Below are 115,343 nucleotides of genomic sequence, written 5' to 3'. Positions count from 1 at the left end.
GCAAAACCTACCAAAAATTGATGGGTTTTCTTTTCGCCCATTGTTTTAAGGATGTCCGGGGTTTTAACCAGTTCAATGGTAAGGTTGTCATCATTTTTTTTGATCTTTTCCTTTGCTACTTCTTTTGGTGCATAGTCTGCTACTGCTGCACTGGCAATTCCGATATCAATTCGGTCATAAAACTCAAATACTTTTGCGAGCATTTCTTTTGCAGAAGTTACTTTGTGCAATTCTATATTTTGATTGTGAAGCGTTTGCGAGCTTGGTCCTGAAATCAAAATAACTCTGGCCCCTCTTCTGGCTGCCTCTTCAGCTAAGGAAAACCCCATTTTCCCTGAAGAATGATTCCCGATAAACCTTACGGGATCAATGGCTTCATAAGTAGGTCCTGCAGTAATTAAAACCGTTTTTCCTTCAAGAGTTCCCGAGTGAGTATTTTCGGTGAAATAATGTTCAATGGTACTAAAAATGGTAGCAGGTTCTGCCATTCTTCCCTGTCCGATAAGTCCACTGGCCAATTCTCCACTTTCCGCAGGAATGATGGTGTGTCCAAAACTTTCTGCGCCCTCAAGATTTCTCTTTGTGGAAGGATGTACATACATATCCAGATCCATCGCCGGAGCAATAAATACCGGGCATTTTGCTGACATATAGGTTGCAATGACCAGGTTATCACACATCCCGTGAATCATTTTAGACAAAGTATTGGCAGTACAGGGAGCAACAATCATGACATCAGCCCATAAGGCCAACTCAACGTGGCTGTTCCAGGTTCCGTTATCACCATAAAAATCTGAATACACCGGCTTTCTGGATAATGTAGACAAGCTTAGCTTTGTTACAAATTGTTCAGCATCAGGGGTCATAATGACTTGCACTTCGGCTCCTCCTTTTACGAAATCCCTTATCAGGAAATGAATTTTATATGCCGCAATGCCTCCTGAAACGGCGATCAGTATTTTTTTACCGGAAACACTCATTTAGTTTTAATTTTTGAAATACTAAAATACTTATTTTTTCCCATAATCAGGCTTTAAAACAGCAAAGGTCATAAAAGAACCTATTCTTTTATGACCTTAATTTATTAAAAAACAAAAAAATTACTTTCTGTCTTCTGTTTTTCTGAAATAGATATCTTCATTCAACCATTCTTCAATGGCAATAGAAGTAGGTTTCGGAAGTTTTTCGTAATGTTTAGAGATTTCAATTTGCTCTCTGTTTTCGAAAACTTCTTCTAATGTAGAATTGTGAACAGCAAATTCATCCAATTTGTTGTGAAGTTCCGTACGGATCTCCGCATTGATTTGCTCTGCTCTCTTTCCCATGATAACAATAGCCTCATAGATAGAACCTACTTTATCTTCAATCTTATCCTTGTCGTAAGTAATCGTATTTACTTCTGCTTTTGTATCTTTTACACTCATTTTGAGAAAATTATTTTTATTTTAAGATGGCAAATTTACGAATTATCTTTGAATTTTGAAAGTCGCTGCAGGTGGAGGGGTCTTAAGTGCTGCACTATCCCTCTGCATCTGCTTTGCCTGCTTTTCGTTACTGATCTGATCTTTGATTTGCTGATCTGTTTTTGTCTTATCAGCTACTTTAGCAGCCTCTCTTTTTTGTCTTTCCGTCAAAGCAGCTATTCTTGCTTCTGTTTGCTTTTTAACGACAACAAAGTCTTTCTTTTCCTTTTCAAGCTTTGCTCTCAGATCTGAAGCCGTCTTGGCATATTCTGTATTCGGAAGTTCCTTCTCTACCAGTTTTGTATAAGTAAGAGCACTTTCAATACGCTCGTCTTTAAGACTGTATACAGATTTTGCAGCCAGTTCGTAACGGGACTTCATGATATAATCATAAATTTTCGGACGAAGTTTTGTACTTGGAAAATCTTCCAAGACATTTTCTAAGGCTACACTGGCAGCTTTAAACTCTCCCATCTTGAAATATTGTCTTCCATTCTCATAAGCCTTAAATTCTAATTTGTAAGACAATTCATCAATAAGCTGGGTAATATTTTTAGATCTTTCAGAATTAGGATAATTCGTCAGGAAGTCCTGAAGCTCATTAATAGCCAATTCTGTACTGGTTTGATCAAGATTATAATCCATAGATCCTTCATAATAACAAAGTGCCGACATATACGCCGCTTCTTCTGCTCTCGGATCTTTCGGAAAGTTTACTGCAAAATTTTTAAATTGGTGCCCTGCCAGCTTATAACTCTTATCATAGTAGTTGGCATAAGCGGTATTGAATCCTACATTAGGGAAATCATCCGTTCCTGCTACAAGATTGGCAAGCCTGTCATAAAGAGCCAATGCATTTTTCCAATTTTTTTTAGCAAAGTTATCATTCGCTGCCTTTAAGATAAAATCTTTATCAGCACTCTTCATTGCTTTTTCCTGGCGACTAACACATGAAGCGACCACTGCTACAGCAAAAAGACCTAAAATATATTTTTTCATATAAAAAATTCAACAGTTTTCGGATTATACAGCCGATTTACTAATTTGCAAAAATATAACTTTTTTGTCAATAGATTTTTTTTTATGAATATTTAACGTAATTTTAGTCTGCAGCGTATCCCAAAATTGCAAAAACACTCAATAAAAGATTCATTCTTACTTTTTTCTCGGCTTCTTTTGTGTACGTTTCTTCGTTTTTACTTGGAACGTAAAGCTCATAAAAATTTTTATTTCTGATCACAAATAAGGTAGATCCGATAATCATCGTAAGAATATCTTCTGGCTTTGGGGTAAAGGTGAAGACACCGGAAGCTACTCCTTTTTTAATCACTTCATCCAGTTTTTTCACAAATAACTGATAGAAATCTAAAAGTTCATCTTTTAAATTCTCGGTATGGCGTAATTCCTGAGTGACAAACCCATGGAAATAATTGTATTTAAATAATTGGGAAACGATATATTTAATCATTTCACGCATCTGCATTTCAGGCTTCCCATCTTTGATTGTATCGGCAAATTCGGAGAAATTTTCTCTGGTTTTCAGTACCCGATACTGATAAAGGTAAGACATCATTTTTTCTTTTGAACCAAAGTAATAGGAAATCATTGCGACATTGATATTTGCCTTCGAGCAGATATCTCTTACAGAAGTTCCTTCATACCCTTTTTTTGCGATCAGCTCTTCCGCAATGTCGAGTATGTGAATCTGTTTTTCTGTAAATTTTTTTTTCATAAAGTGTAGTTTGAGTAAAGTTAAGAAATTTTTAACACATTTATAAACGTTTGTTTAATAATTTTCTATTAATTAGAAATAATATTACTTTTGATTATGGAGTTTTTTGATTTTCACCATCATAAAATAGATGTCATAAACGGAATTTACAATTTAAACATTTCAGAAGTTCCGCCAGATATCTCTTATTCTATTGGCATTCATCCTCATGACATTGATCTTTATACGATTGAAAAGCAGCTAAACTGGATGAGAGATACAATGAGTGAAAACTGTTTTGCCATTGGTGAATGCGGCTTAGATTCATTGGTCCCGGTTGACCAGAAAATTCAGGAAAAAGTTTTTTTAGAGCAAATCAGGATTTCCAATGAAGTTAAAAAACCTATGATCATACATTGTGTCAGAAAATTTTATGAAGTTATTTCTTTTAAAAAGAAAGCTGAGCAAGCCATGATTATACATGGTTTTAATAAAAAAAAACAAATTGCGGATGATCTTCTCGCTCATAATTTTTACCTGAGTTTTGGAAAAGCTGTTTTGTATAATCTATCTTTGCAGGATATTTTAAAAAATACTCCAACGAACAGGATATTTTTAGAGACTGACAATGAAGATTTTAACATCGAAGAATTGTATCTAAAGGTTTCAGAATTGAAAGGAATTTCTTTGGAACGACTCAATGAACAAATTGTAGAAAATTTACACACAATAAAAAATGGATAAATACTGGCTGGAAAGAACGGAACTCCTCATTAAAGAAGAAGGTTTGGAAAAATTGAATAAAGCAACTGTTCTTGTTGTAGGATTAGGAGGTGTGGGTTCCTTTGCTGCTGAGTTTTTAGCTAGAGCCGGCGTAGGAAGTATGACCATAGTAGACGGTGATACGGTAGATATTACGAATGTAAACAGACAACTTCCTGCTTTACGGTCAACTGTTGGAAAACATAAAGTAGAGGTTGTTGCGGAAAGACTTTTAGACATTAATCCTGATCTTACATTAACGAAAATCAATGAGTTTCTGAATCCTGAAAGAATGGATGAAGTACTAGATTCGGCACCGTTTGATTATGTCTTGGATTGTATAGACAGTGTAACTCCAAAATTGAGCTTAATTATTTCGGCTAAAAGAAAAAAAATAAAGGTGATAAGCTCCATGGGAGCAGGTGGAAAGACTGACCCAAGTAAGGTGATGGTAAGAGACATCAGCAAAACCGAACATTGCCATCTTGCAAGGCAGATAAGAAAAAGGCTGAGAAAAGTAAAAATAGACAAAGGGGTACGTTGTGTTTTTGCTAATGATATTCAGGATGAGGAAAGCCTGAAAATGACAGACGGAACAAATTACAAAAGATCCTTTTATGGAACGATTAGCTATATGCCTGCAATTTTTGGGCTATATGCCGCTGCTGAAGTGATCAATCATTTAGTGAACAAAGATTAATGCAAAATTTCAAATATTCCAGCCCTGAAAAACTCAAAAAAAAGATTGAGATCAGTTTACTTTTTGAAAAAGGTAAATGGAGAACATCCGGAAATCTGAGAATAATTGTTCTAAAAGATAAACCGACACTCCCTATAGAAGAAGGTAAATTTGGTGTTTCTGTCTCTAAAAGATACTTTAAGAAAGCAGTTCACAGAAACCGTGTAAAGAGACTTCTTAGGGAATGCTATCGCCTGCACAAAGATCTTTACAGAGAAGCTTTTGGTGAAAAAACTCTTGGCATGTTATTCTGGGTTTCTCCGGAACTGCCTCAAAAGTTTCAGGATGTGGAAGCTCAGTTTATCAAACTTTGTGAATCACAAAAGAAATAATTATTCTTTAATATAATAGTTAACAATTTACCAATAAAACAACTGGCAATCCAAATCTCATGGGTTGTTTATCATTTCACATACTTTTTGTACTTTTAAGGGAAACAATAAATCTGAAAATTAATTATGTTAGACAACGTTCCCTACTTTTCGTATATCATCAGTGCATTTATTGGTATTGGCTTGGCGGCAGCCACAGGTTTCAGGGTCTTTCTCCCCATGTTCTTTGTAAGCCTGGCCTCTTACTTTCACTGGATTCCCATGAACGCCGAATTTGAGTGGCTTTCAGGTTTACCAACTCTGATCACAACAGGAATTGCAACAGTGGCTGAAATTCTGGCGTATTATATTCCTTTCATAGATCACCTATTAGATACCGTTTCCATTCCTTTGGCTACTGTAGCGGGATCTTTGTTGTTCGCAAGTCAATTTGCAGAGCTGGGAACTTTTCCACAGTGGGCATTGGCCTTAATTGCAGGCGGGGGAACCGCTGCCACTATCAGCTCCGGATTTGCAGGAATACGTGCCGCTTCTACCGCTACAACAGGAGGGCTGGGAAATTCTGTAGTAGGCACTACTGAAACTGCAGGAGCTGGAATTATGTCTATTTTAGCAATGGCGATGCCGGTTATTGCAGCTATTTTTGCAGTTATATTATTAATTCTTGTTGTTATATATGGGCGGAAAGCCTGGAGGAAATTAAAAGGTAATAAAAAAATTGCTGATCATTCATAAATAAAAAAAGGTGTAGTCTGATTACTACACCTTTTTCCTAGTTTTTGCTTCTGAAATCTTTTATTTCCTGAATTTTGGATGTAAAGTGTTCCTTTTTGTCAGGATTTTTCTTGATTAATATTTCAAATGCTTTGATCGCTTTGGTATATAATTTCTGTTCAAAATAGAGATTGGCTAATGTTTCAGTCATCAGGTGGGAAATATCATCATTTTTCTCTTTAATGACATAGGAACTCTCTTCTTTTAATTGACTGATCTTAGGATTATTTTCGATAAAAGTTTCAATCGCTTTTTCTTTGATAACCTCTTTTTCTTTTTCAATTTCGTCTGTTCTGTCAATCTTCAGCCAGCTTTGCCATGTATTGATAAAGCCGGGAACATTACTGTCCGCCAGAGATTGAGTATTTTTCATGGCTACTTCCTGCACCTTTTCGTTTTCTACAGGTTCTTCTTTGTTCTCTGTCTTTTTTCCTTCAACGTTTAAAGTCGAAATATCTGTACTAAAGAATGAAACATTCATTACAGGAGCTTCCTCTTTTGAAGTTTGCTTATCAGAAACCACTTGTACTTCTTCAGTATTTTCTGCAGTTTCTTCTTCTGTCTCCGGGTTTTCTTCGGATACAGGAACAAGATTTTCTTCAGCAGAGTGGTCTTCACTAGCAACAGGTTCTTCAGTCTGAGGGGTCTCCTCCTTAGTATTTGACAGTACTTCAGGATCTTTTTCTTCAGCAGAAATCGTTGCTGCAGGAGCTAAAACTTCTGCAGATTTATTGATTAAAGAATCAGGTACATTAGCCTCAACACTCATCGGCTTCCAGGCAGATTGCACTTCAACCTGAGGTACATCTTCCTGTTTTTCAACAATTGATAATACAGGTTCATCAGAAGGCTCCTGAAGCGCAATATTTATTTCTTCTGATGGTTCTGATTTTATTTCTTCAACCTCCGGCTTCGGAGATTCTTCTTTCTCAGTTGACCAGAAATGAAAGCTTTGAGTGTCTGCAAAACTGATTTCATGATCTTCTACTAATTCCGGCTCTTCCTGTTCTACCTGAGGAGCAGATTTAGTTTCTTTCATCTTTTTCTCAACTTCTTCAATCAGACGCCTCATTTCATCTTCATGTTTATTGGTATTGGGTTGAGAAACGTCAGCTGTTTCAGTAACTTCTTCACTATTTACCTGCATTTTTACTTCAGGTAAAAACTCTTCGGTACGGTGGAAGCTCAATTCCGCATCAGGTTCTTTATCAAGCTGTTCTTCATCAGAACTTATAACTTTTATATTCTCAGTCGCTGCATCTGTTTCTACAGACTCTTCAACCCTGTCTTGTTCAATATTAACTTCCGGTAAGAGGGATTCTGTTTCAAGGAAACTTACATTCTCTTCATCATCAATCTTTTTCTCTTCTTCTGCTGTAGAAATCTGATCTTCGTTGATGATCGTCTCCGGACTAAAGTTTTCTCCGGTATTTTCCTCAATCTCCTCTTGAATATCTACATCCTTTACAGGTTCAGATTTCTGAGTAACCAATGTTCCTGACTCCAGGGTAGATTCGATATCTATAGTTTCCGTATTGTTATCGTCAAGGAAATTTTCTTCTCCTTCAAATAAAATCCTGTTTCTCTCCCCATTTACGTAAATATGCTTAACGTCCTGTGGAGTTTGTAATGTACAAGCCTCACCTTCTGCTTCCTCAACAGAATTTGTTTCTTGTCTTTTAATAGGGAATCCCTTATAATAAGGGTACCTGGCTGTTTTGTCAGCAGATTTGGAGGGTTGTTTTTCCTCTGTAGATTCAGGTTTTGGTTCCTGTCTGATCTTTCCGTTGATCAGCTGATAAAGAATCTTTTTATCCGTGGTATAAGCTGCTGTTGTAGAGAGTTCTTTCTGATAATTTTCTTTTTCATACAAATGTACTCCATACAGATGTAGTGCTCTGATATTTTGAATATAAGGAAAAGCATGAATCTCTTCCTTCAAAAGACCAAGATCTTCTGACTGAATATTTTTCGGATTTTTTATTAACTCTAAAACTCTGGGATTCATCTTACCAATTCGCTACAATATCGTTAAATATCTTATTAATAATTCTTTCTGTAACAATCTTCACTTGAGAAGCTTCGATCTCACTTTGTGATAAGCTACTGTTAAAAGCAGCTTCATCACTATAGGTTCTGTCAAAACTGGAATCCGGATGTACTTTATTTTCGTAATGCACCTTTACAGTGATTGTAAGCTTATTCTGAGCCTGCTGAACCACCCCTCCGGAAGGGTTAGTCGTTGTATTGGAGCTGATTGTAGTAGCGCCAATAGTATAATCTGTAATTTCTCCTTCTATCAGAATATCAGGATTTTCTTTTGTACCCTTCAATGTGGTTCTCTGTAAAAATCTGTTCTGAATATCAGTTGAGAACTGTTGTGATAACGTTGGGTTTACAAGAGATGCATTATTGGGAAACTCATTAATCTGAACGGTTTTTTCATCTGTAAGGGATGATCCGGTAAAACTGTAGCATGAATTCAAAACCCCCAGCAAAGCAAATAGCATCACCATCAGTAGTGGTTGTTTCAGATTTATATTTTTAATTCTAGTATTCATTTTTAATTCCGATTTCAGTAATTTCATCATGCTCAATTTGTTGGATTGCATCTTCATAAGCAAAATAATTAGCCGTATACATAAATGGCATTGTAAGGAGAATTCCTATCCCACAGGCAATAATCCCAATCTGAGATAAAAGACTAACAACCATTGCAAAAAGAAAAATTGATAATAAATTTCCTGTGGTCATCACTTTTGAAATATTCCAGGCTGTTTTGATATCAGTAATTCCTTTTAAACTGATTAATGGAATGATATAGAACCCTTTTAGCACAAAATAATAAATAGCGGCAATTATTAAAAACATATAAGGAAATGCAAAAATCATAACCATAGGATTAGGCTCATTAGTCTGTGACATTGCCCCTGTTAAAGCCAATACTACAACCAACGGAATATAAAGCAATAGCACCCCTCCAAAAATAATAAGCTGTAAAATAAAATACGGCATGAAATCTTTAAAATCAAAAATTTCTCCAGGACTTGCTGGCTGGTTTCTGTGGAGCTTTTGAAGATACTTATATAAATTACCCATCGCTAATGCTGCACAAAAAGGAATAATAGACATGATAAAGCATACCAAAAATGCCACAAAAATATTTCCGAAATCTTTCTTTAAAAGATCAAATCCCTTGTTAATGTATTCTCCGAGTTTAAAATTGATCGGTTTAGGTGTTAAATTTACTTTCATTACTTAGTGTTCTTTTTAGTCTTCCAGGTTATATTGTTTTATTTTTCTATATAAAGTTCTCTGAGAAATCCCCAGCTCATCTGCAGCTCTGTTTCTACGTCCTTTGTGCTTTTCCAAAGCTTTGATAATCAAATCCTTTTCATTGTTTTGAAGAGAAAGAGATTCCGGTCTGTTTTCTTCTACTTCAATATCTTCTATGTCTTCGTAGCTGTCATCCGGATTTGAAATAATTGTTGGAGTCTGAACTTTCGGCTCCTCACCGTTTTCAAAATAAAGTAAAGAACCTGAGCTTACCTGTGGCTGGCTTTCAGGGGTATAAATCCTGTTGATCAGACTTTTCTCATGATTGCTAAGATCTCCTGCCCCTCTGTTCTTTATTAATTCCGAAGTTAAGGATTTTAAGTCATTAATATCATTTCGCATATCGAAGAGAATTTTATACATAATTTCTCTTTCGCTTCCGAAATCATTTTGCTTGGGTGTACTTTGTGTATTGACCACCATTGGAAGATGTGTCTCCATAGGAATATACTCTGCAAGCTTCTCGGCAGTGATATTTCTGTTTCTTTCCACTACAGTCATTTGCTCTACAAGGTTTCGCAATTGGCGGATATTCCCCGGGAAAGAATAATTTTCAATATAATGAACAGCACTAGGCTCCAGCTCTAATTCAGGCATTCTGTATTTTTCAGCAAAATCTATTGCAAACTTCCTGAATAGCAAATGAATATCCCCTTTTCTTTCTCTTAAAGGAGGCATGTCAATTTGAACGGTATTCAAACGATAGTATAAATCTTCACGGAACCTTCCATCATGAATAGCCTTCATCATGTTAACATTGGTAGCCGCCACAATTCTTACATTGGTCTTCTGTACCTGTGATGAACCTACCTTCATAAATTCTCCGCTTTCTAATACTCTTAAAAGGCGAACCTGCGTCTGTAAAGGAAGTTCTCCTACCTCATCCAGAAAGATCGTTCCTCCGTCAGCCACTTCAAAGTATCCCTTTCTTGTAGCCGTAGCTCCGGTAAAGGCTCCTTTCTCATGCCCGAATAATTCAGAATCTATTGTTCCCTCAGGAATAGCTCCACAGTTTACGACAATATAGGGTTGATGTTTTCTTCTGGATTCCGAATGGATAATTTTGGGAATAAATTCTTTCCCCACTCCACTCTCTCCTATTACAAGAACAGAAATATCCGTAGGTGCTACCTGAATGGATTTTTCTAAAGCCCGGTTGAGCACCGGAAAATTTCCGATAATTCCGAAACGATTTTTTATGCTTTGTAACTCGTTGCTCATAAGTAAATTTTTGATTATTGATTTAATGTTAATCTACAGCTCTTCAATCTGCTTTCTGTAGACTTTGTTAAAATGTTGAGTGTTGCCATCTTTCATGACCTTTCCTGCATCGTACGTCTGCAATGCTAACATTTTTAAATCCAAATAATCCTTGTTTCTTATTTTAGAAACTTTACTTTTAAAGTATATATTCTCTGCAAAGTCATATTCTTTGCTCTGTTGTTCAAAATTTTCAAGGGCTTTATCATATTTTCCCAACTGAAAATAAGTTACCCCCAGTTGGTAATGGTCAAACACCCCTTTCACATAGCCTCTTGCGGTCAGCAATCTTTCGATAATTCCTGCAGCTTTCTCCTTTTGACCGAAGCCACTGTAAGACATAGCCTTCACTATGTCCAGATCAGAATCTCCATTCCGAGATCTTCCAAGATCTTCAGGAGAGTATTTTTTTAATTCATCAAGATCCCTTATGGCACCACTGTAATCATGAAGAAACTGGAATTTGCCCCAGCCTCTGTGGCCCAGATTCTTTTTAGGATCAAGCTTTACCGCTTTATCAATAAGCTTTTTCCAGTTTACAAAATCCTCTGATCTTAAATAGGGAACTGTTTTTTCTTTAAAAGCAAAATCATTGGTGGGGCACAATTTTATCGCTTCGTCAAATAACTCCTGCGCATATTGTGTCCATTCAATTTTCTCGGCAAAATTAGATTTCTCACAGGATTCTTTACACTGGTCCGTTGTAAAAATATTACAATTGACCTGCGCCAAAGAAGTACTGTATATCAGTAAACCTAAAAAACTAAGGCAAAACTTCAACGATTTTTCCATTTTCTATTTTATAGGTCAGGTATTGATAATAATCTATTTTTTTACTTTCCATTTGTTTAACTTTCCAGCCTTTCAGGGATTTTGTATTAACAAACGCGTTGCCAACCTTTACCTCTATCCTGTTCTTTATATTTCTCATTCATTTGCTGAACTCTGAATAGCCCTGATTTTCACTCACAATTTACTAAAAATATGATGGTAATATATCCTTTAGTATCTTTATTTCCGTTTATTTTTAATGTTCTAAGTTGTTTTTCAATTAAACTTTTTTATAAAAAGAGAAACAATATATTTTAAAATTATGCTTCCAGTCTCCCTAAAAGCGTGCCCTGGGTATTGTCGTAGACAAAAACGTCCACAATGTCACCTATTTCCTGTCCTTCAAGTTTATCAAAGACGCAAACGGCATTTTGAGAGTTTCTGCCTTTCCACTGGTCTGCATTCTTTTTGGAGGTTCCTTCAATTAAAATCTGATGTACTCTTCCCACATAAGACTCCATTCTTTTTCTGGAGAGCTCACCTTGTAATGCAATAACCTCAGCCAGACGTCTTTGCTTCACGTCAGCAGGAATATTATCTTCCATCTTTTTATGAGCAGGGGTTCCCGGTCTTTCTGAGTAAGCAAACATATAACCGTAGTCATATTCTACTTCTCTCATCAGACTCAATGTATCCTGGTGATCTTCTTCTGTTTCGTTACAGAAACCAACAATCATGTCTTGGGAAAAGGCTACTTCCGGAACAATTTCCTTTGCTTTTCTGATCAGCTCAAGATATTCTTCACGGGTATGCTGTCTGTTCATTGCTTCAAGCATATTATTGCTTCCACTCTGAACAGGAAGGTGTACATATTTACAGATATTATCATGTTTTGCCATCATTTTGAACACATCAAGACTCATATCCTGAGGATTGGAAGTCGAGAATCTGATTCTCATTTCCGGAACTGCCTTAGCTACCAGATCAAGAAGTTGTGCAAAATTCACTGCTGTAGCTTTCTGCATTTCAGAAGCTTTGGCAAAATCTTTTTTAGGACCTCCTCCATACCATAGGTAAGAGTCTACATTTTGTCCTAAAAGAGTAATTTCTTTATATCCGTTATTTGCAAGATCTTTACATTCTTCTATAATAGAATGAGGATCACGGCTTCTTTCTCTTCCTCTTGTAAACGGAACCACACAGAAGGTGCACATATTATCACAACCTCTCGTAATGGTTACAAAAGCGGTAACTCCGTTTCCTCCTAAACGAACAGGATTGATATCTGCGTACGTCTCTTCTTTTGAAAGGATCACGTTGATTGCATCCCTTCCATCGTCTGTTTCTTTTAAAAGATTCGGCAGATCTCTATAGGCATCGGGACCTACTACAAGATCAACAAGTTGTTCTTCTTCAAGGAATTTGGTTTTTAATCGTTCCGCCATACATCCCAGAACACCAACCGTCATATTGGGTCTTTCTTTCTTAAGATTTTTGAACTGCGAAAGACGCATTCTTACTGTTTGTTCCGCCTTTTCACGAATAGAACATGTATTTAACAAAATAAGGTCTGCTTCCTCAACCTTCATTGTCGTATTATACCCTTGTTCATTAAGGATAGATGCAACAATCTCAGAGTCAGAGAAATTCATCTGACAACCGTAGCTTTCTAAAAACAGTTTCTTAGAGTTTTCAGGTCTTTCAGCAATAGCAAAAGCTTCTCCCTGTTTTGTTTCGTCTATATATTTTTCCTGCACGATAATCAATTTAAGGTCCGGAATTTAAAACTCAAGATATAATGTATAATGAATTTTAAAATACGAACAGATAAGTTTGCAAAGATACAAAATATTGTGACAGAATGTCAGGGCTATTTTCTGGTATATTGAGCTAACTTTTCAATAAAGAAATATTTGTTAATTAGAGTGTCCCGAGTATGTTCTTAAAAAATAGCAAGAATACAACAAGAATACAATATCAATACTTTACATGTCTATAGAAACGGAAGTAAAGTTCATTTTAACTTTCAGGTCAGATTTCACAGGCTCCCCGTTACAAGTTGCGGGTGCCCAGTTTTTCTTAATTCTTCTGATCACATATTGCATATCATCAAAGAACACCTTACTGTTTAAGACTTTAGGGTTTCCAGTAATATCAATCACTTTACCTGTTTCATCAATGGTCAATGTAAATGTAAAATCTCCAGTCAAGGTATAGAAATCCGCATTGAGATACGTATACATATATTTACTTAAAAGATCTTTATAGGCAGCAACGCCTCCTTCAAAAGCTACTGGTTTAAAATCATTACATTTAACGGCAACCTGTAAGAAAGGTTCCCTGATATCTATTTTAAAAAGATTCTTATTGCTTTCTACATTAAAAGAATCATCTCTTTCTTCAACATCCTGGGCAAAGCAAAAATTTGCAACACAAAGAGCAAGAAATAAGAATATAGTTTTCATAACTTAGTTTTGACCGTTAATTATTAAGCAAAGGTAAATATTTACCGGGCTTATTAAAAAGAAAACTTCACACCGTGTGTGAAGTTTATAAATTTATGATTGAAAATTCAAGTTTCGATCCCTTTTATATTTGCTATAGCAAGCCTTTAACGTGCTTATAGTTACTTTTCACGGTTTCAAATACTTCATTCATTTTTCCACCAAGCATGAGCTGTGCCATAGATTTTGTCATTCCCAGCACCTGCTCAAATTCAATTTTTGGAGGAAGTGCTAATGCATTAGGATTAGTAAATATGTTCAGAAGGTAAGGGCCATTATAATCCAGACATTCTTTGATTGCATTTTCCACTTCTTCAGGATGATGTACATTTTTTCCGGGATACCCCATTGCCTGTGCTACCATAGCAAAGTCCGGATTAATCATATCAGTTTCATTGTCCGGCATACCTCCTACTTCCATTTCCAATTTCACCATTCCAAGTGTCCTGTTATTGAAAACAATTAATTTCACCGGAAGTTTGTACTGAAAAATAGTCGCCATATCTCCCAATAGCATAGAAAGGCCTCCGTCTCCGCACATCGCAATTACCTGCCTATCCGGATGTGCCAGGGAAGCTCCTATAGCCATCGGCATCGCATTGGCCATTGACCCGTGATTGAATGATCCAAGCATTTTCCTTTCTCCTGTTCCTGTAATAAATCTGGCCCCCCAGACACAGCACATTCCAGTATCTACTGTAAAAATAGCATCTTTTTTAGCCAGCCGATCCAAAGTGTGAGCTACATATTCCGGTTGGATAGCATTTTCTTTTCCAAAATCTTTGACATATTCAAGTTGATTTTCTTTTACCTTTCCATAAAACTCCAGTTGTTCATTGAGGAAATGAGCATCTGTTTTTTCATTCAATAGAGGAAGTAACGCTTTAATAGTTTCTTTAACGTCTCCCGTTAGCCCCATCTCCAATTTAGCTCTTCGCCCCAATCTCTCCGGACTTTCATCAATCTGTACAATCTTATTTTTTACGGGCATGAATTTCTGATAAGGGAAATCGGTTCCGAGAAGAATGACCACATCTGCTTCATGCATTGCGTGATATGCTGAGGGGAAACCCAGCAGACCAGTAAGACCTATTTCATTAGGATTATTAGGCTGGATAGCCATCTTCCCACGAAACGAATAGCCTACAGGAGATTTTAATAACCCGGATAACTGAATGACTTCTGCACTTGCCTCTGCTGCACCTATTCCACAGTAAAGTGTAACTTTCTTATTTTCGTTGATCAAAGCTGCAAGCTGTTTTAATTCTTCATCTGAAGGTCTGATGACAGGATTTGTTTTAAAAACCTGTGCAGATGTAGCAGCCGCTTCCGCATCCAGTTCTGACACATCTCCGGGAAGGCCGATTACCGCTACTCCTTTTTTAGAAATCGCGTGCTGGATGGCTGTTTGAATGGTCCTTTGTACCTGTTCAGGTCGTGTAATCATCTGATTGTAATAACTGCAATCATCAAATAACTTGATTGTATTGGTTTCCTGGAAATAGTCCATTCCCATTTCGTCACTGGGAATAGTAGATGCAATCACCAGCATAGGAACGTGTGAGCGATGCGCTTCATATACTCCATTGATTAAATGAACATGCCCGGGGCCACAACTTCCGGCACATACCGCAAGACCATCCAATTCCGCCTCCGCAGCAGCAGCGTAGGCCCCCACTTCTTCATGTCGTACATGAATCCATTGGATGCTGCTTTTTTTAACTGCAATATTGAGATGATTGAGACTATCTCCTGTTACTGCATAAATTCTTTTCACATTGGCATTCTCGAGCATTTCAACAATCTGCTCTGCTATATTTTGGGCCATAATTAATTGATTTGATGTTTGTTTTGAGTAAAATAACGACATTAAAAAGCTGTCCTCCTATCAAATTTAGCTAATTAAATTGAACCTTCCATAGAATTCCCATGTTAAAAATTGGTAATGTTTTTAATATTGAAAACAAAAACGGCCGCCCAAAAGGACAGCCGTTCATTTTATTTTTTTTACTTAGATAACTTCGATCTGATTTCTCAATAAATCATCAAATTCATCTCTCTTACGGATCAGGTGAGCTTTTCCGTCAAGGAATAAAACCTCAGCAGGTTTCAATCTTGAGTTGAAGTTTGAGCTCATTTCAAAACCATAGGCTCCAGCATTATGGAAGGCAAGAATATCTCCTTCTCTTACTTCGTTCAGTTTCCGGTCCCATGCAAACGTATCTGTTTCACAAATATTTCCTACTACTGTATAAATTCTTTCTGCTCCTTTTGGATTTGATAAGTTTTCAATCAGGTGGTAAGAATCGTAGAACATGGGACGGATCAAATGATTAAATCCGGAATTTACTCCTACGAAAACAGTGGCAGTCGTTTGTTTAATTACATTAGCTTTTACCAAAAGGTATCCGCTTTTTCCAACCAAAAATTTCCCAGGCTCGAACCAAAGTTCGAATTTTCTTCCTGTTGATTTTGAGAAATCACCTAAAACTTTCTCTACTTTTTTACCTAAAGTTTTAACGTCTGTTTCTTCTTCTGTATCCTGGTACGGAATTTTGAACCCACTTCCCATATCCAGATATTTCAGATTTGGAAAATGTTCAGAGAGCTCCAACATAATGTCCAGAGCCTGCAGAAATACATCCGGATCTTTAATCTCACTTCCCGTGTGCATGTGAAGCCCTTCCACATTTACATTTGTACTCTTCATCACTCTTTCAATGTGACGAAGCTGGTGAATAGAGATTCCGAACTTACTGTCGATATGTCCTGTTGAAATTTTATAGTTACCTCCGGCAAAAATATGCGGGTTGATTCTTACAAAAATAGGATAAGAATTTCCATATTTATTCCCGAACTGCTCAAGAATAGAAATGTTATCAATGTTAATATGAACTCCAAAAGTCATTGCCTCTTCTATTTCAGCCAGGTCAACACAATTTGGAGTGAACAATATTTTCTCTTTCGGAAATCCTGCCTTTAATCCAAGTTTGACCTCATTAATAGATACACAATCCAAAGAAGCACCCAGATTCTTGACGTACTTAAGGATATTGATGTTTGTCAATGCCTTCGCTGCATAGAAGAACTTTGTGTGTTTTAAAAAAGAAGATGTAAGTTTTTCGTATTGAATTTTGATGGATTCCGCATCATAAACGTACACCGGCGTGCCAAACTCATTGGCAATCTTTAATAATTCTTTTGAATTCATAATTTCATTTTAACATAAAAAAAGGCAGATTCTTACAAAAAAGAGTCTGCCACATTGATTATTTTTTATGCAAGACAACTCTTTTAAATATTCCAAACCTTAGAGAACCTTACAGCTCCCTTTTTTCCAGTTTTAATTTGTTTAAAATTTTGCATTGCTCTATTTATTTTTTGCAAAAATACTATTTATTTTTTATTTCAAGAAATTGATTAACAAAGCATCTCCCTCCTGAAAAAACCTGTACCGTTTTAATTCTCTATCATTTCGGCAACGGTAAAGTCTCGAAATCACCACGAAGTAGCGCTAACTGCAGTTCATTATTCAAATCAACAGAAGACATTGGGAGGTCAATTTTAAGTTTAGCCAGCTTACTCAACGTTTGAATCTGCGTAAACAGTTCATAGAATCCAAACGACAAAACCTTTCCGTTTTCAATAATTAAAAATAATTTCTCTCCTAATTTTCTTCCTGTACCCAGCCATAATTCGTTTCTTTTTTTGAATTCTATTCTTTGTTTTAATACAGCAAAATCATTGAATTCTTCCTGAGAGCCAATAAATTGAACCGCTTTCATTCCCTGAGTAAAAGATCTGAATTTCAGAACAGGTTTTTCCGTTTTATTCAGGTTATTTTTCTCAACAACATATTTATGGTTCCTGAAATACAACCCGAAAGGAAACACTTCTTTCTTTTTGATATTCTTAGAGTTAAGAATCAATTTGGCAATAATATCCGTCCCGGTAAGTTCAAAATTAATTTGTTCTACCCTGTTCTGGATTTGTTCCCATTTTTTTGATTTTGAATTGAATACTTTTTTCGAAAATTTATTAATATCCTGAACATAATCAGAGAAAATGATTTTCCCAGCTTCATCCTGAAAATAAACAAACCCTTTGTCATTCGGGAGATCCTGGGTCAATACTTTAACCTTATTAATATATGATTTAGCATTGGTTTCCTCATGCTGTTTCTGAATAATCTCGTTTTCAGTATCTTTTGATATTAAAAGTTTGAACAGTTCCAGGGTTGCTCTGGCGTCTCCTTCAGCTCTGTGATGATTCGTCAATGGAATACCCAATGATTTCACCAGTTTTCCCAATGAATAACTTACCTCATCCGGAATCAGCTTTTTTGCCAAAGGAATTGTATCTAAAGTATTGATTTTAAAATCATACCCTAATCTTTTAAACGACTGGCGAAGCATTCGGTAGTCAAAATCAATATTATGTCCGACCAATGTTGTATTCTGCGTTATCTCAATAATTCTTTTGGCTAATTCATGAAATTTAGGCGCAGTTTTTACCATTTTGGGAGTAATACTGGTCAGTTTTTGTACAAAAGGAGTAATATCACTTTCAGGGTTTACCAAAGAGATAAACTGGTCAGTAATCTTCTGACCATCATACCTGTAGATGGCAACATCGATAATGCACTCATTTCTATAACCTGCACCATTACTTTCTATATCTATAATCGAATACATTGATTTCCCGTTAACTGCTGTTTATATTTATTAATTTCTACCCTACTATTGAATACCAAAATCCGGCAATTTTCCCTCCATTAGTAATGGTATAACCTGCTAAAGTAACAAAAAATATATCAAATATAACAGGTTATAAAACTTATATCTTGTGGTTTATCTTCTTCTGCCTCCTAAGCCAAACATTCCAAGAATAGCTTTAGCCCCTTCTCTCATTAGAGTATTGGTAAAAGTTCTTCCCGCCTGGCTCTGCAAAACCTGCTCAAACATTCCCGGTTCTTCTTTTACAGGTTTTGTTTTTTGATTAGGCGTTGGGTTTTGGGCAGCTTGCTCCATTCTGTTGGTCAACATTTCATATGCAGACTCTCTATCAATGGCTTCTTCATATTTTGCTACCAAAGCTGATGTGCTCGTTAAGTCAGAAATTTCTGTTTCGTTTAACACATCCATTCTTGACTCCGGAGAGATCAGGTAAGTATGCACCAATGGAGTAGGAATTCCTTTTTCATCTAAAGCAGTAACAAAAGCTTCTCCAATTCCTAAGCTCTGAATCAGTGTTGAAGCATTATAATATTCTGTTGTGGGATAATTTTCAACTGCTTTGGAAATTTCTTTTTTATCTTTAGCCGTAAAGCCTCTCAAGGCATGTTGAATCTTTAACCCTAATTGTGACAATACATTTTCAGGAACATCACCCGGAATCTGTGTAATAAAATAGATCCCAACTCCTTTGGAACGAATCAGCTTTACCATGGTTTCAATCTGCGACAGAAGAGCTTTTGATGCTTCATCAAAAATCAGGTGAGCTTCATCAATAAACAGTACCAGTTTCGGCTTTCCACTATCACCTTCTTCAGGAAAGGTCATATAAATTTCCGCAAAAAGTGAAAGCATAAAGGTAGAAAACAACTGTGGTTTATTCTGAATATCGGATACTCTTAAAATATTAACCACACCTTTCCCATCTCTTGTTTCCAGCAGATCCTGTACGTCAAAACTTAATTCTCCAAAAAAGTCTGCTGCTCCCTGCTGTTCCAATGCAACGATTGATCTTAAAATAGTTCCTAATGAAGCCGATGCTATAGATCCGTAGTTGGCTGCAAGTTCTGCTTTACCCTGAGCATTATCGGTGACATATTGTAAAACTTTCTTTAAATCTTTCAGATCAATCAATGGAAGGCCTTTATCATCACAATATTTAAAGACGATAGACATAATACTTTGCTGGGTGTCATTGAGCTCCAAAATTTTACTCAGCAAAACAGGTCCGAATTCTGTAACAGTAGCTCTGAGCTTCACTCCTTTTTCTCCGGAAATAGTCATGAGCTCTACGGGAAACCCTTGAGGAGTATAAGGAAGCTGGGTCTTTGCATACCTTTCTTCAATGATAGAATTCATCTGACCCGCCTCCGCAATTCCTGAAAAATCCCCTTTGATATCCAGTACCATAGAAGGAATTCCCTGATGTGAAAGTTGCTCTGCAAATACCTGTAATGTTTTTGTCTTTCCTGTTCCGGTTGCGCCAGCAATAAGACCATGACGGTTGATTGTTTTCAAAGGAATAGTAACGTTCACTTCAGGAACGACCTCTCCATCCAACATCCCCTTTCCCAATATAATATGATCTCCTTTTGGAGTATATCTAGCATTTAGTTCTTCAATAAATTGTGTTTTGTCTGCCATCTGATACTTTTTTAACCTATAAATATAAAAGTTTTTTGTAAAATATTTAATGATGTTTCCCGTTGAAGTCCTATCAATAGTTGAGAAACATTTTGCATCATATAAGCAAAATCCAAACCATCATTCCCAAACCAGAATTAAAACCATTAAACAAGCCTCTGCCAAGGGTGAACATGATAAAAAACAGCATTTGCAAATTAACATTATGTAAGGCATTCTTTTTGCTTAAAAACAGACAACATTAAACATTCGTTTAACAAAGTATTGAAAGAAACTATCAATGGGATTTAACATTTCATTTAGAATTTATCTAATACTTTGTATCTTTAACTATTAAAAAAAGACCCAATGAAAGTTGAACAAATATATACGGGCTGTCTGGCTCAGGGAGCTTATTATATTGTATCAGAAAACGAAGCGGCAATTATTGATCCGCTTAGAGAAGTCACTCCTTATCTGGACCGTCTGAACAAAGACAACGTCACTTTAAAATATATTTTTGAAACTCACTTCCATGCAGATTTTGTCTCAGGACATTTGGATTTGAGCAAAAAAACAGGTGCACCCATTGTTTATGGACCTACTGCAGCTCCTGAATTTGAGACTATCATTGCCGAAGACAATCAGATCTTTGAGATTGGAAAAGTAAAAATAAAGGTATTGCATACTCCCGGACATACTATGGAAAGCAGTACTTACTTGTTAATTGACGAAAATGGTACTGAAACAGCTATTTTCACAGGAGATACCTTATTTTTAGGTGACGTAGGAAGGCCTGATCTTGCCCAAAAAGCGACCAGCCTTACTCAGGAAGACCTTGCGGGAATATTATATGATAGTCTTCAAAACAAGATTATGCCCCTGGATGACAGTATTACTGTTTATCCTGCCCATGGAGCTGGTTCTGCTTGTGGAAAAAACATGCAAAAAGAAACAGTAGATATTCTGGGAAATCAAAAAAAGACCAACTACGCACTTAATCAACCAGATAAAGCATCTTTCATCAAAGAAGTACTTGACGGTTTAACCGCTCCTCCAAAATATTTCGGAATGAATGTAGCCCTGAATAAAGGGGGATATGAAAGTTTGGATATCGTAATGGACAAGGGATTACAACCTGTTGCTCCTGAAAATTTTGAAGCGTTGGCAGAAGAAACCGGTGCTTTGATCTTGGACACCAGAGGAGCTGCGGAATTCCACAAAGGCTTTGTTCCCAACTCGATCAATATAGGACTCAAGGGTGACTTTGCACCATGGGTTGGAACTTTGATTATTGATGTAAAACACCCATTGTTACTGATCACCGATGAAGGAACTGAAGAGGAAGTTATCACCAGACTTAGCAGAGTAGGTTTTGACAATGTCGTAGGTTATTTACAGGGAGGTTTTGAAGCATGGAAAAATACAGGTAAAGAAATTGATGAAATTAAAAGAATCACACCAATAGAATTTGCAGAACAATTTTCGGATAAATCAACGGTAATTGATGTCAGAAAACTGACTGAATATTCTGCAGAACATATCGATAATGCTTATAATAAGCCATTAGATGCCATCAGTGATTGGGCTCGTACTATTGATGATTCTGAGCATTTCTTTCTTCATTGTGCAGGAGGTTACAGAAGCATGATCGCAGCTAGTATTCTTAACTCTCACGGCATCAGGAATTTCACTGAAATAGAAGGAGGTTTCAACGGAATCAAAAAAACAGAAAAGTTTCCTACAACGGATTTTGTTTGCCAATCCAAAACATCTTAATATGAAAATTAAGTTTTTTGGACTACTGGTAGCGACAGCCACTATATTGAGTGCTTGCAAAACAACCCAAACTGCTGATATTTCTAAAATAAATATTAAACAGGTGGTAACCAGTCCTGATGTAACATTGGTAGATGTGAGAATTCCGGAACAGTATACTGCAGGAACGGCGAAGGGCGCTATCAACATTCCTTTGGCTGAACTTCAAAACAATATCGGAACCCTTAAAGGTAAAAAGGTAGTGGTTTTCTGCAATAAAGGGATACAGGCAGATCAGGCTATGGAGATTTTAAAGAAAAATGGTGTAGAAGCTTATGATGGAACCAGCTGGAAAAATGTAAAAGCCATTCAGAACGAAACTGAAAAAAAATAACCGAATAAAGACCAGACTATGTCACAAAAATTTCAGGAAATCATTAATTCCGACAGACCAGTACTTATTGATTTTTTCGCTACTTGGTGCCAACCTTGTAAGGTACAGTCTTCGGTTTTAAATACAGTAAAAGAAAATATTGGTGAAGGAGCCAGAATTATCAAAGTAGATGTGGACCAGTATCCTGCGATCGCTGCACAATATGGCGTTCGTGGTGTACCGACACTTGCCATCTTCAAAAACGGAGAACTTCTATGGAAAGAAAGCGGAGTACATGATGTGAATACATTGACCCATCTTCTGCAACAATATATTTAACCTATCATTCACACACTGTATTGACTCTAGTAGATTTTACCGTGTGTGAATTCTTTTTAAACAGATGTCTAAGCTTTAAAACAGCATCACTGTTTTTACATTTCTTTTGTTCGTTTGAACAATACAAAAACAATTATTATTTCTTTTATGCATCATATATTGATGAAATCACAAAAATTTAGATAATATATTTACAACACTCTATCTAATTTTTGTATTTTAGTCGTTTATGGAAAAGACAAATTTAAGACCCCCTGTTTACTATAGCGAATATTTACAACTTCATAAAATACTGGACGCTCAACTGCCTGAAAGTGAGAAAGAAGGCATCAAAGCAGATGATGAAATGCTATTTATCGTTATTCATCAAACTTATGAACTTTGGTTCAAACAAATCCTGCATGAGATCACTATTGTAAGAAACATTTTTAAACAACCTAACGTTTCCGACAATTCTCCGGATATATATAATGCTGTTTCCAGATTAAAACGTGTTTGTGAAATCATAGAAGTCCTGGTACAGCAAATGAGTATTTTAGAAACAATGACTCCATTAGATTTCTTAGATTTCAGAGATCTTTTACGTCCGGCTTCAGGTTTTCAAAGTATTCAATTTAAGATTATAGAAGCATTATTAGGATTGGAATACAAAAACCGTTTTGGTCAGGAGTATTATCTTCAACAGCTAAACGAAACAGATCGTCAAAAAGTAATTGACGCTGAAGCGGAAGTTTCTTTAATCAAATTACTAAACAACTGGCTGGAAAGAATGCCTTTCACACAATTTGAAAAGTACTGGCAGATTTCTGAAAATAGTGAAACCCACGAAAAGCAATCCTTCTTCAATATTTACAGAGAACAATATTTATCGTCATTACAACCTGCTGAAATGGCAAATTTAGAAGTTTTTGATATGCTTTTTATGAATGAAGGAAATTATCCTACAGACCGTAGATTAAGCATTGAAGCCAGCAAAAACGCGTTATTCATTATGTTATACCGTGACTACCCGTTATTACATTTACCATACGAGCTACTGAGCTTATTACTAGAAATAGATGAGCAATTATCATTGTGGAGATACAGACACATACATATGGTACAAAGAACAATCGGAAAACGTATCGGTACAGGAGGTTCTACCGGAGGAGATTATTTAAAGTCTGCTGCCGATCAACATGTTATTTTTAAAGAGATTGCAGAATTAAACTCTTTTCTATTACCAAAAAATATGCTGCCTAAATTACCGGAAAATTTAGTAAAAGACCTTTGTTATTCAAGAGAGTAATTCAGATAGGTCTTACAAATAATAATAAGCTCCGTGTAAATATTTACATGGAGCTTATTATATCATTACTAATGTTGTTAAGAATTAAATGAAAACTATAACTGAACCGTAAAAGTATCTCTATCGTTTAAAAACTGGAAGTGCTCTCTAAAGTCTGTCAATTCATCCATATTCAGCTCTGCAGATACAATATTGTCATTTTTATGAGAGAGTTCTTTCCCATCTGCAAAAAAGCAATGGGAACTTTCCTGATATACCAGATTATTTCCGTCTGTTCCTATTCTGTTTAAGCCAAAAACAAATGAAAGATTTTCAATTGCTCTGGCTTTTAAAAGATGTTCCCAGGCTCCTACCCTCTTATCGGGCCAGTTGGCAACGTACAAAATAGCATCATAGTCATCATTATTTCGTGCAAAAACAGGAAAACGAAGATCGTAGCAAACCTGAAGCAGAAACCGTATTCCTTTATACTCAACAATAACCCTGTTCTTTCCCGGCGTATATACCTTATCTTCTCCTGAAAAAGAAAATAAATGTCGTTTATTATAAAAAGTCGTTTCATTATCCGGTTGCACAAAATACATCCTGTTATAAAACTTACCATACTGCTCTACAGGAGCACTTCCACAGAAAGCTGCATTTTTTTCTTTTGAGATTTTTTTTAAAAATTCCAGAGACTCCTCATTTCTGTCTGAAACCTCCGAAGCATCCATGCAAAAACCTGTTGAAAACATTTCAGGAAGCAGAAACAGATCTGCGTCTATATTTTGCAGCTCGTTTTCAATAATTTTAAAATTTTCAGTTTTATTTTTCCAGACGATATCTAAATTAAGTCCTACAACTTTCATCTTTTATTATTTTAAATTAGTAAATAATGCGATTTATAAAAATACGGCTTTTCTGTTTACAAAAAGAAAATTTAGCCAGGAGAATCAAACGTCGGATGACTAAAAAGATAGCTCCACAGACACAGGATGAATTTCTTAATAATTTATTAAAGTCTTTCAATTTTATGGTCTTGTATGTCTTTCGGTTTTATTTTTGATGCAAATATTTTTTTAAAATCATTAAAAATTAAAAAATTTATGAAGAAATTGGTTTTTATGGTGATGATATTCTTTTGTGGTGCGATGGCAAATGCCCAGGCCTATACAGGAAAAGGAGATCAAAAAATTCAACTGGGCCTGAGTGCCTGGGGATATGGAACCGGAGTAACAGGAACTTATGATTACGGGCTCAACAAGCTTATCTCTGTAGGAGGAGGGCTTAATGCTTATTTCAGCAATTACAAAGACAACGATAAAGACAATCGTGTGTTTGTCTTTGGGCGGGTAAATTTTCATTTAAACGAAGCACTTGACCTCCCTGCCAAATGGGATATTTATCCGGGGGTTGATGTGGGGGTTCTCGGAAAAGACTTTGGAATAGGGGCACATATCGGAGCTCGTTATTTCTTCACAGAAAAAATCGGGGTTTTTGCAGAGGTTGGTAACAACGGAAGCCTTGGAGTTTCTTTCAATTTATAAACAAAACGTCCTTAAATATGACAAAGCTTCTCGTTTAGGGGAGCTTTTTTATTTGGCATAGTTTTGATAATTGTTACCTTTGCAAATTAAAATCTAAAATTTATTAATGGAAATAGCAATCAAACTCTTTCAGTTCATTCTGAGTATCTCTATACTTGTACTTCTTCATGAGCTTGGGCACTTTTTACCTGCCATCTGGTTTAAAACCAGAGCAGAGAAATTTTTCCTGTTCTTTGATCCTTATTTTTCTATTTTCTCGATGAAGAAAATCAACGGAAAATGGCAATATAAATTTTTATCAAAGAATCTGCCGGACTCTGAAGTGATAGAGGTTAACGGGAAGAAAGAAGAAGTTCCTATCGATATATCAAAACTTCCGGATAATGACTGGAGAAAACACCCTGAACAAACCAAATACGGAATCGGATGGCTTCCTTTTGGTGGTTACGTGAAAATTGCCGGAATGGTAGATGAAAGCATGGACACTGCCCAGATGAAAAAGCCGGCAGAGCCATGGGAATTCAGATCTAAACCGGCCTGGCAAAGATTAATTATCATGTTAGGAGGGGTTACAGTCAACTTTTTTCTGGCCTGGCTAATTTATAGTGGTCTTTCATTCTTTAATGGAGAAACCTATACAGATATTACAAAATTTGAAAATGGAATTGAAGCGACAGAAGCAGGAAAGAAAATGGGATTCCAAACAGGTGATAAAATTATCAATGTAGACGGAAAACCTGCAGAAAGACTGGAAAATACTTCAATTAATATTCTTTTAGGAAATAATGTAACCGTACAGAGAAACGGACAGGAAGTAACTTTTCCTGTTAATGCAGACGGTGTTGCAGATGTTCTTAAGCAGAAAGAAGCAAAACTATACATCTCTCCACGAGTACCGATGGTCATTGATTCATTGGCCACACCTTCTTCTCAGGCATCAGGATTAGCAAAAGGAGACAAAATTGTTGGGATCAATGGAAAAAAAGCTGCATTCTTTGATGAAGTAAGTACTCTTTTAGGCGAAAATAAAGGAAAAACTATTTCAGTAGACGTTGAAAGAAACGGTGCTTTACAGACGTTACCTTCAGTTTCTGTTGATAAAAACGGAAAGTTGGGTGTAGCAATCGATACTAAGGGGATAGCAAAATCAATTGTAACGAATAAAAAATATTCTTTTGGTGAAGCCATTCCCAGAGGTTTCACAAGATCTATTGATGCCTTAACTACCCAGGTTAAACAATTTAAAATCATGTTTAACTCCAAGATTCAGGGATACAAAAGCGTAGGAGGCCCTATTGCCATTGTTAAAAACATGCCTATTGATAAGGCTGCTGATGGAAGCTTTACCATTAATTGGGCCGCTTTCTGGAGCTTTACAGCAATGTTCTCAGTATGGTTAGCTTTCTTAAACCTGATTCCTATTCCGGGACTTGATGGTGGCCACGTTTTATTTACATTATATGAGATTATTGTAGGAAAACCAGTGCCTCAGAAAGTATTGGAAAATGCACAAATGATCGGAGTTATCTTCCTGTTAGGCTTGATGTTAGTGATTTTCGGAAGCGATATTTTCAAGATATTCACAGGGAAATTATAATTTTTTGAAAATTTTTCCAAAAAATATTTGTAGGGTATAAATATTCGTCCTATATTTGCACCACTTAAAACAAAGGACATTCCTCCTTAGCTCAGTTGGTTAGAGCATCTGACTGTTAATCAGAGGGTCGCTGGTTCGAGCCCAGCAGGAGGAGCAAAAAAGACTTACAGAAATGTAGGTCTTTTTTTATGTATTTTATCTAAAGGTATATTTAAAGCACAATCTCTCATCAGATATCTTTATATTAGATTCAAAAATCAGCATGAAAAGAATATTATCCGGAATACCAGTCTTTTGCTGTCTATTTATTTTTACATTTACCCTTCAGGCTCAAGACAACACGCTTGACATTCAGCGCATACAATATCTTTACAACTTAAAGAAAGAGCTCAATAAAGTCTGGCCGGAATTCAATTCGCCTCAATATGCAGCAGACATTGCTTATTTTACTCCTACAAATACCTATATCATAGGTCGCCCAATATCAAGAACATTAAAAAAACAACCCTTACAAACTTATAAGAAAGGAAATATTGCTATTGAAAAAACAGAACGTCTGGATACTCTGGCATTCCACATGTTTACGGCTTATGAAAATCAGGATCGCAGTAAATTATGGTATAAGTATCCTGTGGTCCTTTGTAGTGATTATGATACGACAGGCAAATACATAGAGGATTTACCCAATACCCAAAGCTGGGCAACAGTCATTCTGCATGAATATTTTCACGGTTTCCAATTTCGTCATCCCGAATTTATCAGGTATGCCAATGATTCAATAACGGTCAGTATAACAAAATTACAATCATACTATGATACCTATCCCTGGTTCAAAGAAAGTATAGATGAGGAAAATCAACTTTTGCTTGACTGCTTAAACAGCGAAAATTTATCACAAGTCAAAATCTTATTTAAAAAATATAAAACAAAACGAAACCGGAGATTATTAACATTCTATCAAAATGAAAAATTTGAACTATCTCATCAGGAAGAGTTTTTAGAAAAAATGGAGGGAAGCGCAAGATATATTGAATATCAGTTGTATCTTTCATTTAAAGATATTCCTACTGACAAGGAACTAAGTAAAAATGATAAGCATTATGATGTGTCTGCATTTAAAACATTCTCATTAGAAGACAAGCCATGGATGTATCAAAGTAACTCCATCCGTTATTTTTATTCCACAGGTTTTAACATGTTACGATTACTTGACAAATTAAAAATTAACTACAAGAAGAATTTTTTTGATGACAACAAAGTTACCCCTTACAGCTTATTAAATCAGAAATTATCTGATTAATCTCCGCATAGAGTTTCCATTTTTTATTTAAATATGCATTATTATAATTGAGCGTCTTTAGAACGACCTAAAAAAACAAAATATTTCTAATTGAATTTCAATACTTTTAGTTAAAAATTGCTTAGAATAGGGAAGAAAACTTGCTTCGTACGGATATTCATATTATATTTGCACCACCTTAAACAAAGGAACATTCCTCCTTAGCTCAGTTGGTTAGAGCATCTGACTGTTAATCAGAGGGTCGCTGGTTCGAGCCCAGCAGGAGGAGCAAAAAGACTTACAGAAATGTAGGTCTTTTTTTATGCTTATTCAGAATCTACAAACCATAAAACGAATCTTATTTTTAATCTTGCATTAATCCCCTGATTCTTTTTATTTTAAGTCATAAAATTCCCTCTTTGATTATAATAAATCTAGTATAATTTTCGTTAAATTTGCGGTCTTACGTTAGACATTAATTTTTTTTAAATTTTTTATACTTTTTTTAATAAACTGCATACTTTTTGTTTGTGCTAATTGCTTGAAGAACCGAATGATGTTAAATAATAACCTTAAACACAATATTTTATTTTTTTTCCTGTTTTTTACCGGCTTCGTATGTGCTCAAAACAAAGCCAGCGGAAAGATTGTAGATGCCAAAAACAAAAAGGAAATCAGTAAAGTTGATATTTTTATCAACAACGATACAAACCCCACCCTTACAACAACAAGCGGCAGTTTTGCTATTCAGTCAGACAGCATCATCCATAAACTAAAGTTTTCCAGAAAAAATTACGCTGCAGAAACCTTAGAGATTACACCGGAAAATGCAGAGAATATTTTTGTTCAACTTTCACAAGCTAAAGTAAGTGATATTCAAGAGATTGTCATTACCAGCGGAAAGTCTAAGTACAAAAACAAAAAAGAAAACCCTGCCTATGCCATCATGCAGAAAGTTTGGGGGCACAAAAGAAATAACGGTCTGGAGAAATTTGACACCTATTCATACAAAGAATATGAAAAGACTCAATTTGATCTGAATAATCTCGACAGTGCGTTTATGAAGAAAAAAATCTTCAAAAAGCTGGATTTTATTTTCGATTATGCAGACTCTACTGCCAGTGGAAGACTTGGCCTCCCTATCTTCCTTAATGAAGCCGTTTACGAAAATTACGGAAAAAACAGACCTGATAAAGACTCTAAAAGAACATTAGTTGCCCAAAAGACTTCAGGATTTCAGGATAATCAGGTGATTACAGTATCTGCTAAAAACCTATACCGGGATATCAATATTTATGACAACACGTTAAACTACTTTGATATAGGTTTTCAGAGTCCTGTAGGAACAGATGGTTTCAGTACCTATGATTATACGCTTACAGATACCATTTCTATTCGTGGAGAGAAGGCTTTTCAAATACGGTATCAACCTAAAAGAAAAGATATCCTGGCATTCCAGGGAAACCTTTATATAGATACTGATACTTATGCCGTTTTAGGAGCAACCTTGAAATCAACACAGAAAATCAATGTGAACTTCGTCAATAGTGTATATACCCAGTTGGAATATGACAATCCTGACGACGCCACATTTCTTCCTAAAAAGCTTGTAACAGAATTTGAGATGAGTCCTTTTTCAAAGAAGAAAGGTTCCAAAAGTATTATAGCCAAAAGATCAGTGGATTATTCGGATTATCAGTTCAATAAACCTCTTGACCCGAATGTATTCAAACGAAAAGAAGAGGAATTTGATGATAAATTCGTTGAGAAAGATGACTCATACTGGGTAAAAGCAAGACCCGACACCCTATCTAAGGCTGAACAAGGGGTCTATAAAATGCTTGATCAGCTACAGCAAACCCCGAAATTCAATCGGATGGTAAAGCTAGTCGAGACTCTTGGTTCACGTTACTATAACGCCTTTAAAGGAATAGATATCGGCCCTATCTTTTCAATCTATGGAAGAAACGAGGTAGAGGGAGACAGGATAAGACTTGGAGCCAGAACTTATTTTGGATTAAATGACCCTTGGAGAGTCCAGTTCTATACAGCTTATGGATTTAAGGATCAACAAGTAAAATATGGTGTTGAAGCACGATATATGTTCAACAGACTCAACCGCTTTATGATTGGAGCCGGAACCAGCAGAGACATTGTACAACTTGGAGGACAGCTTACCTCAGGAGATGGTGTCGCTTCCCGTTCTTTATCTTCCAGTACGTTTTTTGCAAGGGGAGAAAACATTTCCCTAAGTTCAGTCAACCAGACTAGTGTTTTTGCTGCTATTGAACCGTGGAAAAATATTCAGTTCAGGGTTGATGGGGTAATGCAGAGTATTAAATCTGCCATTCCGGAAAAATTCAATCTCATGTATTATCAAAACGGACAATTAAGACAAACCGTAAACGATTCACATATTACATTCAGTATTATAGCCAAGCCGGGGGCAAAATTTTCACAAACAGGAATAGACAGATATCAGGCAAGGAATCTTGCACCAACAATTGTTTTAAGATACACCAGAGGTATAGAAGGATTGTTTAACGCCGACTTTAACTACGACAAGTTACAGTTTATGCTTTACAAACCTTTTTTGTTGGGAACATTAGGGAAAACCATTGTTAATTTTGAAGCAGGGAAAAACTTCAATACCGTACCTTTAGCGCTACAGAATATCATCCCTGCGAATCTTTCATATGGTCTTGCACCTAATACATTCTCACAGCTTAATTATTACGAATTCGTTGCGGACGCCTATACCACTCTTCATCTGGAACATCATTTTAATGGTAAAATACTTTCCTATATTCCTTTGATCAAAAAACTAAAATTTAGAGAAATAGCATTTATCAGAGCAGCTTATGGAAGCTTAAGTGATGCCTCAAAAGCCATTAACGTGGAAGGCTTTAAGTATTCTGCGCCCAATGAACATATATATTATGAATACGGATTTGGTATTGAAAATATAGGAATAGGAAATCTTAGAATTTTCAGAGTCGATTTCAACTGGAGAGGAAACTATCTTGACAGACCGGATATTTCAAAATTCGGCGTTAAAGCAGGATTCCAGGTAGGATTTTAAATAGAGATATCAATATAAAACAGACGGGCGGCTTCTTTGAAGCCGCCCGTCATTATTTCTTTCGTTGATTCTAGCATTCGCAAGGTTCTTCCACATCAAGCAACAACGCATTTTTTGTTCCGGAGTCGTTCCGCACCATATAAGATGAACTTAGCATGGCATGCATGGCTCCCCTAATAAGCAATGAGATTTTTGCCATGGCGTCCACCCGCACCAATCTTCGCATGTATCCGTAGGCGAAGGACATATTCCGGCACCTCCTTTAATTGTTTTTAAACTCTTCTTCGAAAGCTTTCTTAAATTTCTCATATTAATTGATTGAAATGATAAAAAAACTCCACGAATTAGCACGCACAAGGATCTTCATAAGTAGCGTTTAGGCAATGTATTTTCTGCCATGGTGACCATCTGCACCATACGGTACAGGAACTCGTTATCGGAGGACAAGTTTCTGCTCCTCCATGAATCGTTTTAAGGTTTTTCTTGGTTAATTTTTTTAAATTTTTCATAGGTATTAGTTTTAATGTGTTGCCTACTCTCTATGCTTTTGGGCTTCCGCAATTAATTTTTTATTTGATATTGAACAAATATAAAGATATTTCATAACGGAAAAAGTATTTATGATATATTTAACTATTGGGATAGAAAACAAAAAAAGCCTCAGCAAATGCTGAGGCTTTAATTTTATAAAACGCTAATTTAATTATGCGTTTGGCTCTACAGATACAAAAGATCTGTTGTTTGCTTTCTTTCTGAAAACTACCTTACCATCTACTAATGCAAACAAAGTGTGATCTTTACCGATTCCCACGTTATCACCTGGGTGGTGCTGAGTACCTCTTTGTCTAACAATAATATTTCCGGCAATAGCTGCTTGTCCTCCGAAAATCTTCACACCTAATCTTTTAGAGTGAGACTCTCTACCGTTCTTGGAACTACCGACTCCTTTCTTGTGTGCCATTTTATTACTGGATTATTTATTAAGTGCTTTAAATTGATCGATATTCTTAATGATAGCAGCATCTACTTCTTCATGAGTAAGAATATTCTTTTCTAATTCAACTTTAACTGCTTTACCTAAAGTAATTAAAGTTTCTCTGTTCTCCTTAGACTGAGACAAATTGTTCTTCTTTAAGTGATAGTTCAACTCGTGATCTTCGCTAAAGTTAACAGTTGCGTTGTCAGAAAGAACTTCTGCTTTCACAGTTTCTTTTTTAGTAGCTTTTTTAGCTCCACCTTCAAATCCTGTAATACCAGTGATTACGATTTGAGTTAAAGATTGTCTGTGACCGTTTTTCACTTTGTAACCTTTTCTTCTTTTCTTTTTGAAAACGATTACTTTATCAGCTTTTACGTGGTCAAGAATCTCTGCTTCTACAGTGATTCCGCTTACAGCTGGGGCGCCTACAGTGATTGCTCCGTTTACAGTAAGAAGAACTTTATCGAAAGAAACTTTTCCTCCTTTATCTCCTTTTAAACGGTTCACAAACAACTTTTGGTCTTGCTCAACTTTGTATTGAAGCCCTGCTATTTCTACAATTGCAAACATTGTTTATAAATTTTTAGTTATTTCGAGGTGCAAATATATGAATTATTTTATAATTAGCTTACAATCAAAGCAATGTTTTTTAAATATTTTCTATTTCACTTTGTTTTGATTAATTTTAACATTATTATATTCACACATGTTAGATTATTTATTAACTTCGTTTCACCAAAATTGAATTTAATATGAAAAAATTTAACCTCTGCTTATTAGCAGGTGCCGTTGCTGCAACATTCCTGACAGCTTGTAGCGATGAAAAAATGGATGAAGCAGTCCTACCACAACAAGAAAGCCTTAGTGCGAAAATCGATCAACCCACAGATCTGGAAAAAGTTTGCTACTATGTAGACAACAATTGGAACTCTACTGCAGTTTTGATGACCGGGCTGCAAAATTCTGCAGACACCAACTTTATGAACTCCCAGATGACTAAAATTGCCAGTATGTGGGGAAGAAGTAATCCCACTTTGAGATTTGTAAATGATCCTTCCAATTACAACTCAACGTATAATGCGATCTCTTATTCTAATGGAAAGATTTACTACGGGTATGCCATCTATTATGATGCTAAAGCAAAAGGCGGAGATATTGTAAATGCCATGATCCTTGCTCACGAGTACGGACATCAGCTACAATACATCTTTGGACTTCCTTCTGTAAATGAAAACACTGCAAGACCAAACGAGCTTGAAGCAGACGGGTTTGCCGGATATTACTTAAGAAGACCCAACGGTTACAACAAAACAAATTTCTCTGAAATTGCAGCAGCTTATGAGTTTGCGCAAAGCATCGGAGATTATCAGACTAATAGCCCGGGACACCACGGAACACCTGCACAGAGAAGATCAGCAGTTCGTTTAGGGTTCCTTCTTGGGCAATATGATCTCAACGCCTCAAACTTTGATTATAATTTCTTCTATTATTATCAGGGAGTACTGAACGGTACATATAAAATGGGTAAAAACAGCGCCAATCCAGAGATTGATGCTTATATGAGCCAATATATTGATGAGTTGAAAAAGATTCAGTCCGGAGAAATATCGGCAGAAGAATTTAAAAACTTAAAATAAACACACATTCATTTTTAGCATATTTAACAAAGGAGGCAAAACATATTTTGCCTCTTTTTTTGAGCCTTGTCATCATGTTTTGATGGCACAATTTATATAATATGAAATATTTTATCAAAAAAAATTCACACTTGTTTGATTTTTTCTTATATTCGTTTTAGAAAAAAAACATTAGAATAAAAACCGTAAGCATTTGATTCAAAGCACTCAATCTGCAAGGGCTAAATGAAAATGCAGCTGTACAAAATGAAAATGGAGTAAAATAGCTTGAGAGATTATCAAAATAAAATCCTATATTAGCTTATAAAACTTATTTTTAAGTACAAGAAAAAACCAAATAGACACACATTCATTTTTAGCATATTTAACAAAGGAGACAGAATTCAGTTTTGTCTCTTTTTTTGACTTGGAAAAATAGCAGAAGTTTATTTATTTTTGAACTATACCTACTATCATGAACAGAGACCTCTATATTGATTTTGCCAAAGGGCTGGCAACACTGTCTATCATATTCATCCACACGGCTTTCTGGTCAGGACAATTTTATATTCCTACAGAAATAAGAGTATTCTCCCTTGTGTTTGATGTGGCCCTTTTTTATGCTTTAAGTGGGATTACATCAGGAAGCAATATTGAGAAAACTTTTTACAGGCTTTTAAAATTACAAATCACATATATGATTTTTGTAACCTTTTTGTTCTTCCTTGATTATTTTTTTAAAGTTTGTGGACTTACATTTTTTTCTCTGGAATGGCTCCAAGGTTTTTATTCAACTTTTGGTTCAAAATATGCAACCACCAGCATCTCAAGCTCTCCTCAATGGCAGAATCTGGGAAACTGGTATCTGCATCAATATACGAATGCTGACACTTTCCCAGTCGTCATGGGTAGCTTTTGGTACCTGAAAGTCTATTTTATCCTCGCTGTATTTGGAGTATTAATTCTAAAATTTTTTCCCAAGCACATCAATTGGTTTATCGGAGTTTGTGTTGCACTAACCTTATTATTCAACATTTACCCGGAATATTACCCAACGGGACAGGTGGGGTATGTGGCATTTTATCTTGCTGTTTTTCTCGTGGGAAACAGGATGCGTGGAAAAAAAATCCCAACCAAAGTTATCCCTGTTCTTTATGCTGTTGTTGCCGGAGCTTTACTATGGATGTTCGGATACTACGGAAGTGATATCTTTTATAAAATCAATAAAAATAAATTCCCACCTCAAATTCCTTATATCATCTGGACTTTGTTTTCTCTTGTCACTCTATTTGTTCTTTATAACAGATTAAAAGTCACCAAAGAAAACTTTATCACCTACATTGGTAAAAATGCTATTTTCTTTTACTTTGCACAAGGTATTAGCTCCTCTCTAATTTATTTTCTTGTCGTTCCACTAAAAGAACAGATGCCGTGGTGGGTACTGATGATTTTAATCTATATCTTTAATATCATCCTGGCGTTTATTATTTCAGCAGGTCTCAAAAAAGTAGATTCAGCAGGATGGAATATTTTAGAACAATTAAGAAAAAAAACAGCAAAAAGTAATAACTAGAATGGTCATTTATAAAATTCTTTGTTTACCATGCGACTTTTTAGTTAAAGTCCTGAGCAAATAGTAGCCCTTTTTTCTTAATACAATATAAAAAGTCAATTCTGATTGCATAAACCCAACAGAAAATAAATTCTCTCTTGTTAAGAAGTACAAAATATGTCTAATTTGTTTTAAATTTACAAAAATTTTACAACATGTTTAAGTTGAAACTCCCTACCGATCCAAGGTGGGCAAATATTGCAGAAGGAAACATTGGAGAAATTTTAACGGATCATGCCTGGTGTGAGCAAAAAGCTGCCACCAATGCTATTTCATTGATCACAATGCTTCCTGAGTATCCGGAAATTGTAACAGAGCTCCTTGCTATAGCACAGGAAGAACTTGACCATTTTAATCAGGTACACGAAATTATAAAGAAAAGAGGATATACTTTTGGAAGAGCAAGAAAGGATGATTATGTAAACCAATTGTCAAAATTCATCATTCAGGGAAGCAGAGAGGATCTGATTGTTGATAAGATGCTTTTTGCAGCGATGATTGAAGCCAGAAGTTGTGAACGATTTAAAGTTCTTACTGAAAACATTAAAGACGAAGAGCTTAAAGTATTTTACAGGGAATTGATGATTTCGGAAGCTAATCACTACACAACTTTTATTGGGTTTGCCAGACAATTGGGAGACGATCCGGAGAAGGTCAACAAACGTTGGGAAGAATGGCTGGAATATGAGGCGGACATCATCAAATCCTACGGAAATAAAGAAACCATTCATGGTTAAAATATAAACGGTAAATTATATCCATTGAAAAAATCAAGCTTTGAAAATATAGCCAACCTGTTTCTGAAAAACTTTTTTCAGGGCTTGCTTATTATTGGACCTATTGGGCTTACAATTTTTGTAATTTGGTATATTGTCAGTGCTATTGACAATCTTATCCCTGCTCTCGCTCACCAGATTCCAGGGCTTGTTTTTGTTTCAATTATATTATTTACAGCTATTCTAGGGTATTTAGGAAATAAATTTGTCGTTGGAAGATTCTTCTTTGACACTATGGACAGCCTATTGGAAAAAACTCCCGGAGTTAAACATATTTACACCCCAACCAAAGACGTTATGTCTTCGTTTGTGGGAGATAAAAAAAAATTCAACGATCCTGTGTGGGTAAAAACCAATGAAAATCCGGAAATATGGAGAATTGGTTTTTTAACGCAGAAGGAAATGTCAGACGTTGACAAACATAATTACGTTGCAGTATATCTCCCCCACTCCTATGCAATTTCAGGATGGGTAATTGTTACTGAAGAAAAAAACATCAAACCTGTAGTGGGTATGACCGCGGCTTCTGCAATGAAGTTTGCTGTGAGCGGTGGAGTAGCCGGATTTAATTCGGCTGAAGACACTACCAATATATTTTAGTTTATCGTCCATTCCATACAATCAACCAATTACTTTTCGTTTGTAAGACTACTTTACCCATTCCGGATCTAAGTCCTATTGCTATAAGATAATATTTTTCGGCAACGGTCTTATTTCAATACAGTCAATCGACTTTTATATAGTCTTTCTAATCAAAAGCAGTACTATAGAATCTGAAATCCATGTGAATTACAAATCATTATAAAAATCTATATCATTTTTTTTAAATTCAAAATGAAAATAAATTATTTTTTAAAAATAATGAATGTTTTTAATTTATTTTTGTACAAGCTTACCCCATAGACTCAAAAATATTTCAAACACTAACCTGAAAAAATCCTTTTATTCCGAAAATGAACAAAATTGCTGTCATAGGCGCCGGTATTTCCGGCTTAAGCATGGCGAATTACTTAGAAAAGTACAACCTAGACTATCACATTTACGAAAGAAGACAGAAAGATGATTTGGCCGGGCATGGTTTTCTTATCCCCCGCGAAGGAATTGAATATCTGTCGCAGATCATTGATCCTTCACTCCTTTTTAAACATGGAAGTTTTTTAAAAAAATACATCCAGTATTCTCATAAGGGAAAGATACTTGGAGAAAAGGATTTGGACCATGTTTTCGCTATTTGCAGACTTTCACTTATCAAACTTTTATCTCAAAACATATCAACTGAAAAAATAACATACGGAGAAACACTAAGCCTTGATACTAAAGGAAAATTAATCTCACAAAATGGAGTGCACATTGATGCCGACCTTGCCATCATCGCTGACGGTTCCAGAAGTCGTATCAGAAAGGAAATTTTTCAAAAGGAAAAAATGAGAACAGTGAGGGAAAGTGAAGTGGTTAATATTATTACAAGCAAAGAGATAGCAGACCGTATTGAAAACGACTTCATGAAATTCCATCATGAAGACGGGGGGCTTACTTTTGGCATCCTAAAACTTTCTCATGAAACAATCCTTTGGTATTCACAATTTGACAATAAAAAATATCGGATCAATGAATATTCTACTGACAATTTAAAAAAATATATGTTGGAAGTCTTCAGTGACTGGCACCCGTTGGTTTCATCCATCATCAAAAAATCAAATTATGAAAACGTACATTTATGGTCGGTCTATGAGTTGGAGCACCTTAATCCTTTTTATAAGCAAAATCTAGTATTTATAGGAGATGCCGCTCACCCCCTCATCCCTTTTACCAGCCAGGGGGTAACCTCAGCCCTCAAAGATTCTTTTGTATTAACTAAATACCTAGTTGAAGAAGATAATCTACAAGAAGCTTTCAGGAAATATGAAATGGAAAGAAAGCCAGAAATTGAGACCCATATTCAAAATGGAAGGACACTACTAACTCAGTTTCTACTTCCTATCAGTCAACAAATAGAAAATATTTTACCCATATCTTATAAATAAAATATGTTTAGTAATAACGATATCAACTTTGAAGCCCTAAAGAGAAAAGCCTATAACGGAAGATGGGCAACTCTGGAAGAAGGAATCATTCCTTTGACAGCCGCTGATCCTGACTTCAGAACAGCACCGGAAATTGAACAAGGGATTATTGAGTACATTAAGGATGGCTACCTCAGCTACGGTCCTTTCTCCGGTCTTCCCGAGTTTAAGAAAAGTGTTGCAGATCATTTCAACAAAGAAAAACATGGAACTTTTTCTCCCGAAAACGTGCTGGCAGTCAATAGTGCTGCACAGGGAATGTATCTGATTGCCACTTATGTTCTAAATCCGGGAGATGAAGCCATTATTTTAGACCCTGTTGATTTTTTGTTTAAGAGGTCGGTAGAAACTGCCGGTGGAAAAGTAAGGCTATGTCCCGTTGATATAGAAACCGGAGATATTGACTTTGAAAAACTGGTTTCACTGATCACTCCAAAAACCAAGCTGATCAGTATATGCAATCCACATAACCCGCTGGGAAAAATATATTCTAAGGAAACCTTGAAAAAGATCTCTGAAATTGCTTCAGCTCACGACACTTGGGTAATGAGTGATGAAATCTGGAGTGATATTATATATGACCAGAAAGAATTCTATACTTATTCATCCGTTTCTGAGGAGGCAAAGAAAAAAAGTTTTACCGTATATGGCTTTTCAAAATCATTTGGTATCGCAGGATTGAGAATAGGATCCGTATTGTGCAATGATCCGGATATTCTGGAAGATTTTATCGAGAAATCGAATTTCAATTCAACCATAGAAGGAGTTTCCACATTATCGCAGATTGCCGGAAGTGTAGCGCTTGAAAAGGCTAAACCCTGGTATAAAGAATTTCTCGCTCACTTGCAGCACAACAGAGATCTTGCATTCAACATCATAAACTGTTCTGAGGTCCTTTCCGCTACTCTCCCTGAGGCAACTTTTGTCTTATTTCCAAAAATTAAAAATGGAATGTCCAGTGAAGAGTTTACAAAACATGTCTTACAACAAGGAAAAGTTGCGATTGTGCCGGGCTCGGAAAGATGGTTTGGAAAAGGAGCAGAAGGACACGTTAGAATCTGTTTTTCAACTTCTCAGGAAATTCTCGAGGAAGGACTTCATCGGATTACCTCAAGTTTTTAACATTAAAAATTTTCATCAAAAAGCAATAAAAAGTTATTTTTATCCTCTATTTCTATGATACCAGTAAAATATCACATTTCCATAACAAATAAACAATTTCAATAACGATATTTTAAATAAATATTGATATTTTTGAATTAACCACTATTCAAAACCGTCAATATGAAATTAAAATACATCAGCATTATTTTTCTTGGTGCTTCTTCACTATCTTATGCCCAGCAGGTAAAGGATACGATTACAAAAGAATCAAAGATCGATGAAGTAGCCATTACCGGAAGCCGGAATAAAAAAAGAACTGTCATCAACACTCCTGTCCCCATTGATATTATCGACATCAAACAGGTAAGCCAATCCACAGGCCAGGTAGAAGTCAATCAATTATTGCAGTTCTCTGCCCCTTCTTTTAATTCCAATAAGCAATCCGGCTCTGATGGTGCTGATGCAGTAGATCCTGCTACTTTAAGGGGGCTTGGGCCGGATCAGACATTGCTGTTGCTCAATGGAAAACGATATCATCAATCTTCTTTAATTAATCTTTTCGGGACCAAAGGAAGAGGAAATACAGGATATGATATGAACACCATTCCGATCGGGGCTATTAAAAGAGTGGAAGTTCTGCGTGACGGAGCTTCTGCACAGTATGGTTCTGATGCTATAGCAGGGGTTATCAATGTCATTCTTAATGATCGCGATAAAGGTTTTGAAGGGAATGCTTTTTACGGAATGAACCTCTTTAAGAGCCCGGGAAATAATGATGTAGTCTCAGACCATAAAATTGATGGGACCACCTTCAATTTTAATGGAAACTTAGGAACAAAAATAGGCTCAAAAGGTGGTTTCGGAAATTTCACTGCAGAATTTATCAATAAAGATTATGCCATAAGAAATGCAAATCCGGACATTTATAACGACCCTCAGCCTGCTCCAAGACAACGCTTCGGAGATGCGAAAGCTCAAAATATATACTTTTTTGGAAATATCGAATTGCCATTATCTGATGGTTTGAAGTTCTATTCCCGTCAAGGGTTTTCTCATAGAAATACAAAAGCCTATGCATGGACAAGAACGGCGGACGATGACAAAAATATCCCTGCCATTTATCCAAATGGATTCAATCCTATTGAAGATACAAGCATCACGGATTTCACGTTTGATAATGGATTGAAATTCAATGTCGCAAATTGGGACATAGACTTTTATAATGCATTTGGGAATAACAGATTTACTTATCAAATCGATCAAACTCTTAATGCAACTCTAGGTGCAAAATCTCCCACTAGCTTTAATGCAGGAGGACACTCTCTTTTACAAAACACAACAGGTTTTAACGCCGTTAGACAATTTAAAGTTCTGAAGGGACTTAATATAGCGTTCGGATCTGAATTCAGATATGAAAAATTTGACATTATAAAAGGTGAAGAGGCTTCCTACGCAATGTATGATATCAACGGAAATGTAGTTACAGCAGATACCCCTCAAAATTTATGGGTAACAGTTCCTGGCTCCAGTCCTGTACGTTACCGGCCAGGAGGTTCACAAGGATTTCCCGGCTATTCTATTGATTTAGGTAAAAACAGAAATAATTTTGCTGCCTATCTTGATACCGAGCTTGATGTAACGGATAAATGGATGATCAGTGTAGCAGGAAGATTTGAGAATTACAGTGATTTTGGAAGTACATTAAATGGTAAGTTTGCCACTCGTTATGCCATCACCCCACAATTTGCTTTTCGTGGATCCGTTTCTACAGGCTTTAGAGCTCCTTCTTTAGCACAGAAATACTACAGCCAACAGTTTACCAACTTTCAGGGTGGACAGTTGGTCACCATACAACTGGCTTCCAATGATAGTGATCTGGCCAATAAACTGGGAATTGATCAACTTAAGCAGGAAACTTCTGTAAATGGAAGCGCAGGATTTACATTCAATACCGGAAAATTTACGGCAACCGTGGATGGATACTATATCAGTGTAAAAAACAGAATCGTTTTGACCGGTTATTTTCCCAGAGCAGAACTTCCGACAGAACTTCAACAACAATATCCTTTTATAGACCAGGTTCAATTCTTTTCTAATGCTATAGATACCAGAACTAAAGGTATTGATGTCATATTAAGCTACAGTGAAAATCTGGGGCCAGGAAAGCTGACAGCTACTTTAGCCGGAAATTATAATGATATGGAGATTACCCAGGTGAATACTTCTGAACAACTGAAAGGCAAAGAAGATACTTATTTAAGTCCCAGAGAAAGAGCTTTCATTCTTGCTTCTGCACCGAAAACAAAAGTTAATTTAAACCTCAACTATAAAATCAGCAAATTCAATGTTAATCTTCAGATGGTAAGATTTGATAAGGTAACCCTAATCGGCTATGATGATTCGGAACAGGTATACAACCCTAAAGTAACCACTGATTTATCGTTCGGTTATGAATTCTCTCACAGCATCAATCTGACTTTAGGAAGCAAAAATGTATTTAACAGATATCCTACATTACAATCTGCTCATGTAACAAGCGGAAATACTGAAGCCGGAGGAATTTTTGATCCTGTGCAAATGGGATTTGCCGGAAGACAGGTTTTTGCCCGACTTAATTTTAAGTTTTAACAGAACGAAAACAAACTGTATAAAAATCCTCCTAAGAGTTCCTGGGAGGATTTTGTTTATTATTTTTTTGAAATTTTATATAATTTACCGCTGTCCGTGACTGCATAGAGATTACCGTCTGCACCATTCAACACATCTCTGAAACGCTCTTTCTGATCTGTAAGGAGACGCTCTTCACCTACTACTTTGTTATCTTTCATCACGATTCTGTCTATATGTTCACCACTTAAGCATCCAATGATCAGGTTTCCTTTCCATTCATCAATATTTCCTGTATAGAAGGTAATTCCGCTGGGTGAAATCACCGGATCCCAATAGTAGACAGGTTGTACCGTACCTTCTCTTTGCGTAATTCCTTGTCCTACTTTATCTCCGGAATACTCAATCCCATAGGTAACATCTCCCCAACCGTAATTTTTTCCGGGCTCAATCAGGTTAATTTCATCTCCCCCACGCGGTCCCATTTCTACGTCCCAAAGTTTTCCATTCGGGTCTATAGCCAGACCTTGAGGATTTCTTATACCAAAGGCATAGATTTCAGGTTTGTAACCCGGTTTTCCTATAAACGGGTTACCGGGAGCAGGTAATCCGTCTTTTGTAATTTTTAAGATCTTTCCCAGATAATTGTCTGTTTTTTGGGCGTAGACTCTGGTCACTTTATCAGAACGCTCTCCTGTGCTGACAAATAAATTCCCGTCTTTGTCAAAAGCCAACCGGCTTCCGTAATGTTTATCTCCATCATAGGAAGGTTCTGCACGAAAAATAACTTTTACATCAGATATACTTTTTAAATCTGTAGAGAGTTGACCTTTTGCCACTGAAGTCAGATTTCCTTTTCCAAAGGGTTCTGAAAAGCTGAAATAGACAATAGTATTGTTTTTAAAATCAGGATCAAGTGCTACATCCAGCATTCCTCCCTGTCCTTTAGAATCTACTTTAGGAAACCCTTCTATTTTTGAAATTTGTTTTCCGTCTTTTGAAACCACATTCATCCAACCTCTTTTATCCGTGATGAGAAATCTTCCGTCCGGTAAGTTGATGATTCCCCAGGGCCTTCCCAGGTCTTTATTTAAAATATCTACGCTATAGGCAGTGGTTGTATGTACTGCTTTAATTCTTGTCTGCCCTTTGAAAGCAGGTTGGTATTCGGAGTTGGGTCTTTCCGTTTCAACACTTCCGTCATTTCCGGTCTGTTGAGCACTTACATGATTCTTTTCACAGGAAGATAATATGAGAAAAACGCTCAGGATTGGGACATAAAATTTATTGATTTTCATAGCATTATGATTTGATGGCTAAAAATGAATGGAAAAATAATGCCATAAAATTTGTGAATTTAATTTTTTATTCTACATTTGTAGAACAAATTACAGCATTGTAGAATGAAAGAGATTAAACTAACAGATTCCGAAAAAGTATTAATGGATATCCTCTGGGAAAAGAAAAATATTTTCATGAAGGATATACTGGATGCTTACCCTGAGCCCAAACCTGCCGTTACAACAATAGCAACTTTACTCAAAAGAATGCAGAATAAAGAACTGGTAGGTTATAAACTATATGGAAATTCCCGCGAATATTTTCCGAAAGTAGAGAAAGGGGAATATTTCAAGGAAGAAATGACTTCCATGATTGATCGTTTTTTTAACAGTTCCGTCACTCAGTTTGCCTCATTTTTTACTTCGAATGCAAAACTCAGCCAGAAACAGTTGAAAGAACTCCGTGATATGATTGATGAACAAATAAAAGAATAACATGCTATTTATTATTTTAAAAATAATTTTATGTTCTTCAATTTTCATTGCAGTATACTATCTTTTTCTTGAAAAAGAGAAAATGTACAAATTCAATCGGTTCTATTTGCTAGGCTCATTGATTTTGTCCTATGTGATACCATTTATTACGATCACATTACCTTCTCAGGAAAAAGCGACAAAGCCACAATTGATCATCGAAGCGACAACACAGCAGATTGCCTCAATCCAGACCGGACCGGCAGAATTTAATTGGATGAATGTTCTTTGGGCCATCTACGGTAGTATCAGTATTTTTCTTCTGATTAAAAGTACGCTGGCAATTTTTGCCATAAAAAAAATTCAGGGGGAAAAAATTACATATCAAAATTGTAATGTCATATTGACAAAAGAAGATTTACCTCCTTTTAGTTTCTGGAATACAGTGTATATGGGGAAAAAATATATTAAAAATAACTTCATTGATCCCAGGATTTTTCTCCATGAGAAAAACCATATTGACCAGAAACACAGTATAGACATTATGCTCATTGACCTTTTAAAAATCTTTACCTGGATTAATCCTGCTTTATTTTTCTTTAAAAAAGCAGTTATTACAAACCATGAGTTTTTAGCAGATGAAGCAGTTTTAAACGGCAAATTCAATATCAAGGAATATCAGAATTTAATACTTGATGAAATCATCAACAGACAAAATCTACCCTTAACCCATTCTTTTAATTTTATCAACACCAAAAAACGTTTTATTATGATGAACACCAAAAAAACAAAATTCGACCTATTAAAAAAGACAGTTGGAATAACTGCTATGATTACATCCGTTGCCTTATTTTCCGAAAAATCGTATGCTAATGAGACGATCAGAACGGTCACAGGCCATGCAGACAGTAAGCTTCCGGAGGTTTCAACCATACAACAGGAAATATCTCCGGCAAGCCCTATCACAAATACAGTTCAACCAGAGGCATCAAAAGAGGTCCCTGCTACCTTACCTGAATTTAAAAAGGAAAAACTAAAAACCACTCAAGATACAATCGCTCCAAAGGCACAAAAAGAAAACAACGAAGGTAACAACACAAATGTTTCTACAAATTCAGAGGTTAATCAAAATCGTACGCAACCGGAATTCCCCGGTGGGACAAGGGTTTTAAGAGAAAAAATCGGGAAAAATATGGATACCACTGTTCTTACTCCGCAAAAAGGAACCTTAAAATCTGTGGCTTATATTCATATTGATGCAACAGGAAAAACAACTGATATCAAAATATCAGGAGATAATGAAGCTTTTAACAAAGAATTTCTTAAAACAGTTACCGCAATAAGCGAGGAGACAACATGGAAGCCTGCAACAGAAAACGGCAAAGCCATTGCCGCCGTATTAAAGCTGCCTGCAACAATGTCCTTTGGTCAATAGGAGAAGAAAAAGCGCTGATTTAGCGCTTTTTTTATTTTTTAGAATCATCAAATTTCACTTCTTAATCCTATTAAAAAAGGAATAGATCATTCAAAAAAACAGTTAAAATTTTATTATCAAAAGATTCAGCTTCAAAACTTTATCAAGCCTAATAATATCTTTCGTATTTTTGTTGTATACATTCCTTTCTATGAATTTTAAGCTTCAATCAGAATATAAACCTACCGGAGACCAACCTCTAGCTATCGAAAAACTAACCGAGGGTATAGAGATTGGTGAAAAGTATCAGACCCTTCTTGGGGTCACAGGTTCCGGAAAAACATTTACTGTGGCTAATGTTGTACAAAATGTACAGCGACCAACTTTGGTTTTAGCCCACAACAAAACTTTAGCGGCACAGCTTTTTATGGAGTTTAAAGAATTCTTCCCTGAAAACGCTGTAGAATACTTTGTCAGCTACTATGATTATTACCAACCGGAAGCATATATTGCAACAACCGGAACCTATATTGAAAAAGACCTGAGCATCAATGAAGAAGTTGAAAAGCTACGTCTTTCCGCAACGGCCAGTCTTCTTTCGGGAAGAAGGGATGTTTTAATTGTAGCCTCTGTGTCTTGCATCTATGGTATTGGGAATCCAGTAGAGTTTCACAAGTCATTAATATCTATTGCTATTGGTGAAAAAGTAACAAGAACAGCTTTGCTCCATTCTCTAGTTAATGCATTATATGCAAGAACTTTAAATGAATTTCAGAGAGGAACATTCCGTGTAAAAGGAGATGTCATTGATGTTTTCCCCGCTTATGCAGATAATGCAATCAGGATTCAGTTTTTTGGGGATGAGATCGAGAAGATCCAAAGCTTTGATCCTGTTACCGGAAATGTAGATTCCAATTTTGACCAAATCCAGATTTATCCTGCCAACCTTTTCGTTACTTCAAAAGAAACATTAAACGGGGCTATTAAGAATATCCAGGATGATATGGTGAAGCAAGTTGATTTTTTCAGTTCCATCGGAAAACCTTTGGAAGCTAAAAGACTGCAGGAGAGAACAGAGCTGGATCTTGAGATGATCAAGGAATTGGGATATTGCTCAGGGATTGAGAACTATTCAAGATATCTTGATGGCAGGCTTCCGGGGACAAGACCTTTCTGCCTGATTGATTATTTCCCGAAAGATTTTTTAATGGTTATTGATGAAAGCCACGTGACAGTACCTCAGGTTCATGCAATGTACGGTGGTGACCGAAGCAGAAAAGAAGCATTAGTGGAATATGGTTTCAGACTTCCTGCAGCCATGGACAACAGACCTTTGAAATTTGAAGAGTTTGAGGGGGTGCAAAATCAGGTTATCTATGTTTCCGCAACGCCTGCAGATTATGAGCTGGAAAAAACAGGAGGAGCTTATATAGAGCAGATTATCCGTCCAACAGGACTGCTTGACCCGGTTATTGAGGTAAGACCAAGCTTGAATCAGATTGATGATTTAATGGAAGAGATCCAAAAAAGATCTGATGCCGACGAAAGAGTTTTGGTCACAACTCTGACAAAAAAAATGGCTGAGGAATTGACAAAATATTTTACAAAATTCGGAATCAGAACAAGATATATTCACTCAGATGTTGAAACTCTAGAACGTATACAAATCATGCAGGATTTACGTTTGGGGCTCTTTGATGTTTTGATTGGGGTTAACTTATTGAGAGAAGGGTTGGATTTACCTGAAGTTTCGTTGGTTGCTATTCTGGATGCTGATAAAGAAGGAATGCTGAGAAGCAGGAGATCCATGATTCAGACTGTAGGACGTGCTGCAAGAAACATCAACGGAAAAGCGATCATGTACGCAGACAAGATCACCAAATCCATGCAGGCCACACTGGATGAAACGGAATACCGCCGTGCAAAACAGATGAAGTACAATGAAGATAATAACATGGTACCCACAGCACTCAACAAAAAGATATCTGAAAATCTCGTAGGAAGAAGTAAAGACTTCCCTGATGAAAGATACACTCAGAAAGAAATTCTTCAAAAGGTTGCCGAAGTTAAGGCTTCATATGCCAGTGAAGATGTCGAAAAAATAATTGAACAGAAACAAAAAGAAATGGAGGCCGCAGCCAAAAATCTTGACTTTATAAAAGCGGCTAAGCTTAGAGATGAGATTGCAGCCTTAAAAGATTAATCACTAGTGATTAAAAGTTTCGGCGGCATCAGAGATGCCGCCGAAACTTTTTAAGATGGAAATGGGTATAATTTTATCAATCGGTTAAAATCAAACCACCTGTTTTTATAGATTTTCCCTGTTGAATTATCTAAGAGATGCTCTGATAGGAATCAAAAGCTCCATCAGGCCGTTTATTTTTATTTCGTAGATCGTAGCAAGCTGCATTCCGAGCTTTCCTTTGGGCATACCATTTCGATTGAACCATTCCAGGTAGCTTACAGGTAAATCGGCAAGCACGGTACCTTCATATTTGCCAAAAGGCATCTTAAGAATACAAATTTCTTTGAGTATTTCAGGGTTGAGTCCTTCCACTTTTTTATGTAATTAAGTCAGTTTATTTTCTAGATCGTTCCGATTCGGTAATTCCAGATCCGGAGGTGCTTTCTCGTCCGAAAATTCATTTCGGTACACCTGAATAAGAAGTAAGGTAAGTGAGATCAGGATAGGCCCAAATATAAGCCCCATAAAACCAAATAGGTTCATTCCCATGATAATCCCAAATACGGTATTCAGCGGGTGTATATTTTCAAGTTTTTTTAACAAAGTAAAGCGAAGCAAATTATCGGTAAGCCCAACAACTACGACACAATAAATTGCCAGACCTAATCCCTGTGCGGTATTTCCTTCCGCTATCATAAAAATACATACGGGAACATATACGATTGCCGTTCCTACCACGGGAATAACAGAAGATGCTGCTGTAAGCGCAAAAAGCAATACAGGCCCCGGAGCCCCGAAAATAAGATACCCTATCAGAGATACAATACCCTGCCCTATCGCCACTACAGGAATTCCTATAGCATTGGCCATGATCAGCTTTCTCATTTTCTCTCCGATTAAAGAGACATTCGCTCTTTTTAAAGGCGCAGAAGACGTAAGAATTTTTTCAAATAATCTTGGTTTTTCAAGCATGAAATATAAAATGAAATACATCGACATAACTACAGTAAGGGTATTAAATGTACCACTAAGTGCTGAAGTTGAAATTTTCCCTACCGAATTCTTCAATTTATTCATATTTTCCTGACTCAAAATATCAAACCCGATCTTTGTGTAAATGTAAGAATGAATTTTATCCAGAAACACATTGAATTTTGTCATATAGGCCTGTGCATTCCCAAGCTTATCAATGAGCAGATCAGCAATAAAATAAATGGGTAGAATAAGAACAATAAGACTCGCAAACATTAATGCAAATGCAGCCAGCGAGGGTTTCCATTTTCTCTCCTCCTGCAGATAAAAATTATATTTCCTGCAAACGACATAAATCGTTATTGCCCCTAAAACCGAGGGAATAAACAATGCAAGGTTAAAACAGATCAATCCTGCCAGCACCAAAATAATGGCCAGCAATGATATCTGTTTAATGGCTACGCTACTGATCTGTTTTTCCTTGTCCATTATTTACTTTTTATTGTTTGTTGTATGCGATTTGTCTTGGTTTTCCCAAGAAAGCACAGTAGGTAGAATACATTACAACCATCATAAATGGTGCTGTTAAAATAATTCCTATTCCGCAAAGAATAACACCTGCTAAGGAGATTAAGGCTCCAAGGAAACCGGTTAATAAGAACACCCCATAGTTCTCTTTTGCTATGTTGAATGATTTGCTTAAAGCTTCTGTAGCCGAAGCGTTTTCAAACAATAAAATAGGATATCCTATTAACAAGAAAGGATACACAAAAATAACCGGGAAAAAACACAATGCTGCTGCAACTGTAGAAATAAGACCGGAAAGGAAGCTGTAAATCAGAATATTGACAAAATTCTGACGATATCCGATAAAAAGATCAGAAAACTCAATCGGGTTTTTGGTGTTGTATTTATTGACCATGTAAATCAATCCTACATACAAAGGTGCCAGTAAAAGGCCAAAAAGGCTGGAAGCTCCCATATACAAAGAAAACCCCGGCGCATTCCAGTAATTGAAATCTCCACCGGAAGATTTCATTTCTTCCAACATTGAAGCGGAATTAAAACCTGTAACCGTCTGGATGATTACTCCTCCTATCAAATAAATGATCATGGCCACGATTCCATAGCCGAAAACCCCTTTATACATTTCAAAGGCATGCGAAATAATGGATCCTGTATCTTTATTGGGAACAGAACCTTGCTGGTCAAATTCGTTAAATTCAGACATAGTTTAATATTTAATGATTTTACCAAAAATAGGCTTTTTTAGTAAAAAAACATATTAAACATGAGTGAAATTTAACCTTTCTCTGAAAAAACAGTTTTATATAATGAATAAATCATAGCATTCCAGAAAGGGAATGTAAACAATCCTCCCACAAGAAATAATGTAAACCCAAGGTATTTGAATAAGACTGCAACGATCACACAAACGAAGATTTCAACATAATACATTCTTAATGCCTTCAGATTTAAGGAAATAGCCTCAAAAATTCTTTTGTTTGTAAAAAACATCAGTGGCGCTACAAATACAGTCATTGAAACCCATATTATGGCTAAAAATAGGGTTGGAATGGTAAATCTGTAAATTAAGAACCAGAAAATGTAATATCCCAGATATTTAAAAAAGTTGAGTCCATTGTACCCTACAAATAAATCTCCTAACTCAATTTTTTCTTTAAGATCAAGCTTTCTGAAAATCTGGAACATTCCGAGATTCAAAGGATATAGAAATGCCATGGTTCCCCAAATGGCAAAAGTAAACATCTGGTAATTTTCTGTAGCACTTAATTCGGCTACTTTTTCCATATAGGCTTTGGCGCCCTCTTTAAGAGCGTCTGCCAATGCCTGATTTTGCTCAAGAATTCCAAATCTTTCTCCAAAGAAAAACAATGAAGTAAGAAAAATTCCAAAAAACACCATTGAAAATATCAACTGATAAACCAACGTTTTATTCCAGTAAAAAAAAGCCTGCTTCAAGATAAAATCAAGTCCCGGTTTCTGAGGATATTTACTCTGCATCATAAAAATTTTATGCAAAAGTAAACATCAATAAGTATTTTTGCCGAATGTTTTCAGTGAATCATCAAAAATTTATGCAGATGGATGAGCTTTCTCTTCAGAAAGTTCCCTATTTCTTTGTCATCGACTTCCTTTCGGAAGCTGTTGAAATTTATCAGGAAAATGAAATTGAAAAATCAGGACTAATGATTGATTTTCAAGACATTACAACCCCAAAAAAAAGATACAAATTAGATAAAAAAATAGAATGGAAATCATATCCTGAAAGCATAGAAAGCTTTAAAAACGGCTTTGATAAAGTTCAAAAAAATATTCGCCTTGGAAATTCTTATCTGATAAATTATACAAGGAAAACTGAAATCGAGACGAATTTAAGTCTGAAAGAAATTTTTTATCACTCAGATGCGAAATACAAGGTTTTTTATAAAGATTTTTTTGTATTTTTTTCTCCTGAAACTTTTATTAAGATTATTGATGGTAAAATTTTCACTTATCCTATGAAAGGTACAATTGATGCTTCTCTGGAAAATGCAGCGGAAATTTTGAAGAACGATAAAAAAGAAAAAGCAGAGCATTACACTGTCGTAGATCTTCTTCGGAATGATCTGAGTATGGTTGCTGATGGAGTAAAAGTTGATCAGTTCCAGCATATTGATCTGATCAAAACTCAACAAAAGGATCTTTATGCCATGAGTTCTGAAATTTCAGGGATAGTAAAGCCGGAATTTGACGGAAAAATAGGAAGCATTATGAAGAAACTGCTCCCTGCGGGCTCAATTTTAGGAGCTCCGAAGCCTAAAACTCTGGAAATAATTCTGGAAGCAGAAGGCTACGAAAGAGGATACTACACAGGAGTATGCGGCTGGTTCGACGGCCAAAATGTTGACAGCTGTGTGATGATACGATTTATTGAAAAGGAAGGAAATAAGCTCTATTTCAAAAGCGGAGGTGGTATTACCCACATGAGTAAATTAGAAGACGAATATCAGGAAATGAAAAACAAAATCTATGTCCCAATTCATTGAAAGCATTAAAGTAGAAGATCAGAAGATTTATCTATTGGAACTACATCAGAAACGTGTCAATCAAACATTCTCTCACTTCGGGAAAGAAGACTCTATTGATCTGGCCAAAATCTATAAAAACCTGCAACATGATGAAGACGGGCTTTTCAAATTAAGAATCGCTTATGATCTGGACAAAAAAATCCGGACTCAAATGATTCCTTATGCTATTCCTGAAATACAAGACTTCCAGCTGGTAGAAAATAACAGCTATGACTATTCTTTCAAGTTTGAGGACCGGAAAGAACTTGATAAAATGAAAATGAAATCTAAAGCAGAGGAAATTATCATTGTCAGAAATAATCATATTACAGATACCTCTTTTTCCAATCTTCTATTTTTAAAAGGTAAGGATTGGTTCACTCCCACCACTTATCTGCTGAATGGAGTACAAAGGCAGCATCTTTTAAAGAACAAAAAAATAAAAGAGGCTGAAATTACGCTACAAAATATAAAGCAATTCAGCCACTTTCAACTCATCAACGCCTTAAACGATTTTGATGATATGTTTATCTATCCGATTGACAGAATTATCAATCTGCCGGGGAATGAAGAATATCTGGATCTTTAATTTTCTTTCATAAAGTTAAAGTAAGCCTTCTGAACATCTGCGCTATTTTTTCCGTACGTATTTACTTCCAGGATTTTCGGTTGTGCATCCGGTTTGAAGAAGTTCTCCAATACCCTGTCTAAAGTAAGCTCATCTTCCACTTTAATATAGGAGAACCCAAAATGCTTAGCCAGATGTTCTGCATTTTTGCGATGTTTTGTTGCTATAAACTCATCCAATGTATTTGGGTTGGCATTTCCTGGCCCCGGAATAATTTTAAATATATTTCCTTCTCCGTTATTAAAAATCATAATCCTTACAAACGGGGGAATATATTGGTTCCAAAGACCATTGATATCATAAAAGAAGCTTAAATCTCCTGTAATCAACAACGTTGGGTTTTCATTCTTGATCGCAAACCCCATAGCGGTGGATGTTGACCCGTCAATTCCACTTGTCCCCCTATTGCAATACATTCTCTTTTTACCAAAATCAAACAACTGCGCATATCTGATGGCTGAAGAATTAGCAAAATGAATATTATAATTATCAGGAACAGTTTGTGACGCTTTATTGAAAAAATAGAAATCCGAAAACTCAACAGTGTTTAGAAATTGCTGATGTTTCGCATCCTTTTTGTCTCTTAAAACATCCCAAAGGTTGTAGTAAGGTCTTGGCTCTAAATTAATATATTTCAATAATTTAGAGAAGAAAACTTCCGGCCTCACCTCAATCTTTTCTGTTAAAGAATAATAGGTATCCGGTTGCCAGATCTCATCCAAATGCCAGTGTTGTTTAGGACGGGCATTTCTCAAAAATTGTTTTACTTTTTTGGAAACCACATTCTGTCCCACTGTAATCAACAGATCAGGAGCGTAGGTTTTATAATCTTCTTCTGTAAAATTGAAAATATATCGGTCTATATGTCTGAAAAACTTCTCGTGATACAGATTAGAATTAGCTTCACTAAGAACAATAACAGAATGATTTTTAACCAGCTGTGTCAGCTGATTTTCCAACTCCGGACTGTATTCTCTTGTTCCCACTAATATCATAATCCTTTGAGATGTATGCCAGTCAGCAATCAGATTGGAAGGAATTTCATATTCTTTATGCCTGATTGTTTTTTCAACGGTCGGGAAAGTAGGAAGCTCGGAAACCAATTCATACAATGGCTCTTCCAGAGGGATATTGATATGTACCGGTCCTTGCTTTTCAAAACAAAGCTCGATCGCTTTCTTTATCGTTTCAAAATTAATTTCTTCTGCGTGCTCTTTGCTGTCTTCCAGCAGTTGGAAATCTCCATAAGAGTGTTGATGAAAAACTTCCTTCTGCCTGATCGTCTGCCCGTCAAAAATATCAACAAAGTCTGTAGGTCTATCTGCTGTCAGGATCAAAAGAGGAATATTCTGATAAAACGCTTCCGTAACTGCCGGATAATAATTAACCACAGCTGATCCGCTTGTACAAGTAATTGCAACAGGTTTTTTCTCACTTTTTGCCATTCCCATCGCTACGAAAGCAGCACTTCTTTCATCTACAATACTAAAACAGTTGAAACGATCAACCTCTGAAAAATGAATCGCCAAAGGGGCATTCCTTGATCCCGGTGAAATGACAATGTCTTCAATTCCGTACTGCTGAAGAAGATGTGCGAGTATTTGGATACTCCTCTTAGAAGAATATTTTTTCATACAGCAAATTTAACTTATAAATAATGATTTTAAAATCATTTAAATTAAAAAAAATGTAATTTTGCTGTTCGTAAATTTCTAAAAATGGATAAAATACCTAGTGTAGACCTGCGTGATTTCCTTTCGGACAACCCGGAACGCAAACAGAAATTTGTAAATGAAATCGGAAAAGCTTATGAAGAAATTGGTTTTGTTGCTTTAAAAGGCCACTTTCTTGATGACAACCTTGTAGATGATTTGTATGGAGAGGTAAAAAACTTTTTTGACCAGCCAGTGGAAACAAAACAAAAGTATGAGATTCCAGGAATTGGTGGTCAGAGAGGCTATGTAGGATTTGGTAAAGAAACTGCAAAAGGTTTCAAAAAAGGAGACTTAAAAGAATTTTGGCATTTTGGGCAATATGTGTCTGATGATTCAAAGTACAAGACAGAGTATCCTGACAATGTAATCGTTGATGAACTTCCGAAATTCAACGAGGTAGGTAAAGAAGCTTTCCAAATGCTTGAAAAAACAGGACAATATGTTTTAAGAGCTCTAGCCCTTCACCTTGGATTAAATGAGTTTTATTTTGACGATAAGATCGCAGAAGGAAATTCTATTTTAAGACCTATTCATTACCCACCAATCACTGAAGAACCGGATGATGCGGTAAGAGCAGCCGCTCACGGAGACATTAACCTTATTACTCTTCTTATGGGAGCTCAGGGTAAAGGTCTTCAGGTTCAGAACCATAACGGAGAATGGATTGACGCTATTGCTGAACCGGATGAATTGATGATCAATGTTGGAGATATGTTATCCAGACATACCAACAACAAATTGAAATCTACCATCCACAGAGTGGTAAACCCGCCAAGAGAGATGTGGAGTACTTCAAGGTATTCAATTCCTTTCTTTATGCACCCTATCAGTGCTATGTCTTTAAATGCTCTTGACAACTGTGTAGACGAAAACAACCCAAAATTGTATGAAGATACAACAGCAGGAGAGTTCTTACATGAAAGACTTATAGAACTAGGATTGATTAAAAAATAATCATAATTAATAATCGTCAGTAATTAAATTACTGACGATTATTTTTCTTATCCTTCTTTACATTAAAACTCCGGGCATGGGATAGATTGTATCATTGTTCCCCACGGGCAAATACAAGTATAAGTATTCCTCACCCATATAAGGTATACATTTACCTCCTTCAGTCCCAGCTCTCGTCTTCAAGATAATAAGCAGGGCCTATATCATCCGCAATCATTTTCTTTTGTTCTTCTCCGGAAAGTCTTTTGAAATTTTTTATAGTTTTCGGGGTCTTAGTTTTTCCTACTCTATTAAGACTTCGGGGAACGTTTGTATAACAACAACATTTATTAATTTGAAAATCAAACATTTACATTGCAAATTAAAAGTGAAAACCTGCTTTAGACGACATTTCTATCAAAGTTCATTTTTAACACATATCATTCTATTTAATTAAAAATATTTTAATTAAATTTGTTTTACTATCAAATTTTTAATTAAAACAGTATGAAAAATTTAAAAAAACTAAGAAAAGAGCAATTGAAAGAAATCTCGGGAGGAACTAATCTGCCTATACCTGAATTCTGTATGTATTATTGCAACGGAACTGTAATCTGTGCCGGTTGTAGTGATGATTTTAAATGCCCTGATACCAACAGCGATATGTAAGATTGATCGTCAAAATGTAATAGAACCGTTTCTTCTGAAACGGTTTTTTATTTTTATCTATTCAGAGTTCCCGGCAAATCACCCTTCTATTAAAATCAAATAAAAACCTAAAATACAATCACTTAAGTTTATTTTTATTATATTTATTGAATCTCAAATTAAAAAAATATGAAAAATCTAAAAAAACTAAGAAAAGACAAACTGAAAGACATCCTGGGAGGAATAAGCTATCCATACCCCGGCGAATGCTTTTATGTGTGTAGTGATGGTATTCAATACCGGGAATTATGCAGGGTTGAATTTATTTGTCCTGATGGAGAGCAGCCCATTATTTATTAAAAATAACATGAAGTCTAAAACAAAACCGTTCCTGAGAGAGCGGTTTTTATATTGATAAGGGAAGTTCTATTCAATCAAATAATCGCAACTGCTGATCAAGTGTTCCTGTGAAATTTGCCGTTGTAAGTTTGGGAAATTCTTTTCCTTCAAAAAATTTTTTTCTGCCAACCTTAAAAGTGGTATGGATCATTTCAGCAATATTCCCTTCTCCTCTTTGTCTTTCAAAATATCTTTTATCACCAAGCTTTCCACCACGCATAGAGCGTATTAGATTCAATACCTTCTGAGCCCTATCAGGAAAATGGGTTTCAATCCAGTTGACAAAGACAGGTTCTACCGTATCATTTAATCTCACCAAAGTATATCCAAATCCCAGCGCACCTGCATCGGAAATAGCCTTTAAGATAGTAAGGGGCTCATCGCTATTCAATCCGGGAATAATGGGAGCCACCATGACATGTACCGGAATATTGTTTTCGGAAAGAACTTCTATGGCCTTTAATTTATTGATAGCTGAGCTTGTTCTGGGTTCCATTTTTCTTCTCAGCTCTTCATTAATGGTCGGAATACTTAGCGAAACAGAAACGAGGTTCTTTTCTGCCATTGGTTTTAGAATATCAAGATCCCTCAGCACAAGCGCATTCTTTGTCAGAATATTAACAGGATGCCTGTAATCAAGACACAATTGCAATAATTTTCGGGTGATTTCAAATTGTCTTTCTGCTGGTTGATAGCAATCGGTATTTCCGGAAAGTAAAATGGGAGCTGCCTGATATCCTCTTTTCCGGAAAAATTTTTCAAGGAGCTCCGGAGCATTCTTTTTCACCATAATTTTCCTTTCAAAATCAATTCCCGCGCTATATCCCCAATATTCATGGGTAGGTCTGGCAAAACAATAAGAGCATCCATGCTCACATCCCTGATAAGGATTCATGGAATATTCCATCGGAAGGTCTTCACTCTTCACCTGGTTAACAATTGTCTTGGGAAAAACTTCAGTGAATGAGGTTTTCATTGTTTCGAAATCTTCATCATCAGGTTCATAGGTATATCTGTCGAAACGGTTGATAACGTTTCGCTGAGCACCCTGACCTTTTATGAAATTTCCGTTTGACATTATGATGTAAAATTATAATGCTTTTTTCATAAAGTAATGATTTTTAACACTAAAGTTTTCCACAAAAAAAATCCAACACTTTCAAAAGCGTTGGATTTAAACATAATTAAATATATTTTTTTACTACTTCACTGCGTATAGTTCCACTCCGTGATATTCTTCATCGTGGCCTTTTTCATCAAAGTGTCTGTGATAGTCTGCATAACTATCACTATATTTTTTGTCTTTTTTTGTCAATATTTTTTTGATGCTTATTAAACTTAATACTGCCAAAAGACCAACTCCTCCTGCCAGTAAAACTCCAACTTCTTTTTTCATATTTTCTTTGATTTATACTGATACCATTGCAAAAAGTATACCTATTTGAATTTTCCGAATTATAAATTTTGTTAACATTAAACTTTATTTTTAAGGAAATTACAATTCGTTATTTTTCTTACATTTAGAAAAGTAATGGTTTAATTATTGTATTTATAACGAAAAATAGTATTATGGAAAATCAAGAAAATATAGACAGAATGACCACCTTAAGCGAAGTGATGAAAATACTTTCTGAAAGAGGAATACAAAGGGAATTCAGGATGAATGAACACTGTGAAATGAAGTTTGAAAATTCCGAAAAAATTTACCAACCTGCGGAGTTAACCATTCTAAAAACCTATCGTTTTGAAGGAGACAGTAATCCAGATGACAACGCTGTGTTATATGTGGTAAAGGATGGGGCAGGAAACCGTGGGATGATTATTGATTCTTATGGAGCAGACAGCAACTATCCCGGTCAGGAGTTTGATGAGTTTTTAAGAAAAATTCCTATTGTAGAGAGCGACGAATTCAATTTTTAATCCCATTCCGTCGGATGTTAATTTTTTAAACCATTAAGGCTGTTTCGATTAAAATTAAATTTTGCCTTATGCGAATTAACAAGACTTATCATTAGCAATTGCATCTTGATGGTTTAAAAGGTTACTCTATTTCAGTACTTTCCTTCTTTTTGAAAACACCCTTCAAAAATCCTTTTTTCTCTTTTTGGGGCTCTTCTGATTTGGGCTGTTTTTTATTTTTAATCTCTTGTTTTATCTCCTTTACAGATTGTTTCATGTCTTTCACAGAAGAAACAGCATTTTTCACTTTTTGCTCCGTTTTCTCTACATTTTTACCGATCAATGTTTTCTTCAACCCTTGTTCTATTCCTTTCCAAAAGAGATTAAAGAATGATTTCGTAGGGTCACGTTCAACATTTTCTACTGTAACTGATTCGGGGAATCGTCCTGAGTCAGATTTTAGAAAAATATTGGCGACGGCAGTTAAGAACCCCTTCTTCTCGTGGTTTTCTTTATTTAAAACTGCAATTTTCAGATCTTTATGCTTCAGATTAAACGTACCATGTAGTCCTGCAGGATCGCCTTTAAAATTAAAAAGCATCTCCTGAATCGTTCCGGCTGTAGCAGTAACATGCAGATAAGGTCTGATAAAAGGGTTAATTCCACTGGCAGGAAGATTATCCGTTCTTCCGGAAATAGTAAAAGCATCATGCTGATCAGCAACATCAAAATTCCAGTGGACAGACAGAGGAGCAAGATTCATGAATGAGCAATTGATTTTAATGTCAACTTTTGTTGGTTTTCCCTTTACTTTTGCAGAGTTCAGGTTTTTAACCTTCATATTAAAGTTATTGAAAGTCAACTTGCCGGGCCCCATACTTTCCGGTGTATCTTCTTCGTATACCAGTACAGAATTCTTCAGATCCAGATTCTCAATATTCATCGGCATCTTAATAGAGCGAAGCATCTTTGAATACAGAGCTTTTATTTTCGGATCATCTTTGGGAATTTTACTCCTGAAAATATTAGCATCAGCAGATTGTATGGTTACCTGAGATGCATTAATGGATTTATTTTTGGAAAACAGATCCCAGCTTCCTTCTGCCGTTATATTTCCTGCTTTCAAATCAAACAAGTCTCTTTCAACCGGTATCATTTTGATAAATTGGGCTCTCGAAACGAGAGGCTTCATGGCAAAATTATCAGCCTGAATTTTATTTTTATTCAGCTTTAAGAGACCAAGACTCAGATTATAGAATTGAGTTTTATAGGCAAAATTCCTAGTTGTCACAAAGTAATCTTTCAGGTCAAAAGATAATCCTTGATTATTGGGATTAGGAGCAAGTTTAATATCATTCACAGTAGCATTCAGGTCATGGAAGGATAAGGGCTGCTTTCCTTTATCATACGTAATATTTGAATTTTTTAAAGAAACTTTCCTGATAATAACTGATTGAATAAATCCTGATTCAGGATTTTTAATGGGCTTGGTTTCTCCTGCTTTGATTGTACCATTTACATTTTCAACAAGAATATCCTTAAAATCCAACACCAGTTTTTTATTTATAAAGTCCAGTGTATTGATGTTGAAAGCAATATGATCGGATGTAAGATCCATGATTGTTTTTCCAGCAGGAGTAGCTCCCGGACTCAGTGAGATAGTATTGATTTCTCCACTGGTTGGCTTTAAAGCAATGCTGCCTATATTAACATTCTGATGATCAGAAAAGGCAATGTCTTTTCCTGAAAACGTAAAGTCTTTATATCCAATCGGAATAATCTGCTCTGAAGTTTCTTTATTAAACAATAACTTACTGATATTCAAATTCAAATTTCCGGCAGACAACCATTTGTTTCCATCTGGTTTATTAATCTGAACAACCGCATTGTTAAGTTTTATATTCTCCAGATTAACCTCAAAGTCTGACTTTTTCTCTGACTTTTTTGCCTTGATTCCGGTATTATATATGGTAAGAACAGGGTTTTGAAAATCTGCATTGGCAAGAGACACTTTATTTTTATCTAAAACAAGATCCTTAAAATCCATTTTGGGAATGGTAAATTCAAATAATTGCGGCTTCTTTGGATAGAATTTTTTAAACTGTCCAAAAGACAAAAGAGGAGTCAGCCTGAACTGGTCAACAGACATTTGCCCATCCGCTGTATTGATTGAATTAATAGTAATTGCGTATACATTATCTGGTCTGAAAAAGAAGTTTTGCCCTTCAATACTATATCGGTCAAAAACCACCGGCAACTTGTTTTCCACAGACTCTTCTGTCATTTGCAGATTTTCTACAAATAAATTTAACTTTTGTACCGACAAAAACTTTTGTTTGGTATGTTTGAAAATTGATATCGTTCCGTTATTGATTCTTATGTTTTCAAATAAAACGGGATTTCTTTTCTTACCTGTTTTCTGATCTACAGGTTTGGCAAGAATTATATTCAGACTAGGTTTTGACAAAAGGAGATCAGTAGAACTTATCGTCTTATTAAATAGGGCATCATAAATACCGAGCCGACTTATTCTTAAGGTGTCAATAGTTCCCTGAAGTCCAATAATATTGGTATTCTCCGGATCCTTATTATTGACCGAAATACCCGTGGCAAGAATATTTCCTGTACCCAGATCCACATCCAGGGTTTTATAAGAAACCTTATAGTTCGTTTTGTTTTTGATATAGTCAGGAAGTTGGGTTTTAAGCCAGAAATTCAGCCCGAAATTTGCAGCAAGAACAAGTCCTGCCAGGATCCCGAAACTTATTAATAGTCTTTTTACCCATTTATTCATATTTTGTGATTTGATTTATCTACGCTTATGTAGGATTAGTTCTTTATTCCCAACTCAATAACATACCCTTCATGTCCCCTTATATTGATAAAGTTTCCGCCTTCAAATCCAAGATACTGTCCTTTAATTCCAGTAAGTTTTCCTGTGAAATCAGGTTTTTTATCCAAGGTAAATGAAGAAACTTTCTCTGGCTTTTCAAAAGGATAGTCAAACATCCATAATTCTTCTCCTTCCCTATAGAATTTCTGGAAATCCTCAGGAAAATATTCTTTGATCTTATGTCTGAAGTCTGCAAGATCTACCTCTCCTTCAAAGTCATCCTGAAGCATCTTCCTCCAGTTTGTTTTATCGGCAAGGTGTTCTTTTAAGGCAACCTCTATCATTCCCGCTTCATATCGGTTTTCAGTTCTTGCAATCGGTAATGCAAAAGTAGCTCCCTGATCAATCCATCGTGTAGGAATCTGGGTATTTCTTGTTACTCCTACCTTTACATCTCCGGTATAAGCAAGATAAACAGTATGTGGCTGAAGCTGAATTTGTTTTTCCACCTCCAGGTCGCGTTCTGCTACACCTAAATGAGCAGTAGAAAGCTCAGGACGAATGATTGTATCACTGGCATAAGGGCTTTCAAAAAAACAGTTTTTACAGAAGCCCATCCTATAAATAGGTTTATTTTCACCACAGTTTACACATTGAAACCCTACATGCTTAATGCTTAGCTCCTTTCCCAACAGCTCATTCATATGGATCAGATCCCCTGAAAGATTAAGATAATACTGGATTGGTTTTGCATCGTAGCTTGTCATTTTTAAAATTTGCCCTTGAAACTGCATATTATATTTATATTACTTTTTTAAGTAAATTTAATGATTATATTTTTCAAATGGTAAAATTTATATTTTTGTATTCATAAAAAACCACAGATGATTTATCTTGTAACAGGCGGTAGCGGTTTCATTGGCTCTCATTTAATTGAACGATTATTAAGAAATGGACATTCTGTCATAAACATTGACAATTTTGATGATTTCTATGGGTATCAGATAAAAATTAAAAACACTTTAGAGTCAATTGATACAATTTCGGATTTTGAGTTCTCTGATAAAGAAGCTGACATCCAACGTTTAATTTCCCTCACTCAATCTGATAAATATTCCCTTTATTATCAGGATATCCGGGATAAAAAGGGTCTTGAAAATATCTTTAAAAGTCATTCTATTGACATGGTGATCCATCTGGCCGCTCTGGCCGGCGTGCGCCCGTCTATTGAGAGACCTTTGGAATATGAAGAAGTGAATGTTCGGGGTACCATGAACCTTTGGGAATTATGTAAAGACTTTACCATTAAAAAATTTATTTGCGCTTCTTCATCAAGTGTTTATGGGAATAATGAAAAAACCCCTTTTTCAGAAACAGATAATGTAGACAACCCAATTTCACCCTATGCAGCAACCAAAAAGTGCGGAGAAATTTTAGGGCATGTTTACCACCAACTGTACCACATTGATATGATACAGCTTAGATTTTTTACAGTATATGGACCAAGACAGCGTCCCGATCTCGCCATACATAAATTTACAAAACTGATTTCAGAGGGACAGGAAATTCCTTTCTATGGCGATGGGAACACAGCCAGAGATTATACCTATATTGATGACATTATTGATGGAATTACCAAGTCTATTGTTTATCTGGAAAATCATTCCGGAATCTATGAAATCCTTAATTTAGGAGAAAATGAGGTAGTTACTCTTTGCGAAATGGTTACCACTATAGAAGATGCCTTAAAAATAACTGCCACAAAAAAAATTCTGCCAATGCAACCGGGTGATGTCACAAAAACCAATGCGGATATCACAAAAGCAAAGGCCTTGATAGGGTATAAACCAGACACAAACTTCCAAAATGGCATAAAAAAATTTGTGGAATGGTTTTTGAGAAAACGACATTAAGTAAATTACTGACATCACTGCCATGCAGTTGGTGACAGACATTTACAAGAAAAAATTATAAAAAGAATTGAAAATCAAGTATAAAAAAGTTTATTATACAACCTATTTTTATACTTTTGCAAAAAATTAGAAAATTATGTACTGGACATTAGAATTAGCATCCTATCTAAGTGACGCACCTTGGCCAATGACAAAAGCAGAGCTTATTGACTACGCAATCAGAACTGGTGCACCTATGGAAGTAGTGGAAAACCTTCAGGCTATTGAAGATGAAGGCGAAATTTATGAATCTATTGAGGAGGTTTGGAGTGACTACCCAACAGATGAAGACTTCCTTTGGAACGAGGACGAATATTAATAAAGCGATAAGCTTTAGGCCATACGCTTAGAGCTTTTTTGCCCTTTTTATATATTAACTTACACGATAAGCGTGTCATTTAAAACGCTTAAAGCATCTTGCATTAAGCATAAAGCAAAAAATTTATGAGTTTTTTAAACAAAGTTCTTAAAGGGTTTTTGGGAGACAAAAAAGCGCAGGACCTAAAAGAAGTAAAAAAAGTTGTAACAAAAATCAAAGCTGTAGAACCCAACATTCAACAATTGTCGGATGATGGTTTGAGACAAAAAACTGCTGAATTTAAAGAGAATATAAAATCTGCAACCAGCAAAATCACAGCTCAAATAGAACAAATTAAAGAGCAGATAAAAAATTCAACAAACGTTGATGAGAAAGAAGCTCTTTTCTCAAAAATTGAGTCTTTAAAGAAAGAATCATACGAAATTGAAGAAAAAGTTCTCCTTCAGGTCCTTCCGGAAGCCTTTGCATTGATCAAAGAAACAGCAAGAAGATGGGCGCAGAATGGGGAAATCCGTGTAACAGCAAGTGACTGGGATAGAGAACTGGCTGCTGCAGGGAAAGATTTCGTTGAAATTCAGGGAGACCAAGCTGTTTGGAAAAACTCATGGGATGCTGCCGGAACTCCAGTAGTTTGGGATATGGTCCACTATGATGTTCAGTTTATCGGAGGTATTATTCTTCACAGTGGTAAAATTGCTGAAATGGCAACCGGTGAAGGTAAAACTTTGGTAGGGACATTACCTATTTACTTAAATTCACTTCCGGAAAGAGGGGTTCACGTTGTAACCGTGAACGACTACCTTGCAAAAAGAGACTCCGCTTGGATGGGACCATTGTATCAGTTCCATGGGATGTCAATCGACTGTATTGATAATCACCAACCGAACTCAGACGGAAGAAGAAAAGCATACAATTCAGATATTACTTATGGAACCAACAACGAATTTGGTTTCGATTATCTGAGAGATAACATGGTGACTTCACCTTCAGAACTGGTACAAAGAGAATTGAACTTTGCGATCGTGGATGAGGTAGACTCCGTATTGGTAGATGATGCAAGAACACCATTGATTATTTCAGGTCCAGTTCCTCAGGGAGACAGACAGGAATTCGATGTTCTTAAGCCTTCTATCGACAGAATCGTTGAAGTTCAGAAAAAGACTGTTTCTGCTATTTTCAATGAAGCGAAAAAATTAATCGCAGCAGGAAATACTAAAGAAGGAGGATTCAAGCTGCTTCAGGCTTACAGAGGGCTTCCTAAAAACAGACAATTAATTAAATTCTTATCAGAAAGCGGAAACAGAGCATTGCTTCAGAAAGTTGAGGCTCAATATATGCAGGATAACAACCGTGATATGCCGATTGTAGATAAAGACCTTTACTTCGTTATCGAAGAGAAAAACAATCAGGTTGATCTTACAGATAAAGGAGTTGAGTATATGTCTCAGGGGAACTCTGACCCGAACTTCTTCGTTCTTCCGGATATCGGAACAGAAATCGCTGAAGTAGAAGCTAAAAATCTATCTAAAGAAGAAGAATTTGAGGCTAAAGAAAGACTTTTCGGTGATTTTGCTGAAAAATCAGAGCGCGTTCATACAATGAGCCAGCTATTGAAAGCATATACATTATTTGAAAAAGATGATGAATACGTAGTAATCGATGGGGAAGTAAAAATTGTTGACGAGCAGACAGGTCGTATCATGGAGGGACGTCGTTATTCAGACGGTCTTCACCAGGCGATCGAGGCGAAAGAAAATGTAAAAATTGAAGCCGCTACTCAAACTTTTGCTACGGTTACCCTGCAGAACTATTTCCGTATGTACAACAAACTTGCGGGAATGACAGGAACAGCGGAAACAGAGGCTGGAGAACTTTGGGAAATCTACAAATTAGACGTTGTGGTAATTCCAACCAACCGCCCTATTTTAAGACATGACAGACAAGATTTGGTTTTCAAAACCAATAGAGAAAAATATAATGCTGTAATTGAGGAGATTGAAAGATTAACCGCAGAAAAAAGACCTGTACTTGTAGGAACTACATCTGTTGAGATTTCTCAATTACTTTCAAAGGCGCTTCAATTAAGAAAAATTCAACACCAGGTATTGAATGCAAAACTTCACAAGAAGGAAGCTGAGATCGTTGCAGGAGCCGGACAACCGGGAGTTGTAACCATCGCTACCAATATGGCGGGTCGTGGTACCGACATTAAGCTTTCAAAAGAAGTAAAAGAAGCAGGAGGTTTAGCCATCATCGGTACTGAAAGACATGATTCAAGACGTGTTGACAGACAGCTAAGAGGTAGAGCGGGACGTCAGGGAGATCCGGGAAGTTCTCAGTTCTATGTGTCTCTTGAAGATAACCTGATGCGTTTATTCGGTTCTGAAAGAATCGCTAAAATGATGGACAGAATGGGTCATAAAGAAGGTGAAGTAATTCAGCATTCTATGATCAGTAAATCTATCGAAAGAGCTCAGAAAAAAGTAGAAGAGAATAACTTCGGAACGAGAAAGAGACTTCTTGAATACGATGACGTAATGAACAAACAACGTGACGTTATCTACAAGAGAAGAAAGAATGCTCTTTTCGGAGATCACTTGAAATATGATATCACAAATATGATATTTGATGTGGCTAATTCTATCGTCGCGAAAGGAAAAGCTACAGGAAATTATAAAGATTTTGAATACGAAATCATTAAAACATTTACGATGGAATCGCCGGTTTCTCAAAATGATTTTAGTAATAAAAACATTCAGGATCTGACCAATATCTTATTCAAGGCTGCTCAGGAAGATTACGCAATGAAACTGAACTTATTGAAGGAGAAATCATTCCCAATCATTGAGAATGTATATCAGAATCAGGGTTCAATGTTCAAAATGATTCAGGTTCCTTTCACAGATGGACACAAAACAATGACCATCGTTGCAGACCTTAAAGAAGCTTATGAAACCCAGTGTGAAAGCTTAGTGAATGACTTTGAAAAGAATATCACACTATCTATCATCGATGAAAACTGGAAACTTCACCTACGTGAAATGGATGACCTAAGAAGATCATCTCAAGGTGCGGTTTACGAGCAGAAAGATCCACTTGTGATTTACAAACAGGAATCTTTCCACTTATTCAGTGAAATGATCGATAAATTGAACAAAGAAATTATTTCGTTCTTATACAAAGGGGAAATTCCTGCATAAGAAATAATTAATAATATTTTATAAAAAACCGTTCTGGCATTAGCCGGAACGGTTTTTTATTATCTATTGTATAATAATTTTATGATAAATATCAATATTATTATTTATTTAGAACAGTTAAAAATAATATATTTGCAGAAAATTTGACTTTCATGAAAAATGTACTAATCTGTGCTTCCCTTCTGGGATCTTTGGTGACCTATGCTCAAAAAAAAGATACTGTTAACACAAAAAGCATTGATGAAGTAGTACTTATCAACACTTATATCAAGAAAGATAGTGAATATTCAAATAAAATGCCCCTTAAGGCTATTGAAAATCCACAAGTATATTCAAGTATTAATAAAGTCATTTTAGAAAATCAAGGACTTTATACCGTAGACGATGCTTTAAAAAACATCCCGGGATTACAACCGATGTGGACTTCAAATGGAAGAGCAGGTGACGGTGGTGCCTATGTAAGTTTGAGAGGTTTTGTATCTTCCAATTCTTTAAGAAACGGAGTACTTGGAGCAGTAACCGGAACAATAGATGCCATAAACCTGGAAAAAATAGAGGTTCTGAAAGGACCCTCAGGAACTCTTTTCGGAAGCTTATTGTCAAGTTACGGTGGTGTAATCAACCGTGTAACCAAAAAGCCCTATGAAGCATTTGGTGGAAATATCAGTGTAGCTGGTGGAAGCTACGATACTTACAGAGCTGCAGTGGATATCAATACTCCCCTTACCCAGGATAAAAAACTTTTATTCCGTTTAAACTCAGCTTATACCAACGAAGGGACTTTCCAAACAGAAGGATTTAGAAGAAATCTGGCTATTGCTCCGAGCTTAAGCTATAAACCCAATGACAGATTAAGTATTAATCTTGATATGGAGTTATTTCAGATGAAGAATATGACTGATCAGACCTTTTTCTTCTATTCTGGTAAATATCTCCAAAAAGTAAACAATATCAAAGATCTTAATCTCGATTATAAAAATTCATATCTCGGAAAAGACCTTACCAATACGGGAAGAAGTATTAATTTTTTCGGACAGGTTAATTATAAAATCTCAAACTCAATAACTTCAAATACCAATTTCAGTACCTCATCCAGCTATTCTAACGGATTTATGCCTTATTTATATTTTATGGGGGATAACGCTGATAGCATGTATAGAAGTGACCAATCTACCCGAGACAGTAGAAAAAAATCCCTTAATTTTCAACAGAATTTTAATGGTGATTTTAAAATCGGGAATCTGAGAAACAGAGTGGTTTTAGGTTTTGATTATTTGAGAGTAAACAATGATCAGAATTTCTATGACGTCAACGGATTTGATAAAGATTCACAAGGCACATCAATACCCGTTCCTTTACATCAATCAGGATTTGATTACACGAACTTTAACGGCTCTGCTCTTCAAGCTCAGTACAATGCCTTAGCAGGAAATGAAAAGCCTTACCTTATAAAAGGAATACAAGAGAACTACGCAGTATATTTATCAAACGTTTTAAACATTACCGATAATCTTAATGTGCTCATGGCATTAAGAGTAGACAATTTCACTAACAAGCCTGATAATTCAGGAGAAAATAAAAAACTAGACCAGACATTTTTCTCTCCGAAATTAGGAGTTGTGTATGAGCTTATAAAAGACAAGGTTTCTGTTTTTGGAAATTATCAAAACAGTTTTAAAAACCTTAATTATTATGTGAACGCTTCCGGAGCAACTGTAACTCCTGTTCCTGAACAGGCCAACCAAATGGAAGGAGGAATCAAAACCAATTTATTTAATGGCAAAGTATCTTCTACATTCAGTTATTACAACATCAAAGTAAAAGATGTTTTGAGAAATGCAATTGGCGCTGCAGACCCACGCGCACAAGTGCAGGACGGAACTATTATAAGTCGTGGCGTCGAGTTGGAAATCAATGCTTACTTACTAAAAGGTTTCACAGCAATTGCCGGATTCAGCTACAACGATTCAAAATACACTCAATCTGATGAATCAGTACTCAATAGAAGACCTAATACGGCAGGCTCGCCTTATCTGGCAAATCTATATGCCAGCTATCAATTCTTAGACGGAAAACTGAAAGGTTTAGGATTCGGAATTGGAGGAAACTATGCCAGTGAAAATAAAATTGTCAATAACTTCAATACAGCAGACAAAACAAACGAGGTATTTACTTTACCTTCTTACGTTGTCCTCAATGCCAGCGCTTATTATGATGCTAAAAAATTCAGAATTGGAGTAAAGGTAGACAACTTTACCAATCAACATTACTGGATCGGTTATACCACAGCCAATCCACAAAGGTTAATTAACGCTGTAGGAACTTTCACTTATAAATTTTAAACTGTTAGAGTAAAATTACTCTCCTTATAAACAATGAAAAGAAGAATAATAGGAGCTGCATTATTAACTTCCATGTTAAGTTTTGCACAGGAAAAAAAAGACACCATCAAATCCAATAATATCGAAGAAGTTGTTGTCAACGGAAGATATTATCAGAAGTACAAGCTGAATGAGGTTTCAGGTTCATTAAGAATTCAAACACCTATTCTTGAGCTTCCTCAGAATGTGCAGTCTGTAAGTTCTCAGGTTCTGGCTGATCAGATAACACTGAATATGTCTGAAGGAATTGTTCGTAACGTAAGTGGAGCAAGAAAAGTAGAACACTGGGATAATGTCTATTCCAATGTCTTCATGAGAGGCGCAAGTATTGCTACTTTTATGAACGGGATGAATGTTTCCTCTACATGGGGTCCTATTAATCCTGATGCATCTATCATAGATAGAATAGAGTTTGTAAAAGGTCCTGCCGGATTTATGGGTTCTATGGGAGATCCTGCCGGATTTTATAATGTGGTAACAAAAAAGCCTACCGGGAAATTTGCTAACAGTGTACGTTTCACAACGGGAAGCTATAACCTTTTCAGAGGCGAGGCAGATCTGGATGGAGTTCTTGTAAAAGACGGTGTTTTAGACTACCGTATCAATTTAATGGGAAGCTCTAATAAATCATGGGTTGAAAATGATAAAACAAGCAAAATTATTGTTGCTCCGTCTATTACTTTCAGACCAACAAAGACCACTACTTTTACAGCTCAATACAACTATCAGTATTTAAAATTCAATCAGCCGGGCGCTTACCTGATGTCTAACGACGGATATGCTTCACTGAATGTACATACCAACTTTAATGATCCTAATTTCAAGAAAACAGAAGTAAAAGATCAAAGCTTATTTTTAACTTTAGATCAGAAGTTATTCAAAGACTGGGTTTGGAGTACGCAATATGCTTATATGGACCTGAATTATGACGGAGGTTCATGGTGGGGAACATTTGACCCCAATAATAAAAATGTTTTAAACAGAACAGTAAGCAACTGGCAGGCGAAAGGGAAAAACCATATTTTCCAGACCTATGTAAGAGGTACCCTTAATACAGGAAATATTGTACACAAAATTATTGCAGGATTCGATTACGGAGATAGAAAGTACAATGCCGACTTTTCATCTTTTGCAGGAGGACCATTCCCTATTGACATTTATAATGTACAATATGGTGTAGATCCTTCTAAGCTTCCTTCTGCTGATTTTTATACTTTAAACTCTTCAGCTCCATTTTATGATGATGAGGGTGTAAAATATACATCATATTACGCTCAGGATCAGATTGAAATGTTCAACAATAAGCTAAGATTAACATTGGCAGGAAGATATACAAGCGGTACCACATATGCCGGCTATCCTTATTATTCCCCTGGAAATGTTGTTCCCAGAAATAAAGCAGGAGAATTTACTCCTAGAGTAGGAATCAGTTATTCAATTAATGAAAACTTTTCTGCTTATGGTATTTATGATAAAACCTTTGTACCACAATCCGGAACAGGAATCAACTCTACTTCTATTACAGATCCATTCAAAGGGCAGAATATTGAATTTGGACTAAAGAAAGACTGGTTTGGAGGAAAATGGAACTCTACTTTTGCCATATATGAGATCAGAAGACAAAATATTCTTGTAGCAGGGCCTAAAGAACAAAATGGAGGTGTTCCTTTTCAGATGGCTTCAGGAGAGCAGAGAGCAAGAGGTTTTGAAACCGATATCAAAGGAGAAATCATCAAAGGGTTGAACATTATCATCAACTATGCGTATACAGATGCAAAAACCATCAAAGACACAGACCCTACAAGAATTGGAATTCAGTCTCCGGGGAATGCTAAAAATGTACAAAATACATGGGTAAACTATAGGTTTGAAAATGGCCTTATGAAAGGTTTCGGAATATCAGCAGGTTACCAGTATCAGGGCGGAAGACAATCCTGGTTCGGAGTAGGTGCTACAAAAGATCAGAGCCTTCCGGATTATTTTGATACCAACTTCGGAGTTTCTTATGTTGCTAAGAAATTTGATGTCAATCTAATGTTGAATAATGTCCTTAACAAAAAGCTTTACAGCGGTTATAGAGGTGACTCAGGTGAATATGCCTGGATTTACAACGCGCCACGCAACTGGAGACTATCAATCGGATACAAATTTTAATACTATATAAAGGTTAACCCCACCTGGGGTTAACTTTTTGCTATGAGAAAAAAGCAACATCATAAAAAGAAAATTTCTCCTACAAAGAAATGGTCTGCCAAACTGCATTTATGGTTTGGTTTATCTGTTGGCATCATCATTTTCATCATCTCTCTTTCGGGGACTTTGTATATTTTTAAGGATGAAGTACAAAATAGTCTTCGTAAAGAAGCCATTTATGTAAAGCAAAATGATATCAATTCAAAACCATTATCCATCAACCTTCTTCGTGAGAAGATAAGTTTGGAGCTTAACGAGAAATATCCTGTAAGCTCGGTTGAAATTCCTTTGGATAAAAGTAAATCTTATCGTTTCCTTTACTACGAAAAGAGCAAAAAAGGATGGAATTATTTTCAACAGGTTCTCATCAACAAGCAGGTGTATGTCAATCAGTATACAGGAGAGATCATCGCTGTTTATAATGAAAAGTATGATGTATTTAATATCCTGAAATATATCCACTGGGGACTTTTACTCAATTCTGAGTGGGGACCTTATGTGACAGGAATTCCCACTGTATTATTTATCATCATGCTGATCACAGGAATTATTCTGTGGTGGCCGAAAAATAAAAATTCCAGAAAAGGAAGGTTCTGGTTCAATTGGGAAAATGTAAAAAACTGGAAGCGCAAAAACTACGACCTTCATAATGTATTGGGGTTTTATGCCTCATTTATTGCTCTGGTGATGAGTGTTACCGGAATCTATTTTGCTTATCCGTATGTGAAGAATACTTTTAATCTTGCCATATCCGGTTATTGGGAACTTCCTAAAGAAAAGGAAATCAAATCCCCGGATTCTCTTATGGTAAAGACAGATGCCGTTTTTGATAACGCAGCACTTCAGACAGAAAAACTATATGCAGGATCATCCAGTTTCAGGATTACTTTAAATGGAAAAAATAAAAAAGGAAAGGAGCTTAAAAACCTTCCGGTCACCGTGTATGGCCAGGATGGAAGATTCAGTGAAAGAAACCTTCTTACTTTCGACAAATATTCAGGAAAACTACTAGCCCATAAACCTCATCACAAACTAAAAGCCGCAGAAAAATATGCGAATGCCAATTATGATGTCCACACCGGATCTTATTTCGGATTATTCGGAAAAATCATATGGTTTATCGCAGGCCTTATCTGCACCTCACTCCCTGTTACCGGATTTCTGGTTTGGTGGGGAAAAAGAAAGAAACAAGGAAAGAAAATATAATGAAAAAAGCAATTTTATCAGCTGCCAGCCTTGGAACTACAATGGTTTTTGGTCAGGTAAAAGATAGTTTACAAACCCAGAATGTGGATGAGGTGGTGATGACGGCTTCCCGAAAAAAGGAGAACATTAAAGAGGTTCCCAGTTCCATCACAATAGTTGGAGAAAAGCAGATTCAGTCTCAGTTGACGGTCAATTCTGATATTACGAGCATTCTGCAGTATACGGTTCCCAGTTTAGGAACCAATTCGGGACAGACTTCCAACACCGGACAGACACTAAGAGGTCGTCAGGTATTGGTATTAATTGACGGAATCCCACAGTCTACCCCACTTCGAAACGGAGCAAGAGACCTGAGATCCATAGACCCTTCAGCCATTGAAAGAATTGAGGTGATTAAAGGCGCTTCTTCTATTTACGGAAATGGTGCCGACGGAGGAATCATCAATTATATCACAAAAAGAAATAAAACAGATCAGAAGATTTCCGGAATATCACAGATTGGTTTTACCGGTCAACCTTATGGAGGTACATTAGGACTCAGAGCCAGCCAGCTTTTATCCGGTAAAGTCAACAAATTTGATTACACCCTTTCATTAGCGTATGAAAGAACGGGATATATGAAAGATGCAGACGGTGTTTTCCTAAGCCCGACTTACAGTACCGCTAAAATGGACAACTACAACGGGTTGTTGAAATTAGGCTATACTATTAACGATAATCAAAGAATTGAAGCATCTTATATCGGTTATTCCTCAAGATCAGATCTTAATCTGGGTCTAAGTACAGGAAAGTATGGTACGAAACCTACCATTGGTGAAGGGTTGGGAAAAGGATTGGAAACAACTCCTCAGGGAACACCAAAAAACCACAATATCAGACTCAGTTATGACAATAAAAACCTTTTTGCCGGAACTTCTCTAAACATCAATCTTTATTATCAGGATTTTAAAACCGTTTATGGGTATAGTGATACCTTCTTTAACGGTGGTCAATCCAATGTACTTTCTAAAAAAGCAGGTGCCCGATTTAATTTTGATACCCAACTTTGGAATACTGCCAACTCTCAGGGAGAAATCATCTATGGAGTAGATATCCTGAACGATAAAACAGTACAGAAGCTTGAAGATGGCAGATTCTGGACTCCACATATGAGCATGACCAATATTGCCCCTTTCTTATTGGCGAAAGTTGACCTGTTCAAAAAATTGACCATTAAGGCGGGACTACGTTATGAAAACATCAAAGTGAATGTGGATGACTTTAATACCCTTTCCGTAATTAAAAGTGACGGAACATTTACCAAGAGCATTCCCGTAGAAGGAGGAAAACTTAACTACAATGCTTTAGTGGGAAATATTGGAGTCCGATACAATGTTGAGCCTTATATCAATCTTTTCGCAAGTTTTTCACAGGCCTACTCTATCAATGAATTGGGAAGAATCTTAAGAACCTCAACATCAGAAACCATTAAAAGTCTTGAAACAAAACCCATTATTGTCAATAATTATGAACTGGGAGCAACAGGGCAACTTTCCAACTGGCTGAATTATGAGTTGACTTCTTATGTAAGTACTTCAAAACTGGGAGCCTCATTCGTACAGAGTCCTGACAGAGCCCTGATGATCCAGAGATCCCCGGAAATAGTATATGGAGTGGAAGGATTTTTACACTTTACCCCTGCAAAATGGCTCCAGTTTGGTGGAAGCTACAGCTGGATGGAAGGAATCACATCCGTAAAAGATGATGGAGATTATTCTACGAAGATCAACAACAGTAGAATCTCAGCACCTAAAGTGCTCGCCTACATTCAGGCACGACCTGTTCCTGCATTGTCTGTAGGGCTGGATATGCTTCATTCATTCACTCAAAACAGATTTAGTCCAAATATTAAAACCGGATTATATTCTTATGGTGAAGGGTATGTACCGGAGTATACGGTTTTCAATTTCAAATCAAGCTATGAAGTTAACCGTAACTGGAAACTATCTTTAGGTATCGAAAATCTTTTCAATAAAAAATACCAACCCGCTATCGCCTGGTGGACAGCAAGGGACAGTGAATTCGTCAATGCATTGGGTATGAGAGGAACCTTCGTCATTGAATACAAATTTTAATTAATCTAAATAAAAAGTAAAGTTTATCTTTGCGGTACTTTAAAATTGATATGAGGAAAAAGCATCATCATAAAAACAAGCCGGGATTTTTTAAAAAATGGTCTGCAAAACTCCACTTGTGGTTCGGTCTGGGAATAGGATTTTTAATCTTTATCATTTCCATTACCGGAGCTTTGTATGTATTCAAAGATGAGGTAGAGAATCTGATCCGCAAAGATGTCATTTACCATAACGAACAGAATATTGAACAAAAACAGGTCCTTCCTATTCGTGCCATGGAAAAAACCGTTGCTGAGCAGGTAAAGGAAAAGTATCCTATTCACTGGGTCAATATTCCAATCGATAAGAAAATGTCGTACATGTTCTTCTGGTATGAGCACAATACAAAAGCATGGAATTATTTTGACGAATATCCGGTCTACAAACAGGCCTATGTAAATCCTTATACAGGAAAAGTGCTTAGAGTGTATGATGAGAAAAACGGATTTTTCAATATTGTTAAAATGATCCACTGGAGTTTCCTTTTAAAACAGGACTGGGGAACTTATGTTGTAGGAATTCCTGTAATCATATTTATCATCATGCTGATCAGTGGAATTATCCTTTGGTGGCCTAAAAATAAAGCAGCAAGAAAACAACGTTTTGCCTTCAAATGGAAAAATATTAAAAGCTGGAAGAGAAAGAATTATGACCTTCACAATGTATTGGGGTTTTATGCCTCTATCTTTGCCCTGATATTCTCCATTACCGGTCTTTTCTATGCTTTCTTTGTGGTACAGGCCATGGTATACGTGGTATTTTCCGGAGGAAATACAAAATACCCGGATTTTTCGAATATTAAAACCAAAGCACCTATCGAATTGAGAACCGAAGGCACGCTGGATAAAATTATTAATACGGTCAAAGAAAAATATCCGGATTCCTATGGTTTTGCTATTGATCTGGGACACGAGCATATGGATGATCACGAACATCCGAATTTTGAAGTATATGTAAAGCATTTATCATATTCTTACCACAAAAGCAGCAGTCTTATCTTTGATGAAAACTCCGGTGAGCTTCTTCACACCCATGACCCTAAAGACAAAAACTTTGGTGAAAAAGTAGTGGGAGCCAATTATGACATTCACGTTGGAGCAATCTTAGGACTCCCAACAAAGATCATTGCCTTTGTTGTAAGTTTAATATGTGCTTCTCTTCCGGTAACCGGATTTATGATCTGGTGGGGCAGAAAAAAGAAAAAACCGGTAAAAACAGCGTAAAACTTTAAATAATATTCGGTTAATAATCTATTAATACAATCTTTTTTATAATTTTAGACCCTAGAATTTAATCATAGAAATGTCATTAATAGATTTATCAAAACAAGTTGCCCTGGGAGTTGATATCGGTGGAACCAATACCAAGTTCGGAATCGTAAATCACCGTGGCGAGGTTCTGGACAAAGGAAACCTGAAAACCGATGCATATGACAAAGTTGAAGATTTCATCGATGCTTTATATGAAAACGTTTATCCTTTAATGGAAAAGCACGGTACAGAAAAACACTTTGACGGAATCGGAGTAGGGGCACCGAATGCAAACTATTACAAAGGAACGATTGAACTGGCTCCTAATCTACCCTGGAAAGGGGTTATCCCTTTTGCAGAACTGATGAAAGCTAAATTCAACTTACCTTGTACGGTTACCAATGATGCTAATGCAGCAGCATTGGGTGAGATGCTGTTCGGAGCAGCTAGAGGAATGAAAGATTTTATCATGATTACCCTTGGAACAGGAGTAGGAAGTGGAATTATTGCCAACGGAAACTTGATCTATGGACACGACGGTTTTGCAGGCGAACTAGGTCATACGATCGTAAAACCTGGAGGAAGAAAACACTGGAGTACAGGTTCTGAAGGAAGCCTTGAAGCCTACGCTTCAGCAACGGGAATTACCATCACTGCCAAGAAAATGCGAGCAGAATTTCCGGAATCCATGCTGAATCAATATCCTGAAGATGAAATTAATTCTAAAACGGTCTATGAATGTGCTATGAAAGATGACCCTATTGCTCTTGAAGTTTTCAGGTATACAGGACAAAAGCTTGGTGAAGCATTGGCCAACTTTGTGATGTTTTCTTCACCGGAAGCAATTCTTTTATTCGGAGGAGTTATCAAGGCAGGAGATTTTATCCTAAAGCCAGCTAAACTTCATATGGAAAGAAATCTTCTTCCTATTTTCAGAAATAAAGTGAAACTGGTATTCAGTGAACTTAACGAAGCAGATGCTGCCATCCTTGGTGCAAGTGCTTTGGTTTGGGAAAAGTAATTGAATATGACAGTGAATAATATGGAGCATCCTTTTAGGGTGCTTTTTTATTTCCCCCGGGCTTCGCAGATGATCGTCTCTTTTTAAATGCTTCACCATCGTTCCAATACTCCTATAACCAATATTCATTCTTATAGTTTGTGATTATTTGCGTTGAAAATCATTTGTCATATCTATTACAATAATTTGAGTTTAGAGCCTCTGATTTTTACGCAAATGAAAAACTTTTTCCTACTTTTGATACGCTTTTCCGAAAGTCATAAGAAAAGCAATTAAATAAAATAATTACCAAAATGGATAACAATAATTTCGAACAGATTACCTTCGGGGGCGGATGTTTCTGGTGTGTGGAAAGCTGTTTCAATATGCTGAAAGGAGTAGAGTCTGCAATTTCAGGCTATTCTGGCGGACATAAAGACAATCCTACTTATCAGGAAGTATGTACTGGTGAAACCGGCCATGCAGAAGTAGTACAGATCACTTACGATCCTGCCATCATTTCTTATGAACAATTGATGGATGTATTTTTCTTCCTTCATGATCCTACTCAATTGAACAGACAAGGCAATGACATCGGAACTCAATACCGTTCCGTTATTTATTATAAAGATAATGCAGAGAAAGTAAAAGCAGAAGAAGCGATTAAAGTCTCTCAGGAATCAGGAAGATGGGCAGGAACCTATGTAACTGAATTAACTCAATTCGAAAAGTTCTGGCCGGCAGAACAATATCATCAGGGATATTATAATGAAAATCCAACACAGCCTTACTGTAGCGCAGTTGTAGGACCTAAAATTCAGAAATTCAAAAAGCATTACGGAGAACTGGGAATGCTGAATGCAGAATAATACAGGGCGGAGAGAAATCTTCGCTTTTTTTTATTCCTCTACAGCAACCGAAATTCCGGCATATTTATCAATAATATAAGGAGTTGAAGACCTCAACTCACGTCCGTTATCAGGGTCTACCCCATCCATCGTAAAAAACTCTACATTTCCACTATACTTGGAATACCACGTTCTTCCCAGGGCATTGTCTACGGTAAGCGTATCTTTTCTTGTAATCCTTTTAAAATATCTAAGCTGAATGGTGTCTTTAGGCATAAGATTATGAGTAGGATCTTTATCTTCACAACTTGCTAACTTATATTCGTTCTTGTCCCAATACATGCAGTTCATTTCATTGATTGGTCCGAAAATTCCCAACGGTGATTTGTTCTTTGATGAATAGTAATAATTCCCAATGAATAAACTCCCAACCAACAGTACTCCGGCAATACCCAAACCATTTTGCTTGACAAATTCAGGCATTTTAAAATGTTGGTTGATTGTAATTCTTATATGATTACCTATCTTTTCAGATAACAGCTCTTCATCATCTACATCTATTTTTAATGTCGTTGACTTCCCCGGCTCTTCTTTTCTAATAAAATTCTTTGAAAAATCTACAAAAGTCTTAAAGCCAACATATTGGCTAAGCTTATCAAGAATTACAATATCCTTAATATCCATCTCTTTACCAGTACCTATATAAGCATCATAGTAGCGGATAAATGTTTTTTCATGAATAATAAAGTTCATTTCACTCTCAAAAAGATCTGATAGCTCCGAAGATAGTCCGCTCTTCGAATTTTTGTTTGGAAAGTCTTCCCGTGCCTTATCAAACACCTCATGAATTAGTAGTTTTTTCTTGGACATATATCGTTTTTTGAGTCTTTACAAAATAGATGATTCCCACTCATACCACATTACGGATTACCGTAATATAATCCTTGTCCATTTTCTGTCTATCGATGTCTATTCTTTGTCTAACTAATGCGTCACATCTTGTCGCATCTTTGTCATAAGAAAATCAGTGATAAACAAAACATTACAAAAACAAAAGTACAAAACTGATTTTAAAATCACCTGATAAAACGGAGGAAAACTCCGGGTTGGGAAGCAGATGTTTCTCCTCCGTTTTTGAAGGTTCACTTCCCAAAAATTTAGAAGCGCTTCAAATTTTTTAATCGTGTAGCTCTACCTGTGATCGGTTTCACTGGCAACTACAGAAATGCTCAAATTTTAAATTTTAAGGAAATGATCCAGTTTATATTAATGCTATTAGGTTTAGCATTCCCAAATAATAACGCGAATACAACAGAAAATGATAATAATCCTCCTTTGGTAACAGTGACAAGTCCGACAATTCCAACAGATCCAGGAGATACAAGCGGAGAAAATGGTCAAACTCCACCGAGAAAATAACAACAAGATAAGCGAAAATTAAAATTTCGCTTATTTTTTTTAAATTAGGGTCAAATCTAATTTCCTTTGAGAACAATATCTTTTAGCATTATTATTATCGTTTTGTCCATACTATCATGTTCAAAAGAAAGAAATGTATCTAACAATTTTTACTATGACAAAGCATTTGATTTTAAAGATGCAGGAAATGAAGATAGTGCCTATGCTTATTTTTATAAGGCAAAATATCTGTTTTCTCAAAAAAACGATAGTATCGGGGTAGGAAAAAGTTTAATAAATCTGGCCATCATTTCAACACAAAAAGGAGATAATTTAGGGGGACAGGAAACATCTCTTGAAGCAACAAAATACTTTAATGATAATAATAAACAAGATTATGCATATATAAAGTCTAATTATAATAATCTTGGAATTTCAAGCTACAATTTGAAACAGTATCAGGAGGCATTGAAATTCTATGACCTTGCCATAAAGTTTTCAGATGAAACACCTGAAAAAAATATTTATTTAAATAACAAAGCCAATGTTTTAAAACAATTAAAAAAATATAATGAAGCCATAACGATTTATGAAAATATATATACCCAAATTCAAAAGGGGTCTTCAAAAGAGCTTGCAAGAGTTATGGCCAATCTTGCAAGAGTAAAATGGCTTCAAAACCCTTCATACAATCCTGAGCCTGAATTATTGAAAGCAATGGAAATCCGTGTTAAGGCGAATGACAGGGAAGGATTGATTGTAAATTATTTATATTTATGTGATTATTATGAAAAGCAAAATCCTAATGAAGCTTTAGAATATGCTAAAAAAATGTTGGATATCGCAAAAAAAGTCAACAACCCTGATGACCAGACAGAAGCTTTACAAAAGATGATTAATTTAGACCCCGTCAACAGACTGGTTTATTTCAATGATTATCAACACCTTAATGACAGCCTGCAAACCGCGAGGAATAAAGCTAAAAACCAATTTGCACTTATAAGATTCGGAGCAGAAAAGTTAAAAACTGAAAATGTACAGAAAGAAAATCAGATTTTAAAACAAAATATCGGTATAGCTGCTTTAGGAATTTGTTTGATTGCCGGTTTCATCATATATAAAAGAAAACAAAGCAAATTACAACTGGAAGTAAAAAATACAGAACTCAAATATTCTAAAAAAGTTCATGACAAGGTGGCCAACAAAGTATATCACGTGATGTCCGAAGTAGAAAATATTACTGTTATTGACAAAAACGAACTGCTGGATAAGCTTGAAAGCATTTATCATATTTCCCGTGATATTTCCTATGAAGACAAAGATCTTGCCTTAGAAAAAGATTTTTCAAAACAACTCTCAAAAATGCTAAAATCTTACTCCTCAGAAATAATTAAGGTTCCTATTATCGGAAATGAAGAAGAACTTTGGAACGGAGTATCAGAAATCGCTAAAATTGAAGTTTTCTACATTCTTCAGGAATTCATGACCAATATGAAAAAACATAGTAAAGCAGATCGTGTGATGATTGATTTTGAAAGAGAAAATAACCTTGTTACCATTTTATATTCAGACAACGGAGTGGGAATTCATAAGCACATTCCCAAAAATGGATTGAAAAATACGGAATCCCGTATAAATTCTATAAACGGAACAATTAATTTTGAGACACAAACAGAAAAAGGGTTAAAGATAAACCTTTCATTTCCAGTCAAAAAATAAAATTATGTTTAAAAAAGCACTAATAGCCGAAGATTTTGAAAGTTTTAATATATCTGTCCAAAAAGCAGTTGAGGAATTAAAAATTGAAACTTCAGATAATGTACATTATTGTGATGATGCATGGATGAAGGTAAAAAAAAGTATTCGGGAGAAAAGTCCTTATGATTTATTAATTACTGATTTGTCATTCGATACAGACCATAGAGAGCAAAATTTAAAAAATGGTAAAGAACTTGTGGATGCTATTAAAGAAGATGCCCCCACGATTAAAATTATTGTTTTTTCAATTGAAAACAGGCCGGAAATTGTTGAAAAACTTTTCGCAGATCATCACATCAACGGTTTTGTCTCTAAAGGGCGGGAAGACATTAAAGAATTAAAACGTGCTATAAAAGCAGTATATAATAATGAAAAATATATTTCTTCCAATGTAAAAGATTCTATCAAGAATAAAAACTCCTATGACTTTACAAAATTTGATAAGATTCTTGTCAAACTTCTTTCCGAGGGAATGATTCAAAAAAATATCCCTGATTATTTAAAAGAAAATAATATTAAACCTTCAAGCCTCAGCAGTGTTGAAAAAGCTCTGAACAACCTTAAAGAATCTTTAGGAGTTCTCAATAACGAGCAGCTCATTGCCTTATGTAAAGACTGGGGAATTATATAAGTTTATTGTACAATGATAATAGAAAACCTTTCGTTTTTTTCGAAAGGTTTTTTGCTTTTACGGAAACCCGTAAGGATCGCCCTTTAAAGGGTTATACTTTTGGAATATAAATAAAAACAAAACAATGGACCTTAAAATCAAACTTGAGCAATTACAGCAAAAAGTATCAGGATTAAAAGATCAGATTGGTACCGAAGAAGCAACGAAAAATGCTTTTGTAATGCCCTTTATACAAATTCTGGGTTATGATATCTTTAATCCTACAGAAGTAATTCCCGAACACGTTTGTGATATCGGAACAAAGAAAGGAGAAAAAGTAGACTATGTAATCAAAAATAATGATGAGCCAATTTTTATCATAGAGTGTAAACATTGGAAAGAAAGTGCCGATGCTCATAATTCTCAACTTCATAGATATTACCATGTCTCCAAAACAAGATTTGGGGTCCTCACAAATGGGATCATATATAACTTTTATACAGACCTTGAAAAGCCCAATATTATGGATGAAAAACCTTTTTTCACCATCAATATCGAAGATTTAAAAGATAGCTCAATCAAAATATTGGAAAGTTTTACAAAAAAAGATTACAATTTAGAAAGTATTTTAGATTCTGCTGAAGCGCTAAAATACATTAGGGCCATAAGAAAAGAATTTGAAAAAGAAATAGAAGCTCCATCTGATGAGATTGTAAAGCTTCTGGTCAGCAGATTCTTTGAAAAACCTATTACCGCAAACAGAATGATTTCTTTTAAAGAGTATACTAAAAAGGCATTAACAACTTCTATCAACGAATCTATTAGTTTCAGGCTTAAATCTGCATTAAATATCAATGAGCAAATTGAAAAACAAGATGATGAGATAAAATCTGCTCAGCCAATAGATGAAAATAATGAAACTAAAATTATTACAACAGAAGAAGAGCTTGAAGGATTCCAGATTGTAAAAGCCATCATGCGTGAAAAAATTCCTGCAACCCGAATTGCATATAGAGATACCCTTTCTTATTTTGGAATTCTCCTCGACGACAACAACAGAAAGCCACTGTGCAGACTCCATTTCAATACTGCAAATAAATATATTGAAACATTTCACAATGGTAAAGATTCAGGGCAAAAAGTATTACTCAATAGCCTGGATGAGATCTATACATTTAGAGAAGAACTTCACAGAACACTAGAAAACTATTAAACAATGGCTGTATTGCCATTCTTTGTCTGTAGATTTTTCTCTTGACAGAATGAAAGAATGTTCAAAAAACATAACCTTGATTTCTTTGTATTCATTTTTACCTCACAAGATAAATTTGATTTAAATATAACCACTAAAATAACCATGAAACCATTCTATAAAAATTAATAAAAAAACCTATTACTATGAAAAAACTACTTTTTACCGGCCTTTTAGGCCTGGGACTATTATTACCGGCTAACTTTTCAGCCACCACAAGCACCGTTTCTTTTATCAAAGAATTAACCGGGAAAAAACCAAAAAAGAGCAAAGGCAGCAAAAAAAGTAAATCTACAAGCTCAAGATCATCGAGATCCTACTCAAAAAGCAGTGGCGGATGTACTTATAATGGAAATCAATTATATGTAGGTTCAAGAGGCGGATGTTACTATTATTCGGGAAGCAGTAAACAATATGTAGACAGATCTTATTGTTCAGGCTGCAATTAACTTAAAACTAAAAACACTCAATATATAACCATTGAAAAAGGTATCCTGCCGGGATACCTTTTCTTTTATTTTCTGATCATTTCCGTATGCGGAATATCATCTTCCAGATATTTATTCCCTGTATCTACAAATCCGAATCCACTGTAAAATCTTAAAAGATAATCCTGTGCTGATATTTTTATTTCAGAAGTATGAAACCTATTTTCTATAGTTTCCACTGCATATTGTATCAATTGTTTTCCAAGGCTTTTTCCTCTTGCCTGTTCTGTAGTCAAAACTCGTCCGAATGAAGTTTCATCATATTTTATTCCCTTATCAAAAACACGGCAATAAGCAAGAACCTGCCCGTCTTTCTCTGCCCAGATGTGAACCCCTTTCTGATCATAGTTATCCAGATCAGGATAAGGACAATTCTGTTCAATAACGAAAACATCTATACGTGCTTTCAGCACAGCGTACAGCTCAGGAACAGTAAACTCTTCGAAGGTTTTAATTTTCCAGACAATATTACTCATCGAAACTTACACTATTATTTTTCAAAAAATCATTTGTTTTTTCTATAAATTTCAAAATTTCTTCTCCTCCTTCTTTCTTTTCAGCAGAAGTAACATATAATTCAGGAAGATCTTCCCATGTTTTATGAAGTTCTGCTTTATAGTCTTCAACATTTTTGATGACCACATTCGGCTTCAACTTATCCGCTTTTGTAAAGACGATGGAAAACGGAACTCCGCTTTCACCACACCACTGGATAAATTCGAGATCAATTTTTTGAGGGTTGTGCCGTGAATCTACCAGAACAAAAAGATTGACAAGATTTCTTCTGTTAAGAATATAATTGGTAATCAGCTTTTCAAAATCTTTTCGCTGAACTTTTGAAACTTTTGCATATCCATATCCCGGCAAATCGGTAAGATACCAGCTCTCATTCACCAGAAAATGATTGATCAGCTGAGTTTTCCCGGGAGTTCCGGAAGTTTTAGCCAAATCTTTATGATTCATCATGGCATTGATCAATGATGATTTTCCTACATTAGATCTTCCGATAAAAGCATATTCAGGAATATTCGGTTCAGGACATTCCTGCCATTTTCCACTACTCTTTACAAACTCTGCCTTCTTAATAACCATTTTTGAATATATTTTAGAAAAATAAACCACTAAGAAAAGCTCTTAATGGTTATTTAATATTTATTTTAAACTTTATCTTTTATCCAGTTGAAAAGGATTTCATTAAACTCATCCGGTTTTTCCATCATCGCCGCATGCCCGCAATGATCAATCCAGAACAGATCTGAATTCGGAATAAATTTATGCATATCTTCCGCAACCTCCGGAGGAGTTACATTGTCCTGTTTCCCCCAGATTAAACAAGTGGGAGTCGTAATCTTAGGAAGATCATTCAACATATTGTGTTTGATGGCACTTCTTGCCAGCATTACTGTTTTTATTCCTTTCATTCTGTCATTTACCACCCCGAAAACTTCATCCACAAGATCTTCCGTAGCAACTTTCGGATCGTAAAAAACCTCTTCTGTTTTCTTTCTGATATAAGATCTGTCGTTCTTTCTCGGAAAACTATCTCCGAAAGTTCTTTCATATAATCCTGAACTTCCCGTTAAAACAAGATTTTTCACCAAATCCGGTCTTGCCAAAGTTAAGATAAGTCCTACATGTCCTCCCATTGAGTTTCCTACAATAGATACTGGTCCGGAAATATGACTTTCTATAAACTTGATAATATATTTTGCTAAAGTGGTAAGATTCGTATTGAGTACCGGCAGATCGTAAATTGGCAGCTGAGGAACATATACCTTATATCCTCTTTCTGAAAAAAAATCTACCATTTTATCGAAATTACTCAAACCACCCATTAACCCGTGCAACAGCACCAATGGATGTCCTTCCCCCGCTTCTACATAGGAATATTTCTTTTCTTTTTTTGTACTAAATATCATAAGTCGCCTTAATAAAGCCCTGCAAAAATACAAATTAAACCTCAAAAACATTTTGATTATCCTAATTTAAGATAAAAATAATACAATATTCTCCTTTTTAACTTTTTTTTTAAAACCCCGTTTATTATGGCTTAAATAACACTTTTAACAACTGCCAACATATCAGCATTTTACATTCTTCAAATTAAATCTTTAATAAAACTTATTAACATTAAGTCAAAAAGTGGGAAAAAGTGGGAAATTTTGGAAATTATTATATAAATTTGTCCCAAATGAAAAATTTCATTGGAACATATGAGTGTAAAATTGACGACAAAGGCCGCTTAAAAGTTCCTTCATCTTTAATTAAACAGATGGAAAACTTCGAAGACAAGGCGTTTGTAGTCAAAAGATCTGTGTTCCAACCTTGTCTGGAAGTTTATCCTATGAATGCATGGGACAAACTGATGGGTAAAATTAATAAACTGAACAGGTTCATAAAAAAGAATGCTGATTTCATACGAATGTTTACGGCAGGAGTAAAAACAGTAGAATTGGATAACGCAGGAAGATTGCAGATTTCCAAAGACCTGACACTTTTTGCAAATCTACAGAAAGATATTGTGATCACAAGTGCAGGAGAACTCTTTGAAATTTGGGATAAAGAAGCCTACGAAAAGGTAATTGCCACCAATGAAACTGACTTTGCAAGTCTGGCCGAAGATGTGATGGGCTCTTTCGATGAAGAATAACTGTAAGGTTATTAAAGATATATTTTAATAAAAAACACAACTAAGCATGTACCATAACCCCGTTTTGTTGAAACAGAGTGTTGATGATTTGGTGACGAATCCTGACGGAATATACGTGGATTGCACCTTTGGTGGCGGTGGTCACTCAAGAGAAATATTGAGCAGGCTTTCCGAAAAAGGAAAATTGTTCAGTTTTGACCAGGATCTTGATGCGCTTAAAAATACAATTGATGACCCAAGATTTACATTAATTAATCAGAATTTCAGATTTCTTGAAAATTCTTTGTTAATGTACGGAGTACCTCAGGTGGATGGTATTTTAGCAGACTTAGGAGTGTCTTCCCATCAGTTTGATGAAGCAGACAGAGGCTTTTCAACAAGAAGCAATGCTCCGCTGGATATGAGGATGAACGTAATGCAGGGGCTGGACGCGAAAAGAGTAATCAATGATTACGATGAAGAGCAGCTTGCAGATATTTTTTATTACTATGGTGAACTGAGAGAAGCAAGAAAGCTGGCAAGAGAAATCGTTCATCAGAGAAAAACAAAAAGCATAGAAACCACAGAGGATTTGAAAAAGCTATTCAGCTATATTCCTCCTCACAAGGTTAATAAATTCTATGCGCAACTTTTTCAGGCTATAAGAATAGAAGTTAACCAGGAACTTGAAGTATTAAAAGAAATGCTGGTTCAGGCTTACAATATTCTAAAACCCGAAGGAAGATTAGTAGTGATTTCTTACCATTCCTTAGAAGACCGCCTGGTAAAAAGGTTCCTGAAAAACGGAATGTTCGAAGGAGAGCCGGAAAGAGATATCTATGGAAACTATAAAAAAGCATTCGAAATGCTAAAGAGCAAAGCGATCATTCCTGATCATCAGGAAATCGAAGAAAACTCAAGAGCAAGAAGTGCAAAAATGAGAACAGGAATAAAAGTATAAAAAATTTCACCCTTAAAACTTCCTTTCGGGGGATGGCAAAAAATAAGATTTTTGGTCGGGGTGGTTTAAATAAAAAACATTGGCAAAGAGAACAACAAATCGCCCACAGAAGAAACTCACTTTTATAGATATTATAAAAGGAAATTTCCTCAACCGCGATGAGATCAAAATACATTATAAGTATTTTCTCCTGTTGTTTGTGTTGATGATGGCAATGATTTACAGCAACCATCTCGTCAACAAGAAAATTAAAATTGTCAATGCTTTAAAAGAAGAAACAGAAGAATACAAATCGAGAAATGCTTACGCCCAAAGTAAGCTGATCAAAGTAAAAATGGAATCAGAGCTGGGGAAAGAAGTGGCACGGGACTCATTAATGACCCTTGAAAACCATCCTCATAAATTGCTAATAAAACTGGACAGTACAGATGCAAAAGCAAAATGAATACGACAATAAACGTAAGAAAACGTTAAGATGGGGCTACCTCTTCGCAGTGGTAGCTTTGTGCGTGTTTGTAATGTTCTTGGCAAGAATTGTAATCCTTCAAAATACTAATGTTCAGGAAATTAAAGACGATTACATTAATAAAAACTACCGTGAAGCCACTCTGAAGGCTGCCCGTGGTAATCTATTCGCTTCCGACGGATCTATTCTGGCAACTACTGTTATGCGCTATGATATTTATCTTGACTTCAAAACGATGAAAGATACAATCTACAGCAATAATATCGGAGCATTGACAGACTCTTTAAGCAAAATGTTTGGAAAATCCCGGGGAGAATTCAGACAAAAGTTTGACGAACAGAAGAAAAAGAAAAACCAATACTATACCTTGGTCAAAGGACTTGATTTTGACCAGTATGACAGAATCAGACAATTCCCCATATTCAAAAGAGGAAAAAATAAAGGAGGTTTTATCGTTGACAGAAATTACAAAAGAGAATTAGCCACTTCAGAAATCGGAGCCGGAACCATTGGTATTGACAACGGAGAGCTTAGATCAGGACTTGAAGGAGCTTTTTCGAAATATTTAACAGGAACAGACGGTAAAAGATTAGAACAGAGAATCAATTCTTCACAATGGAAGCCGATCGATTTCTGGAAAGTTCAGGAGCCTATTGACGGAGAGGATGTTTATACTACCCTGGACCTTAGGATTCAGGATATTGCACACTCTGCATTAGAGAAGCAGCTGACCCACTATGAGGCAAAACACGGCACCGTAATCGTTATGGAGGTCGAAACAGGAAAAGTCCGTGCACTTGTCAACTTAAGAAGAACGGATTCAGGAGATTACGAAGACTCGTACAACTATGCACTGAAAGATAATATCGAACCTGGATCTACCTTTAAAACCATTTCGCTCTTGGCAGCAATGGATGATGGATTCATCGATGAAAATACCACCGTAAATGTTGGAAATGGCGTATGGACATATGCCAAGCAAAGAATCTCAGACGGTCACGGTGGAGGAACTTACGATATCAGTGATGTTTTGGCTAAATCGAGTAACGTGGGAACAGCCAAGCTGATCACAAAATACTATGCTGAGAAGCCTCAGATATTTCTTGACCACCTGAAGCGCTGGAAGCTTTTTGATAAAATGGATATCGAACTACCGGGGATCACAAAACCGAAGATCTTAACGCCACAAAATAAAAGATGGAATGCCGCTACACTGGCTTCTATTTCATTCGGATACTCATCCAATGTTAACCTGCTCCAGCTGACCACTTTTTATAATGGAGTTGCCAATGGTGGTAAAATGCTTAAACCTATCTTCATCGACAAAATCATGAAAGATGGAAAAGTAATGTATAGCGCAAAGCCGGAAGTAATGGTTAATAAAATGGCTTCAGATAAGGCCATTAAAATGATGACAAACGCTCTTACAAAAGCTGTTGAAAAAGGAACCGGGCGAAGTATTTTCACTCCAAACCTTAAAATGGCCGGAAAAACGGGAACCGCAAGATTTGAATACTGGCTTCCGGGTCCCATGAAATACCGAGCATCATTTGCAGGATTTTATCCGGCCGATGCACCAAAATATACATGTTATGTGATGGTAAGTGAGCCCAATACAGCAATAGGGTTCTACGGAGGTCCTGTTGCCGCTCCGGTGTTTAAAGAAATAGCAGGAAAAACATTCCTGAAAACACCTCAGAATATTGAAAAAGAAATGCTCGTAGATAAAAAGGTGAACCTAAGCAAAATGGTTGAACCCAATGTCAAAGTAGCAGTAAATGATAAGCAAATGCCTAACGTAGTAGGATTAATCGGTAAAAATGTAATCCCACAATTAGAAAACTTAGGATATCGTGTCGACTACAAAGGAGTGGGAAGAATCAAAGAACAATTCCCGTTAGAAGGCACCGCAATTAGTAAGAACCAGAGAATTTATTTATCTCTGCAAAATTAGAAAACAAAGTTCCGAAGGGACGATTTAAACCAAAATAGGACATTGTCCTGTTGATAAAATGATAGTAACAGAATTAGTAAACAGAATCCCAGTAGTAGAGATCCACGGTGATAACAATCGTGAGGTAGCTGAGCTGGTGATCGACAGCAGAAAGGTTACAGCGAACTCTCTTTATATTGCAATGAGAGGAACAGTAGTGGACGGACATTCGTTCATTGCTTCCGCTATTGAAAAAGGAGCAACAGCGATCGTTTGCGAAGAACTTCCAAAAGTACTGGATGAAAATATCACATACATACTGGTGAAGGATTCTTCGAAAGCTTTAGGACACCTTGCTTCCAACTTCTTTGGAAACCCTTCTCACAAGCTAAAACTAATAGGCGTTACCGGAACCAACGGTAAAACATCAGTTTCTACCCTTCTTTTTGATGTATTCAGAAATTTAGGATATGATGCAGCATTACTATCTACTGTTGAAATCAGAATTGGTGAAGAAGTAATTCCTGCAACACATACCACTCCGGATGTAATTACCATCAACAGAATTTTAGCAGAAGCTGTTGAAAAAGGATGTGAATATGCCTTCATGGAAGTAAGTTCTCACGGAATTGCTCAAAATAGAATTGAAGGACTACACTTCAAAGTGGCAGGGTTTACCAACCTTACCCACGATCATTTAGATTATCATAAAACGTTTGAAGAATATCTGATAACAAAGAAAAGATTCTTCGACGGGCTTGAGGATACCGCCATTGCCATCACCAATATTGATGACAAAAACGGAAATGTAATGCTTCAGAACACAAAGGCTAAAAAGAAGACTTACGCTCTGAAAACAATGGCAGACTACCACGGAAAACTATTGGAAGTTGATTTCAACGGAATGCTGTTGAACTTCAACGGAAAAGAATTCTGGACGACTTTGACCGGTAAATTCAATGTCTATAACTTATTGCTTGTCTTCGGAATTGCAGAAGAACTTGGTTTTGAACAAGATGAAATTCTTCAGGCCATCAGCAAATTAAAAAGAGTTTCCGGAAGATTCGAAACCTTCAAATCTGATGGAGGAATATTCTTTATTGTAGATTATGCCCACACTCCGGATGCCCTGGAAAATATTCTGGATAGCATCAATGATATCAGAACAAAAAATGAAAGATTAATCACTGTTTTCGGTTGCGGAGGCGACAGAGATCACTCAAAAAGGCCTGAAATGGGAAATATTGCCACCAAAAAATCAACACTGGCAATCATCACTTCAGACAACCCGAGAACAGAGGACCCCTCACAGATCATCAAGGAAATTGAAGCAGGCGTTGAACCTCAGAATTTCAGCAAATACACTTCAATCCCAGACAGAAAAGAAGCCATCAAAATGGCGATAAAGTTTGCAGAACCTAAAGATATTGTTTTGGTAGCCGGAAAAGGCCACGAAAACTATCAGGAGATAAATGGTGTAAAACATCATTTTGATGACAAAGAAGTAATCAATGAGCTTTGGAAATTAATGTCCAAATAAATTGAAAGATTAAACTCATTTAAAGATTTAAAAATTTGATAATGACAAAGAATTTTGAAAATTTTTCTGTGTATACCAAAAGTTTAGATCTAATTGAAAAAGTTTATCAATTTCTTCAAAGTCAAAGTTTTGAAAAAGAATTTGAATTTAATAACCAAATAAAAAGAGCGAGTTTTTCAATTAGCAACAATATTGCGGAAGGCTCAGAATATAATAATAACAGACAATTTATTAGATATTTAAAAATTGCAAAAGGCAGTTGTGCTGAAGTAACAAGTATGCTGATTGTAAGTAAAAGATTAAAATTAGGTGACGAAAATAAAACCGAAGAAATAATAACTCTTTCCAGAGAAATTTCTTCAAACATTTCAAACTTCATAAAGTATTTAAGTGAAAATTTGGAGAAGCCCAATCTTTAGATCTTTAAATAAATTAAATTTTTAAATAATAAAAAAAAGAAACATGCTATACTATCTATACGAATATCTAACCAACCATGGAATTCATGTTCCGGGATTAGGAATGTTGAAATACATTTCCTTCCGGGCAGGAATATCAGTATTGCTTTCTCTGATCATCGCTCTTGTCTACGGAAAAAGAGTGATCAACTATCTGAGAGCAAAACAAATGGGGGAACTGGTACGTGACCTTGGCCTTGACGGACAAAAACAGAAAGAAGGAACTCCTACCATGGGAGGACTTATCATTATTTTGGCTACTCTTATTCCCGTTTTATTGTTCACAAGAATTACCAATGTCTATATTGTCCTGTTGTTGGTTTCAATGTTGTGGATGGGTGCTATTGGTTTTGTAGATGATTATTTAAAGAAAATCAAAAAAAATAAAGATGGTCTGAGTGGCAAATTTAAAGTAGTAGGCCAGGTTGGATTAGGGTTAATTGTCGGAGTTACAATGTATTTCCACCCTGACATCACCGTTAAAAGAAAATATGCAGACGCAAAAGTGGTGAACAGAAACAATGTAGAGCAGAACTTTATGCCTACTGAAAAAATTACCGTTTCCACCGTTCCCTTTGCCAAAAACAATGAGTTCGATTACAGCGGAATTTTATTTTGGATGAATGATAAAGATGCCCACGAATGGGCATGGATCGTCTTTATCCCTATTGTTATTTTCATTGTAACCGCAGTTTCAAACGGAGCAAACATCACCGACGGAATAGACGGTCTCGCAGCAGGAACAAGTGCTATCATATTGCTTACACTGGCCCTCTTCGCCTATCTTTCCGGTAACATCATCTTTGCAGACTATCTCAATATTATGTTCCTTCCAAATATGGGAGAAACCACAATTTTTGCCGTCGCAATGGTAGGTGCTGTGATCGGGTTCTTCTGGTACAATACTTATCCTGCTCAGGTTTTCATGGGAGACACAGGAAGTTTGATGCTGGGAGGTGTCATTGCCGTTTTGGCCATTATCTTAAGAAAAGAATTATTGATTCCGGTATTATGTGGAATCTTCTTAATTGAAAACCTCTCCGTAATGCTTCAGGTGATCGTTTTCAAATACAGAAAAAGAAAATATGGGTTAGAATATGCCCAAAACAATAGATTGTTTAAAATGTCACCAGTACATCACCACTACCAGAAGGTAGGATTCCACGAAAGTAAAATCGTGAACAGAATGATTATCATCGGTGTTGTGTTGGCTATTATATGTTTAATCACATTAAAAATGAGGTAAATGTAATATTATGTAAAAAGTATTGATTCAAAAACCAAATTACACAAGTACTTTTTACCCGTTACATTTTATAAAAGAAAGAATATGAAAATAGTTGTTTTAGGAGGTGGAGAAAGCGGATGCGGAGCTGCTTATTTGGCGAAAAAGAAAGGAATGGAAGTATTTCTTTCAGACAAAGGAGCCATTAAAGATAACTACAAGCTGTTTCTTGCCGAAAATGAAATTGAATTTGAAGAAGGAAACCACGACGAAGAAAGAATTTTAAATGCAGATTGGATTGTAAAAAGCCCGGGAATTCCGAAAAAGGCAGAGATTATCAACAAAATTCATGAGAAAGGAATAAGACTTTCCTCTGAAATTGAGTTTGCCTCTGAATTTACAGATGCAAAAATCATTGCCATTACTGGAAGTAACGGAAAAACAACCACCACTTCCCTGATCTATTATATCCTGAAAAATGACGGATTAAATGTAGGGCTGGGAGGAAATATAGGATACAGTTTTGCAAAACAGGTAGCTGATGAAAACCATGAATATTATGTGCTGGAAGTAAGTTCTTTCCAATTGGATGATATTCAGAACTTCAGACCATATATCTCTTTATTGTTGAATTTATCACAGGACCACCTGGATCAGTACAATTACAATTATGAAGAATATGCGTTGGCAAAATTCAGAATAACTGAAAATCAGGAAAATGACAATTTCTTCATCTACAATAAAGATGACGAAATGAGCAAAAACCTTCTTGAAAAGCTGGAGATTAAAGCTAAAATGATTCCTTTCTCAACAAAAGAGAAATTGTCTGAAGGGGGGTACATAGATGATGATAACATCGTGGTAAAAATGAAAGATCAATTTTCAATGAAACTTGAAGAATTGTCACTCCTTGGAAACCACAATGTGGCTAATAGCCTTGCAGCATCCATTGCAGGTAAAATATTGGCAATCAACAATGAAAGTATAAGACATTCATTGATGACCTTCCAGGCTGTAGAACACAGACTTGAGTTTGTAACTGAAATTGAAGGCGTTAAGTACATCAATGACAGTAAAGCAACCAATGTAAATGCTACCTACTATGCCCTGGAAAGCATGAAAAATCCAACTGTTTGGATAGTTGGCGGATTAGATAAAGGAAATGACTACACTGAAATTGAAGATTTAGTCAAAAGAAAAGTAAAGGCAATTGTTTGTTTAGGAGTAGATAATAAGAAGATCATTGATTTCTTTAAAGACAAAAAAGAATTCATTTATGATACTTCAAGCATGGAAGAAGCCGTGAAAATATCAAAATCACTGGCTAAAAACGGAGACACTGTTCTGTTATCCCCATGTTGCGCAAGCTTTGATTTATTCAAAAGCTATGAAGACAGAGGAAAACAGTTTAAAGAGCAGGTATTAAAAGCCAATGGCCATTAGCCAAAAGCCAATAGCATTACATATGGACGAACAGAACACAGAAAGCAGATTTGAATTTCTAAAGGGCGATAAAGTACTTTGGATGGTCATTCTTGTGATCTCCATTTTCTCTATTTTCCCTGTTTACTCTGCAAGTTCAAATCTCGAATACATTGTAAATAACGGGACCACCACAGGTCACGTTATCAAACATATGTTCTTTGTAGTCTTAGGATTGGCAATTATGAGACTGGTGGGAACTATAAAGTATGAATATATCGGAAAGCTGAGTAGCATATTGCTCGGCCTGATGATTATTTTATTGGTAGTAACCATGTTTACCGGGCAGACTATTGACGGAGCCAGTGCTTCCAGATGGTTGAAAATCCCGGGAACCCCGATCTCCTTCCAGCCCTCCTCATTTGCATTCCTGATGCTAATTATCTATTTGTGCAGGTATTTAACCAAAAAGATAACAAGAGAGAGGCTTCCGATAGAAAACATCATGTATATCTTCGGCCCTATTCTTCTTGTTTTTGTATTGGTAGCAAAAGATAACGGATCAACTGCACTAATGATCCTAATGGTATCCGTAGTTGTGCTCGTCATTGGCCAGCTCCACTGGAAGTATATTGCAGGATTTATTTCAGCCTCATTCGTGGCCATTGTCTTCTTTCTGTTGATTGCTTTGAATACCAACATGATCGGAGGAAACCGTGTTCATACATGGATGAGCCGTGTAGAAACCTTTACCTCAAGCAAAGCTAAATCTGCCGATAGCGATGATGAAAGCATAAAAGCAAAGAATTATCAGGTAATGCAGGCCAAAGCAGCCATTGTACACGGTGGAATTACCGGAATGGGTCCCGGAAAGAGTGCATTGAAACAAATGCTTCCACAATCCGCTTCCGACTTTATTTTTGCTGTAATTGTAGAAGAATATGGAGTAATCGGAGCCGCTTTTCTGATCAGCCTCTATCTCATTATGATGATCAGGATTGTTATGATTGCCAGTAAGATGCCGGCATTCTTCGGATCCTTGCTGGTGCTCAGTCTCGGAGTAATGATTTTTATACAACTTTCGGTGAATATCGCTGTGGCCATCAATCTCATTCCGGTAACAGGACAACCCCTGCCACTCATAAGTTATGGAGGTACTTCCATGTTGGTCACCTACTTACAGCTCGGAATTATCCTAAATATAAGCTCAAGAATCCAGATTTATGATGAAGAAGGAATGGGTAAAAAACAAAGCATAGCAGAAATAAACGATATAGCATAAACCAAAAGAGTCCCGAAGGGACCATTTAACAAAAAATCGGACGAAGTCCTATTATATTAGATAATGAACAAAAAGCTAAAAATATTACTATCAGGCGGAGGAACAGGAGGTCACATCTTCCCGGCCATCGCTATCGCTGACGAAATCAAAAAAAGATTTCCGGATGCAGAATTTTTGTTCATTGGAGCCAACGGAAAAATGGAAATGGAAAAAGTTCCGCAAGCCGGCTATAAAATTGAAGGAATTGATATTGCAGGAATCGACAGAGGAAATCTTTTATCCAATCTGGGACTTCCTTTTAAAATCCTCAAAAGCTTATCCAGATCCAAAAAGATCATTAAAAGCTTTGCTCCTGATTTTGCCGTAGGAACAGGTGGTTTTGCCAGCGGACCCGCTTTGTATGAAGCCAGCAAATTGGGAATTCCAATTTTCATTCAGGAACAGAATGCCCATGCAGGTGTGACCAACAAAATTTTGAGTAAGAAAGCCCAGGCAGTATTTACAGCCTACCCAAAAGTAGATGGTTTTCCGGCAGAAAAAATAAAGTTCCTGGGGAATCCAATTCGTTCTACGATTATTTCAGGAATGCAGGAAACTATAGCGGCTAAAGAAAAAATGGGATTAAATAAAGACAAACTTACCATTTTATCGGTAGGAGGTTCATTAGGATCCAGAACATTAAATAATGCCTGGAAATCTCATTTCAATGAAATTATAAACAATGATTATCAGCTGATCTGGCAAACAGGAAAGCTTGATTACAAAGATATTGTTGAAGAAACAAAAGATGTTGATACCAGAAACATCCAGATCCTTGAATTCATCAAAGACATGGAACTGGCTTATTCCGCAGCAGATGTTATTGTTTCAAGAGCCGGAGCTATTGCCATTTCAGAGTTGGCGGTAGCACAAAAACCGGTGCTTCTGGTACCTTTCCCTTTTGCAGCGGAAGACCATCAGACCAAAAATGCCATGAATCTGGTGGAAAAAAATGCAGCAAGAATGGTAAAAGACTCTGAAATGCAGGAAAAATTCTGGGATACATTATCAGAAATCTGCGAAAATGAAAATGTAAGAAAAGAAATGTCTGACAATCTGAAGTATTTTGCCAAGCCTGATGCTGCAAAGGAGATTGTAGACGAGATATTTAAAAAGATAATAAGATAAGGATAATGAACAATTTAGAAACATATCAAACTTTTTACTTCGTGGGTATCGGAGGGATCGGAATGAGTGCTTTGGCACGCTATTTCAATGCATCTGGAAAAAAAGTATTGGGGTATGATAAAACCAATACAAAATTGACACAAAACCTGATGAATGAAGGAATTGATATCGTTTTCGAAGATCTTATTGATGAAAGGATTACCTCCCTTCAGAAAGAGAATACTCTGGTCATTTATACTCCGGCAATCAAAACACTTGGAATACTGGATTATTTTAACCAGAATCAGTTTGAAGTTTTAAAACGGGCAAAAGTTCTAGGACTGATCACAGAAAACACAGACTGTATTGCAATAGCAGGAACTCACGGGAAAACCACAACTTCCACTCTTGTTTCTCACTTATGCAAAGAAGCAGACTTACCTTTCTCATGCTTTTTGGGAGGTATTTCTGAAAACTTTAAATCCAATTTCCTGTATAACGGATCAACCTATTCAGTCGTAGAGGCAGATGAGTATGACAGAAGCTTCCTGAACCTTTCTCCGGATTGGGCAGTCGTAACGTCAACGGATGCAGATCATCTGGATATTTATGGAGATAAAAACCATATTGAAGAAGGATTCAGACAGTTTGCAGCACTGGTTCCTGAAGACAAAAAATTGTTTGTCAGAAAAGGAGTTGAAATCGGCAGAGGGCACCAAACCTATGCAGTCAATGAGCCTGCAGACTACTATTCCGACAACCTGCGTATGGATCACGATAAAATTTATTTTGACTTCCATACCCCAACTGAAACCATAAAAGATTTCGTTTGGGAAATCCCGGGAATCCATAATGTGGAAAATGCTACGGTAGCACTGGCAATTCTTCACAATTTAGGCGCAGATTTTGATACGCTGAAAAAAGCAATAGCTAATTTTAAAGGAATTAAAAGAAGATATACCAAGCATATTTATCAAAATGGTAAAATCTATATTGATGACTATGCCCACCACCCTACAGAAATAAATGCTGTAGTTGGTTCTATCAGAACATTTTATCCCGATAAAAAATTATTGGTGGTTTTCCAGCCACACCTTTTCAGCAGAACAAGAGATTTTGCTGACGGATTTGCTGAAAGCTTAAGCAATGCTGATGATTTAATCTTACTGGACATTTACCCGGCAAGAGAACTTCAGGAAAATTTTGAAGGAATTACTTCAAAGTGGCTGGCAGAAAAAGTAAAATTAGAGAAAAAAGAAGTATCAGCTTTAGCCGATGCTTTTGAAAAAATAAAAGAAAAAGATTTTGACATCCTTCTTACCGTAGGCGCAGGAAATATAGACACCCTATACGACCCGATATGTGAGTGGATTGCAAAAATTTAATACAAACGCAATTTTTGCGGAAGAAAGAAAATATTGATAAGTCCTTTGCGCTCATAGCGTTTAAAGAAAAAATATGAAAAATAAATACAGAATATTAAAAATTGCTGTCACTGTAATCATCCTGGGATTGTTACTGAGTTTCTCATTGAAGAGATTCAGTGGCCAGAAGATTACTGACAATAAAATTTCTGTAAAAATGAACGAAAAGACTCCGGTTTACTTCGTTGATGAAAAAGATATCAGGGAAATTGTAAAAAAAGAAAATCCTTCAGGAAAAGTAGGAGATCTTAATATTCCTGCTCTCGAAAAAAGGATCAATAATCTTCCGGCTGTAGACAGTGCCAATGTCTATCTGAACTTAAACGGAAAGCTTAATCTGGACATCAAACAAAGGGTTCCGGTTTTCAGACTGAATAAAGATGGGAAAGATTTCTACGTCGATGAAAAAGGAGTGGAATTTCCCATTTCAAGAACCTATTCTCATCCATGTATGCTCGTAACAGGGAATGTGCAACCGGATGAATATGAGAAGCTGGCAGAATTAGTAGGTAAAATTGATAAAGATGATTTCAGCAAGAAATTCTTTATCGGGATATCAAAAACCAAAGACAGCTATAATCTCCTCACAAGTGAAGGAAATTACAGAGTAGAAATCGGAGATCTCGATAATATTGATTTTAAAGTAAAAGGATTTAAAACGTTTGTGGAAAAATATCTGGTGTATCAGGATCCACAAAAATACAGCATGGTTTCCGTAAAATATCAGAACCAGATTGTCACCACCCTGAACCCTTATTTCAAGGAAAACGACAGTCTTTTGAAAGCAGGTAAAATGGAATTGGCTAAAGTTCCGGCCACCATTGCAAAAAAAACGGAAACAAAGCCTAAAACAAATGAAGTAAAAAAGACAAGCTCAGCAACGGTCAAACCGAAAGAGAGTATAAAACCTAAAACACAAGCAAAAGAGACGAAAAAAACAGAAAAAAAATCCCCGGCATCGGCACAGTCCAAGCCAAAGCCAAAAGCAAAGGTGAAAATAGAATAAAAAAGTCCTGAAGGGCTCAAAAGTTAACACAAAATAGGATCAGATCCTATCATTGAAAAAGTAGAAAAAATCAAATCGATATAAAAATGGAAAATCAAGAGTATTCAGTAGGTCTGGACATCGGGACAACGAAGATAGTCGCGATTGTCGGAAGAAGGAATGCCCACGGGAAAATAGAAGTTCTCGGTGTAGGCAAAGCTAAAAGTCTTGGTGTTCATAAAGGTATTGTGAATAATATTTCACAAACTATTAATTCAATCAAGGCTGCAGTTTCCGAAGCACAATCCAGTGCGGGAGTTCCTATCCGCAAGGTTACGGTAGGTATTGCAGGAAAACACATCCGTTCTCTGCAGCACTCCGATTATATTATGCGTGAACATCCGGATAAATTTATTACAGATGACGACATTGAAGCATTAAAAGATCAGGTGAAAAAACTGGTAATGCTTCCCGGAGAAGAAATTATCCATGTACTTCCTCAAGAGTATAAAGTGGATTCCGAAGGTGAAATTCAGGAACCTGTCGGGATGCACGGAAAGCGCTTAGAGGCCAACTTCCACGTTGTAGTCGGGCAAATGGGAAGCATCAGAAATATTGCAAGATGCGTTCGTGAAGCCGGATTAGAAATGGAAGCACTTACTTTAGAACCTTTGGCATCTTCAGAGGCTGTTCTTACAAAAGAAGAAAAAGAAGCCGGAGTAGCTATTGTGGATATTGGTGGGGGTACTACCGATATTGCCATTTTCAAAGATAATATCATCCGTCATACCTGCGTAATTCCTTACGGAGGTGGAATTATAACGGAAGACATCAAAGAAGGCTGTTCAATTATTGAAAAACATGCAGAGCAACTGAAAGTAAAATTCGGTTCGGCTGTTCCTGAATTGGAAAAAGACAGTACTTTTGTAACCATTCCGGGGCTTCATGGGAGACCGGATAAAGAAATTTCTTTAAAAACGCTTGCCCAGATTATCAATGCAAGAGTGGAAGAAGTTTTGGAAATGGTCAACACAGAGCTGAAAGCTTACGGCGCTTTTGAACAGAAGAAAAAGCTGATTGCCGGGATTGTACTCACTGGTGGAGGTTCAAATTTAAAGCACCTTCGTCAACTTGCTAATTATACAACAGGTTTTGACAGCAGAATCGGTTTTGCGAACGAATATATCGCCAACGATAAAAACCAGTATCTGAAAGGTCCTGAATTTGCTACATCTATCGGATTGCTGATGGAAAGTTTAAAAATCAGGGACAAAAAGCAAAATGCTGATGAAATAATGGAAATGGTCGTTGAACAGACTAAGCCCGAAGTAACTGTTACACAGACGGAAAACGTTCAACCGGCACAACAGACGCCTCCTGTACAGGAGCAACCTGTGATGAACCAACAACAAGAGAACAGAAGAGCAAAATTGACCTTTGGTCAGTCTCTTATGGAAAAAGTAAAAAAATTCTTTGAAGAAGTAGAGTAAATTATAAATGATGAATGATAAGCGATAACCGATCTTTTCCTTATCAATTATCATCAGTCAATTATCAATTATAATTATTAAAAGTATAGTTATGGAAAATATAGGTACACAAGGATTTTCATTTGATTTACCAAAAGGGAATTCATCCATTATAAAAGTAATCGGTGTAGGAGGCGGTGGAAACAACGCCCTGAAGCACATGTACGAAAAAGGTATTCACGGAGTAGACTTCGTGATTTGTAATACAGATGCTCAGACTTTAGATAATAACCCCGTTGCCAATAAAGTTCAATTGGGAACAACAATTACCGAGGGTCTTGGTGCTGGTGCAGATCCTGAAGTGGGAGAAAAATCAGCTATTGAGAGTATTGAAGACATCAAGGCAGCTATGGGGCAGAACACTAAAATGGTGTTCATCACTGCCGGAATGGGCGGTGGTACCGGAACCGGAGCAGCTCCTGTTATTGCTAAAGTAGCAAAAGACATGGGCATCTTAACGGTAGGTATTGTTACTGTTCCTTTTAGCTTTGAAGGAAAAAGAAGATTGGATCAGGCCGAAAATGGTCTTGACAAATTAAAAAATAATGTTGACTCCTTAATTGTTATCAACAATGATAAATTGAGACAGCAGTTTGGAAATCTTGGTTTCAAACAAGGTTTCTCAAAGGCCGATGAAGTTTTAGCCAACGCAGCTAAAGGTATGGCAGAAGTTATTACTGGTTATTTCGATGTAAACATTGACTTTAGAGATGCTAAATCTGTGCTTCAAAATTCCGGGACAGCGTTGATGTCTACGGGTACAGCTTCAGGTGAAAATAAAGCAGAAGAGGCCGTAAGAAAAGCCCTTGATTCTCCGTTATTAAATGATAACAAGATTACAGGTGCTAAAAATGTATTATTGTTGATCAGAAGTGGTGCGGAAGAAGTAACGATGGATGAAATCGGTATCATCATGGATCACATCCAGAAGGAAGCAGGAAATACGGCAGATATTATCTTCGGGGTGGGTGCTGATGAGGAATTAGGAGATGCTGTAAGCGTTCTTGTCATTGCTACCGGATTCTCCAATGAAAATAAAAAGTTCTCCGGACCTACCGAGAAGATCAGAATCAGTCTAAACGATAGTTTTGAAGCTCAAAAATCTTCTCCTTTCAAAACAAGAGAGGAAAGAGGAGAAACTACTCCAGAAGCAACACATGATTTTGGAGGAAAAAACATGTTCAGATTAGATGATGAAGATCATGATACACCTTTCAATATGTCGTCTACTGAAAAAAAAATGATTATTGAAGAAGAGCAGATCAAAACAGAAATAAAATTCTTTGATAACGAAGATGATACATTAAATGCTCCGGAACAGGCCTGGAGAAATGAGGAAGAGGAAAATCAGGAATATAGTTTATTCTCAATTGATGAAGAAAATGAAGACCCTAATGATTTGGAGATTCAGTCATTCTCGTTTGATTTTGAAAATAAAAAAGAAGAACCTCAATCCGGAACATCTTTTAATAACTCTTTTTCAGAGGAAAAACCTGTTGAGTTCAGTTTCTTTGTCAATGAACCGACAAGAAACGAACCTACATCAGATTTCGGACAACCTAAAGCAGAATTTAATGCTCCTGCAAGTGCTGTAGCAGAACCTGCTCAGAAGATTGAAACGTTCTATCAAAAACAGGAAGAACCAAAAGCAGAGACAAAACCAGCTTTTGAAAATAAAAAAGAAATTGAAACTCCTAAAACAGATGAATCAGAATTCACTTTTGTGAATAAAACGGTTGATCAGGACAGAGTGGTAGAAAGAAGAAATAAATTAAAAGAGTTTAACTCACGTTATCAAAGCTTTGACAGCACGAGTGAATTCGAATCTATTCCTGCTTTCAAAAGAAAAAATATCTCTATCGACGGAACCAATGCTTCAGACCAGAATATTAACACGTATCTGTCTGACAACAATGGATCTATGCAGATCAGAGAAAACAGATTTTTGAATAAAGACGTAGACTAATTAATATAACAATGTAGAAATGTACCAATGTAACAATATATACTGATCAATCATTGGTAAACTGTTACATTGATACATTGTTAAATTTGAAACGATGAGTTTAGAAAATATAATAAGCGAAGCAATAAAAACAGCGATGAGAGCAAAAGACAGAGTTGCTCTGGACTCTCTTCGTGCGGTAAAATCTCAAATTCTTCTTTTGCAAACGGAGGCGAGAGGAGCTGAGGTTTCTGCTGAACAGGAAATTGCGATCCTGCAGAGAATGATCAAGCAACGTAAAGATTCTTTCGAACAGTTTACCGCTCAGGGCCGACAGGATTTGGCAGAAGTAGAAGAAGCACAAATGAAAGTTATTGAGCAATTCCTGCCGAAACAGCTTTCTGTGGAAGAACTTGAAGCAGAAATCAAAAATATTATCTCTGAAACCGGAGCCGAATCTATTAAAGATCTAGGAAAGGTAATGGGAGCAGCTTCAAAAGCATTAGCCGGAAAATCAGACGGGAAAAGTATCTCCGAGATGGCTAAAAAGCTTCTGTCTTAATTGACAGTTTGCTACGTTGAAAATGGCAGTACATCTGTCAACAATCAACTATTTTATAAGGATATTCAACCTTTGCATATCGATTTGATTAAAGAAGCCCGGGACTTTTCAGTTCCGGGCTTCATTTTTTAAATATTTAATTTCGTGGTTCAGTTTTATCTAAAACTGTAAAAAGAGTTGATTTACTGTCATATTCATGCAGAATTAAATGATGTGATTGCTTGAGGGAAAGCCGTAAATGTTTTTTTCATGGTCATCTGTTTTTCAGAATCATTTCAAATTTAATAATAATATTTGATTATTCCTAATTTAAATTCACAACTTTTTGAATATTTTTACAATATTAATATTTGGTTAATTTTATATAGCTAAACCATTGATAGTTATTATATATTGAACAAACGTAAAGAATTCCTTAACTTTGTATCGATAAAAAACAAAATATATGTATCCAACAGATTTAGTAATGCCTATGAAGGCTGAACTTACAGATAAAGGTTTCCAGGATTTAACAACTCCTACTCAGGTAGAGGATGCTTTAAAGCAGACAGGAACTACATTATTGGTCATCAACTCTGTATGCGGATGTGCTGCAGGAGCAGCAAGACCGGGAGTAGTATACTCTTTGACAGGAGATAAAAAGCCTGATCATTTAACAACTGTTTTTGCGGGATTCGATACAGAAGCTGTCGTAGAAGCAAGAAAACACCTTGCTCCATTCCCTCCAAGCTCACCGTGCGTAGCTCTATTTAAAGATGGAGAATTGGTTCACATGCTGGAAAGACATCATATTGAAGGAAATCCTGCAGGAGCTATTGCAGCAAACCTTCAGGCTGCATACGATGAATATTGCTAGAAACAATACGTTTAAAACTAAACCGTTACAAATTTTGTAACGGTTTTTTTATTTAACCCCATAAAAAATTCTCTGAAAATCCAAATATTATTATATTTGTTGAAATGGCAACCAAAGCACTTTTCAATACCGTCGTTAATTGGTTTATCCGTCAAAGGATTGATCAGATACAGAATTTCATGAATCATCCTATTGAAACACAGAAGGGGATACTATTTTCTCAGCTATTTCATGCTGAGGATACGGAATATGGTAAACTATACGGCTTCAACTCGATCTCAAGCTATCAGGATTTCAAAAATAAGGTCCCGATAGTAACTTATGAGGATTTTGAACCTTATATTGAAAAGGCAAGGCAGGGACAAAAAGATGTAAGCTGGCCCGGTTATATTAAACATTTTGCAAAGTCTTCCGGAACAACCAATGCTAAAAGCAAATTTATCCCTATTTCTGCAGAAAGCCTCGAATATTGTCATATGAAAGCGGGAAAAGATATGGTTTCTATTTATGCCAATAACCATCCGGAAAACCAGCTTTTTAATTATAAAAATTTACGATTGGGTGGAAGCTCTGAATTATATGCAGATTTCAATACAAAGTTTGGTGACCTATCAGCAATTTTAATTGACAACCTTCCATTTTGGGTAGAAATCACCACAACTCCGAGCAAAAAAGTTTCTTTGATGGGGGAATGGGAAAGCAAACTGAGAGCGATTACTTCTGAAGTGAAAAATGAGGATGTAGGAAGCATTCTTGGGGTACCAAGCTGGATGATGGTTCTTTTGCAAAGAGTATTACAGGAAACCAATGTAGGGAGTATTTCAGAACTCTGGCCGAATTTAGAGGTGTTTTTCCACGGCGGAATCAGTTTCAAGCCCTACAGGGAGCAATACAAGCAGATCATCGGAAAAAACATCAATTACTACGAAATCTACAATGCTTCCGAAGGCTTCTTTGGAATACAGGACAGATCCAATAGTGACGAAATGCTTCTGATGCTTGATTATGGTATATTCTATGAGTTTATCCCAATGGATCAGTTTCATTTTTCAAATCCAAAAGTAGTGAGTCTTGAAGATGTGGAAATCGGGAAGAATTACGCCATGGTTATTACAACCAATGGAGGGCTGTGGAGATATCTGATTGGAGATACTATCGTATTTACTTCCATTAATCCATTCAGGATAAAAATAACGGGAAGAACAAAGCATTACATTAATGCCTTCGGAGAAGAGCTTATGATCACCAACGTTGAGTCTGCCCTTTCTAAAGCCTGTGAAGTCACCGGAGCACAGATTACAGACTTTACCGGAGCACCGGTCTTTATGAAAGAAAATGAGGGGGGTGCCCATGAATGGATCTTTGAATTCAGCGAGTATCCTGATAATCTGGACAGCTTTATTGATGCTTTCGATCAACATTTAAAGAAAATAAATTCAGATTATGAAGCGAAAAGATACAATAATATAACACTCAGAAGGCCCATTGTTCATATTGCTAAAGACAACCTGTTTTATCATTGGCTGGAGTCCAGAGGAAAACTTGGAGGACAAAACAAGGTACCCCGATTAAGCAATGACCGAGAATATATAGATCCTTTACTGGAGCTTAATAAATAAAAAAGAAACCGCAGTTTATTCTGCGGTTTCTTTTTTATTTGCTTAAGTCATCTTTTAATTTTTTAGCGGCGTCTTCTACTTTTGCAGCACCTTTTCTGGCAGCATCTTTAGCATCTTTTCCTGCTTCCTGAGCTCCACTTTTAATGTCTTTCCCTACTTTGTTAGCTTCATTTTTGATGTCCTGTCCCGCCTTATTAAGATCTTGTTTTGTCTTATCTGCAGTAGCATCAATTTTATCCTTTGCTTTTTGAGCAGCATTATCAATTTTATCTCCTGCCTGGTCTAATTTTGCGTTGACATTTTCTTTGGCTTCATTCAATTTTGCAGAGTCAACGACATGAGGAGAGGTTTCTGTCACTGTTGTAGTGGTTGTCGTAACTGTCCCGTCAGCGTTTTCTACCTGCTCTGATTTCGTGGTTGATTTTGTACATGCTACAGCGAATACAGAGATCGCTACAGCTGCTAAGATTTGTTTTTTCATATTGTATATTTTAAAATGTTTTTTGGCTTATTTCGTCTTGGTTTCTGGAGCTACTGAGGTTTCCGAAGACTTCTGTTTCTTTTCAGATTCTGATTTTTTCTTTTCCTCTTCAAGTTTCTTTTTATTTTCTTTATCAAGCTCGTCCTTCAGTTTTTTCTCTTCTTCCGCAGCTTTTTTGGCTTGTTTTACAGAGTCCAGGTATTGAGGTGAAGACATTCTTATCTTTCGGGCGATATCTACGGAAACAGCCCCATTTGAAAAGGAGTCAATAGCAGTCGTATCATACTGGATTTTAACTTCCTGTTCTGCAGCAAATCCCTGAGATTCTTTCCTGGAGCAGGCCATAAACAGAACGCTAAAAATAAAAACCGAGAACAGTAAATTTTTCATGGAACTAATTTAACAGAAATTCTGCAATTACAGGATAATGATCTGATAATTCTACAGATTGATCTACTTTATAACTCAAAGGAATAATAGATTTTGAAGTAAAAATATAATCTATCCTCAAGGGTACTTTATAATCATGGAAACTGCTTGCACTCCCCTTTCCGGCTACCAGAAAAGCATCCTGCAGGTTTTTCCCTAAATTATAATACTCATATGAATTTGGAACAGAATTAAAATCTCCTGCCAGAATTACAGGATAGGGAGACATATCAATGATTTTCCTGATCTTCTTCACCTGATCTTCATGAGCCTGGAAGGTAGGAATCATGTGAGAAAGAAGCGTAGAAACATTTCCTATTCCAAAAGCATCAAGTTTTGTAAACATGGTTTTATGAAGTCGGAAAGGCTCCAGATATACATTGACAATTCTTATGATTTTTCCATTGATATCTACATCGGCAAAGAAAGAATTCCCTCTTGCATTATCTTCAATAATCTCAGCCTGTCTTATAATTTTATGCTTGGTTTTAAGAATTACGGAAGGGTATTTTACCAAGTCGTGTTTTATAGCGCGGTTAGTATCTTTTTCCTGAACCAAAATAATATCAGGATCCTGTTCCTTAATATAGCCTTTTATCTTATCCCATCCATATTCACCATATTTCACGTTAAAGGTTAATACCTTAATGTCACGGATTGTTTTCAGGCTTTCAGTTTTGGGGGAGAAATTAACCCATCTTCTTATCGGATTATAAAAAATAAGTGTACCTAGCGCAAAAGCGATTGCTACTTTTTTCTTCTTAAATATCCATACCAACGTAAGAATAATATGAGCTACTATCAGATACGGAAAACCTAAAGAAAGCAGATTAAGATTACCTAAAAGATTAGGTGGAATCCATGCATTCCCTAGTGTGCACAGCAATAAAACAGCAACGACGATATGTATAAATAGTAATATCTGATTCGACTTCATGAAAAAACGGTCTTGGTACGCATTTTTTTAAGCAAAAATCCTACCAAGCGCATAAATTTTAACTATTTTTATGATTATTTCGAATCTATAGCAAACTCTGCTATGACAGGATAATGATCTGAAATACTGATAGAACGGTCCACCAGATAAGAAACAGGATGTACAGATTTAGAAGAAAAAATATAATCAATCCTGATTGGGAATTTATAATCATGAAAACTGGTTCCACTTCCCTTTCCCGAACTTAGAAAAGCATCTTCAAGCCCTTCTGATACGTGGTAATACTCGTAAGAATTAGGAACAGAATTAAAATCACCACCCACAATTACAGGATAAGGTGAATTTTCGATGGACTCCCTTAAAAGTCCAACTTGTTCCTGATGCTTTTTAAAAGTGGGAATAAGCTTTTTGATAACATCTTTTACCTTCTGTTCATTAGCATCGGAGTCTCCGTTAAGTTTTACCATTTCCTTTTCAAAGCGAAAAGGATGAAGATAGACATCAATAAATCTATACACTCTTCCTTTCACTTCTATATCAATTTGTACTCCCGGTATTCTTAAATCCTCACCTTGAGGTCTTATTATCTTTTGGCTGATAATTTTATGTCGGGTCAAGACGGTAAAACCACCAAATGGATTGACCTTTTGGTATCCCTCGATTTCGTATCCTTTCCCTTCCTCCTGTAAAAGAATGACATCTGCATTTTGAGATTTCAGATAAGTCTGTATTTTATCTCTTCCCATATGCCCTGCCTTGGTATTGAAAGAAAGTACTTTCAGCTCAGGACTGCCTTTTTTTCCGGAAGAATAATTTACCCATCTTTTTATTGGATTCAGAAATACCAACGCTATAAACATAAAAACAAAAGCCCTCTTCTTCCAACTGAAAAGCCAGAATAGAGTCAAAATAATATAGGAAATAATAAGTATCGGAAAGCCTAACGAAAGCAAATTAAACCATGGGAATATCTTCGGTGGAACATAGGCATTCAATAAAGTAGCCAGCAGCAAAAATAAAATTCCAAGATGTAGAATGAATAGTATGAGTCGAAAAATTTTCACAAAATTGATTTAATTGAATCTGTACAAATGCTTTTTCCAATTTCGTGCCAATAACCATCCTACCAAAGCACCTCCTACGTGAGCAAGATGAGCAATTCCTCCTCCATTTCCGGAAACACCAAGGTATACAGAAACAACAATAACAATAGGTAACAAATATTTTACCTTTATAGGAACCGGAATAAACATAATTCCAATTTTAGAATCCGGATACAATGTTGCAAACGCAGCAACAACTCCGAAAATAGCTCCTGAAGCTCCTACCATAGGCGTTGCTACGATACCTTTCAAGCTTCCCAACAATTCTTTTTGTTTAAGAATCGAGTCTGTATTTCCTGAAAATTCTACACTGGCACCAGATAAATAAGCATTTACATTAAATCCTAGTTTTTGTAATTCACCGGAAATTTGCTGAACTTCTACAAAATTCCATAAATTAAAAAGGAAGAAAGCACCTAAACCACTTGCAAAATAAAGTATTAAATATTTTTTATCTCCCAGTGTCTGTTCCAGAATAGGACCAAAACTAAAGAGTGTCAGCATATTAAACAAAATATGCATAATGCTTCCATGCATAAACATATGAGTAATGATCTGCCATGAATGGAAAAAAGGAGAAAACGGATAAAATCCTGCAAGATAACCAATTACCTGATTGCCCATTAAGGAGGTAACAATAAAAACGATTACATTGATAATGATAATATTTCTTGTAATTGGTGGTATATTATTAAACATATTTTTTAAAATTTGTTTTTAAAATCATTAAACGGAACTTCGTAAAAACATCTTTTCCCGTCCGGTAAAAATTCAGGAAATCCTAATGCTGTAAAATCTTTAATGACTTGTTCCGCATCTTTTTTATAAATAAAATCGAACCTGGATTTCGATTGCATTTTATTCCATTGATTATGATAATACTGCATAAATTCCACTTCTGTTTTATAGTCCAGGATCTCAAAAAGGTTTTCCAGGAATTTCATCGCCTGTGTTTCTTTCAATCCTTCAGGAAGAGAATCTATTCTCAGTACGCTTTCATGAGCAATTTTCATGTCAAACCCAAGTTCCGGAAGATATTTTTTGATTGAATTGTATTTATTTTTCTCAATCTCATTCATATGATATTCGAGTGAGAACAGAAGAGCATGACTGTTTGTATTTGATTTTCTGGTCGATTTATTAGTTTCCGAAACCAATAACCTGTGCATTCTTCCCAGATCCAGCATCAATGTCACATCTCCTTTATTGAAGAGCCAATATCCATTCGGAAGTCTCATCAAATCTTCATCAAAATCTTCATCTTCAAATAAATTAATTTTCGAAGGTTCCGCCGTAATATTCTGGTGGTACATTTCCGTAAGGTTCTGAATTTCTTCCGGATGTACAACAATCTTTTCTTCCAGAAACGGATTATAATCTTTATCTACAATAATTTCAGGCATTTTTATAACCCCGCTTCCCCCTCCATTTCCTTTGCTTGGAATGGGTTTATTCATCAAATCATCCAATACCGGGTCTCTGTCAAAATCAAGACTTGGAGAAACATTATAAATTCCCAGAGATCTTTTAATTGTTGATCGAAGTAAAGCAAAAATAAGATGTTCATCTTCGAATTTAACCTCCGTTTTCTGAGGATGAATATTCACATCTATTTTTTCCGGGTCAAGCTCCAGAAAAAGGAAAAAGGAAGGAACGTACCCCGGTTGAAGCAATCCTTCAAAAGCTTCCTGAACCGCTTTATTGAAATATGGGCTTTTAAAGTATCTTCCGTTAACGAAAAGAAATTGTTCTCCTCTGGCTTTTTTAGCACCTTCAGGTTTAGCCACAAACCCATGTAGCTTACACCAGATAATATCTTCTTTAATAGGAATCAGAAGCGGTTGAAGTTTTCTTCCAAAAACATCTACAATACGCTGCATCTGACTTCCTTTTCTTAATCTGAAAACAGCTTCATCATCATGGAACAAGGAAAACTCCAAATTCTCATGAGCCAAGGCAACACGCTGAAATTCATCAATAACGTGTCTGAATTCAACATTATTATTCTTCAGAAACTTCCTCCTTGCAGGGACATTATAAAAAAGATTTTTCACCAAAAAGTTGGATCCTTCTGCAGTTTGAACGGGGTCCTGAAACTGAAAAACGCCACCTTCAATATAGATATTGGTTCCTATTGAGGTATCTTTTTGTTTTGTTCTCAGTTCAACCTGGGAAACAGCAGCAATGGAAGCTAACGCTTCTCCCCTGAATCCTTTAGTAGCAATTTTAAAGATATCTTCTGTTCCTTTTATTTTGGAGGTTGCATGTCTTTCAAAAGCCATTCGGGCATCTGTCTCAGACATTCCTTTACCGTCATCCACTACCTGTATAAGGTTTTTCCCTGCATCCCTGATGATCAATTCAATTTTTGTTGCATCTGCATCAATAGCATTCTCCAAAAGTTCCTTCACAATGGACGCAGGTCTCTGCACCACTTCCCCTGCCGCAATTTGGTTGGCTACATGATCCGGTAAAAGCTGAATAATATCTGACATAAAAACGTAAATCAACTTACAAAAATAGTCAATGAAAACGGGAATTAAAATACTAAAATCGTGATTTAATATTTAATTATCAACATTTTTGACCTAGTTATCCCCATCTTTTTTTTATAATCTTTGTAATGAAGGGCCTTAGCTCCTTTTGATAAGTCACCATTTTATTAGATTGAAAGGAGCAAAACCAAAGGCTAACCCAATATTCAGACATTGATTAAAAAAAACGTCCTTATTTCATAATAAAAATAAGGACGTACAGCTAGTTTATACAAAAAATTAATAGTGATGATATCTCTATTTAGTCTTCAAAGACAAGTTTTCTTTTCTTTTCATTTTTAGGAATTCCGTGGATCTTTTCATAAAGGTAAGCCAGTAAATTAGGCTTTTTATAGATCCTGTTATACCTGTATTTTGTATTAAAATGTCGTATATGAATTTTGTATGCGTCATACCCGATAACAATCAAAAGACATACACTGATCACATAAAACACTCTGAATTCCAGATAATAATAAGTCAACCCTGAGAATACTGCTCCCAAAATATAGGCTAACATGATGCTTGATAGTAATTTTGCTCTGCCAATCAATTCACCGTTTTTTCTATATTTCTTCTGGGTAAACATGGATACCAGAATCCCAAGGTCTGTTGTTGTTCCTGTGAGGTGGGTAGTTTTTACGGAAAAGTTGGAAATACTTGCCGTCAAACCATTCTGAAGACCAGTTGCAAAAAGCATCAGTGCCACCAGACATTCTGTTTCTTCCAATGTTTTCTGGTAATATAACTGTCCATATACTCCTACAAAAAGGAGACATATTATTTCCAGTACAATCGGCATAGCGTGGGCAAAATACTTACTTTTCTTATTGAAATTAATGACAATAAAGTTGGATAAAAAGCTTCCGAAGAAAAATAGAAATATCCATGCTCCTACTACGGCAACCTGAGTCCAGTTTGCTTTACTGATTTCTGCTGCCAAAATAGCGTAATGTCCCGTTACGTTCGATGTAAAAGAGAGAAATATTAATAGGGATGCAATATTTATAGTACCTGCTGTGAAAGCAGTCAGCGTCCCCAATCTGATATTATCCCCCAGTGTCCTGCTGTTACTATAATTTCTTAACATTTTTTTACTTTTTAATTTGTTATGATGTATTTTTTAGACTTCTACAAAAATCTCTGCCAGCCTTCCTCTCTCAGGAACTTGTTCTTTGACTTCAACAGTAATTTCTCTGGCTTGTAGGTCTTTGCATTTTTTAATGTAAGGGACAATATCAAATTTGCCTTTTCCTTTGCTTTTGATTGACGAGGAATAATAGGCTTCTTCAATATTTTCGGCCTTTACATATTGGTTGAATGTTCTTTGAAAACTTCCTGTAAAGACATCGCAGATGATCTTATTAATCAGGTGAGGATATTTATTCTTAATAATTCCATAGGCATCGCAAAACTCTGCCGGTCTGATTTTGTTGAAAATCGAAGTTTTGGTATTAAATAGAAGATCTCTGATGGAGTCTCCTGAGTCGTATCCGGAAGTCAAAAGAATATTATATTGGTTCTGGTCTTCCGCTGCCTCTTTCTCTTTTAATACTTTCTTCAATATATTTAACGACTCTAGAGAGTAATCCGTTGCGATTAAAATTGTTGTAGCCATGTTCTATTATTTTGTTTTGTGTTGATCTTTTTTGATAATACAAAACTAGAACGACGAGATTAGAGGATCTTTGGAACCAAATTAAAATGTCATTAAAGAGATTAAAATGAGATTAGAAAATTGTTAAAGGGAATTAATATGGGGAAAAGTTGAAAAAGGGAAGGATGTAAAGTAAAAAAATAACGAAAATCTCAACATACATTTTCGTTGTCTAAGCTTTCTCGGTCTTTTTGTACTTATACCTCTTGCTGTACACTATAAAAATTAGGGAAACGCATCTGCACTGTTGTGCCCTGATTTTCGTGGGAACTCACTACAAGCTCCCCTTGATGCATTCTTACAATATTCCTTGCCAGTGGCAACCCAATCCCATACCCTTCATAGTTTTGGGTATTGGAAGCTCTGAAAAAAGGATCATATATTTTGTTCATTTCTACTTCAGGGATACCGATTCCTGTATCTTTTACAATGATATAAACATCTGTATCTGTAGCCCCCAATGAGACTTTCACCTGTTGAAAATTAGAATACTTACATCCGTTGCTGATGATATTGGCAACAGCAAGATGTAATAATTGTTCATTCCCTTGTACTTTAAGTTTTTTAGGATTATCCGGAAGCATACTGATATCCAGATAGATATTATTTCGGGAGTCTATTCTTCTTAATGTTTCAATGACATCCCAAAGGAGCTGGTCAATTCTTACCTTGTCCATTTTCTGGATTTTTCCATCGAATCCGGTTTGGGCTATCATCAGTAATGCTTTGATCTTTTTATCAAGCTTTTCAGCTTCATTCAGGATAATTTCCAGGGTTTCTTTATATTCTTCGGGCGTCCTGCTGATTGAAAGTGCCACATCAGCTTCACCCATAATGGAAGTTAATGGGGTTCTCAGCTCATGGGAAACATTACCAATTAAATGATTTTGAGTTTCGAAGGAGGTTTCAATACGATTAAGCATTCCATTAAAAGTATCTACCAGTTCGTTCAATTCTTTATTATCCGGTTGAGATTCGAGTCTTAAATGCAGATTTTCAGAACTGATCTCTTTTACCTTTCCTGTGATTTTTAAAATAGGTCTGAAAAGAGTTTTTGACAAATAAAAAGAAAAAATCATACTGAAGAACAACGAAAGAACGATACAGGTAAGCAGTGTTCTTTTTAGAAATCCGAGATAATATACCACATAATGGTTCTTTGCAGAAGCTATAGCAATATAGTCCTTGTCATCATACCGAAAACTCTGACCGATATAATAAAACTCTTTGTCATTATAATTAGATTCTCCTTTCCGTACAATATTCTTAAAGAAGTAGTCCGGGATATGGACTTCCTGGGAAATTTTCTTAAAATTAGAATCTGAAGGAACTGCAAAAACATAATCTCTTTCCATTGGAAGCTCTTCATCATTCCGGTTATTGAGAACATAATTTTCAGGGATATCAAGATGATCCTTGCTTTTTTCAATCTGAATAATAGTAGCGGTACGGATTTTTAGAAGTTCATAAAACCTTTGATGTGAAAAATTAACGATTGAAAAATAAACCAAACCACTGAACAACAAAATAATGGCAGTAAAAACCAACATTAAAAGCACCATCGTTTTGGTCTGATTTGTAATCACTCTATTAAACATTCATTAAGGTTTTTTCAAAACATATCCCATTCCTATCACGGTGTGAATCAATTTATTTTCATCCTGGTTATCCAGTTTTTTTCTTAAATAGTTTACATACACATCTACAACATTGGTACCCAGCTCATAATTTACTCCCCAGACTGCATCCAATATTTCTGCTCTGGAAATTACTTTTTCAGGATTATTGAGGAAATAGAGCAAGAGTTTATATTCTGTAGAAGTGAGTGTAATTTCGTCACCACCACGCGTTACTTTTTTAGTATAATCATTCACTATCAAATCAGAAAACTGAAATACATCGTCATTATCCGGTTCAGGCTCAATAGTTTCCTGAGAGCCGGTAGCGCCGCTTCTCCTCAGCAAAGACTTCACACGGGCAACCAGCTCAATAAATTTGAAGGGTTTAACTAAATAATCATCCCCTCCGCTCTCCAGCCCAAGGACTATATTTTCAGAAGTTCCCAAGGCAGTCAAAAATAAAATAGGAACATTAAGATTGGTTTTCCTTATTTCCTTACAAACATCCAGCCCGTTCATTTCCGGAAGCATAATGTCTAAAATGACCAAATCGAAATCGTTCGCCTGCACAAGCTGAACGCCCGTACGCCCATCAAAAGCTACAGAAATCTCATATCCATTTTCCTGTAGTCCTTTTTTAATAAAAGATACCACGCTGGTCTCGTCTTCGATAAGAATAATTTTTTTCATAAATGAAATAAGGAGTTTTACAAAAATAAGGAAATTTTGGGACGAGCAAAATCATCAAATAGGATTAATAAATTTAAATGAATTGATTCCTGCTACTATCAAAACTCTATAGAATAGTATTACCTTTGTCTTTCATCTAATGACGAAAAGTAATTTAGGTTAAACGGAATACAGCATGAATGATTTTTTAATAGGTATCGGTAAGAGGTTAAAAGATATTAGAAAAAAGAACAATCTAACCATTAATGAATTGGCATTCAGAGCGAATGTAAGCAATGGTTTGGTTTCCCGTATCGAAAATGGAAGAACAATTCCTTCACTTCCTGTTCTCCTTGATCTTATACAGTCTCTGGAAATAGATGCAAGCTACTTCTTCGAGGGAGTAGAAAAAAAGTCCAATGCAAAATTCATTTATGTTCCTAAAGAAAGTCAGCAGGTTATTGAAAAAGAAGTAGAGGCCGAAGGCTTTAAGTATATGCACATTTTTAGTAAAAGTTTGCATTCTTTAGGCTTTGAAGCTGTTTTATTAACTCTTGAACCCAATTCAAGGAGAGAAAAGGTAATTACTGATGCCTGGGAGTTTAAATATATTCTCAAAGGAGAGGTTAAATATATCATTGATAATGAGGAGATCCTTCTGAAAGAAGGAGATTCACTATACTTCAACGGTAAATTCCCCCATGTTCCCGTAAGCATCAGCAATGAAAGCTGTGTCATGTTGGTTCTTTATTTTTATACTGCATAAACCTCCAATAATATTTTTTAGCTGCAAAGCATAAATGAATTTATATAATTCATGATTGTAAAAGTTTCTGATGAGAAACTTTATAAAAGAGGGTTCTTAATAGGGATAATTTCCAGATAATCTGAAATTATCTATAGATAGCCTTTTAATAATACTTGGTACACCAATAAATATGTAAATATAATGAGAGTCTCTCAATTAAATTAAGTATCCTATTTCGGCTTAGAATATCTTTTACGATAATTTATTAACCGTCTATTTACTTTAAGGCTACAAACGCCTTTCCTAACGAATAATAATCCCTTCCATTGGCTTTGGCCAAAATATACAAAATATAAATGTATTCAAACGTGTCATCCCGTAGAGATCTAAACAGCGTATTCTCTGGAGGAATAATCAACTTCAGGTGCAAAGTTCTTCAATGGCTTAGATCCTTTCAGGAGGACAAAGCAAAGTTATATCAGGAATACCGGTGATAAGAATAATTGAGAATTGAAAGTTGAGAGTTGAAAATGGATAATGGATAATGCCGGGTGATTCATTATTCATTATTCATTTCTTAGGGGTAGGGATAAAACAAAAAAAGTCCTTTATCATTCGATAAAGGACTTTTTAAAAATAAAATAAAAACTGGCGGCGGCCTACTCTCCCGCGTTAGCAGTACCATCGGCGCTGGTGGGCTTAACTTCTGTGTTCGGAA

General features: G+C 36.1%; 107 protein-coding genes, 2 tRNA genes and 1 rRNA gene (1 of these 110 running past the window's edge). 63 read left to right on the top strand and 47 right to left on the bottom strand.

Annotated features, from left to right (window positions below):
• The 4 genes from coaBC to C1631_RS19240 form a co-directional block, all read right to left on the bottom strand.
• Positions 1-980: the 5' portion of a bifunctional phosphopantothenoylcysteine decarboxylase/phosphopantothenate--cysteine ligase CoaBC gene (gene coaBC / locus C1631_RS19255; RefSeq protein WP_109713758.1), read on the bottom strand. It extends 226 nt beyond the left edge of the window; 980 of the gene's 1,206 nt are visible here — the first part of the coding sequence; its start codon is at positions 978-980; the stop codon falls past the left edge of the window.
• Between the two features lie 120 nt (positions 981-1,100).
• On the bottom strand, positions 1,101-1,424 hold the full coding sequence (locus C1631_RS19250) for a DNA-directed RNA polymerase subunit omega (RefSeq protein ID WP_027372958.1): 324 nt from the start codon (positions 1,422-1,424) through the stop codon (positions 1,101-1,103).
• A gap of 42 nt (positions 1,425-1,466) precedes the next feature.
• Entirely contained in the window at positions 1,467-2,462 is a 996-nt protein-coding gene (locus C1631_RS19245) for an outer membrane protein assembly factor BamD (RefSeq protein ID WP_103247047.1), read from the bottom strand.
• 103 nt (positions 2,463-2,565) lie between these two features.
• Positions 2,566-3,195 (bottom strand): TetR/AcrR family transcriptional regulator, encoded by a 630-nt coding sequence (locus C1631_RS19240; RefSeq protein WP_027372956.1) that lies wholly within the window; start codon positions 3,193-3,195, stop codon positions 2,566-2,568.
• Between the two features lie 96 nt (positions 3,196-3,291).
• On the opposite strand from C1631_RS19240, the gene C1631_RS19235 reads away from it, so the two are divergent.
• The 4 genes from C1631_RS19235 (at position 3,292) to C1631_RS19220 (ending at position 5,742) form a co-directional block, all read left to right on the top strand.
• Complete coding sequence (locus C1631_RS19235; protein ID WP_109713756.1) at positions 3,292-3,918, top strand: TatD family hydrolase; 627 nt, start codon at positions 3,292-3,294, stop codon at positions 3,916-3,918.
• Positions 3,911-4,636, top strand: coding sequence for a tRNA threonylcarbamoyladenosine dehydratase (locus C1631_RS19230; protein ID WP_103247045.1), 726 nt, complete (start codon positions 3,911-3,913; stop codon positions 4,634-4,636). Before C1631_RS19235 ends, C1631_RS19230 begins: the two co-directional genes overlap by 8 nt.
• On the top strand, positions 4,636-5,007 hold the full coding sequence (gene rnpA / locus C1631_RS19225; RefSeq protein WP_103247044.1) for a ribonuclease P protein component: 372 nt from the start codon (positions 4,636-4,638) through the stop codon (positions 5,005-5,007). Before C1631_RS19230 ends, rnpA begins: the two co-directional genes overlap by 1 nt.
• Positions 5,008-5,133: 126 nt before the next feature.
• Positions 5,134-5,742: a DUF4126 domain-containing protein gene (locus tag C1631_RS19220; protein ID WP_103247043.1), complete on the top strand. Its 609-nt coding sequence runs from the start codon at positions 5,134-5,136 to the stop codon at positions 5,740-5,742.
• A gap of 37 nt (positions 5,743-5,779) precedes the next feature.
• On the opposite strand, the gene C1631_RS19215 is transcribed toward C1631_RS19220, so the two are convergent.
• The 12 genes from C1631_RS19215 to C1631_RS19165 all read right to left on the bottom strand — a co-directional run bounded on the left by C1631_RS19215 (position 5,780) and on the right by C1631_RS19165 (position 20,029).
• Positions 5,780-7,789: a tetratricopeptide repeat protein gene (locus C1631_RS19215; RefSeq protein WP_103247042.1), complete on the bottom strand. Its 2,010-nt coding sequence runs from the start codon at positions 7,787-7,789 to the stop codon at positions 5,780-5,782.
• Between the two features lies 1 nt (position 7,790).
• Positions 7,791-8,342, bottom strand: coding sequence for an LPS assembly lipoprotein LptE (gene lptE, locus C1631_RS19210; RefSeq protein ID WP_103247056.1), 552 nt, complete (start codon positions 8,340-8,342; stop codon positions 7,791-7,793).
• The gene (locus C1631_RS19205; RefSeq protein WP_103247041.1) at positions 8,332-9,036 is read right to left on the bottom strand and encodes a hypothetical protein; all 705 of its coding nucleotides are present in this window, start codon (positions 9,034-9,036) and stop codon (positions 8,332-8,334) included. The genes lptE and C1631_RS19205 overlap by 11 nt, the downstream gene beginning before the upstream one ends.
• Positions 9,037-9,051: 15 nt before the next feature.
• Positions 9,052-10,338: a sigma-54 interaction domain-containing protein gene (locus C1631_RS19200; protein ID WP_103247040.1), complete on the bottom strand. Its 1,287-nt coding sequence runs from the start codon at positions 10,336-10,338 to the stop codon at positions 9,052-9,054.
• Positions 10,339-10,371: 33 nt separating this feature from the next.
• Positions 10,372-11,169: a tetratricopeptide repeat protein gene (locus C1631_RS19195; protein WP_109713754.1), complete on the bottom strand. Its 798-nt coding sequence runs from the start codon at positions 11,167-11,169 to the stop codon at positions 10,372-10,374.
• Positions 11,141-11,308, bottom strand: coding sequence for a hypothetical protein (locus C1631_RS24210; protein WP_165828342.1), 168 nt, complete (start codon positions 11,306-11,308; stop codon positions 11,141-11,143). The genes C1631_RS19195 and C1631_RS24210 overlap by 29 nt, the downstream gene beginning before the upstream one ends.
• A gap of 160 nt (positions 11,309-11,468) precedes the next feature.
• Entirely contained in the window at positions 11,469-12,905 is a 1,437-nt protein-coding gene (miaB, locus tag C1631_RS19190; RefSeq protein WP_103247038.1) for a tRNA (N6-isopentenyl adenosine(37)-C2)-methylthiotransferase MiaB, read from the bottom strand.
• Positions 12,906-13,133: 228 nt separating this feature from the next.
• The gene (locus C1631_RS19185) at positions 13,134-13,613 is read right to left on the bottom strand and encodes an energy transducer TonB (protein ID WP_109713752.1); all 480 of its coding nucleotides are present in this window, start codon (positions 13,611-13,613) and stop codon (positions 13,134-13,136) included.
• A gap of 133 nt (positions 13,614-13,746) precedes the next feature.
• The gene (locus C1631_RS19180; protein WP_103247036.1) at positions 13,747-15,480 is read right to left on the bottom strand and encodes a thiamine pyrophosphate-dependent enzyme; all 1,734 of its coding nucleotides are present in this window, start codon (positions 15,478-15,480) and stop codon (positions 13,747-13,749) included.
• A gap of 183 nt (positions 15,481-15,663) precedes the next feature.
• Positions 15,664-16,863 carry a diaminopimelate decarboxylase gene (gene lysA / locus C1631_RS19175; protein ID WP_185144682.1) on the bottom strand — a complete coding sequence of 400 codons (1,200 nt, stop codon included), beginning with the start codon at positions 16,861-16,863 and terminating at the stop codon, positions 15,664-15,666.
• A 259-nt stretch (positions 16,864-17,122) separates the two neighbouring features.
• Positions 17,123-18,346: a 3'-5' exonuclease gene (locus C1631_RS19170; protein ID WP_103247034.1), complete on the bottom strand. Its 1,224-nt coding sequence runs from the start codon at positions 18,344-18,346 to the stop codon at positions 17,123-17,125.
• Between the two features lie 156 nt (positions 18,347-18,502).
• A complete protein-coding gene (locus C1631_RS19165; protein WP_103247913.1) occupies positions 18,503-20,029 on the bottom strand; it encodes a helicase HerA-like domain-containing protein in 1,527 nt (508 codons plus the stop codon).
• Positions 20,030-20,377: 348 nt separating this feature from the next.
• Between C1631_RS19165 and C1631_RS19160 the strand changes: the two genes are divergently transcribed.
• The 4 genes from C1631_RS19160 to C1631_RS19145 all read left to right on the top strand — a co-directional run bounded on the left by C1631_RS19160 (position 20,378) and on the right by C1631_RS19145 (position 23,766).
• On the top strand, positions 20,378-21,787 hold the full coding sequence (locus C1631_RS19160) for an MBL fold metallo-hydrolase (protein ID WP_109713748.1): 1,410 nt from the start codon (positions 20,378-20,380) through the stop codon (positions 21,785-21,787).
• Between the two features lies 1 nt (position 21,788).
• Positions 21,789-22,160 carry a rhodanese-like domain-containing protein gene (locus C1631_RS19155; RefSeq protein ID WP_103247915.1) on the top strand — a complete coding sequence of 124 codons (372 nt, stop codon included), beginning with the start codon at positions 21,789-21,791 and terminating at the stop codon, positions 22,158-22,160.
• 18 nt (positions 22,161-22,178) lie between these two features.
• Positions 22,179-22,478, top strand: a complete 300-nt coding sequence (locus tag C1631_RS19150) for a thioredoxin family protein (RefSeq protein ID WP_103247916.1) — start codon at positions 22,179-22,181, stop codon at positions 22,476-22,478.
• 229 nt (positions 22,479-22,707) lie between these two features.
• Complete coding sequence (locus C1631_RS19145) at positions 22,708-23,766, top strand: tryptophan 2,3-dioxygenase family protein (protein WP_103247917.1); 1,059 nt, start codon at positions 22,708-22,710, stop codon at positions 23,764-23,766.
• A 95-nt stretch (positions 23,767-23,861) separates the two neighbouring features.
• On the opposite strand, the gene C1631_RS19140 is transcribed toward C1631_RS19145, so the two are convergent.
• A complete protein-coding gene (locus C1631_RS19140) occupies positions 23,862-24,614 on the bottom strand; it encodes a nitrilase-related carbon-nitrogen hydrolase (protein WP_103247918.1) in 753 nt (250 codons plus the stop codon).
• Between the two features lie 237 nt (positions 24,615-24,851).
• Between C1631_RS19140 and C1631_RS19135 the strand changes: the two genes are divergently transcribed.
• The 6 genes from C1631_RS19135 (at position 24,852) to C1631_RS19110 (ending at position 31,250) form a co-directional block, all read left to right on the top strand.
• A complete protein-coding gene (locus C1631_RS19135) occupies positions 24,852-25,292 on the top strand; it encodes a DUF6646 family protein (RefSeq protein WP_103247922.1) in 441 nt (146 codons plus the stop codon).
• A gap of 106 nt (positions 25,293-25,398) precedes the next feature.
• Positions 25,399-26,889, top strand: a complete 1,491-nt coding sequence (rseP, locus tag C1631_RS19130; RefSeq protein WP_103247919.1) for an RIP metalloprotease RseP — start codon at positions 25,399-25,401, stop codon at positions 26,887-26,889.
• An 80-nt stretch (positions 26,890-26,969) separates the two neighbouring features.
• Positions 26,970-27,043 (top strand) — tRNA-Asn (locus C1631_RS19125).
• A 108-nt stretch (positions 27,044-27,151) separates the two neighbouring features.
• Entirely contained in the window at positions 27,152-28,189 is a 1,038-nt protein-coding gene (locus tag C1631_RS19120) for a hypothetical protein (protein WP_109713747.1), read from the top strand.
• Between the two features lie 194 nt (positions 28,190-28,383).
• A tRNA-Asn gene (locus C1631_RS19115) sits at positions 28,384-28,457 on the top strand.
• Positions 28,458-28,721: 264 nt separating this feature from the next.
• Positions 28,722-31,250 carry a DUF5686 family protein gene (locus C1631_RS19110; protein ID WP_228441375.1) on the top strand — a complete coding sequence of 843 codons (2,529 nt, stop codon included), beginning with the start codon at positions 28,722-28,724 and terminating at the stop codon, positions 31,248-31,250.
• 150 nt (positions 31,251-31,400) lie between these two features.
• Here the strand turns inward: C1631_RS19110 and C1631_RS24205 are convergent, their stop codons facing one another.
• From C1631_RS24205 to rplU, 4 genes are all read right to left on the bottom strand, one after another.
• On the bottom strand, positions 31,401-31,559 hold the full coding sequence (locus C1631_RS24205; RefSeq protein ID WP_165828341.1) for a bacteriocin-like protein: 159 nt from the start codon (positions 31,557-31,559) through the stop codon (positions 31,401-31,403).
• Positions 31,560-31,594: 35 nt separating this feature from the next.
• Positions 31,595-31,759 (bottom strand): bacteriocin-like protein, encoded by a 165-nt coding sequence (locus C1631_RS24200; protein ID WP_165828340.1) that lies wholly within the window; start codon positions 31,757-31,759, stop codon positions 31,595-31,597.
• 194 nt (positions 31,760-31,953) lie between these two features.
• Entirely contained in the window at positions 31,954-32,211 is a 258-nt protein-coding gene (gene rpmA / locus C1631_RS19105) for a 50S ribosomal protein L27 (RefSeq protein ID WP_027372929.1), read from the bottom strand.
• A gap of 12 nt (positions 32,212-32,223) precedes the next feature.
• On the bottom strand, positions 32,224-32,799 hold the full coding sequence (gene rplU, locus C1631_RS19100; protein ID WP_103246961.1) for a 50S ribosomal protein L21: 576 nt from the start codon (positions 32,797-32,799) through the stop codon (positions 32,224-32,226).
• 182 nt (positions 32,800-32,981) lie between these two features.
• Here rplU and C1631_RS19095 point away from each other — a divergent pair, with 182 nt between their 5' ends.
• The 7 genes from C1631_RS19095 to C1631_RS19065 all read left to right on the top strand — a co-directional run bounded on the left by C1631_RS19095 (position 32,982) and on the right by C1631_RS19065 (position 42,028).
• Complete coding sequence (locus C1631_RS19095) at positions 32,982-33,866, top strand: neutral zinc metallopeptidase (protein WP_103246960.1); 885 nt, start codon at positions 32,982-32,984, stop codon at positions 33,864-33,866.
• Positions 33,867-34,320: 454 nt separating this feature from the next.
• Entirely contained in the window at positions 34,321-35,418 is a 1,098-nt protein-coding gene (locus C1631_RS19090; protein ID WP_103246959.1) for an acyltransferase family protein, read from the top strand.
• Positions 35,419-35,612: 194 nt separating this feature from the next.
• A complete protein-coding gene (locus C1631_RS19085) occupies positions 35,613-36,194 on the top strand; it encodes a MiaE family protein (RefSeq protein ID WP_109713742.1) in 582 nt (193 codons plus the stop codon).
• Positions 36,195-36,218: 24 nt separating this feature from the next.
• A complete protein-coding gene (locus C1631_RS19080) occupies positions 36,219-36,833 on the top strand; it encodes a DUF502 domain-containing protein (RefSeq protein WP_103246957.1) in 615 nt (204 codons plus the stop codon).
• 353 nt (positions 36,834-37,186) lie between these two features.
• Positions 37,187-38,257: an FAD-dependent monooxygenase gene (locus C1631_RS19075; RefSeq protein ID WP_103246956.1), complete on the top strand. Its 1,071-nt coding sequence runs from the start codon at positions 37,187-37,189 to the stop codon at positions 38,255-38,257.
• 3 nt (positions 38,258-38,260) lie between these two features.
• Entirely contained in the window at positions 38,261-39,418 is a 1,158-nt protein-coding gene (locus tag C1631_RS19070; RefSeq protein WP_103246955.1) for a pyridoxal phosphate-dependent aminotransferase, read from the top strand.
• Positions 39,419-39,580: 162 nt separating this feature from the next.
• Positions 39,581-42,028 carry a TonB-dependent receptor plug domain-containing protein gene (locus C1631_RS19065; protein WP_109713740.1) on the top strand — a complete coding sequence of 816 codons (2,448 nt, stop codon included), beginning with the start codon at positions 39,581-39,583 and terminating at the stop codon, positions 42,026-42,028.
• A gap of 59 nt (positions 42,029-42,087) precedes the next feature.
• Here the strand turns inward: C1631_RS19065 and C1631_RS19060 are convergent, their stop codons facing one another.
• Positions 42,088-43,305 (bottom strand): PQQ-dependent sugar dehydrogenase, encoded by a 1,218-nt coding sequence (locus C1631_RS19060; RefSeq protein WP_109713738.1) that lies wholly within the window; start codon positions 43,303-43,305, stop codon positions 42,088-42,090.
• Positions 43,306-43,410: 105 nt separating this feature from the next.
• Here C1631_RS19060 and C1631_RS19055 point away from each other — a divergent pair, with 105 nt between their 5' ends.
• From C1631_RS19055 to uvrB, 3 genes are all read left to right on the top strand, one after another.
• Positions 43,411-43,782, top strand: coding sequence for a BlaI/MecI/CopY family transcriptional regulator (locus C1631_RS19055; protein WP_103246952.1), 372 nt, complete (start codon positions 43,411-43,413; stop codon positions 43,780-43,782).
• An 82-nt stretch (positions 43,783-43,864) separates the two neighbouring features.
• On the top strand, positions 43,865-45,196 hold the full coding sequence (locus C1631_RS19050) for a M56 family metallopeptidase (RefSeq protein WP_165828339.1): 1,332 nt from the start codon (positions 43,865-43,867) through the stop codon (positions 45,194-45,196).
• A 190-nt stretch (positions 45,197-45,386) separates the two neighbouring features.
• Entirely contained in the window at positions 45,387-47,378 is a 1,992-nt protein-coding gene (gene uvrB, locus C1631_RS19045) for an excinuclease ABC subunit UvrB (protein ID WP_109713734.1), read from the top strand.
• A gap of 126 nt (positions 47,379-47,504) precedes the next feature.
• Here the strand turns inward: uvrB and C1631_RS19040 are convergent, their stop codons facing one another.
• The 4 genes from C1631_RS19040 to C1631_RS19025 form a co-directional block, all read right to left on the bottom strand.
• Positions 47,505-47,732 carry a DUF3820 family protein gene (locus C1631_RS19040; protein ID WP_103246949.1) on the bottom strand — a complete coding sequence of 76 codons (228 nt, stop codon included), beginning with the start codon at positions 47,730-47,732 and terminating at the stop codon, positions 47,505-47,507.
• Positions 47,733-47,744: 12 nt separating this feature from the next.
• Positions 47,745-48,821, bottom strand: a complete 1,077-nt coding sequence (locus tag C1631_RS19035) for an AI-2E family transporter (protein WP_103246948.1) — start codon at positions 48,819-48,821, stop codon at positions 47,745-47,747.
• 10 nt (positions 48,822-48,831) lie between these two features.
• The gene (locus tag C1631_RS19030) at positions 48,832-49,563 is read right to left on the bottom strand and encodes a beta-carotene 15,15'-monooxygenase (RefSeq protein WP_103246947.1); all 732 of its coding nucleotides are present in this window, start codon (positions 49,561-49,563) and stop codon (positions 48,832-48,834) included.
• Positions 49,564-49,634: 71 nt separating this feature from the next.
• Positions 49,635-50,360, bottom strand: coding sequence for a hypothetical protein (locus C1631_RS19025; protein WP_103246946.1), 726 nt, complete (start codon positions 50,358-50,360; stop codon positions 49,635-49,637).
• Positions 50,361-50,404: 44 nt separating this feature from the next.
• Between C1631_RS19025 and C1631_RS19020 the strand changes: the two genes are divergently transcribed.
• Together C1631_RS19020 and C1631_RS19015 are read left to right on the top strand one after the other, a co-directional pair.
• Positions 50,405-51,382 (top strand): aminodeoxychorismate synthase component I, encoded by a 978-nt coding sequence (locus C1631_RS19020; protein WP_103246945.1) that lies wholly within the window; start codon positions 50,405-50,407, stop codon positions 51,380-51,382.
• A complete protein-coding gene (locus C1631_RS19015; protein ID WP_103246944.1) occupies positions 51,366-51,992 on the top strand; it encodes an aminotransferase class IV in 627 nt (208 codons plus the stop codon). Before C1631_RS19020 ends, C1631_RS19015 begins: the two co-directional genes overlap by 17 nt.
• Here C1631_RS19015 and menD read toward each other — a convergent pair.
• Positions 51,989-53,665, bottom strand: a complete 1,677-nt coding sequence (gene menD, locus C1631_RS19010) for a 2-succinyl-5-enolpyruvyl-6-hydroxy-3-cyclohexene-1-carboxylic-acid synthase (RefSeq protein ID WP_103246943.1) — start codon at positions 53,663-53,665, stop codon at positions 51,989-51,991. The genes C1631_RS19015 and menD overlap by 4 nt on opposite strands.
• A gap of 84 nt (positions 53,666-53,749) precedes the next feature.
• Here menD and C1631_RS19005 point away from each other — a divergent pair, with 84 nt between their 5' ends.
• Entirely contained in the window at positions 53,750-54,700 is a 951-nt protein-coding gene (locus C1631_RS19005) for an isopenicillin N synthase family dioxygenase (protein WP_103246942.1), read from the top strand.
• A gap of 160 nt (positions 54,701-54,860) precedes the next feature.
• Here the strand turns inward: C1631_RS19005 and C1631_RS19000 are convergent, their stop codons facing one another.
• Entirely contained in the window at positions 54,861-55,049 is a 189-nt protein-coding gene (locus C1631_RS19000) for a hypothetical protein (RefSeq protein WP_103246941.1), read from the bottom strand.
• A 137-nt stretch (positions 55,050-55,186) separates the two neighbouring features.
• Between C1631_RS19000 and C1631_RS24195 the strand changes: the two genes are divergently transcribed.
• Together C1631_RS24195 and C1631_RS24190 are read left to right on the top strand one after the other, a co-directional pair.
• Positions 55,187-55,348, top strand: coding sequence for a bacteriocin-like protein (locus tag C1631_RS24195; RefSeq protein WP_165828338.1), 162 nt, complete (start codon positions 55,187-55,189; stop codon positions 55,346-55,348).
• 168 nt (positions 55,349-55,516) lie between these two features.
• Positions 55,517-55,687: a hypothetical protein gene (locus C1631_RS24190; protein WP_165828337.1), complete on the top strand. Its 171-nt coding sequence runs from the start codon at positions 55,517-55,519 to the stop codon at positions 55,685-55,687.
• Positions 55,688-55,757: 70 nt separating this feature from the next.
• Here C1631_RS24190 and C1631_RS18995 read toward each other — a convergent pair whose 3' ends face one another.
• Entirely contained in the window at positions 55,758-56,804 is a 1,047-nt protein-coding gene (locus C1631_RS18995; RefSeq protein WP_103246940.1) for a PA0069 family radical SAM protein, read from the bottom strand.
• A 123-nt stretch (positions 56,805-56,927) separates the two neighbouring features.
• Entirely contained in the window at positions 56,928-57,122 is a 195-nt protein-coding gene (locus tag C1631_RS18990; RefSeq protein WP_103246939.1) for a hypothetical protein, read from the bottom strand.
• Between the two features lie 173 nt (positions 57,123-57,295).
• Between C1631_RS18990 and C1631_RS18985 the strand changes: the two genes are divergently transcribed.
• Positions 57,296-57,646 carry a hypothetical protein gene (locus C1631_RS18985; RefSeq protein WP_103246938.1) on the top strand — a complete coding sequence of 117 codons (351 nt, stop codon included), beginning with the start codon at positions 57,296-57,298 and terminating at the stop codon, positions 57,644-57,646.
• A gap of 121 nt (positions 57,647-57,767) precedes the next feature.
• Here C1631_RS18985 and C1631_RS18980 read toward each other — a convergent pair whose 3' ends face one another.
• Both C1631_RS18980 and C1631_RS18975 read right to left on the bottom strand, forming a co-directional pair.
• A complete protein-coding gene (locus tag C1631_RS18980; RefSeq protein ID WP_109713732.1) occupies positions 57,768-60,419 on the bottom strand; it encodes an AsmA family protein in 2,652 nt (883 codons plus the stop codon).
• Positions 60,420-60,454: 35 nt separating this feature from the next.
• The gene (locus C1631_RS18975) at positions 60,455-61,252 is read right to left on the bottom strand and encodes a DUF2797 domain-containing protein (RefSeq protein WP_103246936.1); all 798 of its coding nucleotides are present in this window, start codon (positions 61,250-61,252) and stop codon (positions 60,455-60,457) included.
• 90 nt (positions 61,253-61,342) lie between these two features.
• On the opposite strand from C1631_RS18975, the gene C1631_RS18970 reads away from it, so the two are divergent.
• From C1631_RS18970 to msrA, 10 genes are all read left to right on the top strand, one after another.
• Positions 61,343-62,371 (top strand): GDP-mannose 4,6-dehydratase, encoded by a 1,029-nt coding sequence (locus tag C1631_RS18970; protein WP_109713730.1) that lies wholly within the window; start codon positions 61,343-61,345, stop codon positions 62,369-62,371.
• A gap of 136 nt (positions 62,372-62,507) precedes the next feature.
• Complete coding sequence (locus C1631_RS18965; RefSeq protein WP_002662059.1) at positions 62,508-62,729, top strand: DUF2795 domain-containing protein; 222 nt, start codon at positions 62,508-62,510, stop codon at positions 62,727-62,729.
• A gap of 125 nt (positions 62,730-62,854) precedes the next feature.
• Positions 62,855-65,929, top strand: a complete 3,075-nt coding sequence (gene secA / locus C1631_RS18960) for a preprotein translocase subunit SecA (protein ID WP_103247340.1) — start codon at positions 62,855-62,857, stop codon at positions 65,927-65,929.
• A gap of 152 nt (positions 65,930-66,081) precedes the next feature.
• Positions 66,082-68,271, top strand: coding sequence for a TonB-dependent siderophore receptor (locus C1631_RS18955; RefSeq protein WP_103247339.1), 2,190 nt, complete (start codon positions 66,082-66,084; stop codon positions 68,269-68,271).
• A 33-nt stretch (positions 68,272-68,304) separates the two neighbouring features.
• A complete protein-coding gene (locus C1631_RS18950; protein ID WP_103247338.1) occupies positions 68,305-70,464 on the top strand; it encodes a TonB-dependent siderophore receptor in 2,160 nt (719 codons plus the stop codon).
• Positions 70,465-70,506: 42 nt separating this feature from the next.
• Complete coding sequence (locus C1631_RS18945) at positions 70,507-71,709, top strand: PepSY-associated TM helix domain-containing protein (protein WP_103247337.1); 1,203 nt, start codon at positions 70,507-70,509, stop codon at positions 71,707-71,709.
• Positions 71,709-73,823 carry a TonB-dependent receptor gene (locus C1631_RS18940; RefSeq protein WP_103247343.1) on the top strand — a complete coding sequence of 705 codons (2,115 nt, stop codon included), beginning with the start codon at positions 71,709-71,711 and terminating at the stop codon, positions 73,821-73,823. Before C1631_RS18945 ends, C1631_RS18940 begins: the two co-directional genes overlap by 1 nt.
• A 50-nt stretch (positions 73,824-73,873) precedes the next feature.
• A complete protein-coding gene (locus C1631_RS18935) occupies positions 73,874-75,085 on the top strand; it encodes a PepSY-associated TM helix domain-containing protein (protein ID WP_103247336.1) in 1,212 nt (403 codons plus the stop codon).
• Positions 75,086-75,164: 79 nt separating this feature from the next.
• Positions 75,165-76,133 carry an ROK family protein gene (locus C1631_RS18930; RefSeq protein ID WP_109713728.1) on the top strand — a complete coding sequence of 323 codons (969 nt, stop codon included), beginning with the start codon at positions 75,165-75,167 and terminating at the stop codon, positions 76,131-76,133.
• 293 nt (positions 76,134-76,426) lie between these two features.
• On the top strand, positions 76,427-76,981 hold the full coding sequence (gene msrA / locus C1631_RS18925; protein ID WP_103247334.1) for a peptide-methionine (S)-S-oxide reductase MsrA: 555 nt from the start codon (positions 76,427-76,429) through the stop codon (positions 76,979-76,981).
• Positions 76,982-77,011: 30 nt separating this feature from the next.
• Here the strand turns inward: msrA and C1631_RS18920 are convergent, their stop codons facing one another.
• Positions 77,012-77,830, bottom strand: a complete 819-nt coding sequence (locus tag C1631_RS18920; RefSeq protein ID WP_103247333.1) for a hypothetical protein — start codon at positions 77,828-77,830, stop codon at positions 77,012-77,014.
• A gap of 381 nt (positions 77,831-78,211) precedes the next feature.
• Here C1631_RS18920 and C1631_RS18915 point away from each other — a divergent pair, with 381 nt between their 5' ends.
• From C1631_RS18915 to C1631_RS18895, 5 genes are all read left to right on the top strand, one after another.
• Positions 78,212-78,379: a hypothetical protein gene (locus tag C1631_RS18915; protein WP_165828336.1), complete on the top strand. Its 168-nt coding sequence runs from the start codon at positions 78,212-78,214 to the stop codon at positions 78,377-78,379.
• A gap of 66 nt (positions 78,380-78,445) precedes the next feature.
• A complete protein-coding gene (locus tag C1631_RS18910) occupies positions 78,446-80,077 on the top strand; it encodes a sensor histidine kinase (protein ID WP_109713726.1) in 1,632 nt (543 codons plus the stop codon).
• 4 nt (positions 80,078-80,081) lie between these two features.
• Entirely contained in the window at positions 80,082-80,747 is a 666-nt protein-coding gene (locus tag C1631_RS18905; protein ID WP_103250151.1) for a response regulator, read from the top strand.
• 124 nt (positions 80,748-80,871) lie between these two features.
• Positions 80,872-81,939, top strand: coding sequence for a type I restriction endonuclease (locus C1631_RS18900; protein ID WP_109713724.1), 1,068 nt, complete (start codon positions 80,872-80,874; stop codon positions 81,937-81,939).
• A 185-nt stretch (positions 81,940-82,124) separates the two neighbouring features.
• The gene (locus C1631_RS18895; RefSeq protein ID WP_109713722.1) at positions 82,125-82,427 is read left to right on the top strand and encodes a hypothetical protein; all 303 of its coding nucleotides are present in this window, start codon (positions 82,125-82,127) and stop codon (positions 82,425-82,427) included.
• A gap of 65 nt (positions 82,428-82,492) precedes the next feature.
• On the opposite strand, the gene C1631_RS18890 is transcribed toward C1631_RS18895, so the two are convergent.
• The 3 genes from C1631_RS18890 to C1631_RS18880 all read right to left on the bottom strand — a co-directional run bounded on the left by C1631_RS18890 (position 82,493) and on the right by C1631_RS18880 (position 84,385).
• Positions 82,493-82,942, bottom strand: coding sequence for a GNAT family N-acetyltransferase (locus C1631_RS18890; RefSeq protein WP_103250240.1), 450 nt, complete (start codon positions 82,940-82,942; stop codon positions 82,493-82,495).
• Positions 82,935-83,558 carry a ribosome biogenesis GTP-binding protein YihA/YsxC gene (gene yihA / locus C1631_RS18885; RefSeq protein WP_109713720.1) on the bottom strand — a complete coding sequence of 208 codons (624 nt, stop codon included), beginning with the start codon at positions 83,556-83,558 and terminating at the stop codon, positions 82,935-82,937. The genes C1631_RS18890 and yihA overlap by 8 nt, the downstream gene beginning before the upstream one ends.
• Before the next feature lie 65 nt (positions 83,559-83,623).
• Complete coding sequence (locus tag C1631_RS18880; RefSeq protein WP_103248543.1) at positions 83,624-84,385, bottom strand: alpha/beta fold hydrolase; 762 nt, start codon at positions 84,383-84,385, stop codon at positions 83,624-83,626.
• A gap of 272 nt (positions 84,386-84,657) precedes the next feature.
• On the opposite strand from C1631_RS18880, the gene mraZ reads away from it, so the two are divergent.
• From mraZ to C1631_RS18795, 17 genes are all read left to right on the top strand, one after another.
• The gene (gene mraZ, locus C1631_RS18875) at positions 84,658-85,116 is read left to right on the top strand and encodes a division/cell wall cluster transcriptional repressor MraZ (RefSeq protein ID WP_103248544.1); all 459 of its coding nucleotides are present in this window, start codon (positions 84,658-84,660) and stop codon (positions 85,114-85,116) included.
• Between the two features lie 46 nt (positions 85,117-85,162).
• Positions 85,163-86,056: a 16S rRNA (cytosine(1402)-N(4))-methyltransferase RsmH gene (gene rsmH / locus C1631_RS18870; protein WP_103248545.1), complete on the top strand. Its 894-nt coding sequence runs from the start codon at positions 85,163-85,165 to the stop codon at positions 86,054-86,056.
• Positions 86,057-86,135: 79 nt separating this feature from the next.
• The gene (locus C1631_RS18865) at positions 86,136-86,501 is read left to right on the top strand and encodes an FtsL-like putative cell division protein (protein ID WP_100377881.1); all 366 of its coding nucleotides are present in this window, start codon (positions 86,136-86,138) and stop codon (positions 86,499-86,501) included.
• Entirely contained in the window at positions 86,485-88,476 is a 1,992-nt protein-coding gene (locus C1631_RS18860) for a penicillin-binding transpeptidase domain-containing protein (RefSeq protein ID WP_103248546.1), read from the top strand. The genes C1631_RS18865 and C1631_RS18860 overlap by 17 nt, the downstream gene beginning before the upstream one ends.
• 58 nt (positions 88,477-88,534) lie before the next feature.
• Positions 88,535-89,995, top strand: a complete 1,461-nt coding sequence (locus C1631_RS18855; protein ID WP_109713718.1) for a UDP-N-acetylmuramoyl-L-alanyl-D-glutamate--2,6-diaminopimelate ligase — start codon at positions 88,535-88,537, stop codon at positions 89,993-89,995.
• A gap of 41 nt (positions 89,996-90,036) precedes the next feature.
• Positions 90,037-90,414 (top strand): four helix bundle protein, encoded by a 378-nt coding sequence (locus C1631_RS18850; protein ID WP_109713716.1) that lies wholly within the window; start codon positions 90,037-90,039, stop codon positions 90,412-90,414.
• Positions 90,415-90,457: 43 nt separating this feature from the next.
• Positions 90,458-91,699, top strand: a complete 1,242-nt coding sequence (gene mraY, locus C1631_RS18845) for a phospho-N-acetylmuramoyl-pentapeptide-transferase (RefSeq protein WP_109713714.1) — start codon at positions 90,458-90,460, stop codon at positions 91,697-91,699.
• Between the two features lie 84 nt (positions 91,700-91,783).
• Entirely contained in the window at positions 91,784-93,121 is a 1,338-nt protein-coding gene (gene murD / locus C1631_RS18840) for a UDP-N-acetylmuramoyl-L-alanine--D-glutamate ligase (protein WP_103246916.1), read from the top strand.
• Between the two features lie 22 nt (positions 93,122-93,143).
• Positions 93,144-94,382, top strand: a complete 1,239-nt coding sequence (locus C1631_RS18835) for an FtsW/RodA/SpoVE family cell cycle protein (protein WP_103246917.1) — start codon at positions 93,144-93,146, stop codon at positions 94,380-94,382.
• A gap of 63 nt (positions 94,383-94,445) precedes the next feature.
• Positions 94,446-95,549, top strand: a complete 1,104-nt coding sequence (gene murG / locus C1631_RS18830) for an undecaprenyldiphospho-muramoylpentapeptide beta-N-acetylglucosaminyltransferase (RefSeq protein WP_109713711.1) — start codon at positions 94,446-94,448, stop codon at positions 95,547-95,549.
• A 5-nt stretch (positions 95,550-95,554) separates the two neighbouring features.
• Positions 95,555-96,913, top strand: coding sequence for a UDP-N-acetylmuramate--L-alanine ligase (gene murC, locus C1631_RS18825; protein ID WP_103246919.1), 1,359 nt, complete (start codon positions 95,555-95,557; stop codon positions 96,911-96,913).
• Between the two features lie 73 nt (positions 96,914-96,986).
• Positions 96,987-97,958: a POTRA-like domain-containing protein gene (locus C1631_RS18820; RefSeq protein ID WP_103246920.1), complete on the top strand. Its 972-nt coding sequence runs from the start codon at positions 96,987-96,989 to the stop codon at positions 97,956-97,958.
• Between the two features lie 86 nt (positions 97,959-98,044).
• Positions 98,045-99,427 (top strand): cell division protein FtsA, encoded by a 1,383-nt coding sequence (ftsA, locus tag C1631_RS18815; protein ID WP_103246921.1) that lies wholly within the window; start codon positions 98,045-98,047, stop codon positions 99,425-99,427.
• A gap of 91 nt (positions 99,428-99,518) precedes the next feature.
• Positions 99,519-101,432, top strand: coding sequence for a cell division protein FtsZ (gene ftsZ / locus C1631_RS18810; RefSeq protein WP_103246922.1), 1,914 nt, complete (start codon positions 99,519-99,521; stop codon positions 101,430-101,432).
• A gap of 94 nt (positions 101,433-101,526) precedes the next feature.
• Positions 101,527-101,973, top strand: a complete 447-nt coding sequence (locus C1631_RS18805; protein WP_103246923.1) for a GatB/YqeY domain-containing protein — start codon at positions 101,527-101,529, stop codon at positions 101,971-101,973.
• Positions 101,974-102,418: 445 nt separating this feature from the next.
• Positions 102,419-102,829, top strand: a complete 411-nt coding sequence (locus C1631_RS18800) for a BrxA/BrxB family bacilliredoxin (RefSeq protein WP_103246924.1) — start codon at positions 102,419-102,421, stop codon at positions 102,827-102,829.
• A 104-nt stretch (positions 102,830-102,933) separates the two neighbouring features.
• Positions 102,934-104,448: a GH3 auxin-responsive promoter family protein gene (locus C1631_RS18795; RefSeq protein ID WP_103246925.1), complete on the top strand. Its 1,515-nt coding sequence runs from the start codon at positions 102,934-102,936 to the stop codon at positions 104,446-104,448.
• A gap of 34 nt (positions 104,449-104,482) precedes the next feature.
• On the opposite strand, the gene C1631_RS18790 is transcribed toward C1631_RS18795, so the two are convergent.
• The 10 genes from C1631_RS18790 to C1631_RS18745 all read right to left on the bottom strand — a co-directional run bounded on the left by C1631_RS18790 (position 104,483) and on the right by C1631_RS18745 (position 113,898).
• Positions 104,483-104,929 (bottom strand): hypothetical protein, encoded by a 447-nt coding sequence (locus tag C1631_RS18790; RefSeq protein ID WP_103246926.1) that lies wholly within the window; start codon positions 104,927-104,929, stop codon positions 104,483-104,485.
• Between the two features lie 27 nt (positions 104,930-104,956).
• The gene (locus C1631_RS18785; RefSeq protein WP_103246927.1) at positions 104,957-105,319 is read right to left on the bottom strand and encodes a hypothetical protein; all 363 of its coding nucleotides are present in this window, start codon (positions 105,317-105,319) and stop codon (positions 104,957-104,959) included.
• Positions 105,320-105,323: 4 nt separating this feature from the next.
• Positions 105,324-106,295 (bottom strand): endonuclease/exonuclease/phosphatase family protein, encoded by a 972-nt coding sequence (locus tag C1631_RS18780; RefSeq protein ID WP_103246928.1) that lies wholly within the window; start codon positions 106,293-106,295, stop codon positions 105,324-105,326.
• A gap of 74 nt (positions 106,296-106,369) precedes the next feature.
• A complete protein-coding gene (locus C1631_RS18775) occupies positions 106,370-107,359 on the bottom strand; it encodes an endonuclease/exonuclease/phosphatase family protein (protein ID WP_228441372.1) in 990 nt (329 codons plus the stop codon).
• A gap of 9 nt (positions 107,360-107,368) precedes the next feature.
• Positions 107,369-108,097, bottom strand: coding sequence for a rhomboid family intramembrane serine protease (locus tag C1631_RS18770; RefSeq protein ID WP_103246930.1), 729 nt, complete (start codon positions 108,095-108,097; stop codon positions 107,369-107,371).
• 5 nt (positions 108,098-108,102) lie between these two features.
• Positions 108,103-109,893, bottom strand: coding sequence for a DNA mismatch repair endonuclease MutL (gene mutL, locus C1631_RS18765; RefSeq protein WP_103246931.1), 1,791 nt, complete (start codon positions 109,891-109,893; stop codon positions 108,103-108,105).
• A 301-nt stretch (positions 109,894-110,194) separates the two neighbouring features.
• Positions 110,195-111,022: a YoaK family protein gene (locus tag C1631_RS18760; protein ID WP_103246932.1), complete on the bottom strand. Its 828-nt coding sequence runs from the start codon at positions 111,020-111,022 to the stop codon at positions 110,195-110,197.
• A 33-nt stretch (positions 111,023-111,055) separates the two neighbouring features.
• Entirely contained in the window at positions 111,056-111,550 is a 495-nt protein-coding gene (locus C1631_RS18755; protein ID WP_103246933.1) for a hypothetical protein, read from the bottom strand.
• Positions 111,551-111,786: 236 nt separating this feature from the next.
• Entirely contained in the window at positions 111,787-113,187 is a 1,401-nt protein-coding gene (locus C1631_RS18750; protein ID WP_103246934.1) for a sensor histidine kinase, read from the bottom strand.
• A gap of 3 nt (positions 113,188-113,190) precedes the next feature.
• Positions 113,191-113,898 (bottom strand): response regulator transcription factor, encoded by a 708-nt coding sequence (locus C1631_RS18745; protein WP_109713709.1) that lies wholly within the window; start codon positions 113,896-113,898, stop codon positions 113,191-113,193.
• A 175-nt stretch (positions 113,899-114,073) separates the two neighbouring features.
• On the opposite strand from C1631_RS18745, the gene C1631_RS18740 reads away from it, so the two are divergent.
• Positions 114,074-114,643, top strand: a complete 570-nt coding sequence (locus C1631_RS18740) for a helix-turn-helix domain-containing protein (protein ID WP_103246935.1) — start codon at positions 114,074-114,076, stop codon at positions 114,641-114,643.
• 628 nt (positions 114,644-115,271) lie between these two features.
• Here the strand turns inward: C1631_RS18740 and rrf are convergent.
• Positions 115,272-115,343: ribosomal RNA gene (gene rrf / locus C1631_RS25120) — 5S ribosomal RNA — on the bottom strand; the annotation flags it as partial.

The organism is Chryseobacterium phosphatilyticum, from assembly GCF_002899825.2.
GTDB classification, from domain to species: Bacteria; Bacteroidota; Bacteroidia; order Flavobacteriales; family Weeksellaceae; genus Chryseobacterium; species Chryseobacterium phosphatilyticum.
Note: the sequence above shows the minus strand (reverse complement) of the source record. Positions and strands in the feature narration are given on the sequence as shown.

Coding starts and splice junctions, on each gene's coding strand:
- C1631_RS18975 (WP_103246936.1), bottom strand. CDS start 61,252: ATGCAGTTTCAAGGGCAAATTTTAAAAATGACAAGCTACGATGCAAAA.
- C1631_RS18800 (WP_103246924.1), top strand. CDS start 102,419: ATGTATCCAACAGATTTAGTAATGCCTATGAAGGCTGAACTTACAGAT.
- C1631_RS18950 (WP_103247338.1), top strand. CDS start 68,305: ATGAAAAGAAGAATAATAGGAGCTGCATTATTAACTTCCATGTTAAGT.
- C1631_RS18940 (WP_103247343.1), top strand. CDS start 71,709: ATGAAAAAAGCAATTTTATCAGCTGCCAGCCTTGGAACTACAATGGTT.
- C1631_RS19165 (WP_103247913.1), bottom strand. CDS start 20,029: ATGGCAGACAAAACACAATTTATTGAAGAACTAAATGCTAGATATACT.
- C1631_RS19095 (WP_103246960.1), top strand. CDS start 32,982: ATGAAAAAATTTAACCTCTGCTTATTAGCAGGTGCCGTTGCTGCAACA.
- C1631_RS18935 (WP_103247336.1), top strand. CDS start 73,874: ATGAGGAAAAAGCATCATCATAAAAACAAGCCGGGATTTTTTAAAAAA.
- C1631_RS18795 (WP_103246925.1), top strand. CDS start 102,934: ATGGCAACCAAAGCACTTTTCAATACCGTCGTTAATTGGTTTATCCGT.
- C1631_RS19150 (WP_103247916.1), top strand. CDS start 22,179: ATGTCACAAAAATTTCAGGAAATCATTAATTCCGACAGACCAGTACTT.
- lysA (WP_185144682.1), bottom strand. CDS start 16,863: ATGAATTCAAAAGAATTATTAAAGATTGCCAATGAGTTTGGCACGCCG.
- C1631_RS19240 (WP_027372956.1), bottom strand. CDS start 3,195: ATGAAAAAAAAATTTACAGAAAAACAGATTCACATACTCGACATTGCG.
- msrA (WP_103247334.1), top strand. CDS start 76,427: ATGGATAACAATAATTTCGAACAGATTACCTTCGGGGGCGGATGTTTC.
- C1631_RS19235 (WP_109713756.1), top strand. CDS start 3,292: ATGGAGTTTTTTGATTTTCACCATCATAAAATAGATGTCATAAACGGA.
- uvrB (WP_109713734.1), top strand. CDS start 45,387: ATGAATTTTAAGCTTCAATCAGAATATAAACCTACCGGAGACCAACCT.
- C1631_RS19135 (WP_103247922.1), top strand. CDS start 24,852: ATGAAGAAATTGGTTTTTATGGTGATGATATTCTTTTGTGGTGCGATG.
- C1631_RS19000 (WP_103246941.1), bottom strand. CDS start 55,049: ATGTTTGATTTTCAAATTAATAAATGTTGTTGTTATACAAACGTTCCC.
- secA (WP_103247340.1), top strand. CDS start 62,855: ATGAGTTTTTTAAACAAAGTTCTTAAAGGGTTTTTGGGAGACAAAAAA.
- murG (WP_109713711.1), top strand. CDS start 94,446: ATGAACAAAAAGCTAAAAATATTACTATCAGGCGGAGGAACAGGAGGT.
- C1631_RS19170 (WP_103247034.1), bottom strand. CDS start 18,346: ATGTATTCGATTATAGATATAGAAAGTAATGGTGCAGGTTATAGAAAT.
- C1631_RS19145 (WP_103247917.1), top strand. CDS start 22,708: ATGGAAAAGACAAATTTAAGACCCCCTGTTTACTATAGCGAATATTTA.
- C1631_RS19195 (WP_109713754.1), bottom strand. CDS start 11,169: ATGGAAAAATCGTTGAAGTTTTGCCTTAGTTTTTTAGGTTTACTGATA.
- C1631_RS18790 (WP_103246926.1), bottom strand. CDS start 104,929: ATGAAAAAACAAATCTTAGCAGCTGTAGCGATCTCTGTATTCGCTGTA.
- rnpA (WP_103247044.1), top strand. CDS start 4,636: ATGCAAAATTTCAAATATTCCAGCCCTGAAAAACTCAAAAAAAAGATT.
- C1631_RS24210 (WP_165828342.1), bottom strand. CDS start 11,308: ATGAGAAATATAAAGAACAGGATAGAGGTAAAGGTTGGCAACGCGTTT.
- C1631_RS18880 (WP_103248543.1), bottom strand. CDS start 84,385: ATGATATTTAGTACAAAAAAAGAAAAGAAATATTCCTATGTAGAAGCG.
- C1631_RS19155 (WP_103247915.1), top strand. CDS start 21,789: ATGAAAATTAAGTTTTTTGGACTACTGGTAGCGACAGCCACTATATTG.
- rseP (WP_103247919.1), top strand. CDS start 25,399: ATGGAAATAGCAATCAAACTCTTTCAGTTCATTCTGAGTATCTCTATA.
- C1631_RS19245 (WP_103247047.1), bottom strand. CDS start 2,462: ATGAAAAAATATATTTTAGGTCTTTTTGCTGTAGCAGTGGTCGCTTCA.
- C1631_RS18780 (WP_103246928.1), bottom strand. CDS start 106,295: ATGAAGTCGAATCAGATATTACTATTTATACATATCGTCGTTGCTGTT.
- C1631_RS18955 (WP_103247339.1), top strand. CDS start 66,082: ATGAAAAATGTACTAATCTGTGCTTCCCTTCTGGGATCTTTGGTGACC.
- C1631_RS19025 (WP_103246946.1), bottom strand. CDS start 50,360: ATGATGCAGAGTAAATATCCTCAGAAACCGGGACTTGATTTTATCTTG.
- C1631_RS19180 (WP_103247036.1), bottom strand. CDS start 15,480: ATGGCCCAAAATATAGCAGAGCAGATTGTTGAAATGCTCGAGAATGCC.
- C1631_RS19020 (WP_103246945.1), top strand. CDS start 50,405: ATGTTTTCAGTGAATCATCAAAAATTTATGCAGATGGATGAGCTTTCT.
- C1631_RS19075 (WP_103246956.1), top strand. CDS start 37,187: ATGAACAAAATTGCTGTCATAGGCGCCGGTATTTCCGGCTTAAGCATG.
- C1631_RS19015 (WP_103246944.1), top strand. CDS start 51,366: ATGTCCCAATTCATTGAAAGCATTAAAGTAGAAGATCAGAAGATTTAT.
- murC (WP_103246919.1), top strand. CDS start 95,555: ATGAACAATTTAGAAACATATCAAACTTTTTACTTCGTGGGTATCGGA.
- C1631_RS18860 (WP_103248546.1), top strand. CDS start 86,485: ATGCAAAAGCAAAATGAATACGACAATAAACGTAAGAAAACGTTAAGA.
- C1631_RS19215 (WP_103247042.1), bottom strand. CDS start 7,789: ATGAATCCCAGAGTTTTAGAGTTAATAAAAAATCCGAAAAATATTCAG.
- yihA (WP_109713720.1), bottom strand. CDS start 83,558: ATGGTTATTAAGAAGGCAGAGTTTGTAAAGAGTAGTGGAAAATGGCAG.
- C1631_RS19160 (WP_109713748.1), top strand. CDS start 20,378: ATGAAAGTTGAACAAATATATACGGGCTGTCTGGCTCAGGGAGCTTAT.
- C1631_RS18855 (WP_109713718.1), top strand. CDS start 88,535: ATGATAGTAACAGAATTAGTAAACAGAATCCCAGTAGTAGAGATCCAC.
- rpmA (WP_027372929.1), bottom strand. CDS start 32,211: ATGGCACACAAGAAAGGAGTCGGTAGTTCCAAGAACGGTAGAGAGTCT.
- C1631_RS19120 (WP_109713747.1), top strand. CDS start 27,152: ATGAAAAGAATATTATCCGGAATACCAGTCTTTTGCTGTCTATTTATT.
- C1631_RS18920 (WP_103247333.1), bottom strand. CDS start 77,830: ATGTCCAAGAAAAAACTACTAATTCATGAGGTGTTTGATAAGGCACGG.
- mraZ (WP_103248544.1), top strand. CDS start 84,658: ATGAAAAATTTCATTGGAACATATGAGTGTAAAATTGACGACAAAGGC.
- C1631_RS18820 (WP_103246920.1), top strand. CDS start 96,987: ATGAAAAATAAATACAGAATATTAAAAATTGCTGTCACTGTAATCATC.
- C1631_RS18995 (WP_103246940.1), bottom strand. CDS start 56,804: ATGTCAAACGGAAATTTCATAAAAGGTCAGGGTGCTCAGCGAAACGTT.
- C1631_RS19140 (WP_103247918.1), bottom strand. CDS start 24,614: ATGAAAGTTGTAGGACTTAATTTAGATATCGTCTGGAAAAATAAAACT.
- C1631_RS18745 (WP_109713709.1), bottom strand. CDS start 113,898: ATGAAAAAAATTATTCTTATCGAAGACGAGACCAGCGTGGTATCTTTT.
- lptE (WP_103247056.1), bottom strand. CDS start 8,342: ATGAATACTAGAATTAAAAATATAAATCTGAAACAACCACTACTGATG.
- C1631_RS19185 (WP_109713752.1), bottom strand. CDS start 13,613: ATGAAAACTATATTCTTATTTCTTGCTCTTTGTGTTGCAAATTTTTGC.
- menD (WP_103246943.1), bottom strand. CDS start 53,665: ATGAAAAAATATTCTTCTAAGAGGAGTATCCAAATACTCGCACATCTT.
- C1631_RS24195 (WP_165828338.1), top strand. CDS start 55,187: ATGAAAAATTTAAAAAAACTAAGAAAAGAGCAATTGAAAGAAATCTCG.
- C1631_RS18805 (WP_103246923.1), top strand. CDS start 101,527: ATGAGTTTAGAAAATATAATAAGCGAAGCAATAAAAACAGCGATGAGA.
- ftsZ (WP_103246922.1), top strand. CDS start 99,519: ATGGAAAATATAGGTACACAAGGATTTTCATTTGATTTACCAAAAGGG.
- C1631_RS18785 (WP_103246927.1), bottom strand. CDS start 105,319: ATGAAAAATTTACTGTTCTCGGTTTTTATTTTTAGCGTTCTGTTTATG.
- C1631_RS18905 (WP_103250151.1), top strand. CDS start 80,082: ATGTTTAAAAAAGCACTAATAGCCGAAGATTTTGAAAGTTTTAATATA.
- C1631_RS19060 (WP_109713738.1), bottom strand. CDS start 43,305: ATGAAAATCAATAAATTTTATGTCCCAATCCTGAGCGTTTTTCTCATA.
- rplU (WP_103246961.1), bottom strand. CDS start 32,799: ATGTTTGCAATTGTAGAAATAGCAGGGCTTCAATACAAAGTTGAGCAA.
- murD (WP_103246916.1), top strand. CDS start 91,784: ATGAAAATAGTTGTTTTAGGAGGTGGAGAAAGCGGATGCGGAGCTGCT.
- C1631_RS19250 (WP_027372958.1), bottom strand. CDS start 1,424: ATGAGTGTAAAAGATACAAAAGCAGAAGTAAATACGATTACTTACGAC.
- C1631_RS18890 (WP_103250240.1), bottom strand. CDS start 82,942: ATGAGTAATATTGTCTGGAAAATTAAAACCTTCGAAGAGTTTACTGTT.
- C1631_RS18970 (WP_109713730.1), top strand. CDS start 61,343: ATGATTTATCTTGTAACAGGCGGTAGCGGTTTCATTGGCTCTCATTTA.
- C1631_RS24205 (WP_165828341.1), bottom strand. CDS start 31,559: ATGAGAAATTTAAGAAAGCTTTCGAAGAAGAGTTTAAAAACAATTAAA.
- C1631_RS24200 (WP_165828340.1), bottom strand. CDS start 31,759: ATGAAAAATTTAAAAAAATTAACCAAGAAAAACCTTAAAACGATTCAT.
- C1631_RS18835 (WP_103246917.1), top strand. CDS start 93,144: ATGGACGAACAGAACACAGAAAGCAGATTTGAATTTCTAAAGGGCGAT.
- C1631_RS19055 (WP_103246952.1), top strand. CDS start 43,411: ATGAAAGAGATTAAACTAACAGATTCCGAAAAAGTATTAATGGATATC.
- mraY (WP_109713714.1), top strand. CDS start 90,458: ATGCTATACTATCTATACGAATATCTAACCAACCATGGAATTCATGTT.
- C1631_RS19205 (WP_103247041.1), bottom strand. CDS start 9,036: ATGAAAGTAAATTTAACACCTAAACCGATCAATTTTAAACTCGGAGAA.
- C1631_RS18985 (WP_103246938.1), top strand. CDS start 57,296: ATGGAAAATCAAGAAAATATAGACAGAATGACCACCTTAAGCGAAGTG.
- C1631_RS18850 (WP_109713716.1), top strand. CDS start 90,037: ATGACAAAGAATTTTGAAAATTTTTCTGTGTATACCAAAAGTTTAGAT.
- C1631_RS24190 (WP_165828337.1), top strand. CDS start 55,517: ATGAAAAATCTAAAAAAACTAAGAAAAGACAAACTGAAAGACATCCTG.
- C1631_RS18750 (WP_103246934.1), bottom strand. CDS start 113,187: ATGTTTAATAGAGTGATTACAAATCAGACCAAAACGATGGTGCTTTTA.
- C1631_RS19110 (WP_228441375.1), top strand. CDS start 28,722: ATGATGTTAAATAATAACCTTAAACACAATATTTTATTTTTTTTCCTG.
- C1631_RS18895 (WP_109713722.1), top strand. CDS start 82,125: ATGAAAAAACTACTTTTTACCGGCCTTTTAGGCCTGGGACTATTATTA.
- C1631_RS19230 (WP_103247045.1), top strand. CDS start 3,911: ATGGATAAATACTGGCTGGAAAGAACGGAACTCCTCATTAAAGAAGAA.
- C1631_RS19070 (WP_103246955.1), top strand. CDS start 38,261: ATGTTTAGTAATAACGATATCAACTTTGAAGCCCTAAAGAGAAAAGCC.
- C1631_RS19065 (WP_109713740.1), top strand. CDS start 39,581: ATGAAATTAAAATACATCAGCATTATTTTTCTTGGTGCTTCTTCACTA.
- C1631_RS18770 (WP_103246930.1), bottom strand. CDS start 108,097: ATGTTTAATAATATACCACCAATTACAAGAAATATTATCATTATCAAT.
- C1631_RS19085 (WP_109713742.1), top strand. CDS start 35,613: ATGTTTAAGTTGAAACTCCCTACCGATCCAAGGTGGGCAAATATTGCA.
- C1631_RS19220 (WP_103247043.1), top strand. CDS start 5,134: ATGTTAGACAACGTTCCCTACTTTTCGTATATCATCAGTGCATTTATT.
- C1631_RS18945 (WP_103247337.1), top strand. CDS start 70,507: ATGAGAAAAAAGCAACATCATAAAAAGAAAATTTCTCCTACAAAGAAA.
- C1631_RS19050 (WP_165828339.1), top strand. CDS start 43,865: ATGTACAAATTCAATCGGTTCTATTTGCTAGGCTCATTGATTTTGTCC.
- C1631_RS19035 (WP_103246948.1), bottom strand. CDS start 48,821: ATGGACAAGGAAAAACAGATCAGTAGCGTAGCCATTAAACAGATATCA.
- C1631_RS19090 (WP_103246959.1), top strand. CDS start 34,321: ATGAACAGAGACCTCTATATTGATTTTGCCAAAGGGCTGGCAACACTG.
- C1631_RS18990 (WP_103246939.1), bottom strand. CDS start 57,122: ATGAAAAAAGAAGTTGGAGTTTTACTGGCAGGAGGAGTTGGTCTTTTG.
- C1631_RS18755 (WP_103246933.1), bottom strand. CDS start 111,550: ATGGCTACAACAATTTTAATCGCAACGGATTACTCTCTAGAGTCGTTA.
- C1631_RS19030 (WP_103246947.1), bottom strand. CDS start 49,563: ATGTCTGAATTTAACGAATTTGACCAGCAAGGTTCTGTTCCCAATAAA.
- rsmH (WP_103248545.1), top strand. CDS start 85,163: ATGTACCATAACCCCGTTTTGTTGAAACAGAGTGTTGATGATTTGGTG.
- C1631_RS18760 (WP_103246932.1), bottom strand. CDS start 111,022: ATGTTAAGAAATTATAGTAACAGCAGGACACTGGGGGATAATATCAGA.
- C1631_RS18930 (WP_109713728.1), top strand. CDS start 75,165: ATGTCATTAATAGATTTATCAAAACAAGTTGCCCTGGGAGTTGATATC.
- C1631_RS18915 (WP_165828336.1), top strand. CDS start 78,212: ATGATCCAGTTTATATTAATGCTATTAGGTTTAGCATTCCCAAATAAT.
- C1631_RS19200 (WP_103247040.1), bottom strand. CDS start 10,338: ATGAGCAACGAGTTACAAAGCATAAAAAATCGTTTCGGAATTATCGGA.
- C1631_RS19005 (WP_103246942.1), top strand. CDS start 53,750: ATGGATAAAATACCTAGTGTAGACCTGCGTGATTTCCTTTCGGACAAC.
- C1631_RS18740 (WP_103246935.1), top strand. CDS start 114,074: ATGAATGATTTTTTAATAGGTATCGGTAAGAGGTTAAAAGATATTAGA.
- ftsA (WP_103246921.1), top strand. CDS start 98,045: ATGGAAAATCAAGAGTATTCAGTAGGTCTGGACATCGGGACAACGAAG.
- C1631_RS18980 (WP_109713732.1), bottom strand. CDS start 60,419: ATGAATAAATGGGTAAAAAGACTATTAATAAGTTTCGGGATCCTGGCA.
- C1631_RS18965 (WP_002662059.1), top strand. CDS start 62,508: ATGTACTGGACATTAGAATTAGCATCCTATCTAAGTGACGCACCTTGG.
- C1631_RS18900 (WP_109713724.1), top strand. CDS start 80,872: ATGGACCTTAAAATCAAACTTGAGCAATTACAGCAAAAAGTATCAGGA.
- mutL (WP_103246931.1), bottom strand. CDS start 109,893: ATGTCAGATATTATTCAGCTTTTACCGGATCATGTAGCCAACCAAATT.